This window comes from Paenibacillus sp. FSL E2-0190 (assembly GCF_037992965.1).
Taxonomy (GTDB): domain Bacteria; phylum Bacillota; class Bacilli; order Paenibacillales; family Paenibacillaceae; genus Paenibacillus_AQ; species Paenibacillus_AQ odorifer.
This window is the reverse complement of record NZ_CP150306.1, coordinates 403,701-519,043: the sequence shown is the minus strand read 5'-3', so window position 1 is coordinate 519,043 and position 115,343 is coordinate 403,701. Positions and strand designations below refer to the sequence as shown.

The window sequence follows — 115,343 nt, the reverse complement described above, 5'->3', positions numbered from 1 at the left end:
ATAATATCGCGGTTATGATCCCAGATGACAATGTTCACATCGGAATGGCCTGCCTGCTGCATCACTGGACCGAGATGATTTTTAACAAAATCGCGTTCCTCTTCCGCACTATAAATGCAAGAATCCCAGACTTGAACAGCAGCCGGCTCATTTTGCACGGAAACCGCCCAAATAGGTACGCCTTCCTTCCCATAAGCTTCGATAAATTTGGTATAATAGCGTGCCCAAACTTCAGCGTATTCTGGCTTGAGTGATCCTCCATTATTCATTTCACCATTTGTTTTCATCCATGCCGGAGGGCTCCAAGGAGACGCCAACATCGTGAACGGTCCGCCTTTTACCTGCATTGCATCCTTAATCAGCGGAAGCACCCACTTATGATCATGAGAGATATCAAAGGTAGCCAGCTCCGTATCATGATCAGCGACATAAGTATAATTTCCAAGAGCAAAGTCACAGCTATGGATATGAACACGACCCATGTTATAGCCTAATCCCTCTACCGGATGAAAATAGCGGTGAATAACCTCTGCCCGGTTCTCAGGACTGAGCCGTGACAACGTATAGGCCGCAGCTTCTGTGAAAGCGCCGCCAAATCCGATCATCTTTTGGAACTCCTGCTCTGGCCTAAGCTCTACATCGGCAGATCCAGAATCTACTCTTGTGCTAAAAACAATTGCCTCTTTCGGAGTTAAGCGTTCCCCTGTATCTTTTGCAGTTACTACAGTTTGAACTTTTGCCATTTCATCCATCTCCTCTAATTGTTTTGTTACTAACAACAAGCACTGCCTTTACTGGATCACCATCCGATGTTAGGGTTCGGAGCGATGGGCCACTGAAACGTTTGAGAAAATTCAAGGAAGCCCTCGGTAAATTTTGATTTCATCTCAATTCGAAACCTATAATCGAAACCGGTTTCGATTATAACGAAAAAAAATGATCTAACGAGAGCAGGTAAAAAGCGGCATAACAATATGCCCATTATAGCCCTATTCCTCTGAATACGCTGTAGCAAATACCGCATAGAAAAAATTCAAGCTATGATGTCCTCTACTTTATCAGGACTCTTTTCTCTACGTCAAGATTTATCCTGTGGATAGCAGCCCGCTCTCTGTAGTTATGGAATTTGATACAGCCCTAATCCCCGCTAGCCGGAGGTGCACAGGATTCCCGTTCGATCACTTCTACCGGAACTAAAACCGCTTCCTTATCCAACTGTTTCCCTTCAATCGATGCTAAAAGAATGTCCGCTGCCCGGCTTCCTAAAAGTGCCGTATCCTGACGAATGGTTGTCAATGCAGGTGTAACATACTCAGCTAGATCAATATCATCGTAACCCACAACTGAAAGGTCCCGCGGTACGGAAAGTCCACTATCTTTTGCCGCCATAATAGCCCCTAAAGCTAACATGTCACCCGAAGCAAAAACAGCGGTTGGCCGATCAGGTAGCTTAAGAAGCTCCAGCATCGCGTTATAACCACTTTCACGAGAATAAAAAGCTCCATTCACAACATAGGACTCCGGCACTTCAAGCCCCTGCTGCTTCATAGCGTTCTTATACCCTAACTCCCGAGTTTTACCGGGAAAAGTGTTCATCCCCCCGGAAATATGAGCAATCTTGCGATGACCCAAAGAAACTAAATACTCTATCGCAAGCTGAGCTCCAGCCGTATTATCCGAACATACCGTATGCGACTGCGTAGTCTCAAAATCCAGAATCACAGTAGGAATATCACTCTCTAGCAGCTCACGGAAATAGGGGTCCTCGTAATCAGACAAGAAAACGACAACACCATCTACACCACGGATTCGGCAATTCTCCAAATACCCGCTTTGTTTACCCCCAACATCCTTGGAAATAAACATGAGGGCATACCCCTTATCCACAGCAACCTTCTTAAAGCTCTCAATCACAGCGCTAAAAAAGGGATGGCGAATACCAAATCCCGTATTCTCTACAAATAATACACCGATGGTCCATGATTTCTTAGTAGTCAGTGTACGGGCATGGGAATTCGGCAAATATCCCATTTCTTGGGCAACCCGGAAAATTTCCTGGCGAGTCTTCTCCCGTACATCGGAATAATTATTAAACGCCTTGGATACCGTTGTAGGAGAGTAACCGGTTCTTTTGGCAATATCGTATATAGTTGTCAATCCGGTTCACTCCTTGCCCAGACTAATGAAATACCTTCTGTTCACTGCAATTTTAACGTCTTTCGGTACCGCCGTCCAGCAAAAAGTAACTTTGCACGGAAGGAAGCAGCGTAACAGCTTGGATCAAAAGCCCTAGACTCATATAGACCAGATGTATGATTACCACACTGTCGAGCATATACGTCTGTACCATAATCCAAATAATTAGACCAAAGCCGATATATAGGGACAATGCCCAGAAGCTATATAATTTCTTAAAGGGATTCAAAGTATTCACCCAATGCCATTCTGGTCTCTTGATCAACCCATATAACACGAGCATGGGCAGGATACCAAATACGATGAATAGCAAAATACCCGGAATTAAAAAATCTGAAAATGGCGATCTTTCCAGCATAGATGTGGGTATGTGTATCAGATCACCACTAGGATCTATGACCATTGACCCGCCTCCTGCTAACGCTCCAACCCCCAAAAATATATGAAAAATATAAAGCAATGTTACCGTAAACGGCCTTCTTTTGGTTGGCTTCATTTCAGTACCCCTTCCCATGTTTAAAAAGTAGAGCATTCCTTACAGCTCTTTTCGATTTTACATGTTTTTCCTGAATGTCACCAAGACAGATATCACACAAAAAGCCGTATTTAAGCTTTTTTTGAGTGCGATGTGAACGATTGTATTTTACGCTATACTAAGATTAGAACGAAATGTTAACCCTGCCGACTGAATCTAATAAATAAAATACATTGGATCCTAAAAAACAAGGAGACAGGACGGGCGCTAAGTTGCGCTGAACCTAACATATCTATGAACGATACCCATCTTTTATCCACCAAACAATGTACCTATTGCCAGCAACAGAAGCCGCTCTCTGAATTTCGTAAACGTACCGGCAAACGCTCCAAAGGTCAGTCTCGCCGTGGCGCTTGTCGGGAGTGCCGCAAACAACGACAAAACATAGATCTCACTCTTGCAGCAGGTCCCATTCCAGTACAACCTGATACCATTCAATCCCCTTCTTTGGCTGTCAAGGAACGCTCCAAACAAGGAAAGCCTTCTTCCACGGTTGCTTCTTCACCGCAATCCAACCCAAATCAGCGCATACGGGGCTTGGAACAACGAAGGAAACATTCTCATTCTCAAGGCGCGAAACTGAGTCCCGAAGATCCAACGCAATTGATTCCCTCTGCCAAAGGGAAAATTCTAATGCGTGGCCACAGTGATAAAGGACGGCGCTGGCATCAGGAAATTGACTACGAGCTTGCAGTTACTCTAGTCAGAGAACATGCCGCTATCGTAGTGAATCGCCGAACCATCCGCCGGATTTACAGCAATAAGGATTTCCGTGCTTATATATTGACCAGAGACAACTATACTTGCTACTTCTGTGGCTCCTATGGAGACACTATAGATCACTTGCTCCCCCGTGCTAAAGGTGGCCATACTACTCCGGATAATTGCGTTTGCGCTTGTACGTTATGTAATCAGACCAAAGCCGATCAGTCCGTTGAGGATTTTATGAGCAGATAAAAAAGAAAAGCGCCCCAATCTCTGTTGATTAGGGGCGCTTTTTTATAAAAATCAAAGGTAAAGTTTATTGTTGTTAGTTAGCAACAATATTCTTAACTCGTCCTACCTGTCCACTGGTTAAACGCACCTTGATGCCATGCGGATGTCGAGGTGAGTTCGTGAGAATATCCTTTACCGTTCCATGTGTTAGCTTACCCGTCGGCTGATCCTGCTTAAGCACAATATCCACTTCAAGCCCAGGACGAATATCGGCTCTTACCTGTCCGTTCATGATGTAATCCCCTTTCAATGGGTTATAATGTTGTCAACTATACTACATAAGGAGGAGACGTAATGGCCTTCGGCATCAACAGAGAAGAATTAACCCGCTGGAAAAAGGCTGTCTCCGCAGGAGAGATCGCTTTCTTAACCCATTACTGGCTAGACCCGCGTTTTCCCGGCATGACTACTGTCACCAAGGTCGGCTGTAGTGACCTGACCAGACTAACATATTGGTGTGAGGAAAATGGACTGCCGGCTAAATATATTCATAATCGTTCGCCATTCCCCCACTTTGACCTTTTGGGACCCAAACAAGCAGAAATCCTTCGGAAGGAAGGATTATGGGAACAGTTGGAACGTTTCAAAATGCTCTAAAATCACTTCTTTTTACGTAAATCCTGCATGATCTTGCGGCCGGTAGGTGTCTGTGCTAATCCGCCACCTGCGGTCTCGCGGTGTTTTTCTGGCATAGCTGAGCCTACCTCAAGCATGACCTTGATTACTTCATCTGAAGGAATCACGCTACGTACGCCAGCCAGTGCCATATCGGCGGCGGCGAGCGCGGTCACTGCACCGAATCCGTTTCTAACGATACAAGGAATCTCTACAAGTCCTCCCACCGGATCACAAATCAGTCCTAAGGTGTTCTTAAGCGCCAGTCCAACAGCATGCACTGCTTGTGCAGGCGTTCCTCCACGCAGTTCGGTTAAAGCTCCTGCCGCCATCCCGATGGCCGACCCGACCTCCGCCTGACAGCCACCCTCTGCACCAGATACAAACGAATTGTTGGCAATGACATAACCGATCGCTCCTGCAGCGAACAAACCGGTAACCATATAGTCATCATCCCAGCCAAACCGTTCCTGGCAGCTGAGAAATACACCCGGAATAATTCCGCATGAACCTGCGGTAGGTGTAGCAATTATGCGGCCCATTGAGGCATTAACCTCGGACACAGCCAAGGCATAGGCCATTGCTTGACCAGCGGGTCCACCTAGGCATGGTTCATCTGCTGCGTTATAGGCTCCTACACGCTGGGCATCCATTCCCGTAAGACCGCTGCGCGAAGTGGTATCTTCATGCATCCCACGATGAACAGCCTCTTTCATCACCCCATAATATTCACGCATAGTGGCAAATTCCTGTTCACTGGAACGTCCCGATTCCGCGCTTTGCTCTTCAAGCATAAGGGCTCCAATGGTGAGGCCACGTTCCTCACATAATACAGCCAGTTGGCTAAGTGTTTGAAAATTCATGTTAAGCTTTCCTTCCCCTTCTCATCTTGCTTACCCTCGTTTAAATTAACCAATTTCACCGATTTCACCGCAGTGAGCGCTTTAAGCGCTTCAATAAGCTCTGGAGTAGCAGCTTCATCCAGCTCCAGCACCGTTAAGGCTGCACCGCTGCGATTCTTCCGATCCAGAGACATATGCCCTATATTAAATTGTCCGTTACGCATCACTTCTGTAACACTCGCCAAAACACCTAAATAATCCATATGATGAATCAATACCGTCGGATACATTCCCGTAAGCTTTACTCCAAAACCATCCACATCGACGATCTCAATGTTTCCACCACCGATGGATGTCCCCGTTAAAGTCAGCTCACTTCCTGTCTCTTGTCCGATAAGATGCAGTTTAACTGTGTTAGGATGAGGAAACAATCCCGTTCCTTGCTCAAAAGATACGTCCATCCCAGCTTCAGCCGCTAACTCCAGAGAGTCGGGTAACCGATGATCATCGGTAGCGTAATCCAAAAGTCCTCCGACAATAGCCCTGTCTGTGCCATGGCCCTGATAAGTAGCTGCAAAAGAACCAAAAAACGTCACTTCTGCCACACGCGGAACTTCACCCAGCACCTGCCTTGCAGCCCTTCCGATCCGTGCCGCACCGGCTGTATGCGAGCTTGAAGGCCCGACCATGGCCGGACCAATAATTGAAAACACATCTTTAAAACGCATAAAAGACCTCCTGCCTGCAAAATAGGCAATTATCAAACTCATATATAGTATACTGCACTGGCAGTCGGAGTTCACCGTTACATTTGCTGTGATATATCCACTTCTAATCTAATGATATTTTACTTAGATAGTATTTTCATTTCGCATCTTATGTATCACAAGATATCCTGGGAGTATAACATAATTCCACCTCTATACTGCCAGCCTATCCCTTCCCAGAATCCTCTTCCTTGTTCATTGGTTCCAATCACCATCAGATGACATTTTGCGATACCAGCTGTATGTAAATTACCGAGGCAACGCTTTACAAGCTCACGCCCGATGCCCATGCCTCGGCAGTCATTACTAACTGCAACATGATACATATAACCTCTTCGCCCATCATGTCCACACAATGCAGTTCCTACAATCCGGCCGTCTTCATTCTCGCAGATCTGGCTGAAGCCAGCATTACGCTCCAGATAACGCGTAATCTCCAGTCTCGAATCCGCTTCACTAAGTCCCATTCCCTCTGTATTTTCCCATAGCTGGTGGGCAGCTTCATAATCATCCGCAATCATCTCTCGATAATTCATGTCTATCCCCTCGCTTGTATAGAATGACAAAAAGCATAAAGAGCACTCCGCGGAAGCTTTTCCAGCATCAGCAGCGCTTCATAAGGGTCGCCTTCCAAGCCCAGCACTTGCGCGAAGGCAGGTTCGGTCTTCCACCCGTTTGTTTTCATTGTAATGATCTGCTGGCGAAAATCATTATCCAGCTGAGCTAGAATTTCCGCTTCAATGATCATATGTAAGTAACCATTCTGCAGAGCTGTGGGTCGCGGCTGCCCAAACAGTTCTATAGGCCAGCCACCGGCCATAAAGTTAATTTTCGTTCGTGGGACCCCATCAACCACACGCGATACACTAGTAAACTCATCCATGGTTCCGAAATATCGACTAACAATGTCCGTAAACTTTACGGAATCATGCACCTCACAAATAATATCCAGATCGCTGCCCTTCACCTGAATACCAAGCGGCACTGTGCCAACCAGCACCGGGTTATAGTCGGCCAGCAAACTCATAATATTTAATTTTCTTAACAGGGTATAGACCTCTTTTTGCACTGGAGTTCCACGATTCAGATAATCTATGTTTCGCCAATCATTCATCTCTGACAAACGCTCCCTCGAACTAGGTTATAAACACAGGCAGGACCGGATAACAGCGCACGCTTTTCTAGGCGCATGCATAGAAATATACGGAAGATAGAAGGCAAGGAGGAGTGTATGTAAAAATGAACCCCACCTACCCCTATTATGGGGAACAAACGATATGTAAGGAACAGCCTATTGCTTTTCCCCCACAGCACCAAGACCGTCAGCCTGGTCTAGAGAGTCTAATGAATCCTCGCCCCATCAGTGAAAATCCGGAGATCACCGGCAGCGGAAAGCTAAAAGGAAAAATTGCGCTCATCACCGGAGGCGACAGCGGAATTGGTAAAGCGGCGGCCATTGCTTTTGCAAAGGAAGGCGCAGATGTCGCTATAGCTTATTTATACGAAGCTTCAGATGCAGAGGTCACTCAGCGGCGAATTGAAGAATTAGGGCAACGTTGTTTGCGGATCGAAGTTGATTTACGCCATAAGGAAAACTGCTTCAAGGCTGTGGAGCATACCCTTCGCACTTTTGGCAAGCTGGACATCCTCGTCAACAATCATGGCGTCCAGTACCCGCAAAAAAGTATTCTGGATATCACGGAAGCACAGCTCTACCAAACGTTTCAGACGAATATATTTCCATTCTTTTACCTGACACAAGCCGCACTTCCACATCTAAAAAAAGGCGCAGCCATCATCAACACTGCTTCCATTACTGCCTATCAAGGAAATAAAGAGCTTATAGATTATTCCTCAACTAAAGGCGCGATCGTCTCCTTTACCCGCTCTTTAGCCTTATCACTCGTAGACTCTGGCATTCGTGTCAATAGCGTAGCTCCCGGACCCGTATGGACACCACTAATTCCCTCCAGCTACTCTGCAGATGAGGTTAGTGTATTTGGGACGGATACACCCTTTAAACGTGCCGCACAGCCATATGAGTTAGCAGGAGCCTATCTTTATTTAGCGGGACCGGATTCTTCGTATGTTACCGGGACATGTATTCATGTCAATGGTGGAGACATGGTCACCAGCTGATGCATTACACCACGAGAGGAATGTATATCAAATGAATAAGATAAATGATTATGATATCTCTTCTGTCCGCCTAAGCAGTGGCATGTACGCATTAACCAAATTAGCCTGCGCAGGGCTAACTTACGTCCTTATTACCTTACTTATGCTTGGATTTCCACAATCCGATGGAATTCCTGAAGGCTGGCCACTATCGATTCCTTATGCCATTTATGCTTATGGATTGCCTGCGGCGTTAGTAGCAGATGTACTGCTGCGTATTCTGCGCTCCAAATCCCCTATCCTGCCCCTTGCTGTATATGTCGTCACGGGTTTTGGTGCAGGTCTATGGCTGGCAGCGGAACAAGGTGCAGAGTATCTGCTATGGGGTCTGGGTGGAGTCCTGGGACTACTCCTTCTCAGAGTGACCCAGCTTGGTGTAGAAAGGTTTCCTCTGTTGCTGCCAGTATTCGCCCTATTTCTGCCACTGCTCTGCTTACTGCTGTCATAAGCTTTATTAGGGATACTCAAAGCGCTTCAATGATATCTCCGGCAATAATAGCCGCCGGATTATTCCGCTGACGGGCTGCTTCCTCTCCTGCTAATCCGTGCAGGTATACCCCAAAAGCTGCTGCCTGCGTAGCATGAAGTCCCTGAGCCAGCAGGCTGGAAATCATGCCCGTTAGCACATCACCAGCTCCACCAGTGCCCATGCCGGGATGGCCTGTGGTATTTACATAAGCTTGCCCTTCAGGAGTTGCTATCACGGTATGTGCTCCTTTTAACACAAGCGTAACCCCATGCTCCTTGGCATAGTCCATAGCCAGACCGATTCGGTCACGTTGGACCTCAGCCGTAGTTAGGTTAGCCAGGCGAGCCATTTCGCCTGGGTGAGGTGTCAGAATTACAGAATGACGGCGCCGCGCCCAACTCTTATAATCGGAGTCAGCCAGAATATTTAAAGCATCCGCATCGATAACCAGCGGGCAATCACTGCCTTCCCAAAGACTGCGAAGCCAATCTGTATCACCCGGGAACCGTCCAAGACCTGGTCCCACAGCGATTACATTTCGCTCTTCGCTTAACTTCAGTAGCTCGGACGCGGTCTCAGCCTCCCAGTTTCCCTCTTCACTGCCACCTACATCAGCCAGCATGAGTTCAGGAACAACACCGATGACGGAAGGTAACAGCTTCTTAGGAAGCGCCCACGTCACCAGTCCGCAGCCCGTGCGCAGCGCAGCACGGGCTGCCAGTAGTCCGGCGCCGCTCATCCGTAAGGTGCCGGCAGCAAGGAGTACATGCCCATAAGTTCCCTTATGGCCTTCTGGTGACCGCCGCCGGGCCAGATCGACACCCAGATGGGCATGCAGCACTTCCGGTGTCAGCAGGTGAACCTGCACACCGCTGTTAAGAGCCAGAGCAGTCGGAATGCCGATGGCCCGTACCTTGACATGCCCCGCTGCGCCTGCACCGGGGTATTGCAGGAGGCCTCGCTTGAGAAACGCGAGGCATACCGTCACTGACGCATGAATGCAAGGCTCATGCGTCTCTCCTGTGTCCGCGTTCAGACCACTGGGGATGTCCGCGGACACAATGACCTTGCCGCTGCTGTTCGCTGCGGCAATCAGCTCCGCATAGGCGCCGCGCGGGGCTCCCGCGCCGCCGGTGCCGAGCAGCGCATCCAGGATGCCGCTGCACTCGGCAAGGTCCAGCCGATCCCTGCCGTATACTACGGCAGGCAGGCCCATGGCTGCAGCGGCATCGCGCTGCAGGGCGGCCTCGCCGGAGAGCGACTCCGGCGGCACCGCATAGACGAGCGTGACGGCGATGCCGGTCTCGCGAAGGTACCGTGCGGCGGCGAGGCCATCGCCGCCGTTGTTGCCTTTGCCGACGAGGATGAACCATCGCTCGGCTGCTGCGGCAGAGGCAAGCGTCAGCGCATGATCTGCGCTGACCTTAAATGCCTTGCCTGGGTCACCCAGCGCGGCCTCCTTTAGCCCGGCATCGTTCCCTTCGGCTGCATTCCTGCAGCCTGCCCCGCCTCTCTCCCGGCAAAGCGCGATGATCTCCTCTGCGATAACTCTTCCCGCATTCTCCATCAGCGCAATCGCTGGAATCCCCAGCTGCTGGATCGTTTCGCTGTCCAGCTGCCTCATTTGCTCAGCAGTTACCAGATACATGATTTAGCCCCTTTCCGCTATCTACCGTTCCAAAGCTTCACAGGCAATTCCAAATACAAGTCCGAGCGCAAGTCCGGCGCAAGTCTGATATCAGTAAGCGACAGTAAATCGGGCCCGACTAAAATTCCCTTCCTCCAGCTCGTCCACCATAGCTACAGCGAAATCCTCCACACTAATCTTGCTTTCACTATTCTCATCTAGAATAAGACGGTCCAATCCGATGCGGAAATGACCTGTACGACGACCTGGATGAACTACCGCAGCAGGACTGAGATACGTATAATCCAATTCTGTATTTTTGTAAATCTCATAAGCCTGCGCATGCGCCTCTGCAACTGGTTTAAACTCTTCCGGAAAATCCGGTGTATTCATCAGCAGCTCTCCAGTTTCAGTCTTTAAGCTACCTGCACCTCCAACAACCAACAGCCGATTTAACCCTGCCGTCTGCATACCCTCCACCAACGCTTTTGCCGCCGTAATCAGATCCAGCTCGTGGCCCGCTCCTGGTCCATAAGCACTAATTACCTCTTCATGGCCACGGACCGCAGCTGCTACTGAAGCCGGATCAAGAATATCCACCGTTGTGACATGTAAACGCTCGTGTTCGAGAGTTACTGACTCTGGATTGCGTACCGCAGCTGTTACTTCGTGTTTTCTTTTTAATGCCTCCTGTACAATTGCCTTTCCAATCGTTCCTGAAGCGCCCAATATTACAACATCCATCTTGTTGTTCCTCACATTCTACGAGCAAGACCATTATCGTGCAGCCTTCTGCTCAATTATTTTTTTGATGCTCATCTGAATAGCTTTTCCCTTACAGCCTTTAAACATTATTTATCCCCTGAGATCCAATCGAAACCAGATCGCACCTACTACTCCACTTCCAGACCAAAAACCCCTTAACCAATACAAGGGGCACTCTCTACTAAAAAAGCAGCATGAATTCGCCTTAGCTTAGCGACGCAAAAACATTCCCTGAGAACGTGGCATAACCGATTCAAATCCATATTGTGCATAGAGCTTCGAGGCTTCTCCATCTGCAATCAGACTTACATAAGCCTTGTCAGGTACAGTATTAAGGAACTCTCTAATTTCCCGCATGATCAGCTTTCCCAAACCTCGTCCTTGATGTGAAGGCTTGACCGCAATATCTGTGACCTGAAAAAAGCATCCCCCATCGCCAATCACCCGCCCCATCCCGATTAGGTTATTCTCCTCATACAAAGTTACCGCAAAAATAGAACGAGGCAAACCGATCGCTGCACCTTCCACACTCATTTCACTCAGCCCAGCTTCTTTTCTCAGCGCCAAATACTGTTCCACTGAAGGCTGTTCATGGCGTATATCAAGCTTACTAGTTGTTTCCATCCGCACTCCTCCGTTCAGCATTGCTGTTCCCACTATATACGACTGCATGGTTCACAGGCAAGGCTCACTGCTAGGGATGTTTTTGAAACTGAGGGATAAGCATTATATTCTTGAATTCCTTTACTGACTGTGTGGAATAGTATCTGTAACAATATTTTTAAAAGGGTGGGTGAAGCATTATGTCTCCTGTAGCCAAGCTGTTTAAATGGGGAACATGCCTTTATGAAGCTTTTCTGGCTCTGCCGTTGATTGGCGGACTCTTTATCATTGCTAATGGTTGGGTCCCTTTGGCCATTGCCTTTTTGCTTCATGCTGTAGCCGTTGTTGTGCTGCAAAGAGAACATAAACCATTCATGGGTAACGTTCTGGGCATTATCACCTCGATTTTAGCTTTTGTTCCGATCGTTGGTTGGATTATGCACGCCATTACTGCGTTCATCCTGTTGATGGAGGGCGTATCCGCCTCACGCCAAGCCCCTCGTTATTAACAAACGTACTGCGTCATCAAAATATGTAGCTATCCCACGGGCCGAATCATTTGTAAAAGTCGTAAAAAGACAGATCATCCTCTGCGACCTACGAACCCGGATGACATCTTGCTGTGTTCTTATTGGTAGGCAGTCTGCTTCAATAGTCATCATTCCCTGCGACCTACGGACCCAGATGACATATTGCCGTGTTCTTACTCATGGGCGGTTTGCTTCAACACTCATCATTCCGGCGACCTACGGACCCAGATGACATATTGCTGTGTTCTTACTCATGAGCGATCTGCTTCAACACTCATCATTTCCGGCGACCTACGAACCCGGATGACATCTTGCTGTGTTCTTACTGGTAGGCGGTCTGCTTCAACAATCATCATTCCTGCGACCTACGAACCCGGATGACATCTTGCTGTGTTCTTACTGGTAGGCGGTCTGCTTCAACAGTCATCATTCCTGCGACCTAGGGACCCAGATGACGTTATTTGCACCTTTTCAGCTTTTGAAGCGTGGTTTCGGACTCCAGGGACGTTATTGCTTAGAATCAGGTCCATATGTGGTGTTTTTTATGCCAATAGCGGCTATGCGGTCCGTTAGCGGGGCAAATGTGGCATAATACTGCGTTTAGTGTCAACTGAGTCCGATGGGGTGCGTCATATGGTGCGTCATATGGTGCGTCATACGTGCCAAATATCAAGCATACGAAGAAAAAGGAGTTGCCCCAGCAGCCATTTCGTGGCTTATGTGACAACTCCATAATCTTTTATCCAAAAAGATGATATATACCTTTATGATTGCCCAGAGATTGAATCAACGTCCCGCCGATTGAGAATCGGCCCGCCGGCTGCCGCTTTCACCAATATAACGTCCATTTGCGTTGCCACTGCTATTCTCAAACCGTTTGCGTTCCGTACGCTCCATCTGAACAATCTGACCTTCATGAACCACAATATGCAATGAGCCAAATTCCATATCATCCAGAAGTCCTGCAATCCGCGTAAGCCATAAATCGTCCACTTTCAGCGGTTTAGCCATTCTCTAGCCTCCCTTTCTCACCAAAGGATTATATCCGCCTAAATTCCTTTTTTCCTCAATTCCGTTATTACCAACCAGTATACTATGAATTAACTTAGCATGGAACTAAAAGTCATGTCAATGGGCATTTTTTCGCGACAACCAGCTTTTAATAATCATCGTTACCAAAGCCAATAACAGGAGCAAAGAAGCTACTGCAAAAGATGCTGAGAATTGATATTCGTTGTACAAAATCTCAACATGCAGCGGCAGCGTATTCGTCTCCCCACGGATGTGCCCGGACACCACAGAAACCGCACCAAACTCACCCATGGCCCGCGCATTACACAAAATAATGCCGTATAGTAACCCCCATTTAATATTAGGCAGCGTGACTCTGAAAAAGATTTGCCACCCATGTGCGCCGAGTGTAATTGCCGCTTCTTCCTCCTGTGTACCCTGATCCTCCATCAGCGGGATTAACTCACGTGCTACAAAAGGAAACGTCACAAACAACGTGGCTAGCACGATACCCGGAAGCGCAAATACGATCTTAATATCATGGGCGCTCAGCCAAGGGCCAAACCATCCGTTTGCTCCGAAGACGAGTACAAAGATTAGGCCGCCGATGACTGGCGAGACTGCAAAAGGGAGATCAATCAAGGTGATCAGAAACCCTTTGCCGCGGAAACGGAACTTGGTTACAGCCCACGCCGCTATTACACCAAAAAAGGTATTCAGAGGCACAGTTATCGCCGCAACAAGCAGCGTCAATCGCAGCGCTGAGCGGGCATCCGGATCAGTCAGGGCAGCAATATATACGTCCCAGCCCTTCTTCAGCGCCTCGGTTAGCACAACAACTAATGGCAGAGCAATCAGCCAAAAAAGGACTAGCCCAGCCGCTCCGATCAACACCCATTTTACAATTGGGGTTTCCGTTGTCGCGGACGAGGACGCATTCTTTTGTAGCCGGGGGGTATGGAGAGGGACGGTACCGGCCAAAATTATTCCTCCTTTAAAGGGTTTTACGAAGACAAGATAGCTTGGAATATTCAATATCAACGGCAGATATCGAGTGTCTCCGAGTAAGTTTGAACATGTTCGGACGTCTGCTGTCACGGCGATTACCCTCAACGAGAAGTCTTACGAACCCAGCGCTGAAGTGTATTAATAACAAGTAACATTAAGAAAGAGATGAGGAGCAATAGCAGGGCAACGGCGGTAGCTCCGGCATAATCATATTGCTCCAGTTTAGACATAATAAGCAGCGGAGCAATCTCCGTCCTCATCGGCATGTTACCGGAGATGAACACGACGGAGCCGAATTCACCGATGCCCCGAGCAAAAGCTAGAGCAAAACCTGTTAGCAGTGGCGGAAACAGCTCAGGCAGAACTACTGAGCGAAAGGTTCTCCAGCGGCCTGCGCCAAGGGTTGCCGAAGCCTCCTCCATATCTCTGTCCAAATCCTCCAGCACCGGCTGCACCGTCCGGACAACGAACGGTATGCCGATGAACATCAAAGCCAAGGTAATCCCGAGCGGAGTGAATGCCACCTTTAATCCCAGCGGCTCAAGCCAAGACCCAATCCAGCCATTGCCTGCATAGAGCGCCGTCAAGGAGACACCAGCTACAGCTGTCGGCAAGGCAAACGGGAGATCGATCAGCGCATCAAATATTCTTTTGCCCGGAAATTCATAACGTACCAGTACCCACGCCAGCAAAAGACCTAGAATTGCATCTACAAAAGCAGCCGCAGCAGCTGTCGACAGGCTCACACGATACGAAGCTAATACCCGCGGGTCCGTAGCTACATCCCAGAATTTCGCCCAGCTCAGACCTGTAGAATTGAACAGTAGCGCCGAAAGTGGCAGTAGAACCACTAGACTCAGGTATAAAACACTGTAGCCCATCGTCAGCCCGAAGCCGGGCAGTATTTTGCGCCGCGTTGCTGCTGGTGCAGCCGTAGTGGTGACATTCATCCCCTATTCATCCTTTCTCGCCTTCGGCCTTTTAGCCGATCAGCCCCTACCGGGACAAATCTCAATGATCATATTCTGCATTTCATTCATCTGTTATTTGGCACCTGGCACATAAATCTTGTCAAAGATCCCGCCATCATTAAAATGTTTCTCTTGCGTTTCTTTCCAGGTTCCGAATTTGTCAGCCAATGTAAACAGCTTGATTTCCGGGAACTTATCTTTGTATTCTTCTTTCACGCTATCTAATGTAGGACGGTAGTAATTCTCAGCCGCGATTTTTTGTCCCTCTTCACTATAGAGATACTTCAGGTACGCCTCGGATACCTCACGCGTGTCTCTTTTGTCCACAACCTTATCTACTATAGCTACTGGCGGTTCAGCCAGAATACTCTCCGAAGGATTCACGATATCAAATTTGTCCGGTCCCAGCTCTTCCACAGATAAATAGGCTTCATTCTCCCATGCGATCAGCACATCACCAATTCCACGCTCCACAAACGTTGTCGTAGATCCACGCGCACCGGTATCCAGCACTGGCACATGCTTGAACAGTTCTTTTACAAATTCCTCAGCCTTAGCCTCATCGTTATTGTTCTGGTCTAGTGCATAACCCCAAGCCGCCAAGTAGTTCCAGCGTGCTCCACCTGATGTTTTCGGGTTTGGTGTAATAACCTCTACGCCCTCTTTGAGCAGATCTGGCCAATCCTTGATTCCTTTCGGATTCCCTTTGCGTACAAGGAACACGATAGTCGAGGTGTAAGGTGAGCTGTTATGATCGAATTTACTTTGCCAGCCCTCGTTGATTAGTCCCTTTTCCTGCAAGGCATCAATATCATAACCAAGTGCTAATGTCACAACATCCGCTTCCAGGCCATCAAGCACAGCACGGCTTTGTTTCCCCGATCCACCGTGGGATTGTTTAATGGTGACCTTCTGTCCTGTTTCTTTCTCCCAATAGGCAGCAAAAGCTTTATTATAATTCTCGTACAATTCGCGAGTAGGGTCATAAGATACGTTCAGTAGTTCTACTGGATCTTTAGATGGAGTTTTGGTGGCTTCAGCCGCATTTGTGGCCTCCGCTGAATTGGTTGTTGCTGGTGCGTCTGTTGCCGGACTAGCACTATTGCCGTTATTGTTATTGCTGCCGCAAGCAGCAGTAAGCCCTGCCGTCAGCAACAAGCTAAACCCTACAAGAAGCCCTTTATTCATCTTTTTCTTCATCTTTTCCACTCCCCCATGTTTTTTCGTACCAGACAAACCCTTGGGTAACACAAAAAGAACGGAGGAAAGCCTACGTATGGCAGGTCAAACCGGTCCTAAGACCGTGTCTGCGAGCCTAATGCAGGCGTTCCTCCGTTCGTACGGTAAGAACCTTCTTCAATTATTCCTATCTACTTAGTTGGTTTATATGGATATAATACTGAAACCCTTTAACTGTGTCAAACCTTTTTTTCCAGCCTATGTCAAAGAAAACTCCCACACACCACACCATACAAGCTATGGGGTCGGTTCCTGTAAGATCCACTTGTTATTGATGCTATAAAGTAATATTATTGCTACAGCTTATGGGTTAAGAGAAATTACCGCTTTATGTCAGGGGAGAGAGTCATGGGTATGGATTTAGAGTACGTCCCTGTGCCGTTGAAACCGCGGCTCCACAGACGTATGGCTCAAGAAATTGGACGAAGAATTAGGGGAACCTACCGTTACGATACAGCAGTTTGGAGAACAGCAATAGCCGGTCTGTGGATAATATGCTTTTTAGCCTTTAGTACTGCCGTGTTAGGCATTCCTACTGGATTAGGTAAACCTACCGATATCGCTCTTGCTGCAGGTGCAGGCACTGTCCTGCTGGCGATTTCTGGCAATATCTTGGCTGTTCTGCTAGCGTTGACCGGACTGCGTATCCCAAGATTATTCGCAGGCTGTGTATTGAGTGATTTTGGAGCTATTCTACTAATCTTATATTATGCGGATTTTGAGATTGAGGCTGCGGTTGTCATTGCGGTCGTGCTTGCACTGCTAGGAGCACTAGGCGGATTAGCCATTGGCCTGCTCCGCAGCAAAAGAATAACATTAGGACTTCTGCTAACAGTGGCAGTGACTTTTTCCCCACTTGCGCTGGCAAGCGGAGTGCAAGAACTGCCTATTTCAGAGTCGGTCGACATCAACGATACGGAAGTTGTTCCACTTACAGCCTCCGATCCTGGAAAACCAGGTAATCTAGCTTATCAGACCTTCACCTATGCCAGTGGTACCGATCTACATCGTGCCGAATACGGTAAGGATACAAGCTTGATATCCTCTACGGCCGATGCTTCTGCTTATATTAAGGATTGGTCAAAGCTGCGCACTTTATTCTGGGGTTTCGATTATAAGGCACTTCCCTTGAATGGTCGCGTATGGATGCCAGAAGGTGAAGGTCCTTATCCAGTAGTACTGATGGTGCACGGCAACCATATGATGGAAGATTACTCTGATGGCGGGTACGCTTATCTCGGCGAACTATTGGCAAGCCGGGGATTTATCGCGATCTCGCTCGATGAGAATTTCCTGAATTATTCTGCTTGGTCCGGTATTCCGGACAATGATTTTAAAGTACGGACTTGGATCCTACTGAAACATTTAGAGCAGCTAGCAGATTTTTCAGATGATCCGGGCAGTCCTTTTTATCAGAAAATAGATTTCACAAAAACCGCCCTGCTCGGCCATAGCCGCGGAGGACAAGCCGTAGCTATGGCCGCGGATGCCACTCGTTGGTTCAAGGATGATCCGGTGATGGCGGCAGTTAATCGCTTTAATATAACCTCTGTAATCGCGCTTGCACCAACGGACAAAACGATAGATGACCAGCAAGCCCGTCTCAAAGACATCAATTATTTGACCCTGCAGGGAGCCCGCGATGGAGATGTACATGATTTCTATGGTGATCGGCAGTATATACGTACCTCCTATTCCCAAGGATCATCTGCTTTCAAAAGCTCGCTGTATATTGCGGACGCCAATCACAGTCAATTCAACAGCGATTGGGGCGGGTATGATCAGACCTTGCCAGCTGGACTCTTCTTAAATCGGGCACAAATCATGGATGCAGACAAACAACGGCAAATCGCTAAGGTCTATGTATCAGCTTTCTTGGAGACCACCTTGCATAAAAAGGAGGAATACCAAAGCTTGTTCCGGGATTATCGCAGCGGGCTGAAGTGGTTACCAGATACCGCCTACTACAATCAATTCCAAAGCGGGGGATATCGTCCTGTAGCCACATTCGACGATGACCGTAACAAAAACACAGTAGAACTGGGAACAGCAGAAGCATCGGGTGTTTCTTGGTCAGAAGAGCTGGCTAAAGACCGGGAGTCAAAAAGCAAAGCCACCTATGGTGTTGTCCTTGAACGCACAGCCAGCAAAAACGAAGAAGCTTATTACAACATTAAGCTTAACGACAGTGTCCGTACTGAAACTGCTCTTTTAGGGGCAGATGGCCTTACGTTCTCTATGGCAAATCTGAATGGTGACATTAGTGAAGAAATGGATGTTCCACTACCTCCAAAGGTTGAGGTGGAGTTAACTGACCATAATGATACCTCAGCCCGCTTGACGCTGGATGAAGTAATGGACATACTGCCGCTTCCACAAACTCAGTTCACGTTATTCCCATGGCTTGAAGAGCGGATAAACGATGGCAAATACGGTGACCTTTCCGAAGCTGTATTTCAAACCTACGAGATGCCGTTCGAACAATTTCAAGAGGAAGAACCAGAGCTGGATCCTGACAACCTGACGGAAATCACCTTCTATCTTGATGAAGAAGGCGACCGGATCATGCTGGATGACATCGGTTTTTACGATTTAGGTATCCGAAATACATTTTAAAAAATCACTTGCTATTATCCTTAGGTCTTCATTTGCAAAATAGGGCTATTCCCAACCTCCACTCACGAAAAAATGAATGGATACGGGAATAGCCCTTATTTTTACGACATACAATAACCTAGTCTCAGCCTACAACGCTTGCACACAAACAGGTGACTTCATTTCCAATTCATTTCCTGTAGGGATTAATCTGCCACTCTCACTATCGATGGAGAACGAGGTAATATTATCACTATTCTGATTAGCAGCAAGCAGCTTATCCCCAATAATTGCAAAGTTACGCGGAGTACGCCCGCCGGTACCCTGCCAATCCACTGCTTCAAGCAGACCCGTTAATTCATCGATATGGAACAGGGCGATACTGTCTTGTCCCCGATTGGAGACATACAGGAATCTGCCACAAGGGGAGACATGAATATCGGAAGCTGTATCGTCACTACCGGCAGTATAATTATCAGGAAGCGTGCTAAGATGCTGTAAAACATTTAGATTTGCATCCTGTTCATCATTAGCAAATGCCGTTACTGTACAATTCAGTTCATTCGCCAGGTAGATCCATTGTCCAGAGGGATGCACCGCCAGATGACGTGGACCTGAACCAGGTGGCAGATTAAGCTCACGATGTTTTACCAGTTTGCCCTCTTCAGGGCGATAGATCACAATTTGATCCAGTCCCAAATCGCACACCAGCACATGTCTACCACTTGCGTCCGGAATGACAGAGTGCGGATGCGGAGCCTCCTGACGGTCTTCACGAATGCCTGAACCCACATGTTTTACTTGGTCGGACATCTCTTGAAGCGAACCATCTTCATTTACAGGAAAAGCATTAACATTGCCTCCCGAGTAATTGGAGACGAATATGTAATCTTCCTTAGGACTAATGGAGACATAACAAGGAGCGCCACCTTCCGTAGGACGACTTCCAAGTGATTTCAACGCTTTAGTTGCAGGATCAATTGCATATGCGTAAACCTCACCTTGATCCTTCTCACTAACTGCATACAACACGCTGCCTGCTTTATTCACAGCTAAAAACGATGGATTTTCAATTCCCTCGGTACCCTCAAGAATTCTCATTTCCCCCGACAAAAGACTAAGCGCACATAACTGAATCGCCTTCTCGTTCTCAGAGTTATACGTTCCTACATAAAACAATGCCTCATTAGCCCGTTCCATAATAGTGGCTCCTTTATCTTTTATGTATTGTATTACTTCTTACTTACCCTTTACTAATAGGGGTTTACTCATAATTTTATAATATTTTTTCACTATAGCATGTTTATAGTTGTAATACATTATCGAAACTGCATTTAGAGCCTACTTCCTAACCATTCCGGAAGAAGTAAGTTTTTCCATGTGGTTTAAAGATGGTCACAAAGGTTAATAGTAGACATCGCAAACAACAAAACGAAGGAGTTGAAGTAACATGAGTTTTCTATGGATGTTAATCGTTGGTGGGGTTATTGGTTGGTTGGCTGGTCTGATTATGGGCAGAGATATTCCTGGTGGTGTTATCGGTAATATCATCGCTGGTATTATCGGTTCATGGCTGGGTGGCGTGCTTCTGGGAAGCTGGGGACCTAAAGTAAGTGATTTCTACTTCTTCCCTTCTTTGATCGGTGCCGTTGTGCTGATCTTTATCGTGAGCCTTATTCTTCGCTCGACAAGTGGACGCAGCCGTTCGTAAGTCTGGGCTGAGATAATAATATTCACATCAATAAATCCTCGTCAGAGTATGCTCTGGCGGGGATTTTTGTATGTATCGTTCCTTTAAGAAAAAATTCCTCTGCTGGAATTGTTGCGGGGATGGAGCCAATACACTTCAATGTTTTGCCATCGTTTTTCTGTTATAATGAAGATACAAGTGACTGAAATCATAGAGAGGTCGTGTATCATGGGTAACATAAACCCCTCGCTTCTACATATTGGCTCCACATTAGGGGCTTTGTTCATGGCGCTGATGGTTATTTTCATTCGTCTAAAAGCAAGCGCACGTCCGGTTACTATTCGAAAAATATGGATTCCACCTCTCGGTATGTCGACGGGTTTTGCCATGTTTGTGGCACCTGCGGTCAGATTCCCATTATGGTGGGCGGCAGTCGCCTTTTTGATTGGCTGGTTCATCTTCGCGTATCCTCTTATACGCAGCACCCACTTTGAACAACGTGATGGACAAATTTACGCTCAACGCTCCAAGAGCTTTGCGTTTATCCTGCTCGGACTTCTTCTAGTCCGCACTTTACTCCATGAATTTATTAACCGTTATGTGTCTATTCCACAGTCCGGTGGTTTGTTCTTTATTTTAGCCTTCGGCATGATTGTTCATTGGAGATTTTTTATGTTCAAGCGTTATAAGGCTATGACCTCCTCGGGAAGTCTGCTGCCGCAGCCATGATTATCAATAATAATCCTAAGAAGCCATCTCAGGGTTCTTACCCGATATCCTTGAGATGACTTCTTACCTCTTGTAACTCAAGCTTATGTTCTCCTCTGCTTTTTTCTACTTTCCACCCTTTTCTGACATCAATTAGCCATCCTCTTATTACATCCTCTTTAAGCACTTTACATACACTATAGGGATAGATCTCCTGAAATAACTAACTCATCATGTCACCTATTCAGCATTAAACAGAAAAAATATAATCTTTGCAAGTCCGATGTCAGGTAACTTGCGAAGGGATACGTTAAACTATAAGCATACCTAACGATAAGCTTCCAAAAGACCTTAATGCTGAAATAAATATCATTTGGAAGCCTATACTGCGTATAACTTTTAGAGAGTGAGGACAAGGCAATTGAAAAGTAAATCGAGAAAAGTAGCCATCGTCGGGGCCGGAATGGTGGGTTCAAGCTGTGCTTACTCCATGGTTAATCAGGCCATTTGCGACGAAATTATGATGATCGACCGCACCTATGATCGGGCTATGGCACAAGCACTTGATCTCTCGCACTGTATGGATTTCACAAGCACACGCACAAAGGTGTATGCCGGAACCTATAGCGATTGTGCAAAAATGGATGTCGTTATCTTAACCGCTGGTGCTAATCCAACAGCCGGGCAGACCCGACTTGACGTATTGGAAGCCTCTGCGGTTATTACTCGAGAAATCATTACCAACATCATGGCTGGGGGATTTGATGGAATATTCGTAGTCGCCGCTAATCCGGTCGATATTGTCACTTATATGGTCTGGAAAATATCAGGTCTGCCTCGCCACAGAATTATTGGTACCGGGACCTCCATTGACTCGTCGCGCCTAAAAACCCTGCTCTCCGATGTGTTCTCCATTGACCCGCGCAGTGTTAATGGCTACGCCTTAGGTGAACATGGCGAATCCCAATTTGTAGCTTGGTCCCATGTAACAATTGGCGGCAAGCCTATTCTGCAAATTTTAGATCAGCATCGCGAGCGGTTCCCGCATTTGGATCTGGAGGATATCTCCCGCAAGACAAAAGATGCCGGCTGGGAAATTTTCACCCGTAAAGGCTCCACACATTTCGGGATTGGCAGCGCACTTGCCTACATTACCCGTTCGATCCTGAATGATGAGCACAAAATTATCGCCGTATCGGCCATTCTGGATGGAGAGTACGGACATAGCGGTGTATGCACGGGCGTGCCCGCCATCATAGGCAACACTGGGATTCAAGAGCTGCTGGAGCTTAATTTAAATACAGAGGAAACCCAGAAATTGAACCACTCCTGCAACATTGTACGTGCAGGCATCGAGAGCCTACAGCTGGAAGACAGCGTTTAATTCGTAAAAAAATCGCTACTTTGGGAATGGGTGAGATCACCCGCCAGCTCCCAGAGAGCGATTTTTGTATTATTAGGAGATGAATCTCAGTTTATCTCCTACTTTTTAAACTTTTCGATTTCTTCTTTCAGCACAGACATCACTTCATTAAGTGATTCCGCGGAGGACACGACATCCTTCATAATCTCTGTCTGCTCCGCTGAAGCTAAGGAGACCGCCTGAGCATTCTCAGCAGATTCTTTAGCTATTCCGAGCATATCGGATATAGAAGCCGTTATTTCTTCCGTGCCGGCTGACATCTCTTCATTAATTGCTGACACATCCTGTATTTGCGACGATACTTCACGGATCGAAGAACGGATATGATCAAAGGAAACACCGACGTTTTGCATTTTCCCCATTCCATCGCCAATTTCCTCAATACTCTTCTTCATGGAATCCGCTGCACTTGTTGTTGAAGACTGAATGCCGCCGATTAGCTCCACTATACTAATGATGGAGCTGTTCGTCCGCTCTGCTAACTTTTTCACCTCATTCGCAACTACACCGAAGCCACGACCATGTTCTCCAGCTCTGGCAGCCTCAATAGAAGCATTCAAAGATAATAAGCTTGTCTGATTGGATATCTCAGAAATTACATCCACAATTTGTCCGATTTGTTCCGATTGCTCACTTAATTTCCCAATCATCTCGGCAGTCTGATTAGCTGTGGAACTGATAACAGCCATCTGTTGCAGTGTAGATTGAATTTCCAAATAACCACTCTCTACTTCTGAGTTGACTGTCTCAGCCTGATCTGATACCGCTGCAGAGGACTCAGCAATACGTTGCAAACCTACGGCCATCTCTTCCGTTGCTCTTGCGGATTGCTCGGACCCTCTAAATTGCTCTTCCATTCCTTGAGCTACTTCTTGGATAACTGTGGCAACCTCTGCTGAAGTATAGGACGAACGTTGAGCCGATTTCAGCATTCCTTCTGAGGAATAAGTAACCTCCACTACTGTTGTATCAATCTTGTTGACAATACCGGAGAGTGTCTCAATCATATCATTGATATTTTGACTCATCTCGCCGATCTCATCTCCGGACTGCACTTTAACCCTCTCATTCAGATGACCCTCTGCCACCTTTTTCATAGTCGAGGAAATAGCTTTAATGGGTCTAACGATAAGACGAGTAAGGTACAGTGAAACAAAAATTATGACAAGTATAACTGCCAGTAAGATGAACATTGCTGTTCTTTGTGCAGAGGTCACTTTAGCAAAAACCTCTTTCTCCGGCACTGTTACAAGAAGCTTCAGATCAGTATCTGGAATTGTCTTAAAGTATGTAATGACTTTCTTACCATCTTCGCCCTTATAAGTTTCGGACCCCTCTTTGTTGCTCAAAATCTTGTCAACGACCTTCTGAAGAGCCGGCTCTTTAGCGTAATCGGTAATTTTTTTGCCCATACGACTGACGTCTGGATAAGTATAATACATGCCATCATTTGAGATTACATATCCAAATCCGGTATCCGCCATAGTAATTTCATTACTCATTTGGGCAAGAACTTCAGGAGTAATTGAGAAGACAATACCTCCCATAAATTGCTTATCCTTATCCATGACAGGAACTACGATTGGAATGATATATTTATCAAGCTGCTCCAGATAGGACATTTCCCCCAACACAGGCGCATGTGTTTCTTTCGCTTTCAAGAAATAGCTCGCATCTGCTACATTTGCGGTCATGTTCATCATATTGGTTAACTGGCCGTCTTTACTAATGACACTGTAACCTTCTGTCTCACTGTCACTTTCCTCCAGCACTTCTATCACAGGGAAGATACTTGCCGGATTTGTAAAATCGAACTCAGGATGCTGGGACACCAGATCCTTTACGGACGAGGTTTTGTTGGATAGCCACTCATCCATCCGGAATGTGTTCGTATTAATGGTGTCCTGCGCCATTTGCTCACTGTCTGTGCGTGTGACATTGCCGAAATAATCAAGTAAAAATATGGTCGCCACCATGAGCGGCACGATTGCAATAGCTAATATAACAGATGACCACTTAAGTTGAATTGACGTCGCTTTTCTCTTCGTTACATTTTTTCTCATTTTTTTCATCTTGTTTCCTTTCATTTCATTTTCATTCACGATGAAATAGCCTCCTCACTCCATTTGTTATAATATCTCCTGATGTGGATATATCTTCTATATCGGCAAAAATAGACAAATTCTTTGCTGGAGAATAAAAAAAATAAGCCCTAAGACCCCTAAAACCGGAATCCTAAAGCTTACTTTTGTTGAAATCATTTATTTAAACACCAAAGATTCTTAACCCTCGTCTTGCACTTTTAAAGCTCGGATACTGTTCAGTACGGCAAGTACGGTTACCCCTACATCTGAGAATACTGCCTCCCACATCGTGGCAATCCCAAATGCACCGAGCAGAAGGAATATAGCTTTTACACCTAAAGCAAAAATAATATTTTGCCATACGATGGCTCGAGTACGCTTGGCAATTCCGATAGCTACAGCAATCTTCGAAGGCTCATCGGTCATAATTACAATATCTGCTGCTTCAATGGCAGCGTCGGAACCAAGTCCTCCCATAGCGATGCCGACATCGGCTCTAGCCAGTACAGGAGTATCATTAATTCCGTCTCCGACAAAAATAATCTTCTCGCGTGGAGACTTATCACGATCCAGCTTCTCGATGGCCTCTACCTTATGCTGTGGTAAAAGCTCTGCGTGTACCTCATCTACCCCTAACTGCTTCCCTACATCTTCAGCTACGGCGGAAGCATCACCTGTCAGCATCACCGTCTTGCGTATACCCAGCTTTTTGAGGCGCTGAATGGCCTGCAGTGAGTCCTCCTTCACTTCATCAGCGATCACCAGATAACCTTCATATTGATGATCTACTGCAATGTGAACAACGGTACCGCTCTGCTCTGGGACCTCATAAGCAATTCCCTCACGCTCCATCAGACGTGCGTTACCTGCAAATACGGTCTTGCCTTCGATAGTTACTTCGATACCATGACCAGAGATTTCATTGTAATTGGAGATAGCTTCCTTAGAAATCTGTTCACCATAAGCCGTCCGAATCGACTCAGCGATCGGGTGATTGGAATGGCTCTCCGCATAAGCGGCTGTCCGCAGTAATTCATCCTTAGATTTGCCACCCGACGGATAAATCCCCGTAACCTTAAACTGTCCCTTGGTCAACGTTCCTGTTTTATCAAAGACAACTACCTTCACATCATTTAGGGCTTCCAGGTAGTTGCTTCCCTTAATCAGAATACCGCTGCGTGAAGCTGCACCAATCCCTCCGAAGAATCCCAGTGGAATCGAGACCACAAGCGCACAAGGACAAGAGATTACGAGGAATACAAGTGCACGGTAAATCCAATCCGAAAAAGTCGCACCACTGATCAGCAGTGGAGGAACGATGGCCAGCAGAACTGCTGTGATCACTACTACAGGCGTGTAGGCACGTGCAAATTTAGTAATAAAGTTCTCGGTTTTAGCTTTGTTGCTTGATGCATTCTGCACTAGCTCCAGTATTTTGGATACGGCCGATTCTCCAAAGGTCTGAGTAACTTGCACAGTAATTACGCCGTTCCGGTTAATAAAACCACTTAACACCGCACTTCCTGGACCAGCTGATCGTGGTACCGACTCTCCAGTAAGTGCAGATGTGTCCATCATGGCGTTACCTTCAAGTATTGTTCCGTCAAGGGGTACCTTCTCACCGGGTTTAACAACAATCAAATCTCCGATGGCTACTTCCTCAGGTGAGACCTTCTTCAGATCATTTCCAAGCTTGAGATAGGCAAACTCGGGGCGAATATCCATAAGTGCCGTAATAGATCGGCGTGAACGATTCACAGCCAGACCTTGGAACAGTTCTCCAATCTGGTAAAACAGCATTACTGCCACGCCCTCTGGATACTCACCAATCGCAAATGCACCGATAGTTGCCAGAGCCATCAGAAAATTCTCATCAAACACCTGGCCACGGATGATGTTCTTAACCGCCTGCCAGACAACTTCACCACCCACGATAAGATAGGCTGCCAAAAAGATCAGCAATTCAACTACTCCATTCACGGGCAGGAATATCCCAGCTAGAGCCAGAATTCCACCAGCGCCTAACCGCAGCAATATTTTGCGTGTATCACCTTCCCCGTGCTCGTGAGTATGACCATGACCTTCAGCATCCTCATGACCATGATGATGTCCAGCAGCTTGATGGCCGTGCTCATGACCATGCTCGTGATCATGCGTATGTTCATGAGCGCCACTATTGCGCGCCTTGTGATTGCCCCCAACCTTCTCTTTCACATTTACGTGGGGCTCAAGTGCCTTCACCGTCTTCTTCGCTTCTACAATCGCTGACTCCTCATACCCTGCGGCAGTTTCCAACGTCATTGTTTTTGTTACAAAATTAACGGAACAAGACGATACACCTTCAATCTTCTTCACCTTATCTTCAATTTTCATCGCGCAATTGGCGCAATCCAAGCCTTCTAATTCCCACTGACGTTTTAATTTTCCTTGCATTGTATCCATACGGCACATCTCCTCAAATAAAAACCATATATGAGCACTTGTTCATATGTTATCTTAGCCCTATTATATTCCCTTTATATTTCAAGGTCAATACGCGATATACACCATTTTTCTACATTATCTTAAAAATTAAATCAATTGACCTTTACGTGAAAATATGTAAAATCATGTATGACCCAAAGTAAGTTTCTTACATACGAATGACCCCATTATCAATGAAGCTCGATGGGCAAATGATTTACACAGAAGGGATGAATTTAGAACATGTCAAAGCTAGCCAAAACGTCTTCTTTTTCACAGAAACACCCTATTTGGAGCGTAGTTATTATCGAGGTGTTATTACTTGTAGCCGTAACTGCCGCCGGGGCTTACGCAACAATTAAGGAACTTGCGTACACCGCCCCTGTACTTATCTCCTTCATCCCAATCGCGCTTGTACTCATCATCTACTTTACAGTTAAGCGCAAATGGAGCACGCTTGGCTTCCGACCTCTAAACACCATATCCTCGGGCAACTGGATCTATTATGCCCCGCTAGTAGTGGTCCTGATTACCATATCCTTTAAGGGATTTCGTGAGATCAGTGCATCTGAGGTACTGTTCTTTATCTTCTTCACCCTGCTGGTCGCTTTTGTGGAGGAAAGTATCTATCGCGGTTTGATTTTTAAGACCTTGCTTCCTAAAGGGGCTAAAACAGCAGTGATCACTTCAAGTATTCTTTTCTCTATTACCCACTTACTTAATGCATTATCCAGCACAGATATCACACAAATTCTTCTACAACTCGTATATGCGCTTCTGATCGGTTTTGCGCTAGCCTTGTTGATGCTAAAAAATAATAATATTCTTCCGCTGATATCCTTTCACTTTATACATAATTTAATTCAGTTTGTGGGCAACGATAATACGAGTGAATACATGGGAATCGATCTATTTATCCTGCTAGTGCTTGCTGTGCAATGTGTCTGGCTAGTGTTGTCCTTTAGAAAACCAAACCTAACGAAGAACCTAAATCAAGCCAGCTAATAAGCTAAATCCTTACTTCGAAATACAAGGCTTCAGTGGATTTAAACGCATTGGTTAACCCCGACGCAGCCTGGTTTAATTGGGATGCTACTTAGTTTAGTTGAGATGTTACTTAGTTAAGCTGAGATGCCACTTAGCTTCATTAGAGCAATATTTGTCGCAAACCACACAGCTAACGGACCCAATTGACACTAAAAGCAGTATTATCCCCGGTTTAGCATATTATCGGACCCCATAGGCGCTATTGGCATGAAAAAGAGCAAAATAAGACCTCTTTCTAAAGAATAACTGCACTGAGGTCCGCAACTCTGCTCAAAAAGCGATTATTGTGCAAATAACGTCAGCTGGGTCCGTAAGCTGTAGTGGATGGTTGGGACTCGTCGGCATAATAAAAAGAGGGACTCCCAAAAGCCATTCAATGGCTGCTGGGAGTCCCTCTTTTTTTGCAACTAGCTATTCGTGTCGGACATGCTCGTGGGTCTGCAAAAAGATCTGCTCCACATGCGCATCGTTCAGCGAATAGAATACCGTTTTCCCCTCTTTACGCCGCTTCACGATCCGTAGATTCCGTAAATAACGGAGCTGATGGGATATCGCAGATTGGCCCATATCAAGGATCACGGACAAATCATGTACACATAATTCTTGCTGTGACAAAGCGTAAATGAGCCGCACTCGTGTTGGATCACCCAACGCTTTGAACATTTCTGCCATTTTATCAGTAATCCCACGGTCTGGCAGGATCAATGCAATGGATTCCGGTTCAAGCTCTGAACCCTTGCATGTATTGTCGCAGTCCTCTAATGCCGTTGGCTCCATGCTCTCGCCCTCCTCCATCTTAGCTAATTATATTCTTTAATTATAAGAAAAACAGCACGGGATGTCCATTGAGGAGGAGTTTATAGCCTCTGATTGTGAATTAGACTGCTTTACGATAAAAGGAGATTAGTCCTGCGGCAAAAAAGACAATCAAGCTTCCTCCCACTATCATCATCAGTGTCTCTAAAGGCAGATTAAAGGCACCAAATCCGTCATCACCATAATGACTCATGGCCAACAACGGCTGTACCCAAGGATAATAGGGGCCGTAGGTTGAAGAATTAGCGATCAGTATATTGGGAATGGTCAGACTCACATTCAGCGCCAGCGGTGCGCCAAAACTGCTCCAGCTTTGCGAGATCGCCAGCTGCAATGCGGCGAGAGGTAGACAGGCTACAAAGCCGCCAAATACTGATTTTAGCAGTTGCGCCCAAGGGATTGGATCTGGAGCCCCTTGGAACAAGCCCATTCCCAGCACCATAACGAGGAACGTTATTTGCACAGCTGCCAGCAATCCGATGATCATCACATATTTTGAGAGATACACCGACAACCGGGTTACAGGCAGAGACAACAATAGCTTCCAACCACCGTCATGATGCTCATAACGACAGATCAGGGCCGCAAAAATGCCTGAAAGCACAGGCAGAAACAGCAAAGCATGCATCATTGACATCACACTTAACAGCAGCTCCCAAGACATCTTCTCACCTTGATTATCCGATAACAATCCGGGAACCAGTGATAAAACCGGACTTCCTATGACTAAAAGCCAAACATATGATTTAGACATTTTTAATCGCTCTGAGGACAATACTCTCCAAAATGACATCATCTTAATCCACATCCTTTCGAGCGAAATGCACTGCACCCGGCAAAAACACCAGCATTCCCAGCAGCAGACCCGCACCGCTGAACAAAAGGCGATTAGAAGAGTCCCACGCCAAATATGGCCATGTTAAAGGCACCCACTCCGAAAGGAACATGGAGAAAAATGACGTCAAAGATAATGTGATCCCCAGGGCAACTGGCAGTGTCTGATTACGATTAGCCAGAGAAAGCCACAGCTGTAGCGCGATGACCGGCAGAGCCGCAATATAGGACATAAAGCCAATCCGCACTACATCCACATAAGGAATAAGATCCGCTTTGAAGCCCAAAATAAGCCCTAAAACAACTATCCCCACTGAGAGCAACAAGCAGGAAACTGCCACTAGCAGCAGACAGAGCATTAACTTAGCCATAAACACTGAGGTACGAGAGATAGGCAGTGCCAAGAGCTGCTTCCATGAACTCATCTGATGTTCGACATTTGCAATCAACGAGCATACTAAAGTGCCTCCCAGAAAAAGAGCTGTGGGCACAAACCCGGACACATTATCCAGAAGTCCTCCCCATAAATCCGCGCTATACTGCTGACGCAGATAATCATAACGAAGGCCAAAGTTAAGGCCCTGCATGGCTACTAGACCAATCGGTCCTAGAAACACTAGAAACCAAATTCCTTTGCCGCGGATTTTAAGCCAATCCGCTGACAACGCCCGCCACATCATGATTCCCCGCCTCCCACAACCTGTAGGAAGAAGTCCTCAAGCGATTGTCTCCGCTCCTCTACACGATAGACAGCGTGCCCATTCTCTACCAAAGCCTTGACTAGCAGCGCTACTCTTGCATCGTTCATTCTTGAAAAAATCAGTTTTTGCTCTTGTAGTGTCCCTTCATACCCCCGGCCTCCAGCGAGACGTAACGCAGACTCTGGTTCCGAAACCGCAAGGCGTATCTCGCCAGCAGCCTGTTGTTGCAGATTAGCTATTGTATCTTGGTATACCATTTGCCCTTGGCGAATAATACCCACGGTATCTGCCATTTGTTCAATTTCACTAAGCAGGTGACTGGATACTACAACCGTAATTCCTTGCTCCTGTGGCAAACGTTTGATAAGCCCACGAATTTCCTGAATCCCTGACGGGTCGAGTCCGTTCGTTGGCTCGTCCAGAATAAGCAGCTCTGGATTCCCTAGCAAGGCAGCTGCGATACCGAGTCTCTGCTTCATCCCGAGGGAGAACCCTTTGACCGGACGTCTCTCTTCCCCGGTTAGAGAAACAATATCTAGCACCTCAGCGATTCGTGACTTCGGAACATCCAGAATGCGGCGGATCGCTTCGAGATTGTCCACAGCACTCAGATGCCCATAATACGAGGGGGATTCGACAAGCGACCCTACCTTCCGTAAAATTTGCAGCTTATTCTTCCGAAGATCCTGGCCGAACACTTCAATTTTTCCAGATGTCGGTGTAATTAGGCCAAGCAGCATACGGATTGTTGTAGTTTTCCCAGCTCCGTTTGGGCCCAGAAAACCATAAATCTCTCCCTTACGGATATTTAAATTCAAATTTTCTACCGCAGCCCGGCCACGATATTTTTTCAATAAATCCTTAGTTTTAATCACTGTTTCTTCCATGTTCTTCACCTCGGTATACAGCATAACGTCCCAAGGTTAAGAACAAGGAAGTGCCAAGTTTAAGTTTTGTTTAAATTTCACGACGCGGATCAAAGATTACAATAGAAGTGCCTTTGCCTGTGCTCTCCACAACCCATTCCAGCTCCATATGCTTCATCAAAAGATCGACGATAGACAATCCCAAACCTGCCCCCTTGTAATCGGATGGACTCTGAATGCCTCGACCATGATCCGCAATAATTATGGCACGTTGTTCATTACGTTGCTCCGTTGAGATCCCGACATAATGCCCGCTGCTGGCATGTCGTACAATGTTTTGATACAAATTATCGAGAATACGGCGGAACCAGACCTCATCCACCCTCCAGAATAGCGGTTCGGCTTCCAGGTTAATATCAATATCGAAGCCCTCTTTTTCCCATACGGGGTACCAAGCAGCCGCACTTTCCCGTAACAAGCGTAAAACATCTTTACGTTCCAGCTTTAAGGTTACCCGTCCACTATTGAGCAGATTGTAAGATAAAAGATTCTCGATCAGGACGCTAAGATCCGCAATACGCTCATCCATAAGCTGTAAGGACTGCTTACCTTTTGAGGTCAGATCCTCTTTGGTCATAACATGGATATGGCTGCGAATGACGGTTAGGGGTGTGCGTAAATCGTGAGATAAATTCGAGACTAGACGCTTACGCAACTCTTCCTCTTCTATTTCCCTGCGTCGGCTTTCATCCAGTTTAGTTACCATCGTATTAAAAGCTTCCTCCAAGCGACCGATCTCGTCCAGTTTTCCTGTCACTATAGACTTAGGCATTCTATCCGGGCCTGTGATCGTCATCGCGGTTTGCAGTTGCAGCAGCCGTTTGCGAATTTTTCTAAAGAACATCCATGAAACCAGAGCGAACCCTCCAAAAAGGGTAAATAACACAAAGTTATACCAAGCCCAAGCCCCTAATCCCCCATAAGCCCCTTTGTTCAGCAGCTTGCTTGGAATTTGCATCACCATAAATCCCTTGTCTGCCTCCACTTTGTCCCCCACGAAAGCAACGATGGCTAAAGGATCACGATTCGTACTTTCTTTCATAAATGAAATAGCCTCAGCCGCAGTCCACTGATCAGGAACTTCAGGGTAAATCTTATCCTTATCCCCTTCTTCAGGCGTGAGAATCAACTGGGTTTTTCCCTGCCCGTCTACCCAAAACATAGTAGCCTCAGTGTATTTTCGACTCAATTCATGCAGCCGCTGATTTATGGCTTCCGAAGAAGCATTTTCTAAGTGAAGTGCCTCTTTATGCCACATAGTCTCCAGCGGTGCAATATTCGAATACAGGGATGTATCTACAGGCGGGGCACCTTTGGTCACTTCGTTAAGAATATTGTAGCCAACAAAAGACAACGGAAGGACCACAGGGATAAATAGCAGTGCAGATACGATAATTAGCAAATACCCTGATAACAAAGAGGAATTACGTTTCTTGCGAATGCGCTCTAATCCTCTCATGCTCTTACCCGGTAGCCGATCCCACGGACAGTTTCGATAATTTCCGGATTACCCGGATCAAGCTCCAGCTTTTCACGCAAATAACGAATATGTACCATCAGAGTTTTATCTCCTTCGATATAAGCCTCACCCCACACGGCCTCGTAGATCTGCTCCTTCGTCATAATTTGGTTAAGATGACGCAGCAAATAGGAAAAAATCTGAAATTGCTTACCTGTAAGCATGATTTCTTCCTGAGTCTGAGCATTCATTACGCGGTTATCCCCTTCATATACGACTAGATGTTTAAGTGTGAGCGAATCCTGAACAGATGCCCCATTCCTTCGGAGCAGCACCTCAATTCGAGCGGCCAATTCATCCGGATGAAAAGGCTTGGTCAAATAATCATCTGCGAACTCCAAACCTTGCAGCTTATCATCAATAGAGGTCCGGGCGGAAAGCATCAAAATGGGCAGCTTAGGGTAAGAACGTTTCAAACGTTGCCCGATCGTAAACCCGTCCAGACCTGGTAGCATAACATCGAGAATAGCCAGTTGGCAGGCACCGGCTTCTTCCATTGCTCCTTCGCCGCTCCGTAACCAGCGGACACTATATCCTCTTTCGCTTAAATCAGCAGACACTACACTGCCAATTTCACGATCATCTTCAATATATAACAGAGTAACGCTCATGTAGCTTTAGCTCCTCCCCGATATGAATACCTAAAAAGTTGAAGTCATTATAACACATCAAACAGCCCTCCTACCCCATATGGGATAGGAGGGCTGTTTGATCAATTCAAAGCTATAGCTTACGGCTGCCATACTCCATGCTCTTTATTGCTGCCTACATACTCAATACGTGTTGGAGTAAGCTCCAAAATTACATAATTAGGATCATCAGGTCCTGTAAACCATGGCTCCAGCTCTTTATTCCATACCTTGGAGCGCAAGCCTTCATCCTTAGAGACGGTAGCAGTTGCTTCAATCTCCAGCACATCTTTGCTTCCGCCTGCCTCATAGCCAAGCAGTACAAAAGCATTCGGATTATCGGATAACTCCTCCACTTTATGAGTTTTGCGATTTGTAGCCAAATAAATTCTCAAACCCTCATGGAAAATGGCCATATAACGTACTTTCGGCTTATTTCCTTCTTCGATCGTACCAAAGGAACCGAACTTGTTGTCATCCAATGCCTTAATAATGAGTTGCTCCAGTTGTTTGTTATCCATTACGTAAATCTCTCCCTTCAAGCATGTAAACAAAAGTTTATATATCCAAGCTCACCGTTTGGATTTATCATAACAATGGTGCTTATTATAATGTACCCTTCAGGTTCACATTGAATCCGACCTTACCTCATAAACTACTTCAAGATAAGGAGCTTACTTCGTGAAAAAACTGATTTGGATCGGCTGTCTTTCCTACTTCGTTATCGGTCTGGCACATGTTGTGCTGGGATCTATTCTGCCCGTTCTACTGCAACATTATGATCAAAATTATAGTGCTGGCGGTGAATTAATCTTTAGTCAATTCGCTGGTTTTTTAGCAGGTGTGTTGGTCTCTCCCCTGCTTAATCGCCGCTTCGGAAAACGTGGAGGCATCCTCATTGCCACCAGTCTTCTACTAGTTGCAGAAATTGCCTACGCCTTTCTACCGCCTTGGGGCTGGATGTATGTTATCGCTGTTGCCGCAGGTTTTGGTTTCGGGATGATCGAAGCTGTTATCGGCACCATTATTATTGGTGCTGTAACCGAAGGAACTGCTATTGCAATGAGCCGGCTTGAAGTGCTATTCGGGATAGGCGCACTCGTGATGCCGCTTATCGCCAGTCCGCTCATTGCTGCCGGAGCGTGGAGATTGGCCTTTCTAATCGTCGCTGCCTTCTCCTTAATTTCTCTTATCCTCTGGACAAGAGGGCATTTCGGTAATCTACAACGAATGCTGGATGAACGCGCCTCTGTCCAAGGAGCAGACAATTCGCAATCCTCAAGCTCACGTTCTAACAAAAAATTTCCGTATAAAGGTAAGCAATGGATTCTGTTAGGGATCTTCATCGTTTTCTTTTTTCTTTATGTAGGCACAGAGATGAGTTTAGTCAACTTTATGCCGGCTATCTTTATTGCCAAGCTAGGGATGACGGAGTCTGCCGCAGCACTGACAGTCACTTTCTTTTGGCTGGCGATGTCTACAGGAAGATTGTTTGCGGGTGTAATTGCCGAAAAAATATCTTATCGCGTGTACATTCTCAGCAGCTGTTTACTAACCTTGTTACTGCTGACACTCTTTCCGTTCACTGACAATCGAATGGCTGCTTTCATTGTAATTCTGCTGCTGGGGCTGTTTATGTCCGGTATTTTCTCCATTGCTTTAGTCTACTCCAGCAAAATGCTGCCTGGCACCGAAGAGTCAACACCCAGCATTATGATTGCTTCCGGAGGTGTTGGCGGTGCTTTGCTACCTCTGTTTATGGGCTGGTCTATGGACCATTTAGAAGTGGCACAAACAGCCGGATTACTGGCCGCTTTTGCCGCCTTCTTGTTTCTGCTAAGCATTGCCGCATGGAGGTTCCAGTCCATGCAAGCGTTGAAAGGAAAGAGTTCCCGTATTTAGAACAGTATCAACGTTATCCTTTTAGGGTAATGTGATCTATAAGCATATTCTGAGCACAAGGATGGACGATGAATGAATGAGTCTTCAACTGAGCCTTTGTTACATACTGCGCTCATGCAGTTTATATTTCCCTTTTCTATAAAAAAGGGCGATTCTAAGCAGCTTATCCAGCAATTACAGGACGACGGCTTCACACGTTTTTTTCTGGATAATAAAGAGCTTGAAGCTGCCTATTACGGAGATGGCTACTGTGTTTCCCATGAACGAATGGAGCGCACCTATTTACCGTTTGCTGCACATGTCCTTTTTCCACGCAGGAAGGATGCCGACTCGTTTCGCCGTTTTTCCAGAGTAAATAATCTCGACTGCATTCTGGAGATTCCGCAGCAATCTATATTTTTCAAAATTCTCTCGACGGATATATTCATATGTCCTTTTCAGCTTGGATTCGTGACGATACGTGTCCAGCTGGAGGGGGATTCAATTCCCTTTAGTATTGCCCTAGAATTCGCGGATCGTTTCCGTGCGCTAGAGAATACCTTCATACAGGATGATTACACTTATATTCATTGCGGGGAACAGACCTATGAGATGGTAGAGGATTTTGTCTTCCGAAATTTGGTGGATGGACTGGAGCCATATCTGGATCAATCGGATATCAATGGGGCTTATTTCGAGACCCTTCCTTTTTTCGTAGATGAAAGAATGCAGGTGCAAGCTTTTTACGGCTTTCAGAATGAAGAAAGCTCTGATGAGATTAGTGTAAATCTACGCTATCGCGCCTCACAGCTTGATGGAATTAATCTGAACGGAAAGCCCTATGCCAGTGCCAGCGATCCAGCGTATATTGCAAACTATTGTCATGAGCATTCCTATAATCGCTGGGGTCCAGACACATATTATATGATGAATGAGCAAACCTTTTGCTGCATGACCCGCGCTGAACAGGAGATTGCTGTTAGTCTAGCCAACCAGATGTACGGGCAATATTATTACGGATTTTTACTCAATATTTTCCACAAAATCGTTCTGCTAAAGCTCGCCAATATGCACTCCCGACTTCGGATTAATCATGATTATGAGGAAATAGACAATCTAATCTACTCCATCAATAAGTTCTCGGCAAAGTTCTACTTCTTGGAGTTGATTTCCCAGTCGCAGGGCCGGGAGATATTTCTTCAGCTGCGTAAAGTATACGGAAACGACGCTTTGTTCGAGGAAGTGAAAGAAACCTTAAATGACCTGTTTCAGTATCAGGATAAGTTTCAGTCCAAGCGACGGGATAATCTGCTGATGATTCTTACTGTATTTACGGTAGTAAGCGGGATTTACGGCATGAATCAGGTCATTGACGATCTGGATGGAAAGATTCAATGGAGTAAAATGATTGGTTATTCTCCCTTTGAATTTCTTGCCCTCTTCGTGATCATGAGCGGGATTCTGATCAGCGTTGTCCTCACGCTAGGGGCGCTGGTTAGTGAGCTTAAACGGCGTCACCGCAAGAAATATAAAGATCTAGACTAGCAAAAAAGAAACTACTTGATTGGAAAAATTCAGGAGTGCACTACTAGACATTCCGAGTACAGCCGTCTATAATACACCGTATGCGAGAAATATAAGATATAAAGTATGGGTACAAAACTTATGCTTACTTATATTGCACATAGAAATACCCGTTAACTTCATAGAACCAGGGGTGCTGGAATTGGCCGGCTGAGATTGTATCCCACAAGATACTGACCCTTATACCTGATCTGGATAATGCCAGCGTAGGAATCGCCAATTGGTTCTGGTCCCTGTGACCTTAACTAACCTTGCGCCAAGCCAGCGTCCCGATCACTCGGGGCGCTTTTTTTGTAAGATCACTAAAAGATGTAGAAAAACGTACATACTACACTTTACGGTTCATGTTGTGAAGACGGGATTCTTGTAACCTTAAAGGAGAGAAGAAGACATGCACCTTAAAAAAGCACTTACGTTGTGCCTCACCTGTGTACTCATTCTTGCCATTGCCGGATGCGGCAGCAACAATGGGAATACAGCCGGAAACAAAGCAAATGCTACTGATCCAACTGCTGCGGCTGGGACGGATGCTCCAAAAGAGCTCACCAAAGTTAAAGTCGCACTCGACTGGACACCGAACACGAATCATACCGGTCTATACGTAGCTAAGGATCTTGGTTACTACGCTGAAGAAGGTCTGGACGTCGAGATCGTTCAGCCAGGCGCAGCGGGTTCTGATACTATGGTTACTTCTGGCGAAGCCGCATTTGGCATCAGCGCCCAAGAAGGATTAACACTAGCCCGTCTACAAGGCGTGCCCCTTGTCTCGATAGCAGCTATTATTCAGCATAATACGTCGGGATTCGCTGCTCCAGTAGATCGCAATATTAAATCACCAAAGGATTTCGAAGGTAAAACCTACGGAGGCTGGGGCTCACCGGCCGAAGAAGCAGCCATGAAAGCTATCATGGATCCTGAAGGTGGCGATGTGAAAAAGGTGAAGCTGATCAGTATCGGTGAAGCTGATTATTTTACCGCCGTCAAACGTGACATTGATTTCGCCTGGATTTTCTACGCTTGGACTGGTGTTGAGGCTGAGTTGCGTGGCGAGCCATTGGATATGCTGTACTTAAAGGATTATGCGCCGCAGCTCGATTATTACACGCCTGTGCTGACGACGAGTGAGAAGCAAATTGCAGATCATCCTGATCTGGTGAAGGCCTTCATGAAAGCCACATCAAAAGGTTATCAATATGCCATAGATCATCCGGAAGAGGCTGCCGGTATGTTATCGAAGGCCGTTCCTGACCTGGACGCCGACCTTGTCCTAGCTAGCCAAAAATGGCTTAGCCCAAAATACAAGGACGATGCTGCCCGCTGGGGCGAGCAAAAAACCGAGGTCTGGCAGAATTATGGCGACTGGATGTACGATCTGAAGTTGCTGGATAAACCGCTGGATGCTGCTAGTGCATTCAGTAATGATTTTTTACCGGCGGAGTAAACAACAATTGTAATGAATTACTTCGTTATCAAAGTTGGCTTTTTAAACTTACCTTATAAAATGAGAGGATTGATTATTGTGGCTAACACCCTACTAAGCATTCAAGTAATTCCAAAAACTCCGAACAATGAGGATTCCATCCCATACGTAGATAAAGCGATTGAGGTCATTCAGAAATCCGGTGTTAAACATCAAGTGAATCCACTGGAAACCACAATGGAAGGTGAGCTTAGCGAGCTGCTGGAGGTTGTGCGTCAGATGCAGGAGGCGTTGATCGAAGCAGGCAGTCCAAGCGTAATTTCGCAGATCAAAATCGCTCATAATCCTAACGGAATCAGCATGGATAAATTGACGGAGAAATATCGGCCGTGAGATCGACATGGAAGCTAATATGGCCGCCCCTTGTGGCGGTCGTCTTCTTTTTAACCGTATGGCAGCTATCTGTATCTGTATTTCATATTGAATCCTGGATTCTGCCGAGTCCTGCTGATATTGCCCGTGAATCCACCAGTAACGCTTCTGGTCTTTGGGCTCATACGATGGCTACGCTGCGGCTCACTTTAATTGGTTTTCCCATTGGTACGGGGGTAGGCCTGATCGTTGCTTTGCTTTTGCATCTTTTGCCTTGGGCTAGACGGGCTTTTTATCCACTTATTATTCTGAGTCAAAATGTTCCCTCCATCGCGCTCGGACCCCTGCTCATTATCTGGTTCGGCTTTGGTCTTTTGCCCAAAATCGTGCTGATTACACTAGTATGTTTCTTCCCGGTAGCTGTCGCTGCGATGGGCGGTCTGGCCCAAAGTGATCAGGTCATGATGAATTATATGAAAATGGCTGGCGCAAGCAAGTGGCAAATCTTCACCAAGCTGGAGCTGCCCTCTTCTATCCCGGCACTATTTTCCGGCGTAAAAATATCTGCTACTTATGCGGTTATGGGCGCCGTGGTCGCTGAATGGATTGGTGCGGATAAAGGTATTGGCTATTATATGCTTCTGCAGAAATCCGCATATCGTACGGATCGGATGTTTGTTGCTATTGTTATTATTGTACTTTTAAGTCTTGTACTCTTTGCTATTATTGCATTGCTGGAAAAATGGCTGGTTCGCTGGAAGCCGCGCCGTAACTCATAGAAAGGAAGATGCCTGTATGTCTCAAGCGACGCAAATGCAACACAGAACAACAGAAGTCATAAGCTCTCCTGAAGCTCATACCGTGGCACCCGCCCTTGAAGTGAGCGGCATCTCCAAATCTTTTTCCCATCGTCGCCGTGAGACGAAAGTTCTGAATAATGTCTCTCTCAAGGTAGAGCAACAAGAGTTCGTTTCGATCGTTGGTCCTTCCGGCTGCGGAAAAAGCACCTTATTCCATATGATTGGCGGCCTTGTGAAACCCGATGCAGGCACGATCCGCATGAACGGTAAGGTCGTTACAGGTCAACGCGGTGAAATTAGTTATATGCCGCAGCAGCCTGCGCTTTTTCCTTGGCGTACAATTGAGGATAATGTGCTGCTTGCTGGGGAGATCAAAGGTGCACTGCGGGATGGAGCCCGCGAGGAAGCGCGCCAGTGGCTTACCAAGGTTGGGTTAAGCGGGTTCGAACATGCTTATCCGCATATGCTGTCTGGCGGGATGCAGCAGCGTGCAGCTTTTCTCAGAGCATTGCTCGCTCCCCAGGAGCTAATGTTGCTGGATGAACCTTTCAGCGCACTCGATGCACTAACTCGCAGTGAAATGCAGCGCTGGCTGCTTGAGCTGTGGGAAGAGAATCGCCGCTCTGTGCTGTTCATTACTCACAACATCGAAGAAGCGTTGTTGCTCTCTAATCGTATCTATGTATTTTCCGGCCGCCCCGGCTCCATTCTGCATACAGTCGATGTGCCGTTTCCGCGGCCACGCCGTGATGAGATTACGGACTCTCCCGAATTCCTTAAGCTCAAACGCCAGTTGTCACAGTGGATGCGAGAGGAACAAGCTAAAAATAGGCAGCCGCTAGCTTAATCGCTAAAAACTGTAAACTGATATCGCTGGTATAGCGGTGTCAGTTTTTTATTTTGCAGCGATAAACTCCTGCCCTATTTATAATTGACGCGGATGTATCTGCTCAATTAAACAAATTTCACTCATCATAGTAGGGATCACATTAAATGTGTGGCGAAAACCGACTCCCTGTTGGTAATGGATAGTAACCGGGCGGGTTGGGGACATTCTACGGGATTTATACCGGTGATTTGCTGCTTTGGGCCGGATTCGGCTCAGTCTACGGGATTTATACCGGTGATTTGCTGCTTTGGGCCGGATTCGGCTCAGTCTACGGGATTTATACCGTTGATTTGCTGCTTCGGGCCGGACTCGGCTCATTCTGCGGGATTTATACCGTTGATTTGCTGCTTCAGGCCGGATTCGGCTCATTCTGCGGGATTTATACCGTTGATTTGCTTCGTCGGGCCGGATTCGGCTCAGTCTACGGGATTTATACCGTTGATTCACTTCGTCGGGCCGGATTTGGCTCATTCTACGGGATTTATACCGTTGATTTGATTCGTCGGGCTGTATTGCACCCGATCTAGGGCATTTTTGCCCTTGTTTTGCCACTTCGGGCTGAAATGCAACGATTCAAGGGCATTTTTGCCTTTCTTTTGCCTCTTCGGGCTGTATTGCACCGATTCTAGGGCATTTTTGCCTTTCTTTTGCCACTTCGGGTTGAATTGCACCCGATCTAGGGCATTTTTGCCTTTCTTTTGCCCCTTAGGGCTGTATTGCGCCCGATCTAGGGCATTTTTGCCTTTCTTTTGCCTCTTCGGGCGGAATTCCAGTGACTCAGGGGCATTTTTGCCCTTATTGTTCCTCTTTAGCTTTTAGTTTGAATTAAATACGAGACTATGGCATCAACCAGAATCGGTGTTGTTTATTATTATTAATTTGTTTAAAGGTCACAGCTATAGTCGCACTTACATCCTACTCACCACTCTTACACATACTCCCACTACTCACTTTTGCTCCCATTCCTTACCTCAATCCCACTACTTACTCTTACTCTTACTCTTACTCTTACTCTTACTCTTACTCTACTCCTACTCCTACTCCTACTCCTACTCCTACTCCTACTCCTACTCCTACTCCTACTCCTACTCCTACTCCTACTCCTTACCTCAATCTCACTACTCACTCTTGCTCATACTCCTCACCTTACTCCCACTAATCTCTCTTACTCTTCCCCCTACTCCTTACTCCCAACTCTCACACCTGCCCCCTCCTCCTCTCCCACCAATCGAACCTAAAAAAGGCCCCATAAACGAGGCCTTTTCTTCATTTCCTAATCATAGCTCGGAACACGAATTTGGGCAGCACTGCCTGTCTGCGCCATCGCGACTTTTGTCCCTTCGCAACGGGAGCGAACAAAAGTCGATGCAACCACTCTAGATTGAGTTTTTTCCATAGCGCTGGTGCAGGAGTAACTTTTCCCGCTATTACATCTAAGCTGCCCCCCACGCCAAAAACAACTTTTACCTGCGTAAGCTCCTGTTTGTGCTTATATACCCATTTGTCAGAGTATGGCGCACCCATCGCAACGATCAGGAAATCTGGCTGTGCGCGCTGTATTTCTGCTACAATGGCAGGCTCCTCTTCCTTGGTAAGAAAACCATTATGTCTTCCTGCAATCTTCACATTCGGATATAACTCCGTGATCTTTTCGACCGCTTTACAGCTGGTAAGCTCATCTGTTCCCAAGAAATAAAAACTCCATCCCAAGCTATTTCCTTGCTCCAAAAGCTCAAGAAGCAGCTCATATCCAGTTACCCTCTCAGCAATAGGATCGCCTTTTCTTTTTGATGCCATCACAATGCCAATCCCGTCAGGAGTGATTAGATCCGCTTCTTGAAGTATGGTTCGTAGCAGCTCGTCCGATTGACTTGTTATCGTAATTTCCGGGTTAGCCGTGATCAAATGGAAAAGTTTCGATTCCCCAGATTGAATATGCTTTGTTAGATGAAGTGTTGTCTCATGTAGTGTTAGTTTTGAAAAGGGAACTCCTAATATTGAAACTGTCCCGTCCATATAATCACCTCTCACTAAAATTCCACTTCAATATACCTTACCATAATCAAGAGGAGGAAGGGGAGTCATTTAAGTTACTTAATCACTACAGCCAGCTAGCCACTCACCCAAATACTTATAGCCACTTCAACCATCCGACCATTCCACCACTCCGACCATCCCAGCCACTACAGCCATCCCCAGCAACCCCGCCACCACAGCTACTCTACTCACCAAACACCCTATAGCTCCACTCACTCCTCCATAAACTTCCACCACTCTACTAACCAAGATTCATCGATCCCCCGCATGCGGAATTCCTCTACAAGTATCTTCCGGAATCGTTTTTCCATTTTGACAAAGTTATTATCCTCCTGGTACATAGGGGCAAAGGATTCATCATCTCTAATAAAACTCCAAAAATCGCCCGCACACTCCATAATCTTTCGGCCGACAGTCGTTTGTTTGGCTACAGGTACCAGCCATTTGTCATAGGGGTAGGGGTGACCTTCAATAGTAATGGCACAGCGTAATGCTTCTTTATAAAGAGAAACCGCTAAAAATAAAATAGGAAAGGCGTCGCCACGCACTACCGGATTATCTAAGCTTTTGGCATAACTTCTTAACTGTATGTATGAATTCTTACGAAATCTCATTAGGACTTCAGGTTGGAGGGGCACATAGGCATCAAAAAGCGACTTTACATCCAATCGGTCATAGTAGATATAAGAAATAGAAGCATTCCACAGCCATTCCATATTTCCGCTCATTAACGCCGCTTTGATTTCTGATATTTTATGCAGTGTGTAATGTCCGGACTTGCCGCTGGGAAGTCGTAAATCCATAAAAAAACTACTTTGCTCCGGGATCAGCCCCGCTTGCTCGAACCGATGATTAATGCTGCTATAATACTCGTCCTGACAAATAATGATTACATCCACATCCGACTGCTCATCCACCACACCAAGTGCGGTCGATCCATCAAGGAGAATACTTACCCGCTGACTCTCCTCTTTCATTAACGGATGATTTAGAATTTCTTGTGTGATATACTGCCCAATTTCCTCTAATAATTCGCTATGAGCCTGCGTCTTATCAGGTGTTAATAAAATATCCGACAACACTGATTTCACCATCTCAACCCCAACCTCCAATCAATCTCAATTTCTCAAAAAATAAAACGCTTACACCTAACCTAATATTTGGATAATGGAGTACCATTCTACACTCCTAATATATATCTTGCAAGGATAAATGAAGTACCCTTTTGCCTAAGCCTAAATATAATGAAGTATCTATTTACTTGGAAAGGGGTAAAAGCATGGCGCAGCCAAAAGTGATTGCTACAGTCCGCTCTGCCGGACCGATCGGAGATATAAAAGTAAATGTCGTCACGAATCGAGTATACTTTGTAAACCCAGACACCGAGGCTGGAACTATCGGGGTATTGGAGGGCAGAACTAATCGCATTATCGCTCGGATCCCTGTAGGAAGACTGCCGTCTCAGCTCGGAATCAACCCCCAAACCAACCGGATTTATGTACCTAACTTCCGTGACGAAAACGTATCTGTCATAAACGGGCGGACAAACCAGGTAATCAAAACTGTCAAAGTAGGCCGATTCCCAGACAATATCGGAGTAAATATTCGAACCAATCTGATTTATGTAACTAGCGCATTCGGAACCCTATTCATCATAGACGGGAAAACAAATCAGGTCCGTAAAAAGATTGAAATCGGTGGACGCCCCTCCAGAATTGTTATCAATGAGCTTACCAACCGTGTCTATGTGACCAATACAGTAAATGATAGCGTCACCGTCATTAACGGAACTACACAGGCGATCATTGCGACAATAAAAGTCGGAAGTAACCCCGTGATAGCGCCAGCACTTAATAAAATTACCAATCGTATTTATGTCGCTAATAACTTGAGCCGGTTTCTTTCTGTGATCAATGGCCGAACCAATAAATTGTTGCGTAATGTACAGCTGGGACGTTTGCAAAGTGAGGTCGTTATAAATCCGCTGAAGAATCGTATTTATGTCTCAAGTGCACAAGTGGAGGGTAAGGGCAGGCTGTTTGTCATAGATGGGCGCAACAACAAAATTATAACCACAAAGGTGTTGCCTACCTCCTCCAACACGATTATCAACCCGAATACAAATCATTTATTTGTTGGTAATTTTGATAAGAATCATATGTCCGTTTATAACGCCACCACGTTTAAACGGCTCGCAAGATTCTCCTCCGTATCAGGCAGCACTGTGCTAAACCCGCTCACAAATAGAATTTATGTAGGTGGAAACGACTCCATAACGGTCATTCAAGATGGACCAAGACTCACTCAGAGTTCTATTTTTAATTAAGACAAAAAGACGCCCACCATAGGTGAGCGTCTTTCTACATATCAAATTACATCGATCTAGCGGATGAAACTTGTTTAACAGCCACTTTTTCCTCGACTGTTTCTGTATCCTTAGGCTGTATCCCTCTTTTTATGAAGAAAGCTAGGATAAAGGCAATAATGGCAACGCCTACTGACACTAAGAACGCATCATTAATTCCTTCGATCGTTGCTTTTGCGATGACTTGGTTTTGAATGCCAAGCAATTGCTCTGCAGAAGGCTTAGCCGTTAATTTACTCACAGCCTCAGCTACCATATCTTTGACATGTGAAGTAGTACTGTTAGACATAATCGTTACAAGCAGCGCCCCGCCAATCGCCCCGGAGACTTGCTGAATCGTACTGTTCATGGCTGTACCATGTGGTGTATATTTAGCCGGGATGGAGTTCAGACCATTGGTCATCACAGGCATCATAACCATTGAAATCCCGAACATTCTCACAGAATACAAAATCATAAGTGTCGAATATTTCGTTGTCTCAGTTAGATCACTAAAGAAATACGTACTGATCACTACGATAGCCAGACCGATTAACGCTAAGACTTTGCCGCCGAATTTATCGAACAATTTACCTGTGATTGGAGACATAACCCCCATAATCAAAGCACCAGGCAACATTAGGAGTCCCGAATCCAGAGGTGAAATACCTCTAATATTTTGCAGATAAATCGGCATTAACATCATGGCTGAGAACATCGCCATATTCAGTGTAATCGAAATCGCTGAGGATAAAGCGAACATCGGATATTTGTACACTCTGAAGTTAAGCATAGGCTCCTTCATCTTCATCTGGCGCATAATGAATATCACTAAACCAATAACCCCGATAATAAGGGTGGAGTAGACCATTGGATCATCCCATCCTTTATTCCCAGCGGAACTGAAGCCGTATAGAAGACCCCCGAACCCAATCGCTGATAGAACTACAGATAGAATATCAATTTTAATAGCCACATCTTTTTTAGGATCATGCAGTTTGAAGAAGGCAAGAATGAACACCAATACGGCGATCGGTGCAATCATAAAGAACAGCACAGGCCATTCATAATGCTGAATAATCCATCCTGAGAGTGTAGGACCAATGGCTGGTGCAAAAATCATAACCAAACCAAACATCCCCATGGCCGAGCCACGTTTTTCAGGTGGAAATGTGGTGAACAATACATTCATTAATAATGGCATCATAATCGCGGCCCCTGAGGCTTGGACCATTCTCGCAATCAATAATACAGGGAAACTTGGAGCAAAGCCTCCAATGAAGGTCCCTATTGCAAATAATCCAATGGCGATTAGGAATAATCGTCTGGCTGTATACTTTTGAATTAAAAAGGCCGTTGAAGGAATCATGATCCCGTTCACTAGCATATAACCCGTCGATAACCACTGTACCGTTGAGGCACTGACATCAAAATCCTTCATAATCGATGGTAAAGCTATATTGAGCAAGGTATTACTCAGTAAAGCAACAAATGCACCAATCATAAGGATTGCCAAAATCCCATAGGACGCTTTACTTTCTTTCGTTTTCATTTTGGAATCCTCCATTCTATAATCATACCGTCGGTTCAATTTTGAACTTATGTTACAATGTAGAATATATTACTCTTATATTTACTGCTTGGCAAGTCAGAATTCATTTAAAAACTAAATTGTATTAAGTGGAAATATAAGCTAGTCTATTCTACGTGAAGAGTTTTTTTGCACAAAAGAGTCCAGCTTAAAGGGGCACCTAAGATGATAAATAAACGGAAAGAGCAAGTGATTCAAAAAGCACATGAATTATTTATTGAAAAAGGCTACCACGCCACATCCATACAGGACATTCTGAATCACAGCCGGATCTCCAAAGGATCTTTTTATAATTATTTCCCTTCCAAAGGGGATCTCTTCAAAGCTGTGTTCACCTCTATTCATGACCAGCTGGAAGAAGGCAGAAATGGCCTGCTTATTGGCCAGGACCCCTCTGACATTGATATATTCGCTAAACAGGTTCAACTGGTTATGAAAATCAATAAGAAAAATAAATTGTTGCAGCTGGTTGAAGATGCCCTGGTCTCCAATGATCCGGACTTAATTACGTTCATCAAAAAAACTAAATTCACCTTATTAACCTGGGTGCATGAACGTTTCCTGCATATATTTTCTGAAGATAAAAAACCCTATCTACTGGATGGAGCCATCATTTTCACAGGCATCTTGCAACATATGCTGCAAATTAACAGTGCCATGAATGAAGTCATTACCTCTCAACAAATCATTAATTATTGCACTACTCTTATCCAGACGATTGTTGAGGACTTAAGTGAAAAAGGAATGCAGCTTATCTCCCCCGATCATGTAGGGAAACTATTGCCTGTTGCTGAATACACTGATTTTTTTAATAATGATTTATCGTTTGCGACCGTAAGCTTAAAAAAAATTATTGATAAATCATTCGCCGCCGATGATCCTAGCCTGTCCAATGCACTGAAGCTGTTATATTTTATCCAAGAAGAGATCATGAACAACAAGGAACCAAGAGAGTTCTTAATCGAAAGCGCCCTGCTCTCCTTGAAAATGTGCCCTCAGTTTAATGAAACGAAGGAATTTGCGCATTATCAGACAGTGTTATCTGCAATGCTCTAAGCACAATCAAAGTATGGCTTCAATCATTTAAGCGTATTCTAAACGCAAGGCACGAAACTAAAAGTGTGGTGACCGATTTGTTCAAGCTTTTATTAATCGAAGATGATACAACGCTGTTTAATGAGATCAAAGAACGGCTTACGCAGTGGTCTTATGATGTATATGGCATTCAAGATTTCAACAATGTTACGCAGGAATTCACGGAAATCAAACCTGATTTAGTGATAATTGATATCCAATTACCCAAATTCGATGGGTTTCATTGGTGCAGAATGATTCGCTCTCACTCTAATCTGCCGATTATCTTCTTATCCTCTCGGGATCATCCGACAGATATGGTGATGTCCATGCAGCTGGGAGCCGATGATTATATCCAAAAGCCCTTCCATTTCGATGTACTCATTGCCAAGGTGCAAGCCATTCTCCGGCGTGTGTACAATTACAATACGGATAACATTGAACTCAAAACGTGGTGCGGAGCTACCGTCGATTATGAGCGGAATTCAGTGACCAACGACACGGGAACGATTGAGCTTACCAAAAATGAGATTTTCATATTGAAATTGCTCATTGAGAAAAAGAATAAAATTGTCACCCGCGAGGAATTAATTAATAGCTTATGGGACGATAAGCGCTTTATTAGCGATAACACCCTTACCGTCAACGTAAATCGGCTGCGCAAAAAGCTCGACGAGCTTGAATTAGGGGCGTTTATTGAGACGAAGGTTGGACAAGGGTACGTAGCCATTGAAGAGGATTCTCTATGATTAAAAAGTACCTGCTCGAAAGACTCGGTTGGATTTTGCTTTTTCTCTTTGTACATCTATTTATGCTCTTTATCACCTTTATGGACCCGACCATCCCCCTGTCTTCAGTGCTCTATCTGGTCTCTTTATCGATGATTTTTTTCGTAATTTTTCTAGTCATTCGCTATCCTAAGGAAACCAGATTTTATAAAAGCTTAAATGAGCGGGACGATGATCTCGATCTGACAAGCATCGCTCTTGCCGAAAGTCCTTTTGAGAAAATCATCGAAGAGAGCATCACCAACCAAGTGAAATTGTTAAAGCGGACTGCTTCAGACAATTTAATGAATTTGGAGCAAGAGAAGGATGAGCTGTTATCCTGGATTCATGAAGTAAAGACTCCACTGACCGCAATGCATCTAATGATTGAGCGTATAGAAGATGATGTTATGAAGGGGCACTTGACCTATGAGTGGCTGCGTATTCACCTGCTGCTGGATCAGCAGCTCCATCAAAGACGGATACCATTTATTGAAAACGACCTGTACATGGAGCAAATCGATATAGAAACGCTTATTTTTAGTGAGATTAAGACATTACAATCTTGGTGTATTCAGAAGGGAATCGGCTTTGAGTTGAACTTAGAAGCTGCTGAAGTGCTTAGTGATGCTAAATGGCTGGCTTTTATCCTCAGACAACTCCTAACCAACGCCGTAAAATATAGTGAGGCTTCTGATATTACAGTGAATAGCTACCAGCAAGCTGAACATATCGTTCTTGAGGTGAAGGATTGCGGGCGCGGGATAGATCCGAAGGACCTGCCGCGCATCTTCGACAGAGGGTTTACTTCCACTACTGTACATCGCGACAATGCCGCCACAGGCATGGGCTTATATTTAGCTCAGAAAGCAGCTCAATCCTTACTCATCATCATCGGGGTTCAATCCAAGCTCGGAGCGGGATCAACATTTACGCTAACCTTCCCACTCAAAAATGAATTCGTTAAAATCTCAAGCATGTGACAACAATGTCACATGCTTTTATATTTTGTTCGGGCAATCGCAGGATAAGAACAATAAACTTTTTTATAATAAAGCTATACAAGAAGAAACGAAGGAGTGAATCATTATGGCAATTCTAGAAGCTACTAAAATTCATAAAAGCTATGGCAATAAATTAAACAAACAATCCGTGTTAAGCGGACTCGATATTCGTATAGAAGAAGGCGAATTCGTTGGCATCATGGGGCCTTCCGGTTCAGGTAAAACCACCCTACTCAACGTACTCTCGTCGATCGACAAAATCAGTAACGGATCTATTACCATCGAGGGCAATGAAATCTCCAATATGAAAGAGAAGCAGCTCGCTGAATTTCGCAAGAATCATTTAGGTTTTATTTTTCAAGAATATAATCTCTTGGACACGCTGACGGTAAAGGAGAACATCCTGCTGCCACTATCCATTACCAATACACCCAAGAAAGCCGCCAATCAGAAATTCGAAAGTCTCGCAAAGGAATTGGGGATTTTGGAATTAAAAAATAAGTACCCCAATGAAATCTCTGGCGGTCAAAAACAACGTACCTCAGCAGCTCGTGCCTTCATTCATGATCCAAGTATTATTTTTGCTGATGAGCCTACCGGGGCGCTGGATTCTAAATCCGCTTCTGATTTATTAAATAAGCTAAGTGAACTCAATCAAAAACGAAGAGCAACCATCGTTATGGTTACACATGATCCAGTGGCTGCCAGTTATTGCAGTAGAGTTATTTTTATAAAAGATGGAAAAATCTATACGCAACTAAATAAAGGAGAACAATCAAGACAAGTTTTCTTCAACGACATTATAAAAACACAGGGTGTATTAGGCGGTGTGCAGAATGAGCATTAATGTATTAATGATTCGAAATCTGCGAAAAAACATCCGAAATTACTACCTATACGTGTTTGCGCTAGTTTTTAGTGTGGCCTTATATTTCGCCTTTGTCACCTTGCAATACGATCCCTCGATGGATGAGCTGGAAAGCTCTATCAAAGGGGGCGCAGCCATCACGGCTGCCTCGGTTTTACTAGTCGTAATTGTCTCTATTTTCCTGTTATATGCTAATACGATCTTCATCAAACGACGCGGCAAAGAAATTGGCTTATTTCAGTTAATTGGAATGACCAAAAATAAAATCTTCCGCATTCTTTCGGCAGAGAACTTTATTCTGTATTTCGGTTCCTTGGTCCTGGGGATATTAGTAGGCTTTTCTATCTCAAAATTGATCCTCATGATCTTATTTAAAATAATGGGGGTCGATGCTATAGCCTCCCTTCATTTCTCTATCGAAGCTTTGATTCAGACGTTGATCGTATTTTGTGTGATTTATCTTTTGATCATGCTGATGAATTATGGATTTATTAAAAGACAAAGTATCTTATCCTTGTTCCGGGTAACCTCAACAACAGAAGGTACAGTGAAAAAGTTATCCTTCTTTGAAATGATCATAGGGATTGTCGGAATTGGCCTAATCCTACTGGGCTATGTGCTCTCCTCTAAATTACTTACCGACGACGTAACCTCAATGAATCAATTGGCTATATCCATGATTACTATTTTGGGATCCGTCATTATTGGGACCTATCTATTTTATAAAGGCTCGGTAAGTTTTATTTTTCATATCATTCGTAAGCGGAAAAACGGCTATCTGAACATTAGAGAGGTTCTATCTCTTTCCTCCATTATGTTTCGCATGAAATCCAATGCCGTATTATTGACCATCATCACAACGGTATCGGCACTAGCCCTGGGTTTATTATCCCTTAGCTACATTTCCTTTTACTCTGCTGAGAAAACTTCCAAGCAATATGTCCCAACGGATTTTGTATTCACGAATGCCCAAGAGGCTGAACAATTTACAAAGATCCTAACGGCAAATGATTTAGTATTTACAGAAAGAAGGACCCAAGTCCTTCAGGTCGATGTAGATGTTGAAGAGATTCTTGTTAAAAAACCGGACGGAGACAATATGTTTTCAAATATTATGACCCTGGCGGTCATAAGTGAAAATGCACTTGAAGACGTTGATCTAACTCCAGATAAAGCTTATTTTACGAAATCAAGCAGTGCACTGGATAATTTTGTTACTATGAAAGATAAAGGTGCGATTGAACTCAAAGGGTTACATGAGGTTTTTCCACAGGATTATAAAAGATTAGATATCGAAAGTCCCATTTCAGGGTATTACACAGGTGGTGGCTTACCGGTTGCGGTTGTAGACGAATCGATCTTTAAGCGCTTAAAGAAGGATTTAGATCCTGCCCTTCAAAGGGGATCCTCCCTTAATATCGGGATTGATATGAAAGTCCGGGCCAGCGTTGAACAGGCAAATGAACTTTTCAAGACCTTGAAATTTGATGAGAAAAACAAACAAGACTCTCAATTAGAGTCGATAAAAGGTCAAAAACAAAATATGGGACTCATTATGTTTATCGTTGCTTTTCTGGGGTTAACCTTCTTGATTACCTCCGGATGTATTCTATACTTTAAACAAATGGATGAAAGTGAAAATGAAAAACCTAACTACACCATTCTGAGAAAGCTTGGGTTCACGCAAGGTGATTTGCTCAGAGGTATACAGATGAAACAATTGTTCAACTTCGGTATTCCATTAGTCATAGGTCTGCTTCACAGCTACTTCGCCGTTAAATCCGGCTGGTTCTTATTCGGCACAGAGCTTTGGACACCGATGATTCTGGTGATGCTGTTATACACTGCTTTGTATTCGATCTTTGCAATATTGTCCGTCTTCTATTACAAAAAGGTAATTAAAGAGGCGCTTTAAAATAACAAAGGTGTTCCAAAAGCCATCATGGCTTAGGGACACCTTTGTTTGATTTGATATCATTTACAGGTAGGAGGCACCGGCATCTATCGGACACAGATGAACCTCTTTCTAAGTAATAGCGTCACTGGAGTCCGAAACCCTGCTCTATAGGCTAAAAATTCGCAAATAACGCCAACGGGGTCCGTAACGCTCAGAGGATCTGTCGAATCCCTCAGCTATTCACAATCCCCAATACAAATCCATCATAACCTTTGCTTCCCACCGTCTGAATGGCAGTAGCCGAAATTCTAGGCTCTTCAGCCAACAGATCATAGAATTCCCGTACGCCTACTACACGAGCGTCTTCGCTATTCTCATTAATGACCTCCCCTTCACGAATCACATTATCTCCAAGGATCACCGTTCCTGGCTGGGAGAATTGCAGCGCCCACTTTAAATAGTTAGGATTATTCGGTTTATCGGCATCTATAAAAATAAAGTCGAAGGGTTCAACGCCCTCTTGTTTCATCTGAGACAGTTGCTCTAATGCATCCCCTACACGAAGCTCTACCAGATGATCCACCTCGGCAAGCGAAAGATTAGCTTTAGCTACCTGCGCATGAATAGGATCCAGCTCCAAGGTAACTATCTGTCCGTCAGACGGCAGGGCTCTTGCCATCCAAATCGTACTGTACCCGCCCAAGGTGCCAATCTCCAAAATCCGGCGTGCACCTTTCATTTGCACCAGTAGATTGAGGAATTTCCCCTGACTAGGCGAAACATCAAAGGGCGGCAACCCTGCCTGTTGATTGGTGACCAACACTTCTTCCAATACAACGTCCTGTGGAATCAGGCGCTCTGTAATATACTGATCGACTTTATCCCAAGTAGTCGTTTGATTCATATTTATCACTTCTCCTTTAGTATTGATTTTGGTTTAGATGAACTTATAAATTCCACATTTAGGGATCGTTCGTAACTACGAGGAGTGTTTGGACTTCCGGTCGCTGTTGTCTCCAGATTTCTTCAATTTAAACACTGTTCATGGTTGAAATCCGGAGACAAAGGCGATCGCTACGCTCCTACAGTTCCAAACCTCCTCTCCATTATTCCTTTCCCTAATCTCATCTTTCCAAGTTCATCTTTATATCTGTATTGTAAATCAGTTATAATCATAAATATAATATATCTTTATATTTAATTTATATATTTAATATATGAATCGAAGAATGGGAGTTTAACCATGAACCTACATGCCTTACGCTTATTCCATGTAATCGCATCGGCAGGCAGTGTGACACGCGCTTCAGAAATTTTAAATATAAGTCAGCCTGCCATCACTGCGCAGATTAAGAAGTTCGAAAAGGAACTGTCCTTTGCCCTATTTAAACCTCAAGGCAGAGGAATTGCTTTAACGGATGCAGGGGAAGAGCTTACTCTACTCGCCAAGCGACTATTCGCCGTAGAACAACAAATTGAGCAATTCGCTCAAGATTATGTTAACGGCAGTAACGGAAGTATCCGTCTAGCCGCAACGTATTTGCCTGCTCACTTTCTCATTCCTACCTGGATTGCAAAGTTTAAGCAGCAATATGAACAAGTGGAGATGATGATCACCACTACCAACTCAAGTGATGCCCTCAAGCAGCTGTTAAATGTAGATGTGGATATAGCTATTTATGGAGGAATCGCCGAGGCTTATCCAGATACAATCCAGACAGAGGAGTTATTTCAGGACGAGTTATGGTTTGTAGTCGCACCCGATCATCGTTATGCCAATCAGCAAGTTTCTCTATCCGAAATGATGAAGGAACCCTTCGTTATGCGTGAAGAAGGGAGTTCAACGCGGGAGCGATTATTATCTTTATGCCGCACATACAACACACCCGCTCCTATCATCTCTTTGCAATTTAATGGACTACATGAAGCCATCAAAGCCGTTATCGCCGGATATGGTGCAAACTTCGTTTCTTCATTAGTCGTACGCAAATATGTAGAGCGTGGAGAATTGTGCCGAGTATATGTAGAAGGCGTCCATCTGAAAAATACCATTGCGATCTGTACACGTAAAAATGAGCCCTTATCAGCAGCCGCAGTGAATTTAATTGAGATGATTCGACACAATCCTTATACGATATAGCGGAATGATTGCTCATTCCCAACAAAAGAGGCCTTCCCTTTCGGGAAAGCCTCAAAGCTTCTTTTTTACACCGTCCGATCCAATTTAACTTCAAACGCACCTCCAGTTACATAATCCATGTACCTAGTATTTCCGTCGAAATCCAAATAAGCTTGATAGCGGGTACGAATAGCCGCTGCAGAAATCAGATCCAGCACCTTCTCCTTGGCTACCCACATCACTTCAGATGTTTCCTCCGAAGTACTTAATTCTCCACCCACGGGCTTGCAGATAAAGTCTAACATGACCTTGGTAGGAACATCCGTCTCACCGTCATACCATTTATGCATACCTGTATTCGAATACACGCCAATCAATTGAGAAACAACGACATCTATTCCACTTTCCTCTTTAATCTCGCGAATTAGTGCATCCATTAGGTTTTCTCCAACTTCCACTTGTCCTCCAGGAAATACCCAGCCACCATGATGTGTTTTTACTAAAAGAATATCTCCCTCTTCATTTATTGCAATTCCACCCACCGCTACAATATGTGTTGGCCAAGCCATAGATAGCACCTCTTTTTTTAGAAGAGTCTAGCAATTTATCGATAATCTGTAAACGATATTTTTCTATTCCATAACGCTTTAAAAGCTTCGCACTGTTCTATTAAATCATCAAACTTCCCTTCCCCAACAATTGACCCTTGATCGACTACCAATATCTTATCAACGTCTTTTATAAAATTAAGCCTGTGGGCCACAATGATGATAGTTTTGTCCTTAAATTCATTCAAAATCGTCTCCATAAGACTTTGCTCAGTGATATTATCAAGCGCTGACACGGGCTCATCCAGAATTAGAATATTTCTTTTTTGGGCAATGACTCTGGCAAACGCTAATCGCTGTCTTTCGCCTCCTGATAATTTGAGACCTTTTTCGCCTACCAAAGTATCTAAGCGATCCGGTAAATGGCTTACTTTTTCCTGCAAATGAACTTTTCCCAGAATCTCATATAGCTCTTCATCGGACAGAGTATCCTCATCAAATACAATATTATCCCTTATCGTAGCATCAAAAATCGGCGTATCTTGGGATAGATAGGAAATATGATCATAGTAGCTATTCAAACGAATCTCATCGATATCCTTACCGTCCAGTAAGAGTTCACCTTCGCCCTTTTTTAATAACCCCACAATCAATTTAATCAGCGTAGATTTCCCGCCTCCACTTAATCCGACAATAGCAACGGAAGCTCCTCGCGTAAGCGAAAATGACAGGTTATTCAGAATCTGCACATTCCCATAAGTAAAGGACACCTCCCTAAACTCAATATTGCCTTGGAGCTCAGTGATGGCTTCTCCGGATTCCAAGTTCTTATCTTCTGGGGCAGCAATAAATTCCTCGAATCTTCTGTAGGTCACTTTATTCAGTCTGTAATCTACAAATAAAACATTAAAGATGGCAATTGGGGTATAAATTTTATCGATGAACATAAACAATGCGACCACAATACCTAGTGAGGTCTCGCCTGCGACAATGCTTTTCACACCATAAATCAGGACAACAACTTTAATGATCGTGACAAATAACTCGAATATAGCAAAAAAAGCTTCATGGATCATTTTTAGCTGAGCATTTTTATGAATGATAGTGCGTGCAGTCTGGCTTAATTTATCGATCTCTTTCTCATATCTCTTGTTGGTTCTAAAGACGACCAATTCCATAAACCCGCGGATAGAGAATCTGGACATCTTTTCTTGCTCTTGGAGAATGGTAGCCTTCATGGCATACAGAAATTTCAACAACAGATTTGTTATCAGAAAGACAACCACGTAGCCAGCTGCAATCACTAACATGATCCTTAGATCATAGAAGCTGATAAAGACTAGACTGAATAGAAGAGTAGGTAACAACTCATGTAATGTTTTGAGAAAAAAAGAAAAAATAATGCTGTTTCCAGCCGCTGCCCCGTTCTCGATCACCTTAATCATCTGCCCTGTTCCCATATCCTGATACGCTTGATAATCCATTTTTGATATTTTGGACAGTGCAATAATCTTTAACCGCTCCGTGATGCTGTTCGATAAAAACACACTCGGGTATTCGTCTATATAATTCAGGATCGCCACCCCAGCTAGCAGAAACCCATACACCATAATTAATGTGGATATTTCACCAAAACTGTTGATTACCGTGGCCTTATCTAATATTTTTTGAAAGACAACAACCCCTAAACTACTTAACAGCTGAATGGCAAAACCCAATAAAATATAACCACATACCCACCACTTTAGATGAGCTAGACTCTTTTTTAACATATCATTTATCCCCTCTTTTAATTGAATGCAAAAAAGCCAGGCGCCTCTATCCCACTGTAAAAAACCATCCACAAATAAACGGTTCTCTAAGTTAAATAGGTTAAGTGCCTGGCTCTACAAAAATAGCTGCCTATGGCACCGTTCAAAGCTCTAGTTAGTTGTAATCAAAAGGGTAGACTCCCCCCTTGATAGCTGGTACGCGTTTCACCCAGCCCGATAACTAGTTCCTTGTAACGGTACGGAAAGACATCCATTTCACCTCAATTAAAAGAATTGACCCTATTATAATTCTGTAAGCCTTTTTATTCAAGAATTACGTTTAACGATACGTAGTCCGGCCACTTGGCCAACCTTATGTCCTTCATGAGAAGCAAACTTGATCGTAACTGCTGATTTGCCGCTCGTGATCGGCTGCGGGAGTTCATAGCGAATCGTCTCCAGCTTATTCATCTCCTCAGACTCAAGAGTGCCTACACCAAGTTGCTCCCCATCCGCCAAAATATCAAATGCCAGCGAAGTATCGTTCGACTTCAGATACGTGACCACCAGATCCACTTGCTCATCCGGCAAAACTTCCATCGTGAAGGAGAACCAGCCATTGATCCAGCTGTCCCGATACTTGCGATTGTGGATTTTACCTAAGCCTACAAATTCACCTGTGAAATTATGATCGCGTTCAGGCTGCATTTCAGCAGGTTGTACCGAATCGACAGTTAACTGCTCAAGCAGCAAGTTATTCTCCACGGCTTCGCGATATTCAGCCTCTGCCAGCTTCCACTCTTCCGGTGTGAATAAATCCCAATACACGGAATAATGATGATCATGCATAGGGTAGAACGGACGAAGCTCATGATCCCCTGTATACCCTAAACCTTTCATCCGGAACACATTTTTGCTCACATTAGATTGGATGAGGTTGTCCGTCAGTGTGTCCCGATCTCCGATTAATACGGAAGCAAGGGCGCGATCGCTATTGGCCTCTGCATTTATAGGCCCAAAATCACCTGCCAGCACAAGTGGCCCGTAAAGGAATGCAACTCGGTTCGGATTATCCGGCATCGTCTCGATTCTCACCGACATCGGAATATCGTATTCGACAACGTCTCCATCCTGCCATTCTCTATCCAAAGTAAAGTAGTTAGATTTGCCTACATTTACTTGAACATCTTCACCATTTACGCTAACACTCATCCCTTGCTCAGCCCAGTAAGGATATCTTAGCTTTAATGTGAATTTCGTTGACTGTGCTGCACTGATCCGCAGTACACCTTGTCCCTCTGCCGGGAACTTGGTCTCTTGCTGCAAGCTAATGCCTTGCTCTTTCCAAGCCACTGTAGAAGGTACGTACTGATTGACATAAAGCTCATCTGCACTATGGAAGTATATCGCCGAGCCATACATAGAATGGCTTTCCATTCCCGAACCTACACAACACGTAAAGCTTTCGAACTGCGAATTAAACGATTTATGTCCACCCATCTCGAGAGATACGAAGTAACATACCCGGCCATCTACCGGCTCCTGAGAGGCTAAGATGTGATTATACATCGCACGTTCGTAGTAATCCGCATACGCTGCATACGCATCCCATTGGAACATATGCTTAGTCAGCTTCAGCATGTTGTACGTGTTGCATGTCTCACAGGAACCTTCACCCAATCGATCATTTAACTTATCCGGTTCACCAAAATGCTCATTATAGCTGTTGCCGCCGATCACATAAGAATGATGATTCACGACCCGATCCCAGAAGAAGCGGGAAATACCTGCATAATGCTCCTGCCCAGTTACCTCATATTGTCTAGCAGCTCCGATGATTTTTGGAATCTGTGTATTAGCATGTCTTCCAGCTAGGGTATCTTTTTCTACGGCCAGATCATTAAGCACTTCCCCATGATAAAAGCTTTCCGCTAACGCGAGGAAACGATCTTCTCCGGAATCCTCTGCCAAATCCGTCAGCGCTTCATTCATGCCGCCAAACTCACAACGCAGCACCTCTTGGATCTGATCTTTACTCAGCCCTGCAAAAATATCCTCAAGCCACAGCCCCAGCTTCGTTTCAATAACGAGCGCCTTCTGATTGCCGGCCAATCGATAAGCATCGCGAAGACCTGCAAACAGCTTATGCATCGTGTAAAGCGGCACCCAACCTCCGTTGAGGTCAAAGCCCTGTGAGCGAATGTCGCCTGCCTTCACTTCCTCAAATAACTCCTTGCCACGAGGAATGCCGGAAATAAAGCCATTGCCATGCGCATCCTGACATAGCTCTAATTCATCTACTACATAATTCACGCGTTGTAGCAGCTCTTCATTTCCCGTAGAGGCATACATTAACGCACATCCAGAAATAAAATGGCCTAACGTATGGCCGCTAATACCCTGAGATTCCCAGCCCTCGTAGTGAGCAGCCTTAGGCTCTAAGCCAGCATATTCGCGAAAACGCGACAGAAGCCGATCTGCCTCAAGCTTAAGTAAATAATCAGTATTTAAATCCATCGCATGGAGAAGTGGACCTGAATCAATTCGTACGTTCTGTAGATCAAAAGCTTGCGTCTTCAATGAAATCGCTCCCTCGCAATCTTGTCAGGGTTAGATGACAAGTGTATATTTGTATCCATAAGATAACACCGGAACGTTGATTTGTCGGTAGATCAGTCGTACAAATAGTGGACAAACCCGACTTATTGATTGCTAGGAGGACCGCATGACCTACTTAAAAATAAATGCAGATGTACCTGTTCATTTTACAGCGGCAGGTGAATTTATCTCAGAAACACCATGGAAGCATGTGGAGCGTGTTATGGGGAACTACGAACTAATCATTGGCGTGAACGAAACGGTATATTTGAGTGAGGAGAACAAACAATTTGAAGTAGGTCCTGACGAAGCTTTTCTGCTCATGCCTAATCGCACACATGTCGGCTATAGAGAGTCACGACCCGGGGTTAAGTTTTATTGGTTTCATTTCGAACTGACAACCGAGGGGTTATTACTGAGTGAGGAGGAAATGAAGCCTGAGGCAGAAGAAATCTTTTCGCGCACACAGCGCTTATGGTCCGTACATGATCTATATCTGCCCCAAATCATAAAAATCGAACATAGTGACCGGATTCATATTCTGGCGAATCAAATCCTTCATGTGGCCAACTCGGGGTATTTAACCTATTCCAGCGTTAATTATTTGCTGACCTCGCTTTTAATTGAGCTGTCTGAGCATGCACTTCAGCCGTTCGCCAGTAAGCTGATCCGCGCACAGCAAGATGTCACCTTCGTCAAAATAGCTGAGTGGACAAGGATACATGCAAGCGAACCGCTTACCGTGGCCATCATCGCGGATAAATTCAATTACAACAAGGACTATCTAGCTCGGCTATTTAAACAGCATACCTCCATGGGGCCATTAGAATATATCCATTCAGTACGTGTGACTAAAGCAAAGGAGCTACTAACCAGAACCGCATTAAGCGTGAGGGACATCGCGACAGAGACGGGGTTCACCGACGATAAATATTTCATGCGCCTCTTCCGAAAATACGAAAACATGACACCCACCCAATATCGTAACGCTTATCATAAGACGTTTATGAATAATGACTGAAGTAAAGCCACCCCTAAATATGGAGTGGCTTCTTGTTTGGGTATTGTCTATTGGATAGAATGAACTTCACACCAATTACGTAGGAATTGCAGATTAGTATTGAAGTAATGATCGTTTTGCCACCCGCAACTCCAAACCTGTGCGTTCCCTGTGTGCAGACCCATCAACCATATCTCCCGGATAGCAACAAATATAGGGATTGCCTTTAAATCGTTCTCAGATAATACTTTATGCTTTTGGTATGAGTTCAGGAAAACAGTCCATTGTTCATTGTCAAAATGCTCTCGTTCTTTCCCTCTAACCCTTGACCACAGAAACACGGAAACATCATAGGCCCTCCAGCCAAAACCTCCGCAATCAAAGTCGAAATGAGTCAGGGTATCCTCGTAGAAATGTACGTTCGCTCCATGAAGATCACCATGACATGCCCCCCAATCCAGCTCTGATGAGATTTCAGCTATGCTATTTGCCAATACTTCCGACAAAGATTCTAGATAATCGATATCCTCTTGCCTGTGGGATAAAGGCTTGCGAATCGATTGAAGCGGTTCTTGAAGCAGATGATCCAGATTAAGCGTAAATCTTTGCTGCCCACATTCGAAATCATCCATAGCCAGATGCATCTTAGCCACTTGTTCACCGTATAATTCACAGCTAGCTTTTTCATCGGAATAATTGCCTTTTGCAAAAGTAAACAGAACTGCGTAACGTGTTCCTTCAGGAGCCTCCAGCTCAATTAGGTAACCACCATCCCTGCTGATTACCGGAGCCGATACCGGGATATTCTTCTTATTTAAGTGATTCAATAACTCCACTTCAAAATCAATCTCATGTTTATTTCGCCAATGAGCTTTATAGATCCTAAGAATGTATTTATCAATAGAGGTCTTTAGTAAATAGGTATCATTAAGTCCGTTCTCATAAAAACTACACTCCAAAACATCCCCGATTTCATAAAGATCATTAATTACGGGTACTATGGCATGGGAAGAAATTACGGAATGATACACCGGCAGTTTCAGCATATAAATCACCCTTCAACGTTAATTACTACTCACTATTTATTTTCACGTTTGGCCCGTATAAAGGCGAGGGATTTATTAAATATAGCTAAACTTTCCGCATCGTTAATTTAATTGCTCTATAATGCTCTGCTTCGATATTGATCGTCTAACAAACTGAACCATACCAGTCTGGACAAGTAAAATAACCAAGAAATACAGGAAAATAGCACTCCAAGGGAATTGGTATTGAATGTAGGAAAGCCCCCCCATATTCCCTGCACTCTTACTTATCATGTATCCCATTAGATTGCCCGTAAAAAGAGCCATCGTAAAGCTTCCAACCACTAAAAATCCTGTTTCATAGGTTAACATAGCCATTAATTGTTTTCGGCTCATTCCTATGGCTTGCATAAGGCCTAGCTCCCCTTTTCTTGCAGAAATAGTGGTGATTATGGTGTTCAAGAGATTGATCATACTGAATACTGCTATAAAAACCATAAAACTATACACTGAAATAGTGATAGTTCTAAAAGCAATTCTATTGGATTCCACAACTTCGGAAAAAGACAATAATTTGAGTGTATCCTCATTGAGAATCACACCCTCTAACTCACTCTTTATTGACTCTTCATTCGATTTATCCATAGTAATAACTTCGTAGCTCTTATTGCTATTAAAAGGGGCTACAGTTTGCATTACTTTGGGTGGAAGATAAAATGAAGTTCCTGAATTCTTATCCGTAATATCTCCAATGATCTCAAAATCATGTTTGGCCTTCTCCTGATCATTAGCAATTATGAATGAAATATGATCACCGACAGCGTAATGAGCCCCGTAATAATCTAAGTCACTACTGGCGCTGTTAAGGAGTATGTAGGATGCATCCGACGAATCAACATCTGGGATCTTCCCCTCAGCCAAATGACTACTCCATCTTTCGTTGTTTAACGTAGGGATATTCTCAATACTGACTATCGCGGCCCCGTCATCCGTTTTTATTCCTTCGATAGCAGCTTCAATATACTGATGTTCGATTACGTCCTCAACTTCATTTATAGCTAGGATTTTATTTTTTAAAGAAGTAGATAGTTGCCCTTCCGTCTGAAGATCACTTAATGAGGTTGTTTCAGAATACAACTCATTATTAATTTGAATATCAAACCGACCATGATTCGGAAAATATTTCTCTGCTTTTGAGATTGGATCGACCGAGTTTAATAATGTCCCCAAGGAAACAAATAGCGTTCCGCTTAAAAAAAGAGACAGCAAAGTTAACACCGTCTTTTTCCTGCTTCTTGATAAGTTCAATGCAGCTAAAGAAAATGGTGTGAGTCTTTTCGAGTTTCTTTTCTCCTTTTTTGTATTAACATCGGCATCTACATGTCTAATCGCCGTTATAGGAGAGATTCTTGATGCGAATTTAGATGGTGCGTTTAATGAAGCTCTAACTGTTACTTTGGTGAGCAAACCGGCTAAAAAGGCAAGTGAAAAACTTGGAACTGCATTCCAGTGAAAGCCACTTAAAATCCAGCTCATTAAACATCCTAAGATAACTCCAATAGGGATATATTTTCTTGAAAGATTTTTCCCTTCATATAGAACTAGCTGTTTTATCTGCTTTTTTGTTGCACCGATTGCTCTAAGTTGTCCGTATTGTTTAATTCGCTTAGTAATTGAAATATAAAAGATATTGTAGATAACTAGCCAACAAGCCAGTGCGATGATCAGCATGATAGACAAGATGGATATCACAGTGCTTCCTGACAGATTATTACTGTCCACATTCACATTATTGATCTGAATATTTCTCTCAGAGATACCCATTCGCTGCCCTATTTCTTTGATTTTTGACTTCAGTTCCTCGTTGGAATAACTGCTGCTGTTGTTGATGCTAATTGCCGCGGAGTAATCCTCTTTGGAAAGAAACGGATCTGCCTCAACGAACGCGCTTGATACCAGAGCATTGTAGCCGATTCGATTTTCGTTACCTGATGCGGTTGTTTGCAGAATTCCAGAAATCACAAATTGGCTGGTTTGAAATTCTTTGCTGGCATTGTTTCTAAATTGCAAAGAAATAGAATCGCCAAGCCCCAGGCTTCGATCATCGGATAACTGAAAGTCTTTTTCTATTGCAATTTCATTTTCTTTTGTAGGGAACTTCCCCAGAACGATATTGGCATTTGATAAATCCATCATGGCTTGATCCGTGTAGAGAATGGACAATAAACGTTCTTCTTTTTTCTCTCTGCCTATTTCCTTATAGAGTCCGATTTTATTAATTCCCTCTATTTCTTTCAATCGTGAGATTTCATTGTTATTGAGATTATAGAATAAAGCCTGGAAATTCGACTCATGTTGTAGGTTAGTAAAAGAATTATAACCAAAGGTCATTACAACAGTTAATAAAAACGCAGCTAAAGCTATCACACTGCCTACAAAGTAATTTTTGGTTTTTTCCGCTTTTAAATTTGCTTTTGCAATTCTTATCATTGCTGTTTTATTCTGTATGGACATTGATACATCATCCTCCTATCGTATAACGAATATTCCTCCCTTTGCATCATCAAGTGAATACTTTCACTATTTATTCTATAGATAATATTCTCCAACAAAGATCAATCACCCTTTAAATAGATGATATATACTATATTTACTATTCATATAATATATGGATACAACAAAAAAGACTTCCCCCTCTGGAGCGTTTGAGTATCTCCAAGTTAGTGGAAGTCTTTTTATGCTCAATATGCCTTGTGTAGCAAACATTTAGATTAATAAATTACGCCTCGGCACTTCTCTCCTGAAGCGCACCGACCAACGGATTCCACCGCCAGCGCGGAGTCAATCCTTGCAGATGTACACCTCCAAACCACTCATCGCTGCCATTCTTCTGCACCCAGTCTTCGTTTCCAGCTATTACACTCTTACCTAGCTCTGTTAATACAAGCTCACAGTCTTTAAATTGCATTACTGAATCGTTATAAACAGGGAACTCATTGCATCCATGGGTTTGTAGCAAAGGGTACGTGCCTTGTACCATCTTTCTTAGGATATGCCAATATTGCAAGTCGCCCATTCCCAAGATATGAAGCTTATCACCCACATTTTTGAACAGCTCATAGGGTGATTTTATTCCCTCATGGATCATCTCCAGCGTGATTTGTTCTACGATGCCAAGTCCGTTTGTAGTAGAAGGAAAGCGCGATAAATGCGCCCGGAAGGCGTCATGTGCAAAGGGTAACGCCGATGTATCTGTAGTTAATCGTTGTTGCAGCAATTCTGGATTCGGTGATACATAGGCTTCCCAGAGTGCTTGACCTGCTTCTAATTCTTTGGCTCCGATTAGCTTCCATGTGCCTGATAATGTTTCCATCTGCTCTATAGAAAGTTGTCCAAGTCCTCGAAATAACTTTATTCCCGGATACTCTCCAATGCATAGTAAGCTTAGCTTGGTGGTTAACATTTTCTGCTTCGAGAACCAATGGAGTAAATAACTGAGCATCGTCTGATCGAAAAGGTCATGCTCGAACCATAACACCACTTCTTCATATTTATGGAAATCAGCTAAAATCTTCTCTTGCCTCTCACTATTGGCGATAAATTCCCTCTGCGGAATCCCCATCGTTTGTTCCAAATATTGCGCTCGAACAGCGCGGTTATCTCCATCGGCAGGATCCAAAAATACCGGCCCATGCGAATATACCTCTCTCCACACTAGTACATCACCTTTCACGATTCCTTGCCGCAGCTTCTCTCCCACTACATCTCCATTTACAATGTGAAGCACAGCTTTTCCCCCTTCGTACAAATGGTTGAATACGGAAAGAACATCTGCCACAGGCAATGCACCTTTCAGCTTGCGGCGGGCATCAAAAAGTCGCTTCTTCAATACCGAAACCGAAGTCCCCAGAAAGTCAGCAATCTCTTGTAGTGAGTAGCCTTGAAAATAATATAATTGAACGGCAATCCGCATATTGGACGTTAATGCAGCTATAGACTCGTGAACCAGCCGTTGGGTTTCCTTTTTCTCAATAATATCTGCTATAGAAAATGAAGATTCTGTCGCTTGCGCAGCTTCATCGTAGGGTAATGCAGGATGTTGCTTTCTTCGCAAGATGCGATAACATTGCCGCACCACAATAGCTTTAAACCAGCCCGGGAATGCCTCTACTGCTCGTAATTTATTCAAATGCAAAAAGGCTTCTGTGAAAGCTTCCTGCACAGCATCTTCCGCTAATTGATAGTCACGCAGCTTTTCGAACGCAACTGCATTGGCCATCGGTGTAAAGTGCTTAACAATCTGTTCAAAAGCTTGTCGGTCTCCTTGTTTAGCCTCTTCGATATACTGAAGCATCTGTCCTCCGCTCCCTTCTTCCGTATTATATACAAGTGCCAATGAAGTTCCTAAAGGTTACGGATGGGATTGAAAAGTCAGACGTTATTTATTTTTTCCTATTACATCCTTTGCAACCTCTAGAGCTGAAGAGGCTCGCGGCCAACCTACATAAAAAGAAAGGTGGGTGATGGCCTCCACGATTTCTTCAAGTTGTAAGCCGTTCTCTAAAGCCAAGTGCAGATGATAGGGGAGTTGTTCCGTCATGCCCCCCATCACCAAGGCAGAAATCGTAATCATGCTACGATCCCGAAGTGATAATTGCTCACGTCTCCATAAGTCCCCAAATAACACATTTTCCGAGTAGTCGACGAATGCCGGAGCGAACTCCCCTAACGATTCCCGTACATTTGTGACGATTTTCTGATGCGCCATATTACACCTCCCTAACCGGAGGTTGTAGCATTTGAGCAACACCGTTACCAAACGACCAATCTTCGAATTCCGTATCGACGAGCACAATGAATATATCTTCTTTTCTGATGTTTAGCGTCATCGATAATTCCTCGGCTAGCCTCGCGTAAAAGCTTTTCTTCTGTTCCGTTGATCTTCCGGATTTTAGCGTAACTTGGATATATATCAGTCCGTCGCTTCGTTCAATATTTAAATAATCTTTACTATAAAAAAATTCCCCCGCTTTATGCGCATGAAAAACCTGAAACATATCATCCTCCGGTACATGGAAATGCTGAATTAACGCGCTCATAATCGCTCTGCATATTCCTTCTAGCTGATGAATGTCGTATTGTTGCTCCAGATAACTGACTCTAATGAATGGCATTTTAATTCACTCCTTCTTTGGAATTCTTTTATTGTACTCTCAGTATTTTGATTTATATAATTGAATAAGATAATAATCTTAATCAATTATACCGATAGAGGTGACAATCGATGGATCTAAAAGAACTGATGGCTTTTAAGACCATTCTTCAAGAAGGCACTTTCTCACGCGCTGCCGAGAAGTTGAATTATGCACAGTCTACTATTACCAACCAAATTCAACGACTTGAAAAAGAACTGGGCATACAACTCTTTCACAGAGGCTGGGAAGTAGAACTGACAAGTGCTGGGCAAGTTTTTGCAGGGGAAATCGATAACCTTATTCAACATTGGAACTATGTAACAGAACTCACCAAAGCTTTACAGCATGACGAAATTGGTACACTTCATATCGGAAGCATTGAATCCATGATGGAATCCGTCCTACCGAACGCCTTGCGAAAGTTTCAGGAGCAAAAAACAAAGATGGCATGTAACTTCATTCAGGGTAACACTGATTCCCTCTCACAACTTGTTCTACAAAGTGAACTGGATTTTGCCATCTGCGGTGAGCCGTCCGACCTGTTTTTCTTTTATTTCGAACCGCTCTATCACGAAAAGATCGCTTTTATAGTAGATGAAAATCATCCTTTAAGCGGACGAGACGAGATTTCATTTCGAGAAATTCTTGAATATCCAATTATAGCTGGAGGACGCACTTGCTTATATCACCTTCGGTTAGCTAAGCAATTTTCGAGATTCGAATCAAAGCCCACTTTATCCACCATAAGCCAAATTTCTGCTATTCCTCATTTTGTAAGAAAGAACCCTGGGGTAGGGGTAGTGCTTGATTCGACAGCTTTAATGACAGATATCGTAAAAATAGATGTTGAACTAAGCGAGCCGTTCATTCAAGTGGGTATATTGCAGCGGCGCAACCGAGAATATCTAGCAACATCATCTAAAAAACTAATCCTACAAATCATAAAAGAAGAAATTGAGAGGATTAGTAACGCTAATCCTACGCTCCACATTTGAACCTCAAGCTAGTTCCATATATGATAGCTTTATCATCGTTATCAGGGGAGGATTCATAGCAGTGGCAGTATTAATCAATGAACAAATCAGAGCATCCGAAGTAGTTCTTACAGGACTTAGGGGTGAGAAGCTGGGTATCGTCTCACGGGAAGAGGCGCTGGCCATGGCCAGATCAGCGGGAGCTGATCTGGTATGCACCTCGCTAATGAGCAGCCCACCGCCCTGCAGCCTAACTGCAAAGGGCAAAGCAAAAGCGGCCGCGCAGAAAGAAGCAGCCTCAGCACGCAAGGCCAGTGGGGGCTCAGCTGCAAAGGGCGGCAGCAAGGAGAAGGTCAAAGAGCTCCGCTTCACTGCTCATATTGAAGAGCATGACTACGATACGAAGCTCCGTCAGGCCGAGAAGCATCTACGCTCCGGCAAGCCGGTGCAATTAGTTGTCAAAGCTTCCGGTGCGAAGGAAGCTGCTGCCGCAAAGACGGTACTAGAACGCCTCGTAGCTGACCTCAAGGAAGTCGGAGTCAAAGATACTGGCATCCAGACAGGCGGCAAAGGTTCACAGGTGAAATTAAATCCACGGTGAAGAGTGGAATTTCAGATAATTTAGGCTCAAAACCCAAATTAGTGGACCATTTCATGAAAAAGCTGCTGCTATCTGCAAATGTAGCTTTATTGCGAGCAGAATTCAGAATTGCGTTCGGACACCACAGCCCTTATTCGTAACTATTTCGCTGTTCTGGGATGCTAACGGACTTCAAAGACTTTATATCACTAAAATAGCACGATATCCCCTCCATTTATGGCAAATAATGAAGCTAGAATAAAAAGTGGACACTAGTTAACAGACTGGCGATAATGAGTCCACGGAGGTGTGTTCACATGGGAGAACATCGACAACGGTATAACGAAGAATTTAAAAAACAGACAGTGCAGTTCATTCAAGAGCAAACAAAGACAGTGGGCGACTTGGCGGAAGAGCTCAACATCCCAAAAAGTACCCTGCATCAATGGATGAGCCAGTATCGAGAACTAAAGAATGAACCGGCGGCTAGCATGGATCGAGTACGGGAACTCGAGGCACAGTTGAAAGAAATGAGCCGTCAACTTCAAGAAAAAGATAACAAGATTGCCGATGTGGAAGAGGAATTAGCGATCGTAAAAAAAGCAGTGCACATCTTCAGCAAACCAAGGAACTGAGATTCCAGTTTATTGAAAAACATCGCTCCGAGTTTCTCTTGGAGAAGATGTGCATGACCCTACATGTGTCACGGAGCGGGTACTACAAGTGGCGGACAGAAAAAACCAGTACGCATATGCTTCGTAAGGCTGCGATAATGAAGCGAATTCAGTATCATTTTGCAGACCATCAAAAGCGGTATGGGAGTCCGAAGATCACCCGCCTGTTACATCAAGAAGGTTATACCGTTACCGAACGCACGGTGAGTGTGTACATGCGACATATGAAGCTTCGCTCCATTGTCTCCAAAACGTATCGCGTACAGACCACCGACTCCAATCATGACCATCCGATTGCCCCGAATACGCTGAACCAGCAATTTAAAATACTCAAACCCAATTCAGTATGGGTTACCGACATTACTTACATTCCTTGCCGGGGAGGGCGCTTGTACCTGGCAAGTGTGATGGACCTTTGCACGCGCGAAATCGTGGGGTGGCGCTTGGAGAACCATATGGAAACTAGCTTGATTTTGGGCGCTTTACAAGATGCTTACGAAGCTAAACAACCGGAAAAGGGTCTATTACATCACTCCGATAGAGGTTCTCAATATACTTCTCATGAATACACGAAGCAGTTGAAAGCGTATGGCATGGAGTCCAGCATGAGCCGCAGAGGTAACTGTTATGATAACGCCTGTATCGAGTCGTGGCACAGCATTTTGAAAAAGGAGCTCATTTATTGTAATCCGCGATTCAAAACTAAGGAGCAAGCCTACCAGACACTTTTTCAATATATTGAGTTTTACTATAACCGCAAGCGAATGCATGGCGCGCTGGGGTATCTTTCTCCAGTTCGTTTTGCTGAGCAATTGACTAGAATGTCTGTTGCGTGACTGTCCACTTTCTTGACAGAGGTCCACTCGAGTCCGCAACTTCCTCCAAAAGGCTTAAAATGTACAAATAGCTGCATCTAAGTCCGTTAGCACAATAGCAAGTGGAAATCAGGAACTGGGCAAGGGGCATGATTCTTATATGCAAGCAAAAGCGCCTTCGGTGCCCCTAAAGGACGGTAAGCGTTTATGCGAGAAATAGAAGGATAATGTCTCGTGCCAAACTTATACTTTCTTGTATTATTAAAAAAGGCCATCCTCTGCGGGATGGCCTTTCACTTCATAGACAATGTTCTTGCTCGCTCTTAATCAGTCACCTTAAACATGATTACCCATTAATCCCCTTGGGCGATAGTTCATACCCCCAGCATAGAGGTGGGAGACATCTCCCAATCCAATACATCTGGGAACTGCATAGTGCTCGCTGCGCTCTTCAAACAAGATCGTCGTTACCGAGCTTGGAGCAAGCCAAAATACGGACCAAGCCAAGGCTAAAGGAATCTGCAATAAATGGGCTAGCCATGCAAGGCCAAAGCCACCGTGACACACAACTCCAATCTTCTTGGTAGAAGGCTCGAGGATACGATATAGGCCATCTTCTCTTTTATAGTGGTGGCTAAGCAAGAATTGATCTGAAGCCGCTTGTAGTTCGCTAAACCGCAATCTGTATTCCTCTTGTTTTAACCAATGATCTGTTTGATCAGACCATTCTCTTTTTCCACTCGATAGTTCACTAATATGTTCTCCCGGACTATCCCATATAGGCGCCATTTGTCCATCCAACATAATCCCTGTCCAATCCAATTCACAAGTCCAAGGTTCTGTCTGAATTACAAGTCCCGTCTCTTTGGCCACATAACTTGCTGTTGTCTGTGCTCTACCCAATGGTGAAGCATATAATTCATCCAGTCCGATAGATGCCATGCGTTTTCCCAATGCCGCTGCTTCCTGATGCCCGAATTCCGTTAGATCATCTATGGAATAGTCCGGATCACCATGACGAATCAGAAATATTTGCATAACAATGCCCTCCTCCCCTCAAATCCAGCCTTTTTCTTCCGCCAGCCGTACCGCCTCAATCCGGCTTTTCACTTCCAGCTTATTGAGTATTTCAGAGATGTAATTGCGGACAGTGCCATAAGACAGATGCAGCGAAAAGGCTATCTCGCTCGCGGTTTGCCCTTCTCCAGCCAGTTTTAAAATCTCGCGCTCCCGTGCTGTTAATGGATTCTCCTCCCGCAGACTGCCGAAGACTAACTCAGGAGATACCTCCCGATGTCCAGCCATGACACGACGAATAGATTCAGCTAGCTTATCTACAGGCTCGTCCTTCAACAAATACCCTTGAATACCAGCCTTTACTCCACGCTCAAAATACCCTGGACGGGCAAAGGTGGTCAAAATAATAATTCGGGTCGGACAACCCTTACTCCGCAATATTTCTGCAACCTCCAGCCCGCTCTTGAACGGCATTTCAATGTCCATGAGACAGACATCCGGCTGAAGCTTGTCGATTAAAGCTAACGCCTCCGCCCCATCACAAGCTTCTCCGACTACTTCGATATCGTCTTCAAGATCCAGCAAAGAAGCCATCGCTCCCCGAAGCAGACGTTGGTCCTCCGCTATAACAATGCTTATCATGCAGTCTCACCCCCTTGTGCATCTTTTACGATTAGCGGGATGGTAACGATCAGCGTAGCTCCCTGACCCTCAGCTGAGCTTAGCGACAGGGAGCCATCAATCAGGGATAGACGCTCTGCCATTCCCTTCATGCCATTTCCATCGCTAAGCCCACCATTCCCTCTCTCCCCATGCTGTAGACCAATGCCGTTATCCTTAACGGTAATTCGCACTTCTCCAGCCAGCTTTGCCACTCCTATGAAGCATTTGTCCGCTCTACTATGCTTTACGATATTAGTCACTGCTTCTTTGATACAGAGGCTAAGGATATTTTGCGTCAGGTCGGATACCCCCTCCAGAGAGATATCCCCTTCCACTTCTAAGGCGATCTCTGCCGTTCGCAGCATCTCTCCAGCTTCAGCCAGTTCCTCTGCTACTGAGATCGCTCGCATTTCCGACACTAGCTCACGCACTTGACGGAGCGCAGCCCGTGAAGTGCGCTGAATTTCTCGTGCTTCCTCTTGAGCTCGCTCCGTATTTTTCGTCACCAGCTTCTCTACGAGTTGGCTCTTTAACGTAATCAAGGACAAGGTATGGCCAAGGGTATCATGCAGGTCACGGGCGATTCGCATTCGTTCCTCACGCTTCACCAGCTCTTTAATTACCTCATTCGCTTGATCCAGCTCTTTCTCCAGCTTCTGATTCCGATTCATGGACCTCACTCCGAACGGACTAATCAACATAATAATAATAAACGGAGCTAAAAATATCACACTTCCCCACTCCATCCCACGACCCACTAAGACCAGCACCGAAAGGATCATGATCACAAAAGAAGTAAATGCAATTTTGAAACCTTTATTCTCCGTATAATATGCGATAAAATTTGCGGTGAAAAAGCCCATGTACAGATTATAGGGGGTATAGAACACACTAAGCACCACGATGATCAACATTTGAATAATTAACCAAACATTAAACACTCCACCCCGCACCCAATACAGCTGGCGATAGCTGAGGGCAAATACCACTATCATAATCCCGCCCAGAATGAGCTTCATTCCAGTCTCCCCGCGCAAATTCAGGATGGGCATAACCAGATAAACAGCCCATACAAAAGGGAAAAATCCCTGTTTTTGTGGAAATAACCGGAACTTCGCACGCTCAGCCATTCATTCACACCGCTTCCTGTTTTTTTCGAATATAGACCGATAGTAACATAAAAACTACCAAATATCCGAGCAAAATCAAGACATTACTCCACGTCGGAGCTGATCCACGAACGATCTCCCAGGCTCCATTCCCATAGTTATAAGAAGGCAACCAATGACCAATCCGCTGCATTAATCGTGGCAGAATCTCAATCGGCATCCACATGCCCCCTGCTACAGCAAGAGCCATATAAATCACGTTGCTGACTCCACTGGCTGTATCCACCCGTTTCATAGCACCTACAAGCGTACCAATCGCTAAAAATGGTAGAGAACCGATCAGGATCCACAGCCCGCTAAGCACCCATTGACCTGCGGATAAAGAGACGCCATTGATTAAATAGCCTGCGATAAAAATACAAATGACCGAAAACAGATGCATCATCGTCTGTCCGAACATTTTTCCGAAAAAATAGATCGATCCCGGCAGCGGTGTAATCCGAATAAAGGTGGTCCAGCCTTGTGTTCGTTCTTGCACCAACCGGATGCCAAGCGTCATAATGGCTGAGCCCATTACACTGAAGGTCGCCATAGACATTAAATAATGAGCACGCCACGTTAGGTCATCGCTACCTGTATTGACCACCCGGGTGAAGATGAAATAGAACATGATGGGCATGAGCAAAGACCAGAACACATAATACGGATTACGGATGATCCGTAGCATTTCCGCTTTACACTGTACAGTAATTAGTCTCATGGTTAGACAGCCTCCTCTTGGTTCATGGTCAATTGTTCAAAAGCCTCATCCAAACGTCCCTGATCAATTCGAACATCTTTCACAGGAAGTCCAGCCACAAAAATCGCTTTAAGCGCCTCATCTGTATCCTCTGTGGTCACGTGAATGCGGCCATCTTTTTCATAACAGTCCTCTATAGCAGCTAGGTCTAGCAGGTTTCTGCGCAATTGCGAGCGATCACCCACAGGCAGGAAGGACACGGAACGCTTCACAATCCGCGATTTAATCTCATCTGGACTTCCGTCCGCAACTAAGTGTCCTTTACTGAATAATAGAATACGATCCGCGATATCTTCTGCTTCCTGCAAATAATGGGTCGTGAACACAATCGTTTTTCCTTGCTCCGCAAGTCCACGAACCGTTTCCCAGAACCGCCGCCGGGAAGTAATATCAAGTCCGACTGTAGGTTCATCGAAAAAGATCAGCTCCGGATTACCCGCGAGGGCTAGCGCAAAGCCCAAACTACGCTTTTGACCGCCCGAGAGCTTCTCGGCGTATCTATTCAAATCGGCTGGCGCAAGTCCAGTAGCCTTAATTAGAAACTCCATATCCATAGGCTTTGGATAATAGCTGCGGATCAGATCAATGATCTCCCGCACCTTTAGCCGATCCATTACACTTACCTCCTGCAGCATCGCTCCAGTCTTTTCACGTACTGCTTTATCCTTCGGATGATGACCGAACAACTCCACTGTACCCTCGGTAGGCTCTATTAGCCCCAGCAGCATGCCTAATGCCGTTGTTTTCCCCGCTCCGTTCGGTCCCAGAATAGCTGTAATCGAACCTTTAGCAATGTTAAAGCTGATATTATCTACGGCCTTTTTATCCTTATATATTTTGCTGACCCCGTGCATTTCTATAATATTATCCATAACGTAATCCCTCCGCTTCCGAATGCGTTTGATCTATTTCAATCATATGGAAAAAGAAGACATGACATTAGTATGGACTGTCATTTCTTTAAGATGACAACTGTCACCTTCCTGGCTTCGAATAAAAAAAAGAGGCTGCCCTATCAGTAGAATAAACTACTAATAAGGCAGCCTCTTTAGGTGAAGAAAGTTTAGTTACCTCCGGAGGAATCCTTTTTCCAGCAGAAACTCCTTCATATGCAGCCGTGCTGGCTGTGACAATCGCTCCGCCATAATGGCCGACCAAGGGGTGTCTTTGGCGCCGTGGGTCCGCTCACGCATATAGTCTGAGGAGACTTTATCGTAAGTTTTGACCTGCTCCACAGTGGTTTCCGCATTGTATCGATTACGATGCAGAACAGCCTCTAGTGGAAGCCGCGGACGCAGGCCCGAAGCTCCGTCAGGATAACCTACACACATCCCGAATATCGGATAGACCAATTCAGGCAGTCCCAGCAATTCCGATACCTCCGCGATCCGGTTACGGATTCCACCGATATATACAATTCCAAGTCCTAGTGATTCCGCAGCCACTGCAGCATTCTGTGCAGCAAGCGCAACATCAACGGTAGCTACAATCAGGTTCTCAGCAGAATCTTCATAAGAAGTCTCTCCCTGCAAATGAGGTTTCGTCACCTCGCGCAGCCGATACAGATCAGCGCACCAGACCAAAAACACTGGGCATTGTTCTATATAAGCCTGATTGCCCGCTAGTCCCGCAAGCTCCGTCTTTAGTGCCGGGTCAGTAACTGCAATAACACTATAAGCCTGAACATTGCTTGAGGTTGAAGCCATCTGAGCTGCTCCAATAATAGCGCTAAGCTGATCTTCACTTACTGGCTTATCCTGAAACTTGCGGACAGATGCATGTTTCATTAACAGAGAAATTGTATCGTTATTTACTTGCACTGTGGCCACTCCCTAAATAGTGATAGTGATATTACAGCTTTACCCGCTGTAGCCGAAGTGCATTCAAGACAACAGACACGGAGCTAAATGCCATCGCAGCTCCTGCCAGCCATGGGGCTAGAAACCCAAGTGCAGCAATCGGTATTCCTATTGTATTGTAAGCAAGCGCCCAGAACAAATTTTGTTTAATATTTCTCATCGTTTTGCGGCTCATCATGATCGCATCAGGAATACTCTTCAGATCCCCGCGCATCAGTGTAATATCAGCTGCTTCCATAGCTATATCCGTTCCTGTCCCAATCGCCATACCCGTATCGGCAGTAGCCAGTGCCGGAGCATCGTTGATCCCATCCCCAACCATGGCAACCTTAGTCCCATTCTGTTGGAGCTTGCGAACCTCTTCGGCTTTGCCCTCTGGCAGAACCTCTGCTAACACTTTTTCGATCCCTGCCTGCTTCGCAATAGCCTCAGCTGTAATTTTATTGTCACCAGTGATCATTACGACTTCAATACCCATATCATGGAGCGCGGCTACAGCCGCTTTTGAGGTCGGTTTAATCGTATCAGCAACGGCCACAATCCCAGCGATTTCACTCTCTACCGCTACTAGCATAGCTGTCTTTCCCGACTCCTCCAGCTTCTTCATAATTGGAGTCCATTCTGTGATATCAAGCTGATGATCTTCCATCATCCGCCGCGTGCCTACCATAACCTGCTGATCGGAGACAACGGCCATAATTCCACGTCCGGGCACATTATCAAACTGCTCAGCAGTAGGCAAAGCCAAGCCTCTATCAGCAGCGCCAGCAACAATAGCTTCCGCAAGTGGATGCTCAGATAGCTTTTCAGCAGCTGCAGTTAAAGCTAACAAACGGTTTTCCGCGTTTTCTTTTCCATAAGCTGCAATTCCAGTAGTAGTCACAACATCGGTAAGCACGGGTTTACCATTCGTCACTGTACCTGTTTTATCTAGCACAACGGTCTGAATCCCTTGCGCTCCCTCTAAATGCTCCCCGCCCTTGAAGAGGATTCCAAGCTCTGCTGCCCGGCCCGATCCTGCCATAATGGAGGTTGGCGTTGCCAGACCTAGCGCACATGGACAAGCGATTACGAGCACTGCAATGGCTTTTTCGAGGGCATCAGCGAACTGGCCAGGGGCTGCCCAGAAATACCAGATCAGAAAAGTTATTACGGCAATACCCACAACAATCGGCACAAAAATTCCTGAGATTACATCGGCAATCCGCTGAATCGGAGCTTTGGAGCCTTGAGCTTCCTCCACTACTCGGATAATTTGAGCCAGCGCAGTGTCGCGACCCACTTTATTGGCTTTGATTCTCAAGATACCATTCTTATTCATAGTGGCACCGATCACGGTATCCCCTGCTTTTTTCTCCACAGGAATACTCTCTCCGGTCAACATAGACTCATCCACAGAAGAAGATCCCTCGACTACCTCACCATCCACAGGTACCTTTGTTCCGGGTTTCACCAGTACAATATCGCCAGGAATGACTTCATCTGTCGGGATATTCATTTCTTGCCCATCCCGAATTACGAGGGCGGTTTTTGCCTGAAGCCCCATTAAGCTTTTGATTGCGTCAGAGGAACGGCCTTTCGCCAGCGCCTCAAACCATTTACCGACAAGGATAAGTGTAATGAGTACAGCACTCGTCTCATAATACATTTCTACAGTATGATTCATTCCCTTCATGCTTAAGGAATCAATAGTCAGATAAAGACTGTAGAAATAAGCTGCCGACGTCCCTAATACGACTAACACATCCATATTGGCACTCCGGTTACGAAGGGCTTTATAAGCACCGACGTAGAACTGCCAACCGATGATAAATTGCACAGGGGTAGCCAGCACAAGCTGGAACCAAGGATTCATAAATATATCCGGTGTTGGAATCCAGCCGGTGAAGGAGAAATGACCCGCCATCGCCCATAACAATGGGAACGAAAGAATTGCAGAAATGATCCATTTCCACTTTTTATGCTGAATTTCTTTTCCACGACGATCCACATGATCCTTGCGGTCTTCTTTAAGAGAAGCTTTATAGCCGATACTGCTTACCTTCTCCATGATCTCCCTTGGACTGATATTACCGGGTGTATATTCTACATGTGCTGTTTCCAGCGCCAAATTCACATTAACTGCTGCTATGCCCGGTGTACGGCTCAACACTTTTTCAATCCGTGAGGAACAAGCAGCACAGGTCATCCCCGATATATCAAAATCCGCAGATTCTTTAATAGTGTCATAACCAAGAGAACGGATTTTATCTTCAATTTGTGGCAACCCTGATACTGTCGGATCAAATCCAACAGTAGCCTGTTCCAAGGCTAGATTCACATTCGCACGAGATACGCCGTCCATCCGGGACAACCCCTTCTCAATTCGGGTTGCACAAGCGGAACAGGTCATACCTGTAATCTGTACAGTTGCCTGCTGTTCGGTTGGTGAAGCTGTTGTTTTGGTTTTATCCATGATTTCCACGCCTCCACATACCCCTATAGGGTATGATAATTTCTAAAAGAAAAGGCATTGGAGCTTTGGGTAGCTTCCCCATATCACTCCAAGCCTTATTACTGTGCTTCAAATTAAACTACGTCATACCCTTGATCTACAATTGCTTCTTTAATCGCACCAAGGCTTACTTTGTTCTCATCATACTCGACAGAAACTTTCTTAGCAGCAAGATCAACTTTAGCTGTGGCTCCAAGATTGCCTACGGCTTTCTCTACGGAGTTAACACAGTGACCACAAGACATTCCTTCAACGTTTAATGTAGCGTTTGACATTAATATAACCTCCAATAAATGTTGTGAAGCTATGCTCTAGAAGCATTAGCTTATTATTTCATTAATTTGTTAACCGTAATTAGGAGCTCGTCGATAACCTCATGTTCGCCAGCTTCGATTCGCTCAACAATGCAACTTTTCATATGTCCTTCTAACAGCATCTTACCGACACCATTTAACGCCGCCTGTACCGCTGCGAGCTGGTTGAGTACATCATCACAATAGGTATCCCGCTCAATCATACCCTTTACCCCGCGGATCTGGCCTTCAATCCGGTTGAGGCGCGTATTCAAGTTATTCTTGAATTCTGCCGAATGATGACTTTTTCGTTCTCCTGATGATGAAGAATGACAATTTATGTCGCAGGATTCTGCAGCTTGCTCTTTCTTGGCAGTAGACATAAGAATCAGCCTCCTTGGTTATAATATAATATACCCCCGTAGGGTATGTCAAGAGGCATTCCTAATTCATCCACAGATGATCTCCACGGATAGTTTGTCCCTATATTACCGCCGTATTCTTCTACGGTTGGCTATACATCTCTATTTTTTTAAAAAAACTATTGCCTCCCTATTCAAATTTGAATATAATAAATTTTGCTTCTAATTATGAACATTTTTCGAACAGAACTATCACTATCACTATTAAGAAAAAGGAGCTGCGAAGCATGCATACTAAAGAAAGTAATCTTAAACTCGTAGTGGTTGGCCTGCTGCTTGGGATTCTTATGTCCGCAATGGACAATACCATTGTAGCTTCAGCTATGGGAACGATAGTCTCAGATCTTGGCGGTCTGGATAAAATCGTATGGGTAACCTCCGCTTACATGGTAATGGTAATGGCCGGAACCCCTATCTTCGGCAAGCTCTCTGATATGTATGGACGTAAACGTTTCTTCATTTTCGGATTGATTGTATTCCTGATTGGCTCGGCTCTGTGCGGTACTGCCACCAGTATCACACAGCTCAGTATTTACCGTGCCATTCAAGGGATCGGCGGCGGTGCACTAATGCCAATCGCCTTCACCATCGTTTTCGACATTTACCCGCCTGAAAAAAGAGGGAAATTGACCGGTCTCTTTGGAGCCGTCTTCGGAATCTCCAGTGTACTTGGACCTTTACTCGGTGCCTATATTACCGACTATGTTGGTTGGCAGTGGGTATTCTACATTAACCTGCCGCTAGGAATTATTGCACTGTTCCTGATTGCAACTTCTTATAAGGAGTCGATCTCCCACGCTAAACAGCGCATTGACTGGGGCGGAGCCTTCACTCTGGTTGGTGCGATTATCTGCCTAATGTTCGCTCTGGAACTTAGTGGTAATCAATATGCTTGGGATTCCAGTGCCATCCTTGGCTTATTCGTAGGTTTTGCTGTTCTCTTGCTGGCGTTTATCCTTATTGAGAGAGTAGCTGCTGAACCTGTGATCTCGTTCGCTATGTTCCGCAAACGGTTGTTTGCAACAAGCAGCGTGACCAGCCTATTTTATGGCTCTGCTTTTATCGTAGCTACTATTTACATTCCTATCTTTGTGCAGGGTGTATTTGGCGGCTCAGCTACGAACTCAGGGCTGATCCTTATGCCGATGATGATCGGTACGGTCGTTGGCAGTCAGACCGGGGGGCTGCTTACAACAAAAACCAGCTTCCGCAACATTATGATCCTATCCGCAGTCTGCTTTGTCGCAGGGGTCTACAGCCTAAGCACTTTATCACCAGATACCTCCCGCCTCATGCTTAATGTATTTATGGCTCTGACTGGGTTCGGCGTAGGCTTTTCCTTCTCCGTGCTGAGCATGGCAGCTATCCATAATTTCGATATGCGCCAACGGGGGTCGGCAACATCAACCAGTACCTTCATGCGCTCCCTTGGAATGACGCTGGGAATTACGATCTTCGGGATTATTCAGCGGAATAGCTTTACTAACAGTCTAAGCGATGCTTTTGGCGGTAGTGAACAGTCAGCAGCTTTCGGAGATCCACGCGCTGCGTTAACACCTGAAGCAAGAGCAAAGATCCCTGCTGAAATATTAGAAAAAATATCAAGTGCGTTATCCACCTCTATTGCACAAACCTTTATGTGGGCTTTGATTCCTGCAGTGCTCGGTCTAGTCTTTGTACTGCTCATGCCAAAAGACCGTCTTACCATTCCTACTAAAGCTGTTCAGGCGTCAGAGGGCAAAAGGTAACCATTATGTCCATGAAATTAGCCATTTTAGGTTTACTGCTGGAGCGGAACATGCATCCCTATGAAATCACATTAGTGATGAAGGAACGTTCCATGGACCGGATCACCAAGCTGCAGATGGGATCACTCTATTATGCTGTGGATAAGCTTGCACAAGATGGTTATATAGAAGCTTTAGAGGTCATCCGCAGCAGTGATCGGCCGGACAAAACAATCTATGCCATAACGGAGCAAGGTAAAGCTTTATTCGAACAGCTTATCCTGCAACAGATTAAGAAAAACGAACCCTTCTATCATCCGATGTATATGGCCCTGGCTATGTCCCGTCATATCGATCAGAGCAAGGTTGAGAAGCTGCTCGAGGAACGCCTCCGGGAAACAGAACATCAGGTTAATCTGGCTTATCAGGTATACGAGGAGCATATCTCCATCGTGCCTCGTTCTGCCCTGCATCTAATGTACGGTACATATGAGCACACCCTGACTGAGCTGAAATGGCTGCAGCGCCTATACGATGATGTTGTAGCGCGCAAGCTAAAAGACATAGGGACACCGTTGAATTTAGAGGCCTAATGGCCTCTTTTTTCTGTTTAAGGGAGTCAAAATACGTTTATTAACGAGCACAATAGCCATTAAATCTCAAAGAAAGGCGAGGCGGTAAAAATGACTCAAGAAAAACATCAGCTGAATAGTGACAAACGGGATCACCCGGAACAATATCCAACAGAAAAAGAAAGTCTATTCGATCTTCATGAAAGTGAGCAGAATGTAGACCCGATTCCGATGGAAGATTTGACGCTGGAAAAGCAAGAAGAAAAGAATAAAGAAGAGACCAAACACCGCTCTTCCAGCGACAAAAAATACCATACGGGCTTCTGAGAGTGTACAATATCTACAAGTACGCAATCATAATTTCCAAGGAGGAATCACATTGTTGAAAGCGTTACCTTTAAACAAGCGCGGGATTCCCGCAAGCCGCATTGCTTTAGGCTGCATGGGGCTAGGCGGTGACTGGGACCATGAGCCGATTACTGCGGAGAATGTTAAACAGGGACATGAAGCGGTTGATGCCGCCCTTTCCATCGGCATCAACATGTTTGATCATGCAGATATCTATACTCGTGGGAAGGCGGAGAAAGTATTCGGTGAGATTTTTAAGGATCGTCCAAGACTACGTGAAGAAATCATAATTCAATCTAAATGTGGAATTAAGCTAATGGAGCCTGGAGACAGCACTAATACGTTTGATTTCTCTGGCCAACATATTCTGAACAGTGTAGATGGAATATTGTCACGACTTGGGACCGAATACATTGATATTCTTCTACTGCATAGACCTGATCCCTTAATGGATCCCGAGGAAGTAGCCTCCGCATTACATCAACTGAAGGCCGCTGGTAAGGTTCGTCATTTCGGGGTTTCCAATATGAGCGCCGCTCAGATCAAGCTGCTGCAGACTTATTGCGATGAACCTTTTATCGTAAACCAGCTGCATATGAGCTTGGCTAAGATCAGCTGGGTGGATGCTGGAATCAGTGTAAATCGTGAACCCTGGAAGGATATTATCTTCCCTGAGGGAACCCTTGAACATTGTCGAATGGAGAACATTCAGCTTCAAGCTTGGGGGCCACTCGCCCAAGGTCTATTTAGCGGGCGTTCATTAGAGGATCAACCGGAGAATATCGTCCAAACAGCAGCTATGGTCCAACAGCTCGCAGATGAAAAAGGAACAACACCCGAAGCCATTGTACTGGCTTGGCTAATGACACATCCAGCTGCCGTTCAGCCTGTTATTGGAACTGTGAATCCGAAGCGTATTACTGCCTGTGCCGATGCGGACAAGCTGGAGCTGAGCCGTAAAGAATGGTATGACCTGTATGTTAGTTCACGCGGTTCAAAACTTCCGTAACATATACATTTATATTCTCAACTTCATTACTCCGCTTATGCCCGGCTCGCGTTACTACTGCGAGCCGGGTATTTTTTTGCGAATCACCCTAACTTATCGTTCTTTATTGAGAATATATTTAGTAATCGAGCGATATATGGAGTTATTTAGAGATAAATTATCATTTTCGTTCTTTATAGAGTACAAATGCGCGTTATTGGCAGTTTTCTTTTTGATTTATTCCATGTATGATTCATTACAGAAGTTGTTCTTAATAAAGAACGATAATAACGAACCAAAGAAACAGACATTGAGGGGAGGTATTCCTCTGAGACCCAGATCAGCAAGGAGAAGACCTAGAAGAAACAGGAAAATCGGATTACGTATACTGCAATCAGGAATGGCTGTCTCCGTCTTATTTCTATATACCTCGCAGCAAGTTGGTGGTACCTATGGAGGCTTTGGAGCCGCTACGCAAACCACTAGCACGATTAGCTTTTGCGAAGTATTTCCGAATTCGATCAAGGCACTGCTTACAGAGTTCAAAGAGCATGTTAATCGAGCGCTCACTTTAAAAGAATCACTACAGCCCTTTTCCTCATCAGCTAACTACTCGGACGTTTCGGGAATAGAAGGGATGTCGCTGGAAGAGCTTGATGTCGCTGCAGAAGAGATTTCTTCGCAAATAGCGGCGCTTCAATCCCAAATAGATAGCGTTAACGAGCAACTGGCGGCTAACAGCCAAATTTGGAATCAAATCCACAATGAGCTAAGTGCAGCAGCAGCCTTACTCTTCCAGATAGGAGGATATATGACTTCTCTAGATTCCAACTGTCTAGAAATCAAGGACGAGCAATTTTTCAGAGATTTACAAAGCAGCCTGAATCAAAGCGGTGTGATCTCGGAATCCTTGAATGCTTCCTTAAATGGAGTTATTAGTTACCTAACCTCCATACACGATGTCGGTCTTCCATTCGCTTCGGTAGTTACCAGTGATGTTTATGGACAACTTGAATTACGCGAAGGAGAGTTCCCACAGCCACTGCCATTCCTGATTACCTTCACTCAACCAGACGGCGTGATCTCTAGCGACCTCACCTCATCTTATGAAGCTCTAAATACCGAATTGACTAACCATAAAGAATCGGCAACCTCAGGTATCACTACCCTTCAAGATAAACTCCAATTGATCAGTCAGACTCGCGAGCAAAAACTAGAAGAGCTTGAAAAAGCTCGGCTAGAAGAAGAGCTTGAAAAAGCTCGGCTAGAAGAAGAGCAAGCAAAGAAAGAAGAAGAAGCGAAAAAAGAAGAAGAACGTTTGGCTGAGGAGAAAAAGCAACAAGAAGCCGAGGATAAAGCAAAAGCTGAGGCAACCCCTCCAACATCAGGCGAAACTGCTCCGGAAGCCCCAAATAAAGAACAACCTGAAGCCCCAGCCACTGATCCGGTAAAGCCGGAAATTGACGAAGAGCTCACAATTCCAAAAGATGTCCCTCAGCAAGAGGCTCCACAAGAGACGCCAAAGGCGGAAGACAGTACGACTACCCCGCCGGTAGCAACCCAAGCTCCTTCGGACCCTCAACCTGAGAAAGGTGGAGAATAAGATGCGAATTAAAAAAATTATCAATAATACCCTATCGAGCTTAATGCTTGTGATCTTTATTCTGCTGGTGGCAGCCGTAGTGTTATCCAAGGCCTCCGGCGGTGAACCTGCTTTCTTCGGATATGAGATCAAAACCGTACTCTCAGGATCGATGGAACCAGGAATTCAGACAGGCTCAATTGTCGCATTAAAACCCGGAGGGGATATGAATCGTTTCAAACCAGGCGATGTCATCACCTTTAGGAATGAAGATAATCTGCTCATTACTCACCGGATTGTAGAAGCGACCGTCAATAACGCTACTGGTGAAGCTGTTTATCGCACTAAAGGCGATAACAACGACGCGCCCGACATGAACCCTACCAGTTCTGTGAATGTTGTAGCTCAGTATACCGGGGTCACTGTACCCTATGTCGGTTACGCTATGAATTTCGCGGTTTCCAAAGCTGGAAGTGTAGTCCTCATGATCGTGCCTGGCTTGATGCTTCTGCTCTATGCTCTGTATACCTCTTGGAAGGCTGTAGCTGCATTAGAAAAGAAAAATGCTGCCCTACTGCCAGCCTCACCGCCCCCAACAGAAACACAGCCCTAAGTTGATTGTCCACTTCCGCTTACGAACCGGAAGATACAATATATAAATTTTATAAAAAATTCAAACACAAATTTGAGGAGGAATTTTATTATGGGTATCAAGAAAACATTGGGTCTTGGCGTAGCATCTGCAGCACTGGGTTTATCATTAATCGGCGGAGGAACCTTCGCATACTTTAGCGACACTGCGCAAAGCACAGCTACATTCGCAGCGGGCACGCTCGATCTGAACTCCGACCCTTCTGTCATCGTTAATATTCCTAACCTGAAACCAGGTGATACGGTAACTAAATCCTTCAAATTGAAAAACGATGGTTCGCTCGATATCGGATCTATTATTCTGAATACATCGACTCAAATCACGGATGCTAAAGGAGATAACTACCTGGATTTAGCCGAGTTCATTAAAGTTAAATTCCTTAGAAATAATGATAAAGGAGTACCTATCGTCTCTCCTGAAAATGTAGTTTATGAGACTACACTTGCTGCTTTAAAAAGTCAGCATCCGGATCTCGTAAAAAATACAGGTTGGGATCAACTCTTTACCGAAGCATCCGGTATTAAAGCCGGTACCAACGACAGCTTCTCCGTCCAATTCGAATTTGTGGAAAATAACCAAGATCAAAATATTTTCCAAGGCGATAGCTTAACACTGACTTGGGATTTCGTAGCTAAACAAGGTGCGAAAAAAGACTACTAAGATCAATAAAGTAATTTAATAAAATACTCGAAGAGCAGCAGATCCTGAATCCGGCCACGGATAAGCAGATTGCTGCTCTTCTCTTTACAATAAACTTTGTCCGATTTATTGATATTTGCTATACTAATAACAAAAATTACGGAGGGGCGTCAGCATAGTGCCACAGAATATGGGCCAACGTATCCAGCAGCTCCGCCTAGACAAGGGTTTCTCCCTATCTGAGCTTGCGGACAGAGCAGATGTGGCTAAGTCGTATCTTAGCAACGTGGAGAGAAACATCCAATCCAATCCATCCATCCAGTTTATCGAAAAAATCGCTGACGCGCTTCAGGTATCCATTCATGCCCTACTCTATGGAGAACCCAATGATGCAGAGGAATCACATTTAGATTCGGAATGGTTCCGATTGGTGCAGGAAGCTATGGACTCAGGCATTAGCAAACGCGAATTCAAAGAATTTCTGGACTATCAGAAATGGAAGCTCGATCAAAAGGATTAATACTTCCTACTAATCTGGTACGATCCTCTCTTCTACTAAATCATATCGAAAAAGGACACAGCGAAGAACCGCTGTGCCCTTTTTCGATATGTAACCCCTCTAATGTATTACTGCACGATCTGCACAGTTTTCTCATGAAAGAACTGGCGGATTTCATCTGCCTTAATGCCAGCCTTCTTAGCTGCTAATAATAAATGTACCCACTCTTGATCCAGATCAATAAACTGCTGTTCTCTGTTGCTACCCTGGTTGGACTTTTCCAAAAAATCTCCCCCTAAGATTTTACGTCCCCAGGCAATCCGGCTGTCATAGTATCTCTACCTTAGACCCGCGACTTTGTGCCCCTGCCTTTCGGCAAGTTTACCTTTTACTGGACCCTTTTCACGAAAGGATCTGCTTAAAAAACTATAAAATTACTATCTGCAATAACATTATACAAAAAGAAAGCGGAAAAGTGTGTCGATTCCTGGTTACTTTCTATTTTAAAAACGAAAAATAAAAGATTTTTTTTCAAAGATCTTGTCCGATTATCACGATACTCGTCCGTTACATAAAATAAATTGTACTAGCAAAATAAATATTTACTGACCTAATAGTTAAAAATAAGGATAATAGAATCATTTTAATAGGCCTTTAGAATGGGTAATGAGAAGAAACACCCTTCTTTTCATTAGAACAAGCTAACCCATACCATTTTGCGAACGTATTGGACGAAAGAATGAATTGATTACAGTGGCCGAAAGTAGCACAATAAGATGAGAAATGAAACCGCAATCATCACAGCTCCAGTAAGCGTTGACACAAAATGTCACGTATGGAGTTCATCCGTTAAGGAGGATGTATTCATGGCAGCCAAAGAGCCCTATAACGAATCCATTTGGAGTAAGTATTACGGACCCAATTTAGGCTACATTCAAGAAAGATATGAACAGTTTGTGAAAGATCCCTCCACCGTAGAAAATAATTATCGCGAGCTTTTTACAAATTCGGGACCTCCTCCCCTAACTCCGGATAGCGAACCGGCTCCTCAGCCGCGCATCTCGGGAGACACCGAATGGCTTAGAAAAGCAGTAAGAGCTTCCAAGCTAATCGCCAATATTCGTATATATGGCCATATGGCCGCTGAAATTGATCCGCTGGTACGCGATCAGAATCCCATGGCAAAATATCTTGAGCTTGAAACCTATGGGCTGACCCGCGAAGACCTGATCGCACTGCCTGCCACGCTTATATGGGAAAATGCGCCGAATGATGTGCATACCGGATGGGATGCCGTGCAACGTATGCGTCAGGCATACACCAAGACTATCGCCTATGAATTCGGGCATGTGCATGAAGAAAAAGAACTGCAATGGCTAAATAGACAGGCAGAATCCACCAGCTCACCAGCACCCCTAAATAATACAGAACGCAAAGAGCTCCTGAACCGCCTGATTCAGGTAGAGCAATTTGAAACCTTCCTCCACAAGACTTTTGTAGGTCAGAAGCGTTTCAGTCTTGAAGGCAATGATGCTCTTGTGCCGATGTTAGATGAAATCGTACGTGCTGCTGCACATGACGGTGCGGAGCATATTTTGATGGGCATGGCGCATCGCGGCCGCCTCAACGTTCTTGCACATATTTTGGGCAAACCTTATGATATCATATTTTCAGAGTTTCATCATTCTCCGAACAAGGAGCTTTTCCCTTCCGAAGGCTCCACAGGCATTAACTATGGTTGGACAGGTGATGTGAAATACCATCTCGGTGCAGACCGTGCTGTCCGTGAAGGAGAAACGGTACGCACAAGAATAACACTAGCGAATAACCCAAGTCACTTGGAATTCGTCAATCCTGTCGTGGAAGGTTTCACTCGTGCCGCACAAGAAGATCGGAGCACTGCAGGACTGCCGAAGATTGATACCAGTAAAGCTATGGCGGTGCTGATGCATGGCGATGCTGCTTTTCCAGGTGAAGGCATTGTTGCAGAAACGCTTAATATCGGCAAACTTCAAGGTTATCAAAATGGTGGGACGATCCATATCATTGTTAATAACCGAATTGGTTTTACGACTGAAAGTGAAGATTCCCGTTCTACGCATTATGCGAGTGACATCGCCAAAGGGTATGAAATCCCAATAGTCCATGTCAACGCTGATGACCCAGAGGCCTGCGTAGCAGCTGTACGTTTAGCTAGCGCATACCGCCATCAATTCAAAAAAGATTTCGTAATTGATCTCATCGGCTACCGCCGTCATGGTCACAACGAAATGGATGATCCTGAAACCACACAACCTATTGTCTACGGCAAGGTTCGCAATCATCCAACCGTCTACAAGGTTTATGCAGAGAGACTGAAAAACGAAAAGGTTCTTACCGCCGAAGACGTACAAAAGATGAATGCTGAGGCAGAAAGCGTATTGCAGCGTGCGTACGATACTATGAAGGAAGGCAATCATAAGAAAAAAGAACCCAAAGCCTTCATTCCTCTACAAACGGACCGCGCAGCGGCAAACACTACAGCGGTATCCATCTCCAGCCTGCAGGAGATCAATCGTGAACTGTTGACGGTTCCTGCTGGATTCCAGGTTTATCCGAAGCTGGAGCGCATTTTACAACGTCGTAAAGATGCACTGAATGAGGGTGAAAAGGTCGACTGGGCACTAGCTGAAACATTAGCCTTCGCTACCATTCTGAAAAATGGAACGCCCATCCGACTGAGCGGTCAAGATGCCCAGCGCGGAACCTTCGCACATCGCCATCTGGTGCTGCACGACAGTAAAACAGGAGATTTATTCTCTCCGCTGCATCAGCTAAGCGATTCCCGTGCCTCCTTTGGCGTATACAACAGTCCATTGTCAGAGGCATCAGTATTAGGCTTTGAATATGGTTATAATGTGTTTGCACCGGAAACCTTCGTAATCTGGGAAGCACAGTATGGTGATTTCGCCAATGCGGGTCAGGTTATTTTTGACCAGTTCATTGCCGCTGGACGCGCCAAATGGACACAGCGCAGCAATCTCGTCATCATGCTGCCGCATGGCTACGAAGGACAGGGACCTGAGCACTCCAGCGGTAGGCTGGAACGGTTCTTGCAGCTATCCGCTGAGGAGAACTGGACGGTCGCTAACCTGACTACCGCTTCGCAATATTTCCATCTGCTGCGGCGCCAAGCAGCGTTATGCGGGCAGGAAGATGCTAGACCGCTAGTCATTATGACGCCGAAAAGTCTCATTCGGAATACGCGCAGCACTTCTGCCGGAACCGAGCTGGCTTCAGGACAATTCAAGCCTGTATTAGCTGAATCTTTGCTTGGCCAGAAACCAAGTGAAGTTAAACGGCTCGTAGTCTGCAGCGGTAAAGTCGCTATCGACATCCAAACAGAACTGGAAGCAGCACCGGATAAGGATTGGTCATGGCTGCATGTTCTTCGCCTAGAGCAGCTTTATCCGTTCCCGGAACAGGAGCTAAGCGAACATTTAAACTCCTTCAGCTCCCTTCAGGAAATTGTCTGGGTGCAAGAAGAGCCGAAAAATATGGGCGGCTGGAGCTATAGTGAGCCTCGGTTGCGCGCCATCGCACCGAAAAATGCCGGCGTAAGATATATCGGCCGTCCGGAACGTTCCAGCCCGGCCAGTGGTTATGCAGATGTGCATAGCTTCGAACAACGTAGAATTGTAACAGAAGCCCTAAAATCAAATTCGAACGTACAAGCGGCTGTACCGTCCTCTTAAGAGGACGGTATCACAATAGCGTAAACCATTATGTTTGGGGAGGAAACGGCCTGTGTCAGAAATCTTAGTACCCGATCTGGGAGAATCCATATCCGAAGGAACCATCTACAAATGGCTGGTTAAAGAAGGCGACACGGTAGGTCAAGGCGATGTGCTCGCTGAGCTGGAAACGGATAAAGTCAATCTGGAAATTAGTGCAGAGGTGGAGGGTGTCATCTCCACCATCCTGCGTCAAGCGGGCGAGAACGTAGCCGTTGGCGAAGCCATCGGCATCATTGGAGCCGCAAGCGGCAGTACGCCGCGGGCCGCTGCAAGCGAAGCCGAAGCGCCTAAAGCGGCTCCGGCAGGCGGCAACGCAGTAGCAGCCGCCGCGCCTGTAGCTGCGCCCGAAGTGCCTGCAGCAGGTGGCGACAGCCATGCTGCATTGGCATCGCCGGGCGCACGCAAGCTGGCACGGGAGCGCGGCATCGACCTCGGCGAGGTTAGCGCCCGTGATCCTATCGGCCGGATTGGTCAGGCCGATGTGTCCGGTCATGGTGCAGCAGCGCCGCAGGCCGCTGCACCGGTAGCTCCGGCGCCGCAAGGCAAGCCGGAGCCAGCGAAGCCGGCAGCGAGCAAAGCCACGCCGGACGAGGGCAAAAACGTGGAGCGCAAGCGCATGTCGCGCAGACGGCTCACGATTGCCAGCCGCTTGGTCGAAGCGCAGCAGACCGCGGCCATGCTTACCACCTTCAACGAGGTGGACATGACAGCGATCCTCGACATCCGCAAGCGTCGCAAGGATGCATTTAAAGAGAAACATGAAGTTGGACTAGGCTTCATGTCCTTCTTCACCAAAGCCGTGATCGGTGCGCTTAAAACCTATCCACTGCTGAACGCCGAAATCGACGGTGAAGATCTGGTCGTTAAGAAATTCTACGACATCGGTATTGCTGTTGCAGCGAAAGAAGGACTTGTAGTTCCCGTAGTCCGTGATGCGGATCGGCTCAGCTTCCCGGAAATCGAGCGCCAGATTGGCGAGCTCGCTTCCAAAGCACGTGCCAATACGCTCAGCCTCTCCGAGCTGCAAGGCGGAACATTCACCATCACCAACGGTGGCGTATTCGGCTCCTTGTTATCGACACCGATTCTGAATACACCACAGGTGGGTATTCTAGGGATGCATAAGATCCAATTGCGTCCGATCGCGCTGGACGAAGAAAGAACCGTAAACCGTCCAATGATGTACATCGCCCTTTCCTATGATCACCGGATCGTTGACGGCTCTGAAGCGGTAAGCTTTCTTGTCAAAGTGAAGGAATTGCTGGAAGATCCGGAAGCACTACTGCTAGAAGGCTAACGCTCTTCGAATTTTCGAAGATATAAGAATATTAAGAAGGTATCCCTACAGCTCTCGCTTTGGGGATACCTTCTTTTATATCTGAATCCAATTGCTGCCTTCCCTGCATACGATTTAACTGTATTTTATACACTTATTTATTTCTGATCCGCTCATAGCCTCTTCTCTAATTGCATTCTCTACAACTAAAATCCGTAAAAACGTCTATTTCCACTAATCTAACCAGTAATAGCTGCATCAAGTACAACTAAAGGGCCTATATACAGCTATTGGTGAACTTTAATTGCACATAATACAACTAACTTAGCGCATGCACCTTCAAACTACATACTACACACTACGCACTACGCACTACTAACTACTAACTACTAACTACTAACTACTAACTTCAAACCTCAAACCTCAAACTTCAAACCTCAAACCTCAAACTTCAAACTTCAAACTTCAAACTTCAAACTTCAAACTTCAAACCTCAAACTTCAAAACTCAAACCTCAAACCTCAAACTTCAAAACTCTACTTCAATAGCTCCTCAGCCAGCTGTAAAAATTGCTCCTGGGTCAAAATCTTATCTCCATAGCTGGTGAGTGTATAATACGCATCCTGCTTCTCGTTATACCAGTTCAGATAATCATAGCTGACTTCTTCCCTTACTACCTTGTTATAGATAACTTCTGTCCCTGCAACTGTGAGCTTATTAGCTTGATTCTCAGGCGTTTGTTCCACGAAAACCTTGCCCCCATGCATGAGCGTTGCTGAGATCCCTATAAAAGCATTGTTCTTCGAATAAGTTACACTTAGCCCCCCTGGCTCGGACCACGGTATAGCCTTCATAAACAAATTGCGGGTCCCCTTATCCTTATTTGCCTGAGCAGTAAGATCATTTAATGTTTCCTTATACAGAGAACTTCCCTTAGCTGTATCCGTAGTCGGAGAATTAGGATGGATTACACCATATTTAAAAGCGTACCCCGCTGCCGTTTCGGGAAGCATTGGCGCCCCTGTTCTTTTGATTTCTTTTAAAAAATCAGAATACGCATCTATCCGCTGCTCTTTATACTTAAACTGCAATTCTGTCGCCAAGCCTGCTGCACCTGCTTTATTTTTCACAAGATAGGCGATCAATTCACCCGGTTTAGCGAACTCTTCTGCTTGCTGCGCATATTTATCATAAGAAGCCCTTTCTGCAGATTCAGTCGGCGCAACATGTTGGACCTTCACTACTCCTTCACTATTGCGGATTTGGATATATTCAGACGCAGCATACGCAGTCACAGAAATCAGCAGAAACAGCGTTAACATACTGGCCACTGCCGTTGTTTTATTCATCACCCTCAGCGAGAACGATCGCTTTCGACCTGTTATGCCAGTAATACGCCCCATGACCTTATCTTCTACATCTACCTCATCCAAAAGTTCATTGCCCGCCGAGGCATAAATTATATCTTGGTATTCATTGCTGATTTTGTTTCTTTCCATATGATCTCCTCCTCTGACTTCATAGCTTCCTGAACCTTTAGCTTGATCCGATTCATTCTTTTAGTTAGCGCATTGGGACTGACCCCTAGAATCTCACTTATCTCAGCATAAGTTTGTTCCTCAAACACCCGCAGAATAAGTATGTTTCTCTCCTCAAGCGACAATCGCGCTAAAGCTGCAGACAATGAAGGACTGTACAACCGAGCATCCAGCTCCTGTTCAGGACTTGCAGACAGTACTTCCGGACGAAAAATACGCATGACTTGCTTATGCAGACGACGCCTGCGCAGCAGATTTAAGCAATGATGATATGCGATACGATAGAGCCATGCCGAGAAATGCATTTGCGATTTGTATTGCCGGATAGATTGATAACCCTTTACCAAAATATCCTGAACCGCGTCCTCCGCATCCTGCTTGTTTTCTAACAAACGATAGCAATATCGATAGATCGGCTTTTGGAATGACCTGACAATTAAAGCATACTGCTCGGAATCTCCCTTTTGAATCCTAACGATTAGCTCTTCCAACTCTGTCGAGTCTAGCGAATCCTGTGGCGATGTAAGCACCTCCTTAACCTTTATATCTCTATAACACTTGACCACCGAAAAAAGTGCCTATGTAAACCAAACTAAAGGAAATTTTATAAAAGCTGACAGTCACGGCTTCGGAGAATGTTTGAATTTCTGACGGCTGGTGCCCCCGGATTTCTTACTTATACCATTATGCACGGTTAAAATCTGGTGAGTCTATGCTTAGCAGATGCATAACAAAACCTCCCATTAGACCTGATAACTCCAGGTTTGCTTCTAATGGAAGGTTTTTTAATAAGGCTTATTACTCTAAGACTGAGGTGTAACGTCAACGTCTGCTAAATTGTAAATTGTTGCAAAGGTTACTCTCTTATCATGGAAGGAGATAGAGTGATCGTAATCGTCTTATCGAACGGGGTCATAAAATTGACCAACACCGCCTTGCAGTTATCCTGTAGCTTCGCCTCACGCACCGTAGCCGCCAGATGGCCAAGCTCGCCCCCTGTCAGTTCAATCCAGTCCTCTTCACAACTATAGCGGAGGTTACCGCCGTTCCAGAGATAATGGTCCTCTCCGACAGCCTGCAATTCACCCGATGTGAAACATCCTTCCCGTCCAAAAATAAAAGACAGCTGTGTCATAACCTCTGTAGGTTCCTCAGCATGCAACCGGAGGGTCCACCCTCTGTCCGTGCGTTGAACCTCCGTCTCCACGCGGAATGTCTGTTCATGCGTAAGTGCGCGGCTCTGATGCGGTAGCAGATACCAAGGGCTTACTGGCTCCCCAGATGTTTGCGGAAGCAGTTCACCTTCTACAGGACCGTAATAACCCTTCTTTTGTTCTCCTGACAGGTGGTATCCGTCAGGTAGTTTGATCATTTTCTGCATCGGGACATATCCCGGATTAAAGTAAGAAGCCAGTTGCACTGCAAGCAGCCTGACGGCACCGTGACGGAGTGCAAAAAAAGACGGCGTCTCCGTGATTAAGGTCACGCTAGTGTTCCCGTCCCTGTAACGCGCAACCGGTGCTCCGAAATCAGTATGCAGCCGGCTGTGGTAAATTCGCCCTTGATGGCCGGACTTCTCCATATCCTGCAGATAGCCGTGTCGCGGAAAATCGCCGTTCAGTATTTTCTCATATTTTACAGGCAGAGCTGCCGAATCTTCAAAAGGTTGCTGAAGCTCCGGCTCCAGCAGCATACGTACAAGTACGTTGACAGAGCAGACCCCCGGATTTTCCAGTGCTCTGCCTGCCCATTCGGCCATCCCCGCAAACAATGGCTCCTTATCGGAACGGGCCAGAATAGCGTACGGTAAATAATATGGAGACAGGTCGTGAAAGCTCCCCAGATCCTGGCGCCCAGAATAATCGGTCACAACTTCGCCCTTAGGATGCACCAAATAGACCATCATGTGTAAATTCAGACGAACTGGCTCCAGCAACTGCGGCCGATCCAGCAGACGAGCGGCATGAATCAGCATGATGTCGCTGACCGCACTATAAATACCGTTGCTGCGCTCCGTCCATTCTCCATCAGGTGTAATATCCATCCCTTCCGCCAACCACTGATCCGCCCGTTGGACAGCCTCCTCCAGTCCGAACAGTTCATGCAGAAACCCCAGTGCTGCACACAATACCCAACGGTGATTCGGCGTGTGACAGCCCCCTGTAAGCATGACGGGAATAGTTCGCTTAAGAAACAAGAGCATATTATCAAGCACCTGTTGCAGTGGCGCCCAATCCTGCGACGCCAACAGTTGGTATAGCTGAGCATAGCCGACGATGACAAAGGCTGTATCCGGGGGAGAATGATAGTTCGTCCAGCCCGGAGAGATCGAGCCATCCTCATGTTGTGCACGCAGCACGAACTCCGTCGCCAGCAGCAGGCGGGCCAGCAGCAGCTCATCACGGTAGAATGCGGAATCCGGGTTAACCAGAGCCGCTCCCCAATAACACATATCGGTTGGTGTGCCGGTCGTATGATTAACCCAGGCAACGCCAGTACCCGGATCTATTGTCCCTCCATAATAGCGGCTCGTCGGATCAAGCACCTGCCGGGATAATCCCTCCACTGCCGCTCTATCATTACTGGCTACCAGTTGCTTGTACATTATACTTCCCTCCATGTTAACAATCTGCTCAATGTCTGGGTGGTAACAGGAGCTGAAGCCGCGCCAGCTCTTGTCGGATACGGTCAGGAATTTCCGTGAACAGTTGATTCCAAGAAACGAACAATTCCTCCCGGTCCGCATATTCCCAGCACGAATAGGACAGGGAAGGCGTGAACCGGCAGGTTTGCAGATAACGGTGGACAAGACAGTCAGTTTCTCCATCGGACGCCAGAATGCCGTGAAAAAAGTCGCCATAAATCAGACCCTCCGCACCTGCTCCATCCTGTGTACTGGATGCGAATCCCGGTAACAGCTCAAAGACTTCAGGGAACGGGGCAAGAGCATGCTTGCCGGGTTGGACATATAGATCTACCCGTGTCCCGCTTAGATTGCTGCCCCCGCGCAGCAGCGCTTTAAGGAATTTCCCGTGAAAGCTCGCTTCGGCATCCACCACTTCCCCGTCTCTACCGATATAAACCCACACATGCTCCAGATCATATAAATGCTGAATATCATAATCGTAATAAATCGCGTATTCTACAACGGTCAACACATCCGGATGGTTCACAGCTAGACGGCGCCGGAAGGAAGGAGACTCCTCCTCCTGCCGCAACACCGTTATACCGAGACGTACCGGAAAAAATGGCTCGTTCTGATCGAATAATAAGCGCGGAGCATACTTCATAGCTAACCTACGGTCTTCATCGTTCAACATCAGACCTGCCCTCTACGCGCCAACTTGGCCATAAGCAGCCGATGACTTTCAGCAATTTCTTCCGGCTGGCAAGCTGCCTTCAGCTCATACACCTTGACCCGCGCCCGTTCAATCATCGGCAGATAAGCATCATAGAATTCCATATTCCCGCTGTTTACATAAGGGCACCAGTGATCAGACAGACCGATGGTCTCATGAATGTGAACACCTACAATATCATCCATCAGACCTTCCATTTCCCCCACACTGTCGTACAAACCCAAACGGTCCATCATAATGGCATGCCCGGTGTCATACCATATGCCCACAGGCGCTCCTTTTAGCGCCTTAATAATCGTTTTGGCTTCCGCAAGCGTCGGAATCTGCTGCGGTTTGGAACGTGTTTCGATACCAAAGCGTACGTTTAGCCCCTCAGAAACTGCCCGGTTACATACTTCATCTAGGCTTTCAATAATTTTCTGCTCATAGCCGGCGCTATAGGCTTCCCGCCGCTCCATCAGTTCCGCCCATTTGCTGCGATAAGCGTTAGAATCTCTACCCTCTCCGTTATAAATCTGCTCCAGCTCTTTGCTGATATCATTTGGAAAGGGTACCTCACCGGGATGCACAACAACAGCTTCTCCTCCGTAACGCTGAGCGTACTTAGCCGAGCCAATCAGCAGCTCAATCGCCCGCTGCCGCTTCTCCTCATCCTCAAAACCTAGCAGCACGGAATCTGTGCCATAATCGGAGTCCTGCACATGCGGGAAGGTGTTGTGGACACTGGAGATCCCCATCTCCCCCCGCTCAAGCATCGGCTCGATCGTTTCCAGCATTTCCTTAGTCACATTATAGTTCAGCTCCACTCGCTGAAAGCCCAGATCGCGGATTTCCCGCAACATGGCGTCACCGGCAGTGTGGCGCTTAATGTTCCAGCAAGTTGAGAACGAAAATATGCCTTTGTCCTCCATAATTATGTTCTCCTCCCTTGTTACAGCTTACGGTTCAACCTTTTACGGCACCAAGCATTACACCGCTGACAAAATATTTCTGCAGCCATGGATATACGGCAAGGATCGGTACTGTTGCAAAGATAACGGTGGCCGCTTTTAGGCTCTCTGGTGTCAGTGGGGTCCGGTTGGCACCTTCCATTTGTGTCAGTTCGGATACCATGTTGTTCTGTACCATCTGGAACAGCTTGAGCTGGAGCGGATACAAATCCGGATTATTGATATACATCAAAGAATCCTGAAAGCCGTTCCACCTTCCCACTGCGTAGAAAAGCGCCAATGTGGCCATAACCGGCATGGATAGCGGCAATATAATACTCATCAGGGTACGAAGATGGGAACTGCCATCGATTTCGGCCGATTCCTCCAGGCTGGCAGGGATGTTATTGAAAAAGGAGATCAGGATAATCAGGTTAAAGGGGCTGACCAGACCTGGCAGGATAAGCGACCAGACCGAATTAATCAAATGCAAATCACGGATCAACAAATATTCAGGAATAATACCGCCGCTGAAAAACATAGTGATAACGATCAGATACATAAAAAATTTACGGCCCTTCAATTTTCTTTTGGTCAGCGGATAAGCTGCTGCGACAGTGAAAAGCATACACAGCACCGTTGTGGCAAACGTCAGAATAACCGTAAAGACAAGAGAGCGGATCATCGCATTATTGGAAAAAACATTAACGTATGCATTCCAGTTCAATTCAATGGGGAAAATCGTTACTTCTCCAGAAGTAATTGCCCGGTTGGAACTAAGCGACACGGCAATCACATGCAAAAACGGAGCCAAGCAGAACAAAACGAACAAGGCAACAAACATTATATTGACGATATCGAATATCCGGTTTGAGGTACGTTCACTCATAGCACTCCGCCTCCTTCTTTCTTTATCATAAAATACCGTCTCCGGTCACTTTTTTCGAAATATAGTTGGAGCCAAAAATAAACACCAGTCCCACCACGGCCTGGAACAATCCGACTACAGTAGCCAACGTATATTGTCCGGATTCTAGACCCACCCGGTACACAAAGGTACTGAGCACATCAGAATACTCACGCACAGCAGTGTTACCGATAATGTAAGGGCGGTCAAAGCCGATGCTGACCATCTTTCCCAGATTGAGGATAAGCAGCGTCACGATGGTTGGTTTTATGCTAGGAAGCGTAATGTAGCGGATTTTCTTCAGCCTTGTCGCTCCATCCACTTCAGCAGCTTCAAACAGCTCTCGGTTGACACCGGTTAACGCCGCCAGATAAAGGATAGTCCCCCAACCGGCACTTTGCCAGACGCCTGTGAATAAATAAGTGATCAGCCACGGATTTTTTTCAGTCAGAAACGGGATGGGAGTAAGGCCTAAGCTCTCCAGCACACCGTTCACCATACCGGACTGGTTGCCGAACAATTGATATACGATCCCCCCGATGATCACCCAGGAAATAAAGTGGGGGATATACAAAATCGTCTGCGATATTTTCTTGAACCACACCGAACGAATTTCGAACAGCATAATCGCCAGGATAATCGGAGCCGGAAAAGAGACAAGTAAATCCAGAAAATTCAGCATAAAGGTATTGCGCAAGGTGGTGTAGAACTCTCTCATTCCAAAAACCTCGCGGAACGCATCAAAGCCAATCCATTCGCTGCCTCCAATCCCCTGAAACAAATTGAAATCCTTAAAAGCAATCTGCACACCATACATCGGACCATAGCGGAAGATCAGGAAATAAATAATAGGCAGCGAAAGCAGCGCGTACAATTGCCAATACCGTCTAAAGTATGTCGCTTTGCTCAAGTCGTTTTCCTCCTAAGGAGAAAAACCGGGTGGAGCGCAGCACCATCTCCCCCCGGTTTTCACTATATATTTGTTTATTGAGCCGAAAGTTCCTTAAACGACTTCTCCAGTTCCTCTTTCAGCTTGGTTCCGCCCAAAGTCATGTAATCTTTCATTTCCTGCTCGTAAACCGCTTCAAACTGCTCTGGTTTGGCCATTGCCGTCTTTACAATAATTACGTTGAGCTTATCTTTGAGCGTTGTGCCATATTGCGATTCCGCTTCTATCGGCTTGCCGAAGACGAGCGGCCCCACCGTGTCAGCGTTGGCGATAGCGATAGATTGAGTCAGCATCTCCCGGTTACGTTCCGGAAAGCCCAGCGCCCATGCTTTTTCATTAGTGGCCTGATCACCGATGTTTTTGCCGTTGGAGATAATGGCCATGTCGCCAGCATTAAATAGACGATCGGCGAACTCCTGGGAAACATCTGTTTTGGCCACTGGAATACCGTCTACCAGGTCGTAGTTTTCACCTTCAACGCCATTTTGGATAGCAATTAGATTATTATCCGAAGCCATCCAATCGAGATACTTAACGGCTTCCACGGCGCGTTTACTACTCTTCGGAATCATGATGTACATGCCGTTGGAGGCATACCGGGATTTAATGTGCTTGTTATCAACGTTGGCGTTGGTTAAGACGTCTACCGGCAGCACCTTGCTTCCCTCTACATTTTTGTAGAGATTATCCAGGGTACCATCGGCATAGAACAAGACATCCACATCCTCCGACCAGTAGCCTACATTGCCGTTCTGGATATCCTTGGCCAACTGTGTTTTATCCTCGTCCAGACTGAAGTCCTTACTGATCATCCCTTCATTGTAGAGCTTATTAAGAAATTGCAGGGCATCCTTAAAGCCCTCATGCAGCGGCAGCTCATAACGTTGGCTGTAGGTCAGATCGCCGCTGATCGGCTTCATGAAAGAGAAAATCAACGTCTCGAATTGGGCTGGTGCCAGTGCCATGCCCATCGGGATGTTTTTGCTGCCGAGATTGCCCGGATCCTTTTCTTTAAACGCTTTCAAAGTAGTGTACAGCTCATCGGTCGTCGTTGGCACAGGCAGTCCTAATTTATCTAACCAATCCTGACGGATGTAGGAGCTATAACGGCCTGTGATCGCCCGTTTACCAGGGATCGCATACTGCTGGCCTTCAAGCTGGCCGAACGCCAGCGTATCCTCGCCAATAAACTTTTTCAGATTCGGGCCATATTCATCGAGAATTTCTCCGACATCAGTCAAGCCACCTTGCTGGGCATACCGATAAAACACACTGGAATCATACGTAAATACGATATCGGGCACATCCGTATTGCTCGCCATCAAAACATTCAGCTTGGTAACTTCCTCAGAACGCTGGATAGGTACAAATTCTACATCAATGTTATTCGGATCTCCGAACTTTTCCTGCACTAGTTTAGTTAAGTAGTTATTGGTAATGGTATGAGGGGCTGGGCTGTTGCCGCGGTCAAACACTTCCACCTTTAATGTAACGCGCTTGGCACTTTCGCCGGCTGGGGCACCCTCGGATGCTGTGTTGTTTTTAGAATCATTGGAACAGCCTGCTAGCAGAGAAACGCCCATTATTGCGGTTAATCCGATCCCGATTGCTTTCTTCAGAACTCCTTGATGTACGTTCACTGTCATTTTTCCATCCCCTTCGCCCTTGCAGGCTTTAATGGTGTATTTATGATCCCCTAGCCTTAACTCTATCCATCCCCAGCGGAATCCATATCACGTGATGCTTTTTACTGCCGTGCTACTGGGTCGCTTGTTGTTCTGGATGCCCACAGTATTTCATGAATTCCGGCAGTCTGACAATAAACCTCTTTCGGATGCTCATATCCCAGCAAAATTGGACTTCCGGTTTATCCATACAACCATTTTCGTAGAATAAACCGCTTTCAAAAGTGTGAAAATAAAGACCGCATCGGTGTTCGCGCCCTCATCATAGAGGTTAGCGTGCACAGATGCGGTTATAAAAACTATTGTTCACATGCTATTAGATTAATAAAGTCGGCAGCCTATAGTCTGGAGGTCCCGCGCCCGCGCTTTAAAGAACGGTAGTCACCCGGCGTGATTCCTAATACTCGTTTGAATACCCTGCCGAATGTAATTGCATTCGCATACCCCACCTGAAGTGCGATATCCTGCAGCGAACATTCCGTTTCCACTAAAAGCTTTTCGGCTTCCTTCATGCGTAGCTCTGTAAGAAAATCAACAAATTTCATTTTAAATTCTGTTTTAAATAGATAGCTGGCATATTTGCCGGATACCTGAAACCGGTCGCTCAAATGCTTTAGGGAAAGATCGGGATTTGTAAAATTCTCTTCAATATAATTCTTCATCTCGGTTACCATCGCCCGGTAGCTTTTAGTTTCACTGACAGAAACATAAGTGCGGAATAAATCAGTCAAATACTCAAACAAAATCCCCTTCATTTCATCTATGGATTCTGCCTCTTCCAGCCGCTTCAGCTGCTTCTCCGCATTTTCTGCTGACAGCTCATCCTGCAGCTGCTCAGACATGACAGCCACTTCCCGGCTCAGCATCTGTAGCATGGCCTGAATTAGAGAGCGAATATCATCATCTTGTAAATAATCCTGTTTAAAACCATCAAAAACACCTTCCAGCAGTTCCCGCCATTGGCCGCTCGACATCCGGAACTGCTTAACAAACTCGGCAATCATTTGTAGATACTTGAATGTCTCAAGAAGCGGCTGGCGCGTTTCTCCAAATTCCGTTAAAGCGATGTCTTCGTGCATTAAAAGCTTGTGCTGCATCACATTCTCCGCTGCCGCATAGGAATCCCGGATCTCCCCTGGCCCAGCCGCCACTGGCCCGATAGCGAAGCTTAAGGAGAGGCGCAAGTTCTGCTCCACCCAGGTGCGGCAGTCCTCAGCGAACACACGGATTTTCTCTGCCATCTCTTCATCACTTCCTGTGGTCAGGAAGAGAATTGCCGCCCGGTCAGTCCCTATCCACTCCGCCCAAGCTTGCAATTCCGCACTCCGCGCCAATTCTTGAAAGACATTCATCAGGGCAAATTTAAGCGTGTTCTGATCTCCCCTTGTATACCGATCTTGAAAAACCTTGTCGTAGCGGTTGATTTCGCTTAGCACAACCATAAAGCGGGTTGTGGAATGAGCTCCGGAGAGCGGCGACAGCTCTTCCATCCGCTGAACGACATTGTCCAACCGCTCGCTTTGCAAGAGATCGTTGAAAAGCTTGCTGCGCTGTAACAGCAAATTCTCTCTGCTTTTCTTATCATAATCCGTCATATGGTTGATTAGATCTTCCAGCACTCCGTCAATGAGCATCATTTCGTCCGGTCTGTCGCTGGATTGGTCCAGCTTGCGAATTTGATGACCTTCAATCCGGTTCATAATCACCTGAATTGGCTTATAGTTCCGCCGCGTAACATAGATCAGGTAAAAAATCGCGCACACAACCGTACCTAAGGCAATAGCTACCCAAAGGTAAGAAATCACTGACACCCAGCTGAATAGACTGCCCGTTTTGATCCCGCTGGTAAACGTCCAGCCAAGCCTTTCCATATATAAAGTGTTCAACTGCTTCCCATTCTTGGCACCTTCACTGTCCGAATGCGCCTGATAGACCACCTGTCCATCTGCGCCAAATATGGTCAGAAAGGACAACTGTTCATTGACCATACCGTCAACGATCTGTTCCATTCCGCTCATTTTGAGATTAATTACGAGCACTCCCTCCGAGCCGAAGGGCAGCGGCATACCTTTATTTATGGTAAGCACACGTATAGACGTACGCTGAAATTCATCTTTGTATTCCCTAACAGGCTGCCAGCCTTCCGATAAAGAGCCGGAGGTGATGCGGCCAATCCAATCCTCGTCTACAAATCCTGAAAGATCCTTTAATCCAGTTTCTGTTAAAACGCTTTCATTTCTCTTGTCATAAAGATAGATGGACTGAATATAGGGCGATTCACGCGTCAGGTTGCGTAGATTCTGGGCAACAGCGTAGACAGTCGCCATATCAATCTGGCCTTGATTGTTAAAATAACGTTTATAAGCATCGCTGCGTTCAGCAGCCTCCAGCACTGACAGTTCAGCTTCCTTGATCGTTCGGTCCACATTATCCATAAGATAGCTGGCGGTGATACGGTCCGCTTTTTTGGTTTCCATTCGTGAAATATCATTAATAAATACAAAAGAGGCAAAAATCAGTATCGTCACAGTAAGCAAAAAAATAGGAAAATAGGACAGCAGCAATCGGCGATACCAGGAACGGAACAATAGATAACCCCCTCTGTACAACCGTTAGGATACCCGGCCACGGTTCAGCCGTTAATGCACGAGTAGTTCATAGATATTTGGCTGCACCATCATGGAAATGGAAACTCTTCCGCCTAATTTGCTGCCATTATAACACATACAACATGAGCCCGACCAACGAAGCCATTCGTATTTTACACCTGCTCACTAAAAAGGCGAGGTGCGCACAGCCATAGCCGTGAACCCCCGCATATAAATCTGTCCGAGCAGCCGCCAAGCACCAAGTTGTAGCCCTCCTCGGCCTATAAACCACTCAGATCTCTGATATAACGGCGCGCCTTGATCGCATATTCCAGCGGATCGGCAAGTGCCGGATCCTGCTCCGCTTCCACTACAAACCATCCCGTATAAGAGTAACTTGCCAATTCGCTGAAAATCTCCGCAAAGGATATACATCCATCGCCAGGTACGGTGAATGCGCCCGCTTTTACAGCCTGGAGAAAACTGAGCTGATCACGCAGCACACGCTGAACAACCTCCGGACGTATATCCTTTAAATGGACATGTTTAATCCGAGGTAAGTGGATGCGCAACACCTCTAAGGGATTCTCACCGGCAAAAGCTAGATGACCGGTATCGAACAGCAGAGACACCTCTTCCGGTTCCGTGAGCTCCATTAGCTTAGCAATTTCGGCCCCAGTCTGCACCCCTGTCCCCATATGATGATGGTATACAAGCTCCATACCTTTTTCAGCAGCCAGCCGGCCAAGCCCACCCAGTCCATCGGCAAGTGCGGCCCACTCCGCTTCTGTGAATACAGGTTTATTAGCAAACAGCGGCGTATCCATTTGTCCCTGAATACTCCGTCCTTGCTCTGAGACGACAATCACCTTCGCACCCATCTCATATAAAAAATCACGATGCGCGCAAAAAGCCTCCACTGTCTCCTCATATGGCCGCATAGTCAGATACGCGCTGAACCAAGCGCTGGCAATCTCAAGTCCACGAAGCTCAAGTGCCCGGCGCAGCCGTTCCGGAGAGCGTGGATATTTGTTGCCCACCTCGCTTCCCTGAAACCCGGCAAGCGCCATTTCGCTAATGCACTGTTCAAAGGTATTGTCTTTTCCCAGTTCAGGCATATCATCATTAGTCCAAGCGATAGGAGCAATCGCCAGCTTGACCGCATGTTCTTTGAACATCCTCGATTCTACCCCTTCCGTTTCACAGTATTACTAATACTAATAACTGCGGGCCTTTCCAAGCTGTTCAAGCTTCTGCTCGTAGGCAGCCCGAACGGCTTCACTGCCGGACACTTCTGGAACACCAACATTCCACCAGGCTCCGTAACCATGTGTCATTGTCTTGGGCAGCACCTTAATGTCAATTAGGGTGGAACGATCCTGCAGCAGAGCCTCCCTCAAAGCGTCACGCAGCTGCTCAGCCGTTGACGCACGGAAGGTCTTCACTCCATATCCCGCGGCACTTGCTGCATAATCTATGCTTATCAGTTCGCCGCTCAGCTGACCTTCCGGGCCCCGGTAGCGGAATTCAGTCGCCATGCTATCCAGTCCTTGCTCCATCTGCAGGTTGTTGATACAGCCGAACCCCATGTTATCCAACAGAATGACGTTGATCTTCTTGTTCTCCTGAAGGCTCGTCACTAGTTCCGAATGCAGCATTTGATAGCTGCCATCGCCCACCAATGCATATACCTCCCGGTCCGGCTCCGCCAATTTCACACCGAGTGCACCGGAGATTTCATACCCCATACACGAAAAGCCATATTCCATATGGTAAGTATCCGGCACAGTGGAATTCCACATCCGCTGCATGTCGCCCGGTAAGCTGCCTGCGGCTCCTATCACAATGGCGTCTTTCGGAAGATATTCATTGAGGATCCCGAGTACCTGTGTTTGCGCCAGCGAAGTGTTCAACTTCGCCGCATATTCAGATAGCTTCTCGTCAAGATGTCCGGCAACTTCCGGCATGAAGGAAACTGAAGAAAGATCTGGACGATCTGCCTCCTGATTCACCGTATACTCCACGTCAGATAGACGCTTTCTTTCCACTTCCCATGCCTTTTTTGCCACTACAATTTCATCTGTATAAGCGGTGCGGTAACCGCGCTCCTCCAACGTAGCAGACAGCGCTCTAAGACCTTCGGCAGCATCACAGACCACAGCCAGTGCATCCAGCTTGGAGGCATGGTAAAGGGAAGCGTTAATTGTCAGGAACTCCACCTCGGGATGGGCGAACAAACTCTTCGAACCTGTCGTGAAGTCCGTAAACCGGGTACCCACACCGATCACCAGATCCGCTTCTGCGGCCAACGTATTAGCACAGCCATTCCCGGTAACTCCTATGCCACCGAGATTGTAGGCACAGTCGCTTGCCACGGCACTTTTTCCGGCTTGTGTCTCACCGAATGGGATGGCGAACTTCTCCGCAAACGCACGTAATTCCATTCCTGCATCCGCATACCGGACTCCACCCCCACAGACCAGCAGAGGTCGCTGTTTGCTGGCAATAAGATCAGCTGCTGCAGCAAGCTCATCCGGATGCGGAGTACGGGAAACGATCCGATGGATGCGCTTGCGGAAGAACTCAAGTGGATAGTCCCAGGCCTCCCCTTGCACATCCTGCGGCAGCGCAATCGTGACTGCCCCGGTATCTGCCTGATCAGTCAGCACACGCATCGCGTTCAGCAATGCTGTCATCAGCTGCTCTGGCCGATAAATCCGGTCCCAATATTTGCTCACCGCTTTGAAGGCATCGTTGACCGTTATCGACAGATTGTAGGTATGCTCCATTTGCTGAAGTACCGGATCCGGTTGACGGGTGGCAAAGGTATCGCCGGGGAGCAGCAGCACGGGAATCTGATTCGCCGTCGCAGTGGCAGCGGCTGTCAGCATATTAGCTGAACCCGGTCCTACCGAAGCGGTGCAGGCCATGATTCGCCGTCTGCGGCTCTGCTTGGCAAAGGCAGTCGCCGCATGCACCATTCCTTGCTCATTCCTCCCCTGATAGACCGTCATCTCACCCGGCGCTTCCTGAAGTGCCTGCCCCAGTCCAAGTACATTGCCATGGCCGAAAACGGTGAATATACCGTGTACAAAACGCTCCGGTCTATTGCCAAAGTTCACATATTGCTGGTTCAGAAATTTCACCAGCGCCTGCGCCGTCGTTAATCTAATCGTATCCACGTGAAACCTCCCTTTCGCCGTTTTTGTTACTGCCAGCGGGCAGTGACGACTTTTTTGCGTGTATAAAATTCAACCCCGTCGCTTCCATTCGCATGCAGATCGCCATAGAAGGAATCCTTCCAGCCGGAGAAAGGGAAAAAGGCCATCGGGGCTGGCACTCCGACATTGACACCCAACATGCCTGACTCGATATTTTCCCGGAAATAGCGCACTTTCCCGCCGTCATTCGTAAAAATACAAGCCCCGTTGGCAAAACGAGAGGTATTGGCAATTTCAATCGCCTCTTCTACATCCTTGACACGGATCACTGCCAGGACAGGCGCGAAAATTTCCTCCTGCCATATTTTCATTTCCCGGGTCACTCCATCAAACAACGTTGGGCCGATAAAATAACCCTGTCCCTGCACCGCAGCATCCGCCCGGCCGTCTCTTAGCAACTTAGCGCCCTCGGCCATGCCTTGTTCAATATAAGCGACCGTTTTGTCTTTATGACTTTGGCGGATAACCGGCCCAAGAAACGTGTCGTCGTCCAAACCATCGCCGATGTTCATCTGCTCACATTCACGCAGGAGGATGGAGATCAGCTCATCAGCAACCTCTTCCTGCACCGTTACCACGGAGCAAGCCATACAGCGCTCTCCCGCCGAGCCGAAGGCTGCGTTGACAATCTGTGTTGCTGAAGCCTCAAGGTTCGCGTCTGCCAACACAATAGAATGATTTTTCGCCCCTGCCAATGCCTGAACCCGCTTCAAACACGCCGTTCCCTTCTTGTAGACATATTCGGCCACCGGCTGTGAGCCAACGAAGGAAATCGCCTTCACATCAGGATGCTCCAGCAGGCCGTTTACCACCTCATGCGCACCGTTAACCAGATTGAGCACACCTTTCGGAAGCCCGGCTTCCTCTAACAATTCGACCAAACGTGCTGCCAGCAGCGGTGTGCGTTCGGAGGGCTTCAGCACAAAGGTATTCCCACAGGCGATGGCCAACGGGAACATCCAGCAAGGCACCATCATTGGAAAATTAAACGGTGTGATCCCGCCGACTACACCGATGGGATAGCGATACATCCCAGACTCGATGCCTGTCGCGATGTCGGGCAACTGCCGGCCCATCATCAGCGTCGGCGCACCTGCCGCAAATTCCACACACTCAATGCCGCGCTGCACCTCTCCGTAGGCCTCTTTGAAGCTTTTTCCATTCTCCAGCGTGATCGTCTTCGCCAGTTCATCCCAATGGTCCACCAGCAGCTGCTGATATTTGAACAAGATCCGCGCTCTGCGCGGCACCGGTGTCTTGGACCAGCCTGCAAAAGCCGCCTTTGCCGCCGCCACTGCCCGATCAACATCGACTCTGCTGGACAGCGGAACCCTTGCCATCTCCTCACCAGACGCTGGATTGTATACCGTTTCTGTCTTCTCCGCAGCCGCCTCAACCCACTGCCCGTCAATATAGTTGTTCAGCACTTGCACGGTTTGCTGTGCCATTCTACTCACTCCTTCATCTCTATTAATGCGATCCCGCGAATCTAATCTAATCTAATCTAATCTTGCATAGCTATTCGATCTGGGGTTGTTTGAGTTGTGTCCTCTCCAACCTCTGCCTACTTACTCTGCACCTGAAGTGATTTCCTCGTTAGACAATAAAAACGCTTCCAATTCATCCAAGGTTGGCATGGCATCCGAACAGCTGTGGCGGGAGATGACAATGGATGCCGACGCGCTGCCGCGGCGCATGGCCTCACCGACGCTTTCTCCCCGCATTAGACTGTGAATGAAGGCTGAGGCGTAAGAATCTCCGGCTCCAAATGTCTTCAATACTTTAGCGGGAAAAATACCACTCCGATGCTTCTGCCCATCCGCCGTGTAGGAGATTGAACCACTCCCGCCACGCTTGATAACGACCAGCTTTGCTTGGTGCGAGAACCAGCGGTTAACTGTTGCTTCGTCATCTGCATCTGTCACATTGTACAGGCTCTCCATCATATTAAATTCCTCACGGGTACCAATGATACAATCGCATTTCTCAGCTGCCAGATTATAATAGACCGCTGTTTCTGCGGCTGACTTCCAAGTATAGGGGCGATAATCCAGATCAAAAAATACAGTGACATTGTGCTTGCGGGCGAACTCCAAAGCGACAAACACAGCCTCACGGGACGGACTTTGTGCCAGTGCAGTACCTGAGATCAGCAGTGCCTTGGACTTCCGAATATACTCTTCCGAGATCTCCTCCGTACTCAGCAGCAAATCAGCCACATGATCCCGGTACATCAGAATGCTGCACTCCTGAGGACTCTTTATTTCAGTAAAAGCAAGCCCAGTCACTGCACCAGTCTGGTCAACACTCACCTGGCTATCGTCAATGCCATTCCTTTGCAGATAAGTTCGGATAAAACGGCCCATCTGATCATCGGAAATCTTACCGATAAAGCCAGTGCGCATCCCTAGCCGCGCTGCCCCAATTACGATATTGGCGGGAGAACCGCCGACATATTTGGTAAACGTCAGTGTCTCTTCCATTGGTCTTCCGGTTTCATTAGCGTTCAAGTCAATACAGAGCCGACCGACAGCGATTAAATCCAGCGGTCGTGCAGGATCGAACTGTAAACCGTTCATTATGACGCCTCCTTGAGAAAACTTCAGTAAAATGGATTAATGAGATACAACAATCATCGGGGGATGGGTTAAGCGCTTAACCTAATTTCCATTAGTATAGTTTAGAAATTGGAGTTTGGCAATCCTGAACTTAAACGAAGTTGGGAACTGAACCCATGTACCAGAAAAAAACAAAGAAAAGACCTGTCCCTCGCCGCTAAGCGAGGTACAGGTCTTCAGATAGGAGTCGGCGTTCTTACTCCGTTTGTAGAGTTTGTGTCTTCCTAATGCGGTGCCGGTCCGGTGGAATGGCGGACTATCAGTTCCGGCATCAGCATGATCTTGCGCTTAGGACTATCGGGATTGTCGATAGATTCGTTCAGCAGAATCATCGCCTGTTCCGTCATCTCACGCAGAGGCTGAGCAATGCTGGTCAAGGTGGGATGGCAAATTTCAGCCAGCATTGTATTGTCAAAACCCACCACGGACAGATCACGGGGTATTGACAAGCCTGCGCTGCGCGCCTCCTTCAATATCCCAATCGCGAGCAGATCGTTGCAGGCGAATATGGCGGTCGGCCGGTCTTCCTGCGCCTGAGCCAGCATCGCGGCAGCCGCTTTGCGGCCGTTCTCCAGCGTGGCTGAAGTATGCGTGAGATTAGCCGGATTGTCAAAGCCAACACCCGCTGCCTTGAGCGCATCCATAAAGCCTTCCACGCGCAGCTTACTCCCCGGTAAATTGTCAGAGATAATGCCGAGCCTGCGATGGCCCAACGACAACAGATATTCTGTCGCCTGATAGCCTCCCTTATAGTCATCCACCGTGACGCTGTTGCTCTCCATCATCCGGATATCAGCCGAAAATAACACAAGCGGTACGTGATCAGCCAGCAGGCGGCGGACCATATCCGGATTCCCTGTATGAGAAGCAATGATTATACCGTCCACCCGTTTGCGCAGGAGCAGTGAGATATACCGGGCCGCCTTCTCATCATCCCGGTCTGTACTGCATACAATCAAGTCGCTTCCCTGCTCCTGGGCATAATCCTCAATACCTCGGGCCGCCTCAGCAAAAAAAGGGTTGGAAATATCGGGAATCATCAGCCCGATCGTTCCCGTTCGGCGACTCGTCAGCGCAGAGGCCACCAGACTCGGCTGGTAATTCAGCTCCTCCATAATCCGATGAACCTTCTCCCGTGTCTTATCGCTAATTCTCCCGTTCTTGTTCAACACCTTGGACACCGTAGCGATGGAGACTCCCGCTTCCCGTGCCACATCATATATCGTAGGTTTCATCGTTAGTGAGCCCGCCTTTACGTTCGTACAATCCTATACCTAGATTATAAGGAACTCTTCTGACAGTGTCTATTCAGCGGTGCAAGAGACTCTGTTACTGTGGCGATCATTTGGTCAATACATCGACACAAAGAAGGAGCCTCCGCCTTGCGGAAGCCCCCTTTTCGTGCGTGCTGCTACACTATTTCTTCTTATCCTTCTGGTGTTGCTGCATCTCGAACAGCCATTCATGTTCCGGATCATTATGAAAAACCCATGTGCGGACCGGACCTGCCATCACATTGAGATAATAAGAATCATAACCCGGCGGAGCCGATACAGGATGATAGCCCTCCGGAACCAATACAATACTGCGGTCAGACACGGCCATCGTCTCATCAAGGCTGCGATCGTCATTATACACCCGCTGCACTACAAAACCATGAGCCGGGTTAACCCGGTGGTAGTATGTCTCTTCCAGGTAAGACTCAGCAGGTAGATTGTCACAGTCATGCTTGTGCGGAGGATAGCTGGACCAATTGCCGCCACCCGTACGTACTTCCACGACCAGCAGGCTCTCGGCTTCACTCTGCTCAGGCAAAATGTTGACCACTCGCCGTGACATACTGCCAGAACCGCGGGCTTCGGCCACAGTATCGCACGGAGCGATCAAACGCGGCGCATATTTGCCCGTTCCTGGTGCAAGGCAAACCGCAAGTTCCAGCTCCGTCAAGGCCGTAACTTCATAATGCCCTCCCGCCGGAATATACACCGCATACGGCGGCAAATCCTCAAATACAGACATACGTTCACCGATCCCGGCGAACAACTGGGCGCCTGCTCTCACATCCGCCTTGCCCGCCAGCAGCACCAGACAGATTTCATTCCCTTCCGCGCTGCGGCTCAGCGTATCCCCAACCTGCAGCTGGTACACTTCAAAACCTACATACTCCCATCCAGCGCTCTCCTTGCTAACTGCCGCTACAAGTCCATCTTTGCCGGGTGCTCCGGCTTTTATGATTAGATTGGACATCTTCACAGACCTCCCCCATCTTCCTTCAGCATCTGCATCCGCTTACAAAGCTTGTGTTGCCGATATTCCCTCTCCGGCACAAGAAGACAACTTGACCGGAAGCCCGGTAAGATAGGATTCCTTAGCGGCTTCGGCAATCCGTTCCGCCTGTTGCCCGTCAAGCCCGCTGCAAATGATAGGCTCCTGCAGGCGGATTGCCCGGGCAAATGCGGCAACCTCTTCCACGAAAGCCTGGTTATACCGCTCGAGAAAGAAATGAAGCGGTTGATCGCGTGTGACCGAAGCAGCGGTTGAAACTTCTACAGTTGTTGGACGGCAGTTATCGGCGGTGGCTGAGCCGCAGGAACCGAACACCTCCACGCGTTGATCATAACCATATACAGCCTTACGGCTGTTATCAATGACGCAGATTGCGCCACTGGCAAAGGTCAGCGTGATGACAGCTGTATCCACATCATCGCAGCGCCCAAACATCGGATCAACGAGATTGGCACCTCGGGTATAAACTTCTGTTACTTCCTCACCCATCAGATAACGGGCCATATCAAAATCGTGAATCGTCATATCCATAAACATCCCGCCGGAAGACCGCACATAAGCCTCACCCGGAGGCTGCGGATCACGTGATGTGATCTTCACAATATGTGGACTGCCTAGTTCTCCTGATTGAACCAGTTGCTTAAGTTTGCGGAAGCTAGGGTCCATTCGCCGGTTGAATCCGACCTGTAGCAATACACCCTCATCCTCCACTATCTTCAGTGCCTGGTGGGTAAACTCTGACGACAGGCTGATCGGCTTTTCACAGAAAATATGTTTTCCAGCCCGGGCCGCTAGCTCAATCCAAGAGGCGTGGGTATCCGTAGATGTGCAGATAAACACAGCCTCGATCTCAGGGTCATTCAGAATGTCTTGCCCATTCACAAATGCAGAGCCAAGATTCCGGCTCTCTGCCCAGACCAGCAATTCCTCACTTACCACAGCCTCCGCAATGGATTTCAACTTAAACGACGGCATCACACGCAGATTATCTGCATGAAGCCGGCCAATTCTGCCTGCCCCAATAATGCCAACTACGATCGGATTTACCATGTTTGCTTATCCTCCTTCAAGGTAAGCGCTTAACCATCCCGAAAATAGTATACTCCAAGCACAAGTGAAGTTACAAGCAAATATTTCTCCAGCTTTTTTAACTCTCTCCTTAGCTATCTACTCCTCCTCAACAGTAATGTAACGCTTCACCTAGTGCGACTAAAACTATGGCCTGCCCGTAGGCCATAGGGGCAATAATGATTTCCTTATAATCTTCTTTTGCAGCACCAATCGGAGTGCCGCCGGATACACCAAGCACCGTGCCTTCATCGTCAATTCTGTCCAGCACCGCCCGGATCGCTTTCAGGGCATGATCTGCATACGATTCCGGCAACAACCCCCTGCGTACGCTATGCAAAATACCCGCTGCGATAGCTGCTGAGCCTGACGTTTCAGTATAACTGCTAGAGTCGTCCAGCAGCGTATGCCATAATCCGCCTCCGCTCTGGCAGGCTAATAAAGCTGTTGCCTGTGCGTTCAGGATCTGTTGAAGATATTCAAACACTCCACTGTCCAGATACGGCCCCATCAACTCCAGGTATTCAGGCAGACCGAGTGTAAACCAGCTATTGCCCCGGCACCAGAAGGCTTCACTGAAATTATGCCGGCCGCCAAAATGCCAGCCATGAAAAAAAAGCCCCGTCTTTTTATCATAAAGGTATTTGATATGCAGCAGCAGTTGGTAAAGCGACGCTTGCCGCCATGCGGAATTATCGTATTTCACACCCATTTTTGCCGTGAACAAAATAGCCATAAATAACGTATCAATCCAGATTTCATTATCATTGAGCGTAACCTCATCCTTGCTCGCTCCTGTTGTGACATGCTGATAACCAGACTCCTCCGTCCGCGGCAGGCCATGCATCAACCACTGCACCCATTCCAGGCTTAATTCCTCCGCTTCCTTCAGTTCCATTAATGACAGCAACGGTGCTGTTGTATTGATATTCCGGCTCGGCAGTCCCTTGCCCAGTTGCTTGCTCATCCAAAGCTTGGCATATTCTTGATAACGCTCATCCTTGAAATGCTGCTCAAGCTTTTGAAGTCCGTAAAGCCCCACTCCCTGCGGCCAATCCCATTCCTCCATGCCAAAATCACGGGCAAAATACCCCCGTCGTCCCGCATCCTCCCCTAAATTTTGCAGTTCGGCTTCGTTTTCCGGCCGCTCCAGCTTCAGCAGCTTATCCGTCACGCGGTTCAGCTTTTCAATGATCTCAACTTTACTAATCCGGCTGTTGTTCATCTGTTTTCCGCCCCTTCACCTGCCATTTTGGGTCTTCCCTCATGTTGGGTAGTTCCATTCCCCCGTAATATATCAAACCATTCCATACAAAAACTACTTTATATTTGCTGTAATAACCCTCATATATTGCAAATCTTGCTTTTCTGAACCTATAATAAGTGCATATTACAGAATAAGGCGGTGAGAGCATTTGCTTGAAAACGACTTACTGTACGAACAAGGGTATAGCGTACGTATCAACACGCCCGTTGATCCCCTTTTTTATTATTTTGATTATGACCAGCGTTCTCACGATATCAATATGGAGTTTCAGCATTTTCATGATTTTTACGAGATTCATATCTTAATGGATTCCCGAGCCACTCATATTATCGATGGGAATGTCTGCGCCCTCCAGCAGTATGACATCGTGCTTCTGCGTCCTTATCGGTTGCATAAGACACAATATCCGGAAGGGCCGCCGTTTAAGCGGCTGATCATAAACTTCGCCATGCCCAAGGATATACCCGGTTTAGAGAACGCTTACAAAAGTATGTTTCTCTCATTTTGGGAAGAAATACCGATCTACCGTTTGCCAAAAGAGTTGCGCAAAGCCGTATTTGATCCTCTTAACGCTATCTTCACCTTATCACACAGCACTTCACCGTTAAATCCAGTACTGATTCACAGCCTTTTCCAACAGTTCCTCTGTGCTTTATACCAGCGTAGAGACCAGAACAGCTATGTCCCAGAGGAGATTGGAAATGCCATTATGCAAAAAATCTACTCGATCACCGCATACATCCATAGCCATTACAACAGCGAGTTGTCCCTTGATTTCCTCGCTAAAGAGTTCTTTATCAGCTCCTATTACTTATCACACCAATTTAAGTTAATTACCGGCTCCACGCTGACAGAATATATTCAGATGACCCGGGTCCGTAATGCCCAGCAATTGCTGATCTACACCCGCCTGAAGATTTCCGAGATCGCCGGGCAATGCGGATTCAACAGCTTCTCCCAGTTCAACCGCATATTCAATAAACTTAGCGGGATGTCCCCATCCGAGTTCCGCAAGAACCAGGTCATATCCAACACTGCTTCAACCACATTTTCCTATTGATGTACTTGCTTACCTAGTTACAAAAAATCCGCTGTGCGTCCGACAAATCTATCTACCCTCTAAGTAACTATATTGAGCAGTAACAGAGGCAATGTTTAGACGCAAAAGAGAGACGAAGGGAAAGGGATAGCAAAAGCGATGGTGCAATCACACACATGTTGGGATAGATGCAGGTACTGGTGTAGGTGCTCGTAGTGATGTAGGTGCTGGTGCTGGTGCTGGTGCTGGTGCTGGTGCTGGTGCTGGTGCTGGTGCTGGTGCTGGTGCTGGTGCTGGTGCTGGTGCTGGTGCTGGTGCTGGTGCTGGTGCTGGTGCAAGGGTAATCACATTTAACTGTATTTCATACAACTATTTTTTCACGCATCACGACACCATTAGATATAGCTGTATTTGGTGCAACTATTTCCTTGGTTTTTTCGCCTATAAGCTACATCTCGAGTTTTTAGTTGTACAGAATACAACTAAAATCCGAAGATTCACTATTTCATACGGAATAGTTGCACAGAATGCAGTTACTTCTCAGATCCCAGCAAAACTCCTTCTCCCAATTGAAGATAATCCGCCCAAACAAGTCACAGCTCAGCAAGCCACCACAAATCAAAAAAACCAGGCAGCGATTCTCCACTAACGGGAGAATCACTGCCTGGTTCTAGCTTCAATTACATCTTAAGCCGTACGTTCCGTTGCTTTGAGACGCAGCGCTTTTTTCTCTTTCGACTTCGCCACTGGCGGTTTCAGGGAAACCGCGATGATGCAGGCCAGCAGGCACAAGAGGCCAAAGATAACAAAGGTTGGTTTAAATCCGCCTAGGAAGACGGCGATAAACGAACCGGAAAGGGCACCAATACCAAAACCTTGGTAAACGATTCCGTAGTTCTTACTGTGATTTTTCAGTCCGAAGAAGTCGCTGACAATGGCGGGGAACACCGTGATATTCCCGCCAAAGCAGAACGCAATGGCTGCTACACAAGTGAAGAAAAGTCCGAAATTCAGGGTCGCGTAGCTGAGGGTCAGCATAGCCGCCGCAGTTACAGCAAGCGATGCGCCTACCAGCTTCAAGCGACTCATTTTGTCAGATAAAGCACCCAGAATTAAACGTCCCGCTGTATTAAAGATCGCAATCATAGCCACCGCACTAGCTGCTGTCTGTACATCAAGTCCAGCCAGCTGCACGCCGATATCTTTTACAATACCGATCAAATACAGACCACACATACAAGCGGTGAAAAAGATGATAAATAGCAGATAAGCTTCTTTTGTCCGCAGCATTTCTTTGACCGTATAGTCTTTCGGTGAACTCATTACTGTAGCTGTCGTTGAACCCGCTGGTGCTGGGGCCGCTTGAACCGGAGCTTCTCTTACGAGCAAGGAACCGATTACAATCATGCCCATAACAATCAAACCCCAATACATAAATGTATTAGACACACCCACTGAGTCAATCAACCCGCCGTTAATATATTTAAAGATCAAACTCCCCGTTCCATAAGCACCAACGGACACGCCGGAGATTAAACCTTTATTATTCGGAAACCATTTAATTAAATTAGATAATGAAG

General features: G+C 46.0%; 105 protein-coding genes and 2 riboswitches (2 of these 107 cut by a window edge). Of the genes, 40 read left to right on the top strand and 65 right to left on the bottom strand.

Translation table 11 applies throughout. The annotated features are described in order from the left end of the window. The 3 genes from NST25_RS02305 to NST25_RS02295 form a co-directional block, all read right to left on the bottom strand. Nucleotides 1-743, bottom strand: partial view of a glycoside hydrolase family 30 protein gene (locus tag NST25_RS02305; RefSeq protein ID WP_340011849.1) — the 5' portion only. It extends 595 nt beyond the left edge of the window; only the first 743 of its 1,338 coding nucleotides appear in the window; the start codon lies at nucleotides 741-743; its stop codon lies off the left edge, out of view. A 394-nt stretch (nucleotides 744-1,137) separates the two neighbouring features. Beyond that, the gene (locus NST25_RS02300) at nucleotides 1,138-2,157 is read right to left on the bottom strand and encodes a LacI family DNA-binding transcriptional regulator (protein WP_340011848.1); all 1,020 of its coding nucleotides are present in this window, start codon (nucleotides 2,155-2,157) and stop codon (nucleotides 1,138-1,140) included. Nucleotides 2,158-2,209: 52 nt separating this feature from the next. Beyond that, complete coding sequence (locus NST25_RS02295) at nucleotides 2,210-2,599, bottom strand: hypothetical protein (RefSeq protein WP_249267764.1); 390 nt, start codon at nucleotides 2,597-2,599, stop codon at nucleotides 2,210-2,212. Nucleotides 2,600-2,965: 366 nt separating this feature from the next. Here NST25_RS02295 and NST25_RS02290 point away from each other — a divergent pair, with 366 nt between their 5' ends. Further along, complete coding sequence (locus tag NST25_RS02290) at nucleotides 2,966-3,688, top strand: HNH endonuclease signature motif containing protein (RefSeq protein WP_076185211.1); 723 nt, start codon at nucleotides 2,966-2,968, stop codon at nucleotides 3,686-3,688. Between the two features lie 73 nt (nucleotides 3,689-3,761). Here NST25_RS02290 and NST25_RS02285 read toward each other — a convergent pair whose 3' ends face one another. Next, nucleotides 3,762-3,959, bottom strand: a complete 198-nt coding sequence (locus NST25_RS02285) for a YwbE family protein (protein WP_036682616.1) — start codon at nucleotides 3,957-3,959, stop codon at nucleotides 3,762-3,764. A 62-nt stretch (nucleotides 3,960-4,021) separates the two neighbouring features. On the opposite strand from NST25_RS02285, the gene NST25_RS02280 reads away from it, so the two are divergent. Then, on the top strand, nucleotides 4,022-4,324 hold the full coding sequence (locus NST25_RS02280) for a hypothetical protein (RefSeq protein ID WP_076124555.1): 303 nt from the start codon (nucleotides 4,022-4,024) through the stop codon (nucleotides 4,322-4,324). 2 nt (nucleotides 4,325-4,326) lie between these two features. Here NST25_RS02280 and sdaAA read toward each other — a convergent pair whose 3' ends face one another. The 4 genes from sdaAA to NST25_RS02260 form a co-directional block, all read right to left on the bottom strand. Beyond that, complete coding sequence (sdaAA, locus tag NST25_RS02275; RefSeq protein WP_076124557.1) at nucleotides 4,327-5,205, bottom strand: L-serine ammonia-lyase, iron-sulfur-dependent, subunit alpha; 879 nt, start codon at nucleotides 5,203-5,205, stop codon at nucleotides 4,327-4,329. After that, nucleotides 5,202-5,912: an L-serine ammonia-lyase, iron-sulfur-dependent subunit beta gene (gene sdaAB, locus NST25_RS02270; RefSeq protein ID WP_076124558.1), complete on the bottom strand. Its 711-nt coding sequence runs from the start codon at nucleotides 5,910-5,912 to the stop codon at nucleotides 5,202-5,204. Before sdaAB ends, sdaAA begins: the two co-directional genes overlap by 4 nt. Before the next feature lie 155 nt (nucleotides 5,913-6,067). Continuing rightward, nucleotides 6,068-6,487 carry a GNAT family N-acetyltransferase gene (locus NST25_RS02265; RefSeq protein WP_076124560.1) on the bottom strand — a complete coding sequence of 140 codons (420 nt, stop codon included), beginning with the start codon at nucleotides 6,485-6,487 and terminating at the stop codon, nucleotides 6,068-6,070. A gap of 2 nt (nucleotides 6,488-6,489) precedes the next feature. Then, nucleotides 6,490-7,065, bottom strand: a complete 576-nt coding sequence (locus NST25_RS02260; protein ID WP_076302335.1) for a DUF4269 domain-containing protein — start codon at nucleotides 7,063-7,065, stop codon at nucleotides 6,490-6,492. Nucleotides 7,066-7,190: 125 nt separating this feature from the next. On the opposite strand from NST25_RS02260, the gene NST25_RS02255 reads away from it, so the two are divergent. Next, nucleotides 7,191-8,090 (top strand): SDR family oxidoreductase, encoded by a 900-nt coding sequence (locus NST25_RS02255; protein WP_076142074.1) that lies wholly within the window; start codon nucleotides 7,191-7,193, stop codon nucleotides 8,088-8,090. Between the two features lie 31 nt (nucleotides 8,091-8,121). Beyond that, nucleotides 8,122-8,577, top strand: coding sequence for a hypothetical protein (locus NST25_RS02250; protein WP_076142073.1), 456 nt, complete (start codon nucleotides 8,122-8,124; stop codon nucleotides 8,575-8,577). A 16-nt stretch (nucleotides 8,578-8,593) separates the two neighbouring features. Here NST25_RS02250 and NST25_RS02245 read toward each other — a convergent pair whose 3' ends face one another. From NST25_RS02245 to NST25_RS02235, 3 genes are all read right to left on the bottom strand, one after another. Beyond that, complete coding sequence (locus NST25_RS02245; protein ID WP_340393255.1) at nucleotides 8,594-10,246, bottom strand: NAD(P)H-hydrate dehydratase; 1,653 nt, start codon at nucleotides 10,244-10,246, stop codon at nucleotides 8,594-8,596. 90 nt (nucleotides 10,247-10,336) lie between these two features. After that, a complete protein-coding gene (locus NST25_RS02240) occupies nucleotides 10,337-10,969 on the bottom strand; it encodes an NAD(P)H-binding protein (protein ID WP_280753300.1) in 633 nt (210 codons plus the stop codon). A 231-nt stretch (nucleotides 10,970-11,200) separates the two neighbouring features. Next, a complete protein-coding gene (locus tag NST25_RS02235; RefSeq protein WP_081383325.1) occupies nucleotides 11,201-11,614 on the bottom strand; it encodes a GNAT family N-acetyltransferase in 414 nt (137 codons plus the stop codon). A gap of 179 nt (nucleotides 11,615-11,793) precedes the next feature. Here NST25_RS02235 and NST25_RS02230 point away from each other — a divergent pair, with 179 nt between their 5' ends. Next, nucleotides 11,794-12,102 (top strand): hypothetical protein, encoded by a 309-nt coding sequence (locus NST25_RS02230; protein WP_076134873.1) that lies wholly within the window; start codon nucleotides 11,794-11,796, stop codon nucleotides 12,100-12,102. 807 nt (nucleotides 12,103-12,909) lie between these two features. On the opposite strand, the gene NST25_RS02225 is transcribed toward NST25_RS02230, so the two are convergent. The 4 genes from NST25_RS02225 to NST25_RS02210 form a co-directional block, all read right to left on the bottom strand. Then, nucleotides 12,910-13,134, bottom strand: a complete 225-nt coding sequence (locus NST25_RS02225; RefSeq protein ID WP_076101319.1) for a YezD family protein — start codon at nucleotides 13,132-13,134, stop codon at nucleotides 12,910-12,912. Between the two features lie 117 nt (nucleotides 13,135-13,251). Continuing rightward, complete coding sequence (gene cysW, locus NST25_RS02220) at nucleotides 13,252-14,115, bottom strand: sulfate ABC transporter permease subunit CysW (protein ID WP_340393254.1); 864 nt, start codon at nucleotides 14,113-14,115, stop codon at nucleotides 13,252-13,254. A 128-nt stretch (nucleotides 14,116-14,243) separates the two neighbouring features. Beyond that, nucleotides 14,244-15,092, bottom strand: a complete 849-nt coding sequence (gene cysT, locus NST25_RS02215) for a sulfate ABC transporter permease subunit CysT (protein WP_076124574.1) — start codon at nucleotides 15,090-15,092, stop codon at nucleotides 14,244-14,246. Between the two features lie 93 nt (nucleotides 15,093-15,185). Continuing rightward, nucleotides 15,186-16,313 (bottom strand): sulfate ABC transporter substrate-binding protein, encoded by a 1,128-nt coding sequence (locus NST25_RS02210; protein WP_036682645.1) that lies wholly within the window; start codon nucleotides 16,311-16,313, stop codon nucleotides 15,186-15,188. Between the two features lie 387 nt (nucleotides 16,314-16,700). On the opposite strand from NST25_RS02210, the gene NST25_RS02205 reads away from it, so the two are divergent. Further along, nucleotides 16,701-18,968 (top strand): alpha/beta hydrolase, encoded by a 2,268-nt coding sequence (locus tag NST25_RS02205; RefSeq protein ID WP_340393253.1) that lies wholly within the window; start codon nucleotides 16,701-16,703, stop codon nucleotides 18,966-18,968. 129 nt (nucleotides 18,969-19,097) lie between these two features. On the opposite strand, the gene NST25_RS02200 is transcribed toward NST25_RS02205, so the two are convergent. Next, entirely contained in the window at nucleotides 19,098-20,147 is a 1,050-nt protein-coding gene (locus tag NST25_RS02200) for a lactonase family protein (RefSeq protein WP_076304330.1), read from the bottom strand. Between the two features lie 250 nt (nucleotides 20,148-20,397). Between NST25_RS02200 and NST25_RS02195 the strand changes: the two genes are divergently transcribed. The 3 genes from NST25_RS02195 (at nucleotide 20,398) to NST25_RS02185 (ending at nucleotide 22,729) form a co-directional block, all read left to right on the top strand. Continuing rightward, a complete protein-coding gene (locus tag NST25_RS02195; protein ID WP_036682650.1) occupies nucleotides 20,398-20,658 on the top strand; it encodes a GlsB/YeaQ/YmgE family stress response membrane protein in 261 nt (86 codons plus the stop codon). Nucleotides 20,659-20,865: 207 nt separating this feature from the next. Further along, entirely contained in the window at nucleotides 20,866-21,366 is a 501-nt protein-coding gene (locus NST25_RS02190; protein WP_036682651.1) for a cytochrome c biogenesis protein CcdC, read from the top strand. 400 nt (nucleotides 21,367-21,766) lie between these two features. Continuing rightward, complete coding sequence (locus tag NST25_RS02185) at nucleotides 21,767-22,729, top strand: L-lactate dehydrogenase (RefSeq protein ID WP_076124580.1); 963 nt, start codon at nucleotides 21,767-21,769, stop codon at nucleotides 22,727-22,729. A 98-nt stretch (nucleotides 22,730-22,827) separates the two neighbouring features. On the opposite strand, the gene NST25_RS02180 is transcribed toward NST25_RS02185, so the two are convergent. Both NST25_RS02180 and NST25_RS02175 read right to left on the bottom strand, forming a co-directional pair. Then, nucleotides 22,828-24,870 carry a methyl-accepting chemotaxis protein gene (locus NST25_RS02180; protein ID WP_254848740.1) on the bottom strand — a complete coding sequence of 681 codons (2,043 nt, stop codon included), beginning with the start codon at nucleotides 24,868-24,870 and terminating at the stop codon, nucleotides 22,828-22,830. A gap of 180 nt (nucleotides 24,871-25,050) precedes the next feature. After that, a complete protein-coding gene (locus tag NST25_RS02175) occupies nucleotides 25,051-27,294 on the bottom strand; it encodes a heavy metal translocating P-type ATPase (RefSeq protein WP_076192751.1) in 2,244 nt (747 codons plus the stop codon). 264 nt (nucleotides 27,295-27,558) lie between these two features. On the opposite strand from NST25_RS02175, the gene NST25_RS02170 reads away from it, so the two are divergent. Beyond that, the gene (locus NST25_RS02170; RefSeq protein WP_076124584.1) at nucleotides 27,559-28,320 is read left to right on the top strand and encodes a CPBP family intramembrane glutamic endopeptidase; all 762 of its coding nucleotides are present in this window, start codon (nucleotides 27,559-27,561) and stop codon (nucleotides 28,318-28,320) included. Nucleotides 28,321-28,773: 453 nt separating this feature from the next. Here the strand turns inward: NST25_RS02170 and NST25_RS02165 are convergent, their stop codons facing one another. The 7 genes from NST25_RS02165 to NST25_RS02135 form a co-directional block, all read right to left on the bottom strand. Then, on the bottom strand, nucleotides 28,774-29,139 hold the full coding sequence (locus NST25_RS02165; RefSeq protein WP_036682656.1) for a metalloregulator ArsR/SmtB family transcription factor: 366 nt from the start codon (nucleotides 29,137-29,139) through the stop codon (nucleotides 28,774-28,776). 100 nt (nucleotides 29,140-29,239) lie between these two features. Then, entirely contained in the window at nucleotides 29,240-29,974 is a 735-nt protein-coding gene (locus NST25_RS02160) for an ABC transporter permease (protein WP_076124586.1), read from the bottom strand. Between the two features lies 1 nt (nucleotide 29,975). Next, complete coding sequence (locus tag NST25_RS02155; protein WP_076124588.1) at nucleotides 29,976-30,692, bottom strand: ABC transporter permease; 717 nt, start codon at nucleotides 30,690-30,692, stop codon at nucleotides 29,976-29,978. After that, nucleotides 30,689-31,600, bottom strand: coding sequence for an ABC transporter ATP-binding protein (locus tag NST25_RS02150; protein ID WP_038568451.1), 912 nt, complete (start codon nucleotides 31,598-31,600; stop codon nucleotides 30,689-30,691). The genes NST25_RS02155 and NST25_RS02150 overlap by 4 nt, the downstream gene beginning before the upstream one ends. A 70-nt stretch (nucleotides 31,601-31,670) precedes the next feature. After that, the gene (locus NST25_RS02145; protein ID WP_076142063.1) at nucleotides 31,671-33,098 is read right to left on the bottom strand and encodes a HAMP domain-containing sensor histidine kinase; all 1,428 of its coding nucleotides are present in this window, start codon (nucleotides 33,096-33,098) and stop codon (nucleotides 31,671-31,673) included. After that, complete coding sequence (locus tag NST25_RS02140) at nucleotides 33,095-33,769, bottom strand: response regulator transcription factor (RefSeq protein ID WP_038568445.1); 675 nt, start codon at nucleotides 33,767-33,769, stop codon at nucleotides 33,095-33,097. The genes NST25_RS02145 and NST25_RS02140 overlap by 4 nt, the downstream gene beginning before the upstream one ends. A 119-nt stretch (nucleotides 33,770-33,888) precedes the next feature. Next, nucleotides 33,889-34,308 carry a pyridoxamine 5'-phosphate oxidase family protein gene (locus NST25_RS02135; protein WP_038568443.1) on the bottom strand — a complete coding sequence of 140 codons (420 nt, stop codon included), beginning with the start codon at nucleotides 34,306-34,308 and terminating at the stop codon, nucleotides 33,889-33,891. A 160-nt stretch (nucleotides 34,309-34,468) separates the two neighbouring features. On the opposite strand from NST25_RS02135, the gene NST25_RS02130 reads away from it, so the two are divergent. The 7 genes from NST25_RS02130 to NST25_RS02100 all read left to right on the top strand — a co-directional run bounded on the left by NST25_RS02130 (nucleotide 34,469) and on the right by NST25_RS02100 (nucleotide 41,260). Continuing rightward, on the top strand, nucleotides 34,469-35,689 hold the full coding sequence (locus tag NST25_RS02130) for an MFS transporter (RefSeq protein WP_248549109.1): 1,221 nt from the start codon (nucleotides 34,469-34,471) through the stop codon (nucleotides 35,687-35,689). Between the two features lie 72 nt (nucleotides 35,690-35,761). After that, entirely contained in the window at nucleotides 35,762-37,213 is a 1,452-nt protein-coding gene (locus NST25_RS02125) for a hypothetical protein (protein ID WP_076185225.1), read from the top strand. Between the two features lie 158 nt (nucleotides 37,214-37,371). After that, nucleotides 37,372-37,482: riboswitch (TPP riboswitch) on the top strand. A 161-nt stretch (nucleotides 37,483-37,643) separates the two neighbouring features. Next, entirely contained in the window at nucleotides 37,644-38,693 is a 1,050-nt protein-coding gene (locus tag NST25_RS02120) for an ABC transporter substrate-binding protein (RefSeq protein WP_076124596.1), read from the top strand. A gap of 78 nt (nucleotides 38,694-38,771) precedes the next feature. After that, the gene (locus NST25_RS02115; protein WP_036682688.1) at nucleotides 38,772-39,065 is read left to right on the top strand and encodes an MTH1187 family thiamine-binding protein; all 294 of its coding nucleotides are present in this window, start codon (nucleotides 38,772-38,774) and stop codon (nucleotides 39,063-39,065) included. Next, nucleotides 39,062-39,823 carry an ABC transporter permease gene (locus NST25_RS02110; RefSeq protein ID WP_036682669.1) on the top strand — a complete coding sequence of 254 codons (762 nt, stop codon included), beginning with the start codon at nucleotides 39,062-39,064 and terminating at the stop codon, nucleotides 39,821-39,823. The genes NST25_RS02115 and NST25_RS02110 overlap by 4 nt, the downstream gene beginning before the upstream one ends. Nucleotides 39,824-39,857: 34 nt before the next feature. Beyond that, nucleotides 39,858-40,691 (top strand): ABC transporter ATP-binding protein, encoded by an 834-nt coding sequence (locus tag NST25_RS02105; protein ID WP_248549110.1) that lies wholly within the window; start codon nucleotides 39,858-39,860, stop codon nucleotides 40,689-40,691. A 197-nt stretch (nucleotides 40,692-40,888) separates the two neighbouring features. After that, nucleotides 40,889-41,260: a hypothetical protein gene (locus NST25_RS02100; RefSeq protein WP_340393252.1), complete on the top strand. Its 372-nt coding sequence runs from the start codon at nucleotides 40,889-40,891 to the stop codon at nucleotides 41,258-41,260. Nucleotides 41,261-41,999: 739 nt separating this feature from the next. Here NST25_RS02100 and NST25_RS02095 read toward each other — a convergent pair. Together NST25_RS02095 and NST25_RS02090 are read right to left on the bottom strand one after the other, a co-directional pair. After that, complete coding sequence (locus tag NST25_RS02095; protein WP_076192743.1) at nucleotides 42,000-42,749, bottom strand: WecB/TagA/CpsF family glycosyltransferase; 750 nt, start codon at nucleotides 42,747-42,749, stop codon at nucleotides 42,000-42,002. A 233-nt stretch (nucleotides 42,750-42,982) separates the two neighbouring features. After that, on the bottom strand, nucleotides 42,983-43,864 hold the full coding sequence (locus tag NST25_RS02090; protein ID WP_339189295.1) for a nucleotidyltransferase domain-containing protein: 882 nt from the start codon (nucleotides 43,862-43,864) through the stop codon (nucleotides 42,983-42,985). Between the two features lie 185 nt (nucleotides 43,865-44,049). On the opposite strand from NST25_RS02090, the gene NST25_RS02085 reads away from it, so the two are divergent. Next, nucleotides 44,050-45,096: a YncE family protein gene (locus tag NST25_RS02085; RefSeq protein WP_339189292.1), complete on the top strand. Its 1,047-nt coding sequence runs from the start codon at nucleotides 44,050-44,052 to the stop codon at nucleotides 45,094-45,096. A 46-nt stretch (nucleotides 45,097-45,142) separates the two neighbouring features. Here the strand turns inward: NST25_RS02085 and NST25_RS02080 are convergent, their stop codons facing one another. After that, nucleotides 45,143-46,666 carry a DHA2 family efflux MFS transporter permease subunit gene (locus tag NST25_RS02080; RefSeq protein ID WP_076124605.1) on the bottom strand — a complete coding sequence of 508 codons (1,524 nt, stop codon included), beginning with the start codon at nucleotides 46,664-46,666 and terminating at the stop codon, nucleotides 45,143-45,145. Nucleotides 46,667-46,870: 204 nt separating this feature from the next. Here NST25_RS02080 and NST25_RS02075 point away from each other — a divergent pair, with 204 nt between their 5' ends. The 5 genes from NST25_RS02075 (at nucleotide 46,871) to NST25_RS02055 (ending at nucleotide 52,333) form a co-directional block, all read left to right on the top strand. Continuing rightward, entirely contained in the window at nucleotides 46,871-47,761 is an 891-nt protein-coding gene (locus NST25_RS02075; protein ID WP_248549116.1) for a TetR/AcrR family transcriptional regulator, read from the top strand. Nucleotides 47,762-47,838: 77 nt separating this feature from the next. Continuing rightward, nucleotides 47,839-48,528: a response regulator transcription factor gene (locus NST25_RS02070; RefSeq protein ID WP_076124606.1), complete on the top strand. Its 690-nt coding sequence runs from the start codon at nucleotides 47,839-47,841 to the stop codon at nucleotides 48,526-48,528. Further along, entirely contained in the window at nucleotides 48,525-49,529 is a 1,005-nt protein-coding gene (locus tag NST25_RS02065; RefSeq protein ID WP_076185674.1) for a sensor histidine kinase, read from the top strand. Before NST25_RS02070 ends, NST25_RS02065 begins: the two co-directional genes overlap by 4 nt. Before the next feature lie 106 nt (nucleotides 49,530-49,635). Next, on the top strand, nucleotides 49,636-50,397 hold the full coding sequence (locus NST25_RS02060) for an ABC transporter ATP-binding protein (protein ID WP_076192732.1): 762 nt from the start codon (nucleotides 49,636-49,638) through the stop codon (nucleotides 50,395-50,397). After that, nucleotides 50,387-52,333: an ABC transporter permease gene (locus NST25_RS02055; protein ID WP_340393251.1), complete on the top strand. Its 1,947-nt coding sequence runs from the start codon at nucleotides 50,387-50,389 to the stop codon at nucleotides 52,331-52,333. The genes NST25_RS02060 and NST25_RS02055 overlap by 11 nt, the downstream gene beginning before the upstream one ends. 214 nt (nucleotides 52,334-52,547) lie before the next feature. Here the strand turns inward: NST25_RS02055 and NST25_RS02050 are convergent, their stop codons facing one another. After that, nucleotides 52,548-53,219 (bottom strand): O-methyltransferase, encoded by a 672-nt coding sequence (locus NST25_RS02050; RefSeq protein WP_076307944.1) that lies wholly within the window; start codon nucleotides 53,217-53,219, stop codon nucleotides 52,548-52,550. A gap of 339 nt (nucleotides 53,220-53,558) precedes the next feature. Here NST25_RS02050 and NST25_RS02045 point away from each other — a divergent pair, with 339 nt between their 5' ends. Then, nucleotides 53,559-54,455 (top strand): LysR family transcriptional regulator, encoded by an 897-nt coding sequence (locus NST25_RS02045; protein ID WP_076185668.1) that lies wholly within the window; start codon nucleotides 53,559-53,561, stop codon nucleotides 54,453-54,455. A 65-nt stretch (nucleotides 54,456-54,520) separates the two neighbouring features. Here the strand turns inward: NST25_RS02045 and NST25_RS02040 are convergent, their stop codons facing one another. From NST25_RS02040 to NST25_RS02030, 3 genes are all read right to left on the bottom strand, one after another. After that, nucleotides 54,521-55,003, bottom strand: coding sequence for an NUDIX hydrolase (locus NST25_RS02040; protein WP_076101239.1), 483 nt, complete (start codon nucleotides 55,001-55,003; stop codon nucleotides 54,521-54,523). 35 nt (nucleotides 55,004-55,038) lie between these two features. Next, nucleotides 55,039-56,754 carry an ABC transporter ATP-binding protein gene (locus NST25_RS02035; RefSeq protein WP_340393250.1) on the bottom strand — a complete coding sequence of 572 codons (1,716 nt, stop codon included), beginning with the start codon at nucleotides 56,752-56,754 and terminating at the stop codon, nucleotides 55,039-55,041. Between the two features lie 306 nt (nucleotides 56,755-57,060). Beyond that, nucleotides 57,061-59,313, bottom strand: a complete 2,253-nt coding sequence (locus tag NST25_RS02030; protein ID WP_340393249.1) for a beta-L-arabinofuranosidase domain-containing protein — start codon at nucleotides 59,311-59,313, stop codon at nucleotides 57,061-57,063. Between the two features lie 145 nt (nucleotides 59,314-59,458). On the opposite strand from NST25_RS02030, the gene NST25_RS02025 reads away from it, so the two are divergent. Next, the gene (locus NST25_RS02025) at nucleotides 59,459-60,352 is read left to right on the top strand and encodes an AraC family transcriptional regulator (RefSeq protein ID WP_076124617.1); all 894 of its coding nucleotides are present in this window, start codon (nucleotides 59,459-59,461) and stop codon (nucleotides 60,350-60,352) included. A gap of 47 nt (nucleotides 60,353-60,399) precedes the next feature. Here the strand turns inward: NST25_RS02025 and NST25_RS02020 are convergent, their stop codons facing one another. From NST25_RS02020 to NST25_RS02000, 5 genes are all read right to left on the bottom strand, one after another. Beyond that, nucleotides 60,400-61,377 carry a phosphotransferase gene (locus tag NST25_RS02020; RefSeq protein WP_076304317.1) on the bottom strand — a complete coding sequence of 326 codons (978 nt, stop codon included), beginning with the start codon at nucleotides 61,375-61,377 and terminating at the stop codon, nucleotides 60,400-60,402. Nucleotides 61,378-61,479: 102 nt separating this feature from the next. After that, entirely contained in the window at nucleotides 61,480-63,870 is a 2,391-nt protein-coding gene (locus NST25_RS02015; RefSeq protein WP_076185659.1) for an ABC transporter permease, read from the bottom strand. A 265-nt stretch (nucleotides 63,871-64,135) separates the two neighbouring features. Next, nucleotides 64,136-65,710: a sigma-70 family RNA polymerase sigma factor gene (locus NST25_RS02010; protein WP_076192795.1), complete on the bottom strand. Its 1,575-nt coding sequence runs from the start codon at nucleotides 65,708-65,710 to the stop codon at nucleotides 64,136-64,138. Between the two features lie 84 nt (nucleotides 65,711-65,794). Then, entirely contained in the window at nucleotides 65,795-66,124 is a 330-nt protein-coding gene (locus tag NST25_RS02005; protein WP_076124622.1) for a carboxymuconolactone decarboxylase family protein, read from the bottom strand. Between the two features lies 1 nt (nucleotide 66,125). Further along, a complete protein-coding gene (locus NST25_RS02000) occupies nucleotides 66,126-66,530 on the bottom strand; it encodes a tautomerase family protein (protein ID WP_076185657.1) in 405 nt (134 codons plus the stop codon). 110 nt (nucleotides 66,531-66,640) lie between these two features. Between NST25_RS02000 and NST25_RS01995 the strand changes: the two genes are divergently transcribed. The 4 genes from NST25_RS01995 to NST25_RS01980 all read left to right on the top strand — a co-directional run bounded on the left by NST25_RS01995 (nucleotide 66,641) and on the right by NST25_RS01980 (nucleotide 69,615). Beyond that, nucleotides 66,641-67,546, top strand: coding sequence for a LysR family transcriptional regulator (locus NST25_RS01995; RefSeq protein ID WP_340393248.1), 906 nt, complete (start codon nucleotides 66,641-66,643; stop codon nucleotides 67,544-67,546). A gap of 61 nt (nucleotides 67,547-67,607) precedes the next feature. Continuing rightward, nucleotides 67,608-68,126, top strand: a complete 519-nt coding sequence (infC, locus tag NST25_RS01990; protein WP_076185653.1) for a translation initiation factor IF-3 — start codon at nucleotides 67,608-67,610, stop codon at nucleotides 68,124-68,126. A 296-nt stretch (nucleotides 68,127-68,422) separates the two neighbouring features. Next, entirely contained in the window at nucleotides 68,423-68,740 is a 318-nt protein-coding gene (locus NST25_RS01985; RefSeq protein ID WP_076301905.1) for a transposase, read from the top strand. Continuing rightward, on the top strand, nucleotides 68,689-69,615 hold the full coding sequence (locus NST25_RS01980) for an IS3 family transposase (RefSeq protein WP_340394351.1): 927 nt from the start codon (nucleotides 68,689-68,691) through the stop codon (nucleotides 69,613-69,615). The genes NST25_RS01985 and NST25_RS01980 overlap by 52 nt, the downstream gene beginning before the upstream one ends. A 315-nt stretch (nucleotides 69,616-69,930) precedes the next feature. Here NST25_RS01980 and NST25_RS01975 read toward each other — a convergent pair whose 3' ends face one another. The 9 genes from NST25_RS01975 to NST25_RS01935 all read right to left on the bottom strand — a co-directional run bounded on the left by NST25_RS01975 (nucleotide 69,931) and on the right by NST25_RS01935 (nucleotide 78,211). Then, nucleotides 69,931-70,632 (bottom strand): histidine phosphatase family protein, encoded by a 702-nt coding sequence (locus NST25_RS01975; protein WP_076275989.1) that lies wholly within the window; start codon nucleotides 70,630-70,632, stop codon nucleotides 69,931-69,933. A gap of 18 nt (nucleotides 70,633-70,650) precedes the next feature. Further along, nucleotides 70,651-71,253: a response regulator transcription factor gene (locus tag NST25_RS01970; protein ID WP_036682756.1), complete on the bottom strand. Its 603-nt coding sequence runs from the start codon at nucleotides 71,251-71,253 to the stop codon at nucleotides 70,651-70,653. Further along, nucleotides 71,250-72,404 carry a sensor histidine kinase gene (locus tag NST25_RS01965; protein ID WP_076185649.1) on the bottom strand — a complete coding sequence of 385 codons (1,155 nt, stop codon included), beginning with the start codon at nucleotides 72,402-72,404 and terminating at the stop codon, nucleotides 71,250-71,252. Before NST25_RS01965 ends, NST25_RS01970 begins: the two co-directional genes overlap by 4 nt. A 4-nt stretch (nucleotides 72,405-72,408) precedes the next feature. Then, the gene (locus NST25_RS01960; protein ID WP_036682760.1) at nucleotides 72,409-73,143 is read right to left on the bottom strand and encodes an ABC transporter permease; all 735 of its coding nucleotides are present in this window, start codon (nucleotides 73,141-73,143) and stop codon (nucleotides 72,409-72,411) included. Nucleotides 73,144-73,145: 2 nt separating this feature from the next. Continuing rightward, complete coding sequence (locus NST25_RS01955; RefSeq protein WP_076124631.1) at nucleotides 73,146-74,054, bottom strand: ABC transporter ATP-binding protein; 909 nt, start codon at nucleotides 74,052-74,054, stop codon at nucleotides 73,146-73,148. Nucleotides 74,055-74,249: 195 nt separating this feature from the next. Further along, nucleotides 74,250-75,002 (bottom strand): oxygen-insensitive NADPH nitroreductase, encoded by a 753-nt coding sequence (nfsA, locus tag NST25_RS01950; protein ID WP_076304312.1) that lies wholly within the window; start codon nucleotides 75,000-75,002, stop codon nucleotides 74,250-74,252. A gap of 31 nt (nucleotides 75,003-75,033) precedes the next feature. Further along, nucleotides 75,034-77,496: a heavy metal translocating P-type ATPase gene (locus tag NST25_RS01945; protein ID WP_340393247.1), complete on the bottom strand. Its 2,463-nt coding sequence runs from the start codon at nucleotides 77,494-77,496 to the stop codon at nucleotides 75,034-75,036. A 113-nt stretch (nucleotides 77,497-77,609) separates the two neighbouring features. Beyond that, the gene (locus NST25_RS01940; RefSeq protein ID WP_076124634.1) at nucleotides 77,610-77,810 is read right to left on the bottom strand and encodes a copper ion binding protein; all 201 of its coding nucleotides are present in this window, start codon (nucleotides 77,808-77,810) and stop codon (nucleotides 77,610-77,612) included. A gap of 53 nt (nucleotides 77,811-77,863) precedes the next feature. Next, complete coding sequence (locus NST25_RS01935; protein ID WP_076124636.1) at nucleotides 77,864-78,211, bottom strand: metal-sensitive transcriptional regulator; 348 nt, start codon at nucleotides 78,209-78,211, stop codon at nucleotides 77,864-77,866. A gap of 266 nt (nucleotides 78,212-78,477) precedes the next feature. Here NST25_RS01935 and NST25_RS01930 point away from each other — a divergent pair, with 266 nt between their 5' ends. The 8 genes from NST25_RS01930 (at nucleotide 78,478) to NST25_RS01895 (ending at nucleotide 85,278) form a co-directional block, all read left to right on the top strand. Further along, on the top strand, nucleotides 78,478-79,998 hold the full coding sequence (locus NST25_RS01930; RefSeq protein ID WP_340393246.1) for an MDR family MFS transporter: 1,521 nt from the start codon (nucleotides 78,478-78,480) through the stop codon (nucleotides 79,996-79,998). A gap of 5 nt (nucleotides 79,999-80,003) precedes the next feature. Next, entirely contained in the window at nucleotides 80,004-80,570 is a 567-nt protein-coding gene (locus NST25_RS01925) for a PadR family transcriptional regulator (RefSeq protein WP_036682773.1), read from the top strand. A 90-nt stretch (nucleotides 80,571-80,660) separates the two neighbouring features. Continuing rightward, nucleotides 80,661-80,876: a hypothetical protein gene (locus tag NST25_RS01920; RefSeq protein WP_051491260.1), complete on the top strand. Its 216-nt coding sequence runs from the start codon at nucleotides 80,661-80,663 to the stop codon at nucleotides 80,874-80,876. A 52-nt stretch (nucleotides 80,877-80,928) separates the two neighbouring features. Further along, nucleotides 80,929-81,906 carry an aldo/keto reductase gene (locus tag NST25_RS01915; RefSeq protein ID WP_340393245.1) on the top strand — a complete coding sequence of 326 codons (978 nt, stop codon included), beginning with the start codon at nucleotides 80,929-80,931 and terminating at the stop codon, nucleotides 81,904-81,906. Nucleotides 81,907-82,285: 379 nt separating this feature from the next. After that, complete coding sequence (locus NST25_RS01910) at nucleotides 82,286-83,488, top strand: hypothetical protein (RefSeq protein ID WP_340393244.1); 1,203 nt, start codon at nucleotides 82,286-82,288, stop codon at nucleotides 83,486-83,488. Nucleotide 83,489: 1 nt separating this feature from the next. After that, nucleotides 83,490-84,080 (top strand): signal peptidase I, encoded by a 591-nt coding sequence (locus tag NST25_RS01905; RefSeq protein WP_076124645.1) that lies wholly within the window; start codon nucleotides 83,490-83,492, stop codon nucleotides 84,078-84,080. 90 nt (nucleotides 84,081-84,170) lie between these two features. After that, on the top strand, nucleotides 84,171-84,779 hold the full coding sequence (locus NST25_RS01900; RefSeq protein ID WP_036682781.1) for a TasA family protein: 609 nt from the start codon (nucleotides 84,171-84,173) through the stop codon (nucleotides 84,777-84,779). 169 nt (nucleotides 84,780-84,948) lie between these two features. Beyond that, nucleotides 84,949-85,278: a helix-turn-helix domain-containing protein gene (locus tag NST25_RS01895; RefSeq protein WP_036682795.1), complete on the top strand. Its 330-nt coding sequence runs from the start codon at nucleotides 84,949-84,951 to the stop codon at nucleotides 85,276-85,278. A gap of 107 nt (nucleotides 85,279-85,385) precedes the next feature. Here NST25_RS01895 and NST25_RS01890 read toward each other — a convergent pair whose 3' ends face one another. Beyond that, nucleotides 85,386-85,541 (bottom strand): anti-repressor SinI family protein, encoded by a 156-nt coding sequence (locus NST25_RS01890; RefSeq protein ID WP_232061118.1) that lies wholly within the window; start codon nucleotides 85,539-85,541, stop codon nucleotides 85,386-85,388. 27 nt (nucleotides 85,542-85,568) lie between these two features. Next, nucleotides 85,569-85,653: riboswitch (cyclic di-GMP riboswitch) on the bottom strand. A 470-nt stretch (nucleotides 85,654-86,123) separates the two neighbouring features. Between NST25_RS01890 and NST25_RS01885 the strand changes: the two genes are divergently transcribed. Together NST25_RS01885 and odhB are read left to right on the top strand one after the other, a co-directional pair. Then, the gene (locus NST25_RS01885; protein ID WP_076185640.1) at nucleotides 86,124-88,991 is read left to right on the top strand and encodes a 2-oxoglutarate dehydrogenase E1 component; all 2,868 of its coding nucleotides are present in this window, start codon (nucleotides 86,124-86,126) and stop codon (nucleotides 88,989-88,991) included. A 52-nt stretch (nucleotides 88,992-89,043) separates the two neighbouring features. Further along, complete coding sequence (gene odhB, locus NST25_RS01880; protein WP_340393243.1) at nucleotides 89,044-90,330, top strand: 2-oxoglutarate dehydrogenase complex dihydrolipoyllysine-residue succinyltransferase; 1,287 nt, start codon at nucleotides 89,044-89,046, stop codon at nucleotides 90,328-90,330. Between the two features lie 515 nt (nucleotides 90,331-90,845). Here odhB and NST25_RS01875 read toward each other — a convergent pair. The 17 genes from NST25_RS01875 to NST25_RS01795 form a co-directional block, all read right to left on the bottom strand. Next, a complete protein-coding gene (locus NST25_RS01875) occupies nucleotides 90,846-91,808 on the bottom strand; it encodes a hypothetical protein (RefSeq protein ID WP_076124650.1) in 963 nt (320 codons plus the stop codon). After that, the gene (locus NST25_RS01870) at nucleotides 91,769-92,377 is read right to left on the bottom strand and encodes an RNA polymerase sigma factor (RefSeq protein WP_076282348.1); all 609 of its coding nucleotides are present in this window, start codon (nucleotides 92,375-92,377) and stop codon (nucleotides 91,769-91,771) included. The genes NST25_RS01875 and NST25_RS01870 overlap by 40 nt, the downstream gene beginning before the upstream one ends. Before the next feature lie 326 nt (nucleotides 92,378-92,703). Then, a complete protein-coding gene (locus NST25_RS01865; protein ID WP_340033887.1) occupies nucleotides 92,704-94,452 on the bottom strand; it encodes a hypothetical protein in 1,749 nt (582 codons plus the stop codon). A 28-nt stretch (nucleotides 94,453-94,480) separates the two neighbouring features. Continuing rightward, a complete protein-coding gene (locus tag NST25_RS01860; protein WP_339189252.1) occupies nucleotides 94,481-95,167 on the bottom strand; it encodes a hypothetical protein in 687 nt (228 codons plus the stop codon). Further along, nucleotides 95,167-96,117 carry a TIM barrel protein gene (locus NST25_RS01855; RefSeq protein WP_340393242.1) on the bottom strand — a complete coding sequence of 317 codons (951 nt, stop codon included), beginning with the start codon at nucleotides 96,115-96,117 and terminating at the stop codon, nucleotides 95,167-95,169. Before NST25_RS01855 ends, NST25_RS01860 begins: the two co-directional genes overlap by 1 nt. Before the next feature lie 34 nt (nucleotides 96,118-96,151). Beyond that, nucleotides 96,152-97,024, bottom strand: a complete 873-nt coding sequence (locus tag NST25_RS01850) for a carbohydrate ABC transporter permease (RefSeq protein ID WP_340393241.1) — start codon at nucleotides 97,022-97,024, stop codon at nucleotides 96,152-96,154. A 25-nt stretch (nucleotides 97,025-97,049) separates the two neighbouring features. Continuing rightward, nucleotides 97,050-97,952 (bottom strand): ABC transporter permease subunit, encoded by a 903-nt coding sequence (locus NST25_RS01845; protein WP_038568353.1) that lies wholly within the window; start codon nucleotides 97,950-97,952, stop codon nucleotides 97,050-97,052. A 74-nt stretch (nucleotides 97,953-98,026) separates the two neighbouring features. Beyond that, on the bottom strand, nucleotides 98,027-99,637 hold the full coding sequence (locus tag NST25_RS01840) for an extracellular solute-binding protein (RefSeq protein WP_340011823.1): 1,611 nt from the start codon (nucleotides 99,635-99,637) through the stop codon (nucleotides 98,027-98,029). A 377-nt stretch (nucleotides 99,638-100,014) separates the two neighbouring features. Further along, nucleotides 100,015-102,264: a helix-turn-helix domain-containing protein gene (locus NST25_RS01835; RefSeq protein WP_076124660.1), complete on the bottom strand. Its 2,250-nt coding sequence runs from the start codon at nucleotides 102,262-102,264 to the stop codon at nucleotides 100,015-100,017. Between the two features lie 281 nt (nucleotides 102,265-102,545). After that, the gene (iolE, locus tag NST25_RS01830) at nucleotides 102,546-103,442 is read right to left on the bottom strand and encodes a myo-inosose-2 dehydratase (protein ID WP_339189243.1); all 897 of its coding nucleotides are present in this window, start codon (nucleotides 103,440-103,442) and stop codon (nucleotides 102,546-102,548) included. Between the two features lie 39 nt (nucleotides 103,443-103,481). Continuing rightward, on the bottom strand, nucleotides 103,482-105,446 hold the full coding sequence (iolD, locus tag NST25_RS01825) for a 3D-(3,5/4)-trihydroxycyclohexane-1,2-dione acylhydrolase (decyclizing) (RefSeq protein ID WP_339189241.1): 1,965 nt from the start codon (nucleotides 105,444-105,446) through the stop codon (nucleotides 103,482-103,484). 26 nt (nucleotides 105,447-105,472) lie between these two features. Then, entirely contained in the window at nucleotides 105,473-106,933 is a 1,461-nt protein-coding gene (locus tag NST25_RS01820) for a CoA-acylating methylmalonate-semialdehyde dehydrogenase (RefSeq protein WP_339189239.1), read from the bottom strand. 120 nt (nucleotides 106,934-107,053) lie between these two features. Next, entirely contained in the window at nucleotides 107,054-108,064 is a 1,011-nt protein-coding gene (gene iolC, locus NST25_RS01815) for a 5-dehydro-2-deoxygluconokinase (RefSeq protein ID WP_076306531.1), read from the bottom strand. Between the two features lie 263 nt (nucleotides 108,065-108,327). After that, nucleotides 108,328-109,338 (bottom strand): LacI family DNA-binding transcriptional regulator, encoded by a 1,011-nt coding sequence (locus tag NST25_RS01810; RefSeq protein WP_076185622.1) that lies wholly within the window; start codon nucleotides 109,336-109,338, stop codon nucleotides 108,328-108,330. Nucleotides 109,339-109,519: 181 nt separating this feature from the next. Further along, the gene (iolB, locus tag NST25_RS01805; protein WP_076219003.1) at nucleotides 109,520-110,350 is read right to left on the bottom strand and encodes a 5-deoxy-glucuronate isomerase; all 831 of its coding nucleotides are present in this window, start codon (nucleotides 110,348-110,350) and stop codon (nucleotides 109,520-109,522) included. 42 nt (nucleotides 110,351-110,392) lie between these two features. Beyond that, entirely contained in the window at nucleotides 110,393-111,439 is a 1,047-nt protein-coding gene (iolG, locus tag NST25_RS01800) for an inositol 2-dehydrogenase (protein ID WP_340393240.1), read from the bottom strand. Nucleotides 111,440-111,566: 127 nt separating this feature from the next. Continuing rightward, a complete protein-coding gene (locus NST25_RS01795; protein WP_339189235.1) occupies nucleotides 111,567-112,682 on the bottom strand; it encodes a glycoside hydrolase family 88 protein in 1,116 nt (371 codons plus the stop codon). A 190-nt stretch (nucleotides 112,683-112,872) separates the two neighbouring features. Between NST25_RS01795 and NST25_RS01790 the strand changes: the two genes are divergently transcribed. Further along, nucleotides 112,873-113,784, top strand: a complete 912-nt coding sequence (locus tag NST25_RS01790) for an AraC family transcriptional regulator (protein ID WP_340393239.1) — start codon at nucleotides 112,873-112,875, stop codon at nucleotides 113,782-113,784. Between the two features lie 666 nt (nucleotides 113,785-114,450). Here the strand turns inward: NST25_RS01790 and NST25_RS01785 are convergent. Further along, nucleotides 114,451-115,343, bottom strand: partial view of an OFA family MFS transporter gene (locus NST25_RS01785; RefSeq protein WP_139329935.1) — the 3' portion only. Its footprint extends 364 nt past the window's final position; 893 of the gene's 1,257 nt are visible here — the last part of the coding sequence; its start codon lies beyond the right edge, outside the window; the stop codon is at nucleotides 114,451-114,453.

Bases quoted from the DNA above. Each gene is read 5' to 3' on its own strand.
- iolB (WP_076219003.1), bottom strand. From the start codon at position 110,350: ATGTCCAATCTAATCATAAAAGCCGGAGCACCCGGCAAAGATGGACTT.
- cysT (WP_076124574.1), bottom strand. From the start codon at position 15,092: ATGAATGTCACCACTACGGCTGCACCAGCAGCAACGCGGCGCAAAATA.
- NST25_RS02250 (WP_076142073.1), top strand. From the start codon at position 8,122: ATGAATAAGATAAATGATTATGATATCTCTTCTGTCCGCCTAAGCAGT.
- NST25_RS01920 (WP_051491260.1), top strand. From the start codon at position 80,661: ATGACTCAAGAAAAACATCAGCTGAATAGTGACAAACGGGATCACCCG.
- NST25_RS02155 (WP_076124588.1), bottom strand. From the start codon at position 30,692: ATGATGTGGCGGGCGTTGTCAGCGGATTGGCTTAAAATCCGCGGCAAA.
- NST25_RS02160 (WP_076124586.1), bottom strand. From the start codon at position 29,974: ATGATGTCATTTTGGAGAGTATTGTCCTCAGAGCGATTAAAAATGTCT.
- NST25_RS02000 (WP_076185657.1), bottom strand. From the start codon at position 66,530: ATGCCATTCATTAGAGTCAGTTATCTGGAGCAACAATACGACATTCAT.
- NST25_RS01895 (WP_036682795.1), top strand. From the start codon at position 84,949: ATGGGCCAACGTATCCAGCAGCTCCGCCTAGACAAGGGTTTCTCCCTA.
- NST25_RS02260 (WP_076302335.1), bottom strand. From the start codon at position 7,065: ATGAATGATTGGCGAAACATAGATTATCTGAATCGTGGAACTCCAGTG.
- iolG (WP_340393240.1), bottom strand. From the start codon at position 111,439: ATGGTAAATCCGATCGTAGTTGGCATTATTGGGGCAGGCAGAATTGGC.
- NST25_RS01925 (WP_036682773.1), top strand. From the start codon at position 80,004: ATGTCCATGAAATTAGCCATTTTAGGTTTACTGCTGGAGCGGAACATG.
- NST25_RS01945 (WP_340393247.1), bottom strand. From the start codon at position 77,496: ATGGATAAAACCAAAACAACAGCTTCACCAACCGAACAGCAGGCAACT.
- NST25_RS02150 (WP_038568451.1), bottom strand. From the start codon at position 31,600: ATGGAAGAAACAGTGATTAAAACTAAGGATTTATTGAAAAAATATCGT.
- NST25_RS02285 (WP_036682616.1), bottom strand. From the start codon at position 3,959: ATGAACGGACAGGTAAGAGCCGATATTCGTCCTGGGCTTGAAGTGGAT.
- NST25_RS02195 (WP_036682650.1), top strand. From the start codon at position 20,398: ATGAGTTTTCTATGGATGTTAATCGTTGGTGGGGTTATTGGTTGGTTG.
- NST25_RS02075 (WP_248549116.1), top strand. From the start codon at position 46,871: ATGATAAATAAACGGAAAGAGCAAGTGATTCAAAAAGCACATGAATTA.
- NST25_RS02060 (WP_076192732.1), top strand. From the start codon at position 49,636: ATGGCAATTCTAGAAGCTACTAAAATTCATAAAAGCTATGGCAATAAA.
- NST25_RS01905 (WP_076124645.1), top strand. From the start codon at position 83,490: ATGCGAATTAAAAAAATTATCAATAATACCCTATCGAGCTTAATGCTT.
- NST25_RS02020 (WP_076304317.1), bottom strand. From the start codon at position 61,377: ATGCTGAAACTGCCGGTGTATCATTCCGTAATTTCTTCCCATGCCATA.
- NST25_RS02095 (WP_076192743.1), bottom strand. From the start codon at position 42,749: ATGGACGGGACAGTTTCAATATTAGGAGTTCCCTTTTCAAAACTAACA.
- NST25_RS02050 (WP_076307944.1), bottom strand. From the start codon at position 53,219: ATGAATCAAACGACTACTTGGGATAAAGTCGATCAGTATATTACAGAG.
- NST25_RS01840 (WP_340011823.1), bottom strand. From the start codon at position 99,637: ATGACAGTGAACGTACATCAAGGAGTTCTGAAGAAAGCAATCGGGATC.
- sdaAB (WP_076124558.1), bottom strand. From the start codon at position 5,912: ATGCGTTTTAAAGATGTGTTTTCAATTATTGGTCCGGCCATGGTCGGG.
- NST25_RS02140 (WP_038568445.1), bottom strand. From the start codon at position 33,769: ATGAGCGTTACTCTGTTATATATTGAAGATGATCGTGAAATTGGCAGT.
- NST25_RS02040 (WP_076101239.1), bottom strand. From the start codon at position 55,003: ATGGCTTGGCCAACACATATTGTAGCGGTGGGTGGAATTGCAATAAAT.
- NST25_RS02090 (WP_339189295.1), bottom strand. From the start codon at position 43,864: ATGGTGAAATCAGTGTTGTCGGATATTTTATTAACACCTGATAAGACG.
- NST25_RS02210 (WP_036682645.1), bottom strand. From the start codon at position 16,313: ATGAAGAAAAAGATGAATAAAGGGCTTCTTGTAGGGTTTAGCTTGTTG.
- NST25_RS02125 (WP_076185225.1), top strand. From the start codon at position 35,762: ATGAATGAGTCTTCAACTGAGCCTTTGTTACATACTGCGCTCATGCAG.
- NST25_RS02085 (WP_339189292.1), top strand. From the start codon at position 44,050: ATGGCGCAGCCAAAAGTGATTGCTACAGTCCGCTCTGCCGGACCGATC.
- NST25_RS02045 (WP_076185668.1), top strand. From the start codon at position 53,559: ATGAACCTACATGCCTTACGCTTATTCCATGTAATCGCATCGGCAGGC.
- iolC (WP_076306531.1), bottom strand. From the start codon at position 108,064: ATGAACGGTTTACAGTTCGATCCTGCACGACCGCTGGATTTAATCGCT.
- NST25_RS02280 (WP_076124555.1), top strand. From the start codon at position 4,022: ATGGCCTTCGGCATCAACAGAGAAGAATTAACCCGCTGGAAAAAGGCT.
- sdaAA (WP_076124557.1), bottom strand. From the start codon at position 5,205: ATGAATTTTCAAACACTTAGCCAACTGGCTGTATTATGTGAGGAACGT.
- NST25_RS01885 (WP_076185640.1), top strand. From the start codon at position 86,124: ATGGCAGCCAAAGAGCCCTATAACGAATCCATTTGGAGTAAGTATTAC.
- NST25_RS01875 (WP_076124650.1), bottom strand. From the start codon at position 91,808: ATGGAAAGAAACAAAATCAGCAATGAATACCAAGATATAATTTATGCC.
- NST25_RS01995 (WP_340393248.1), top strand. From the start codon at position 66,641: ATGGATCTAAAAGAACTGATGGCTTTTAAGACCATTCTTCAAGAAGGC.
- NST25_RS01965 (WP_076185649.1), bottom strand. From the start codon at position 72,404: ATGGCTGAGCGTGCGAAGTTCCGGTTATTTCCACAAAAACAGGGATTT.
- NST25_RS01810 (WP_076185622.1), bottom strand. From the start codon at position 109,338: ATGAAACCTACGATATATGATGTGGCACGGGAAGCGGGAGTCTCCATC.
- NST25_RS02290 (WP_076185211.1), top strand. From the start codon at position 2,966: ATGAACGATACCCATCTTTTATCCACCAAACAATGTACCTATTGCCAG.
- NST25_RS02010 (WP_076192795.1), bottom strand. From the start codon at position 65,710: ATGCTTCAGTATATCGAAGAGGCTAAACAAGGAGACCGACAAGCTTTT.
- NST25_RS02080 (WP_076124605.1), bottom strand. From the start codon at position 46,666: ATGAAAACGAAAGAAAGTAAAGCGTCCTATGGGATTTTGGCAATCCTT.
- NST25_RS01935 (WP_076124636.1), bottom strand. From the start codon at position 78,211: ATGTCTACTGCCAAGAAAGAGCAAGCTGCAGAATCCTGCGACATAAAT.
- NST25_RS01795 (WP_339189235.1), bottom strand. From the start codon at position 112,682: ATGAACAACAGCCGGATTAGTAAAGTTGAGATCATTGAAAAGCTGAAC.
- NST25_RS02065 (WP_076185674.1), top strand. From the start codon at position 48,525: ATGATTAAAAAGTACCTGCTCGAAAGACTCGGTTGGATTTTGCTTTTT.
- NST25_RS02015 (WP_076185659.1), bottom strand. From the start codon at position 63,870: ATGTCCATACAGAATAAAACAGCAATGATAAGAATTGCAAAAGCAAAT.
- NST25_RS01975 (WP_076275989.1), bottom strand. From the start codon at position 70,632: ATGCAAATATTTCTGATTCGTCATGGTGATCCGGACTATTCCATAGAT.
- NST25_RS01985 (WP_076301905.1), top strand. From the start codon at position 68,423: ATGGGAGAACATCGACAACGGTATAACGAAGAATTTAAAAAACAGACA.
- NST25_RS02135 (WP_038568443.1), bottom strand. From the start codon at position 34,308: ATGGATAACAAACAACTGGAGCAACTCATTATTAAGGCATTGGATGAC.
- NST25_RS02005 (WP_076124622.1), bottom strand. From the start codon at position 66,124: ATGGCGCATCAGAAAATCGTCACAAATGTACGGGAATCGTTAGGGGAG.
- NST25_RS01930 (WP_340393246.1), top strand. From the start codon at position 78,478: ATGCATACTAAAGAAAGTAATCTTAAACTCGTAGTGGTTGGCCTGCTG.
- NST25_RS01860 (WP_339189252.1), bottom strand. From the start codon at position 95,167: ATGTTGAACGATGAAGACCGTAGGTTAGCTATGAAGTATGCTCCGCGC.
- NST25_RS02105 (WP_248549110.1), top strand. From the start codon at position 39,858: ATGCAACACAGAACAACAGAAGTCATAAGCTCTCCTGAAGCTCATACC.
- NST25_RS01910 (WP_340393244.1), top strand. From the start codon at position 82,286: ATGGCTGTCTCCGTCTTATTTCTATATACCTCGCAGCAAGTTGGTGGT.
- NST25_RS02235 (WP_081383325.1), bottom strand. From the start codon at position 11,614: ATGGAAACAACTAGTAAGCTTGATATACGCCATGAACAGCCTTCAGTG.
- NST25_RS02265 (WP_076124560.1), bottom strand. From the start codon at position 6,487: ATGAATTATCGAGAGATGATTGCGGATGATTATGAAGCTGCCCACCAG.
- NST25_RS01960 (WP_036682760.1), bottom strand. From the start codon at position 73,143: ATGAGACTAATTACTGTACAGTGTAAAGCGGAAATGCTACGGATCATC.
- NST25_RS02225 (WP_076101319.1), bottom strand. From the start codon at position 13,134: ATGGCTAAACCGCTGAAAGTGGACGATTTATGGCTTACGCGGATTGCA.
- NST25_RS01955 (WP_076124631.1), bottom strand. From the start codon at position 74,054: ATGGATAATATTATAGAAATGCACGGGGTCAGCAAAATATATAAGGAT.
- NST25_RS02230 (WP_076134873.1), top strand. From the start codon at position 11,794: ATGTCTCCTGTAGCCAAGCTGTTTAAATGGGGAACATGCCTTTATGAA.
- NST25_RS02200 (WP_076304330.1), bottom strand. From the start codon at position 20,147: ATGGAACGGGCTAATGAGGCATTGTTTTATGTAGGAACGTATAACTCT.
- NST25_RS02170 (WP_076124584.1), top strand. From the start codon at position 27,559: ATGTCAAAGCTAGCCAAAACGTCTTCTTTTTCACAGAAACACCCTATT.
- NST25_RS01865 (WP_340033887.1), bottom strand. From the start codon at position 94,452: ATGTACAAGCAACTGGTAGCCAGTAATGATAGAGCGGCAGTGGAGGGA.
- NST25_RS02165 (WP_036682656.1), bottom strand. From the start codon at position 29,139: ATGGAGCCAACGGCATTAGAGGACTGCGACAATACATGCAAGGGTTCA.
- NST25_RS01970 (WP_036682756.1), bottom strand. From the start codon at position 71,253: ATGATAAGCATTGTTATAGCGGAGGACCAACGTCTGCTTCGGGGAGCG.
- NST25_RS02295 (WP_249267764.1), bottom strand. From the start codon at position 2,599: ATGGTCATAGATCCTAGTGGTGATCTGATACACATACCCACATCTATG.
- NST25_RS02055 (WP_340393251.1), top strand. From the start codon at position 50,387: ATGAGCATTAATGTATTAATGATTCGAAATCTGCGAAAAAACATCCGA.
- NST25_RS02190 (WP_036682651.1), top strand. From the start codon at position 20,866: ATGGGTAACATAAACCCCTCGCTTCTACATATTGGCTCCACATTAGGG.
- NST25_RS02175 (WP_076192751.1), bottom strand. From the start codon at position 27,294: ATGGATACAATGCAAGGAAAATTAAAACGTCAGTGGGAATTAGAAGGC.
- NST25_RS02205 (WP_340393253.1), top strand. From the start codon at position 16,701: ATGGGTATGGATTTAGAGTACGTCCCTGTGCCGTTGAAACCGCGGCTC.
- NST25_RS02255 (WP_076142074.1), top strand. From the start codon at position 7,191: ATGAACCCCACCTACCCCTATTATGGGGAACAAACGATATGTAAGGAA.
- NST25_RS02245 (WP_340393255.1), bottom strand. From the start codon at position 10,246: ATGTATCTGGTAACTGCTGAGCAAATGAGGCAGCTGGACAGCGAAACG.
- NST25_RS01940 (WP_076124634.1), bottom strand. From the start codon at position 77,810: ATGTCAAACGCTACATTAAACGTTGAAGGAATGTCTTGTGGTCACTGT.
- iolE (WP_339189243.1), bottom strand. From the start codon at position 103,442: ATGTTCAAAGAACATGCGGTCAAGCTGGCGATTGCTCCTATCGCTTGG.
- NST25_RS02025 (WP_076124617.1), top strand. From the start codon at position 59,459: ATGACCTACTTAAAAATAAATGCAGATGTACCTGTTCATTTTACAGCG.
- NST25_RS01820 (WP_339189239.1), bottom strand. From the start codon at position 106,933: ATGGCACAGCAAACCGTGCAAGTGCTGAACAACTATATTGACGGGCAG.
- NST25_RS02120 (WP_076124596.1), top strand. From the start codon at position 37,644: ATGCACCTTAAAAAAGCACTTACGTTGTGCCTCACCTGTGTACTCATT.
- NST25_RS01855 (WP_340393242.1), bottom strand. From the start codon at position 96,117: ATGGAGGACAAAGGCATATTTTCGTTCTCAACTTGCTGGAACATTAAG.
- NST25_RS01850 (WP_340393241.1), bottom strand. From the start codon at position 97,024: ATGAGTGAACGTACCTCAAACCGGATATTCGATATCGTCAATATAATG.
- NST25_RS01900 (WP_036682781.1), top strand. From the start codon at position 84,171: ATGGGTATCAAGAAAACATTGGGTCTTGGCGTAGCATCTGCAGCACTG.
- NST25_RS02145 (WP_076142063.1), bottom strand. From the start codon at position 33,098: ATGAGAGGATTAGAGCGCATTCGCAAGAAACGTAATTCCTCTTTGTTA.
- NST25_RS02240 (WP_280753300.1), bottom strand. From the start codon at position 10,969: ATGGATGTTGTAATATTGGGCGCTTCAGGAACGATTGGAAAGGCAATT.
- NST25_RS02035 (WP_340393250.1), bottom strand. From the start codon at position 56,754: ATGTTAAAAAAGAGTCTAGCTCATCTAAAGTGGTGGGTATGTGGTTAT.